We start from the raw sequence: 115,343 nt of genomic DNA, 5'->3' as shown, positions 1-115,343 counted from the left end.
CCTGCAACTTGAAATCTATTGGGTATATACACCATCTCTTGAGAGAACAAGAAAATTACGGCATAAAAGGACATTGGTTAAACCGATTAGGCTGGAGTCTAATGATGAGATGGTTAGGAAAATCGCTGGTTACTCTGTTATTACTGCTAATACTGGCAGTGGTCACTGTTTATGTTGTGATGCAAACAAACTGGGGAGCACATCAGCTTAGTCAATGGCTTAGTAATAATAGTCGCTATCAGGTTCAAATTAGCAAGATTAAACATAGCTGGTCACAACCTAAAACCCTGGCGTTCTCCGATATCGTCATGAGCAATAAGCAACACACTTTCACTTTAGCCGCTCAAGTTGCGTCATTCGATTTCAACTGGCAACAGCTCACTGCTCCACGTCATTTTCATCGTTTGTTATTACAACAGGGCCAATTAACCATAAAAGACCAACGACAATCCCTGCCTTTTAGCGCCAATATCCTGCAACTTAATCAGATGGCTATTCAGTCAGAAAATGCAGACTGGCAAATTCAGGGGCAAAACATTACCGGCGGCATAACCCCCTGGAACCCGCAACCAAATGAGTTGTCAGGGAATGGCAAATTTCAGTTTAGTGCCAATAAGCTGAATCTGAATGGTATTCCTCTTGAAAAAGTCATTATGCAAGGAGATAGCCAGCAGAATACCCTGATTATCCGTTCACTTGGTGCAACATTGGCACAGGGTTCAATATCGGGTAATGGACAACGTCTGCCCGATGGTAGCTGGCAATGGGATAATTTACTTATCAGCAATGTTCGCTGGCAAACGCCAATGACTCTTGAAGAGTTATGGCTAAAAGTGAGTCAATTACCTGCAATCAGCATCAAAGATCTGAGCCTGACTAATGCTAAATTGGAAGGCAAAAACTGGTCTGCTAACTATTTGGATGCCTCAGTAAAAAATATTGGTTTGACTAACGGGAGCTGGCAAGCAAAAGAAGGCATCATTGATTTCAACGTCATGGATACTACGCTGAATGATCTGCATTTCACCGACGCTATTGGTCACCTGCGCCTTGCAGGCAATGAACTCCATATTTCCAATCTCACTACCCGTTGGGAAAAGGGATTATTCCACGCCAAAGCTCAATGGGATCACCAAACAAAGCAACTCAACATTACAAATGCAACGGTTGCTGGTTTAAGTTATACCTTGCCAGAAAATTGGCATCAGTCATTGAAAGAATCCCTTCCTAAGTGGATATCCGAATTTTCCATTAACCAGCTGACGATTAATAACAGCTTGTTGATTGATATTAATCCCGATTTTCCATTCCAGCTGACCGCTCTCAATGGTCATATAGATGACATGAAATTATTAAAAGAAGGGAAATGGGGGATCTGGAACGGCTCTTCAAACCTGAGCGCCACCAGCGCAACATTCAACAAAGTTGAATTACATCGTCCTTACCTTAAATTACACACGGAAGGCAATAAACTAATCCTTGACCAATTAGATGCCTCTATTGATGATGGGCTACTGAAAGCTAAGGGCACAATAGATCAACAAGTGCATAAGCCATTCACTTTAGATTTCCAGGGAATAGATGCCGATTTAGTGATTTTGCCTCATTGGAAGTGGGTACCGTTGAAATTACAGGGCAAAGGTAATTTCACTCTGCGGATACAAGGAGATCTTTCTGCTGACGACGTGAAAAGCTCCATCAATGGCATACTTGATGCTACTGATAAACAATCAGGCAAAGAAACTCAAACCATCAATAAAGGGCAGATATCTACAATGGGCTGTGAAACCTGTTCAGTTATTAAGCTATAGCCGTGTAAACACCCAGTAACACCAAATAGCCCAAAAATTGGGCTATTTGGGATGAGATCACTGCTTAAATAGTTTTGCATGACTTCCAACCCGATATAAGAAAACCTCTTGCTCAGTTCTCTTATAAATCAATAGGAGATCCAGCTTTCCATGACATTCCAGATACCCAATATAATTTCCCTTCAATGAGTGCTCTTTATATTCACGGGGAAGTGGTTTTTCCGTGACAAGCAGTTTTAATACGGTATTAATAACAGAAATAGCTGATTTATCATGCTGAAAGGGTTTTAAATCCTTTTTAAATGCAGATGAATATCGAATTTTGAGCATATTTTATTTAAAAATTTCATCCCAAAATTCATCTACGGTATCTACACTTGTACCACCACCACTTTCTAGCTCACGGATCGCCGCCTGCGTTGTGGCATTAGGAATGTGGCGTTCCTTTGTCGCTCTGGTTAATACCAGGCGGACAAAACTAGACATATCCAAACTGTTATCCTGAGCAGCTCTCACTACCGCATTTTTTAATTCTTCAGGAACACGAACTTTTAATATGGCCGTATTCATAGTATCCCCCTCTTCTGACTGTTTGCTCCCTTATCGTAGGACTATTGTGGACACAAATCAAGGTTGTCAGATTAATAAACACACAAAGTCTGTATTCTATAGCGCCAAATACCACCAGTGGCATATTTAATGCCACTGTAAAACCTAAGCTATCGCCGTGTAAGCATTTGGCAGCACTATATAAGTGCCGGTAAACACGGCACCCAGCCCATGATCACCACTCACCGTCACTTCCAACTTCACTCTCGCTTTGCTGCCCTGTGCCAAACGAGCCAAATCGCCACTCATATTTTTAAGATCCGCAACAGATTTTGGCCTGCCAATAACCGGCTTTTTGTAACGGATATCGGCATCAGCCAGAATAATATCTCCCCCCAGTTGGCGTTCCTGTAACAACAGCCAGATCAACCCCCAACCGGTCAGCGTTGCCAATGAGAACAAACTACCCGCAAAGAGAGTTTGGTGAGGATTTTGATTCCCTGCCTCCGGCATCGTGGTAATAAAACTCTGGCCGGTATATTGAGAAATCCGCACCCCCATTTTCTCACTGAGGGGAATATGTTTGTACCAGGCTTTTTGCAGTTCGTTGCACCAATCTGGCCGGTGAAGAATATCATCAAGAGTTGCAACCGGTTTTATCATCAGAAAATGGCGAACCGGTGTCGTTTGCGGGCTGGTAATTGGCCCGCGGTTTTCAAACCCTAATTTACTAAAAAACTCCACCGCATATTCACGAGCACTGCACACTACCCGTTTAACACCTTCCTGACGGGCAACGGATTCCAGGGCCATTGCGATTAATTTTCCTAACCCTCTACCTTGCACATGAGGATGTACTGCCAGAAAGCGGATTGCGCCTTCACTATCCGCATTGATGTATAAACGCCCTACCGCCACTGGGTTACCTTTCTCATCCACGACCATCTGATGATGAGCCATAGTGTCATAACCATCTTTCTCAGAGCCTACAGGCTGATTCAGCGGCTTACGCAACATTTCCCAACGAAATCGGTAATATGCTTCCAGTTCTTGTTCTGTTTCAGGTACTCGCAGATAATACATAGAAACGGCCCTTTTCTCTTGATCATGATGTGTCATCGGGGATGGTTGCGCTTTACTGGCTGTTTTCCGTTCTAGACCTGCAACCAGAAAGTGACTGGCCCATTATTTGTCAGGCTGACTTTCATATCGGCAGCAAACCGCCCGGTTTCTGTTTTTACACCACTTTGGCAACATCGTTCAACAAAATAACGATATAATTCATCGGCCTTATCCGGGTTTGCTCCGCCAGAAAAACTTGGGCGCATGCCCTTTTGGGTATCGGCAACCAGCGTAAACTGGGAAACAACCAGCAAACTGCCTCCGACCTGTTGGACATTCAAGTTCATTTTGTCCTGCTCATCACTGAATATCCGATACCCTATCACCTTCTCACATAACCGTTTTGCCTTCTGTTGATCATCCTCTTTTTCAACACCCAGCAATACCAGCAAGCCGTGACCAATTTCTCCAACAATTTCGTTCTCAACAACCACATTTGCCTGTGTGACTCGCTGGATTAACGCAATCATATTTTTTCCTTGTTCAGAGATTAGCATCAGTATATTTCCGCATAATCCCTCATTTTATTCAGAAAAATCGATCGCTTTGAAATAATCGGGGACTGTCTGTCTATCAACAACATGAACCCCCTTGATCCCTAGTGCACTGGCTGCTTCCACATTTTCCAGCACATCGTCGAAAAACACAGTTTGATCCGGTGAAAAACCTTCTGTATCAAGAACATATTTGAAAATATCAGGTTCTGGTTTACGCATTGCCAAATCCTGGGACAGATAAAGGTAATCAGCCGATGCTGCAATTTCAGGGTAATTATGTGGCCAGTAATCCAGGTGCAGACGGTTTGTATTGGATAACACCACGACCCGATGCCCTGCTTCACGTAATTTATTCATTATCTGAATGATTTCAGGTCGAATATCAATGAAAACAGCATGCCATCCAGCCTCAAACTGCTCAAAACTGAGTGAAATACTCATTTCCTGGCATAAAATATCCGCGAATTCCAGATCAGTTATTTGACCACGCTCATGTTTTTCAAACATTTCGCCCATAGAGAAACTTTTAGTCAACGTCGCAAGAGGTGTACCGCTCAGATTACTCCATACAGCTAAAACTCGTTTAAAATCAATATCAAGAATCACATTACCCATATCGAAGATATATAGCATAACCACCTCCTGGCTAATTAATGACTTTTTACTTTAATCGTATTTCTAATTAGAAAACAGAGTGGAAAAGTAAAAAGCGAATTACTTCACGGTATTTTTCTTATGAAACGATAAAGTAGCAGCCAGATCAAAAAAGTAGAGTAAGGTATTATTTTATGTTGTGGTTCCTGTTCTGTATCGGTCTTCTTCTGGCTGGATATTTCATATACGGCAAATTTGTCGAAAAAATATTCACCATTCGACCAGAAAGAAAAACTCCCGCTATTTCTATGGCTGACGGTGTCGATTATGTCGCCATGTCCACCCCAAAAGTTTGGTTGATTCAGTTACTGAATATTGCCGGTGTTGGCCCCATTTTCGGCCCGATTCTTGGTGCCCTCTATGGTCCACTCGCCATGTTGTGGATTGTATTCGGCTGCATTTTTGCCGGCGCAGTACACGATTACTTCTCCGGTATGCTCAGTGTTCGTGCTCGCGGAGCATCAGTGCCCGTCATCGTCGGTAATGAACTGGGCAAGACTATGAAGCATTTCATGAATATCTTTGCTGTCATTCTGCTAATGCTGGTTGGTGTGGTATTTGTTCTGAGTCCGGCTGGTTTACTAAACAACTTACTCAAAGACTCTATGGGCTGGGATAACATTGCCATCTGGGTTGGCGTTATTTTTGCTTACTATATTCTCGCAACCTTGGTTCCTATCGATAAAATCATTGGCCGTCTCTACCCACTGTTCGGTGCATTGCTGCTATTTATGTCTGTCGCGCTGATGGTCGGTTTAGCTATGAGTGATAAACCTTTCTATTCACAAGGACTGGATTTCGCCACTAACTTTAATCCGAAAGATCTACCTATTTGGCCACTACTGTTTGTCACTATTGCCTGTGGCGCAATTTCTGGTTTCCACGCCACCCAATCGCCGCTAATGGCGCGTTGCATGCAGAATGAGAAGAATGGCCGCTTTGTTTTCTACGGTGCAATGATTGGTGAAGGTATTATCGCGCTGATCTGGTGTACGCTGGGTCTGAGCTTCTATGAAGATACTAACGCTCTACAGGCAGTGATCGATAAAGGTACGGCATCTTTGGTCGTTCACGAAGTTTCTACTTCTCTGCTGGGCACGGTCGGCGGCATTTTGGCAATCCTCGGCGTGGTGATTTTGCCAATCACTTCCGGCGACACAGCATTCCGCTCTGCTCGTCTTATTATTGCTGAATTCCTGAATATTCCTCAGCAAAAAATGATTAAACGCCTGTTATTAAGTGTACCAATGTTTATTGTCGGTTATCTGATTACCAAAACTGATTTCAATATCATCTGGCGTTACTTCGGCTGGGCGAACCAAACCACAGCAATGGTCATGTTATGGGCGGCTTCAGCATGGCTACTACGCCGTGATAAATTCCACTGGATCACTACCCTGCCAGCCATGTTTATGACAGCGGTATGTTTCACTTATCTGGCATTTGCTCCAGAAGGTTTTGCTTTGAACTGGAATACTTCCGTCATTATCGGTCTGGTAGCAACGGCGGTTATCACTCTTGTTTTCTTTGCGAAAGTCCGCTCTAAATCAGTTTCTAACAATAGAGAAACCGAAGCATTTAATGAGTAAAAACTAAAAAAGATAGTTAAATATAGCCCCTCACGATAAGCAGTTGAGGGGTTTTTAATTCCCGATTTCTTTTATACCTGTTATCTTTCAAGTTGCCTCTTTTTTATTGGCTACACTCACTCACCCCAGTCACATCGTTATCTATGCCCCTGGGGATGCGTTCTCTTGCCGCCGCACTGCAACTTGAAATCTATTGGGTATATAAGATAAAAACATAATTTTCCCCATAGAAAATGTCTGGGATAATTTCTTTAATAAGTAATGAGTATCCAACCGATGACTTCTTATCTGAAAGAGCATCCCAACATCAACCAGAACATGAGGTTTTCTATCGTTTAAATATAACTTCTCAACTATTTAAATATAACTTCTTAATCGTGTGGAAGGGTGAATTGTAGAAAATTATATAGACCAAACCATTTATAAGTAAACCTACCAATAATAGTTAAATTGGAGAATCTTCAAGCAAAGATACTCTTCACCACTTTTAATCGTTTCCTACTTAACTATTAAAGAAAAAACAACTCATACAAACTCTCACCAAATTATAATCACGCTCATCCTTCTGAATGGTGGCAAACATAAATAGTATTGACTACAATTGTTATTAGCAGCACACTACGAATAGTGGGTTAAATCACACACTATTCAAATACCAAAACTTCACTTTAATAATGCAGGTTTGTACGTTTTCAAATGTGATACCAAAAAGAGTTGTTTTCATTAATACCATCAACGCATTTCTTTTAATGGATAACTGCTCGCTTGTATCGAAGTAAACGATCCTAAACTTAGTACGATGAATTCCCTACCCTGAAGAACGCAATCTACTACAGGGAAAGGTCTTAAATGTTCTTAAAAAACAGGAGAACCAACCATGTATATGTTTTTACCTTTTTTACTCGCATTATTTGCGGTTATCACCACCCTATATGGCAAGTATAAAACAAGTTATACCCTATGGGGTCTTCTTTTGGTGACGACTGTAGCTTGGTTTATCCATCATGCAACTGATTCGTTAAATCTATCTTTTTAACTGGAGACAATCGGATGAATCAGGTATTAGCAACAAAACAGAAAATCAGCTACGGCACGATATTCAACATCATTGGATTATTTGGTATTAGTGCCGCACTTACCGTTGCCTTCTATTATCAGTTAGTCCTTTCAGAACTGCCTTGCCCATTATGTTTGTTACAACGGACAGGCATGATAATGATAGGATTTGGTTTCTTATTTAATCTACGCTTTGGTATTAAAAGCGCGCATTACGGTATCGCACTTATTGGCTGTATCGTGACTGGGATTATTGCGATCCGACAAGTGTTTTTACATATAATGCCCGGTGATACCGGTTATGGTTCCGCCCTTTTTGGTCTACATTTTTATACTTGGGCACTCCTTTCCTCCATTATTGCTATAATTGCCATATCAGTCATGCTGATATTAAAAAGTCTGGAAAAAACAACCGAAGAAAAGGAAAACGCACCGGTTTTCGGTCAGATTCTTATTGGTTTATTTGTCCTATTAATTGCAGCAAATTTAATCTCTACCGTTCTGGAGTGTGGTGGCGGGCAATGTGATGACAACCCAACGTTCTACCAATTGCTGGGTAAATAATCTTATTGTTTAAAATTAAAAAACTCAGGGCGCCGTCGGCGCCCTAAGCATTAGTATCACAGTAAGATTACGATGCCTCTTTACTGCGGTACGCACGACGACGTTCGTTTTCTGTCAGATGGCGTTTACGCAGGCGAATAGACACAGGGGTCACTTCTACCAGCTCGTCATCATCAATAAACTCCAGAGCCTGCTCCAAGGTTTTCTTAATATGTGGAGACAGGGTTGTCGCTTCGTCAGTGCCTGACGCACGGACGTTCGTCAGTTTTTTACCCGTCAGACAGTTAACTGTCAGATCATTTGAACGGGAATGAATACCGATCACCTGGCCTTCATACACTTCTGCACCATGGCCCAAGAACAACTTACCGCGATCCTGTAAGCTGTAAAGCGCATAAGCAACCGCTTTACCCTGACCATTAGAAATCATCACACCGTTCTGACGGCGACCAATTTCACCTGGACGAATATCATCATAGTGGCTGAATGTTGCATACAGCAAACCCGTACCGGAAGTCATCGTCATGAACTCAGTACGGAAACCAATCAAACCACGGCTTGGAATAACATAATCAAGGCGCACACGGCCTTTACCGTCTGGCAACATATCACGCAGATCAGCTTTACGCTCACCCAACGCCTGCATTACATCACCCTGATGCTGCTCTTCAATATCCAGCGTCACCTGTTCAAATGGCTCTTGTTTACGGCCATCGATCTCACGGAAGATAACTTTCGGACGGGATACCGCCAGTTCAAAACCTTCACGACGCATGTTCTCAATCAGAACAGATAAGTGTAATTCACCACGGCCAGAAACACGGAACGCATCCGGATCTTCTGTTTCTTCGACACGCAGTGCCACGTTATGAACCAGCTCTTTCTTCAGGCGCTCAAGGATCTGACGAGAAGTCACATATTTGCCTTCACGACCACAGAAAGGAGAAGTGTTAACACAGAAGTACATACTTACCGTCGGCTCATCAACAGCCAGCGGTGGCAGCGCTTCAACAGCACTAATATCACACAAAGTATCAGAAATATTCAGCTCGCCCAAACCAGTAATCGCAATGATGTCACCGGCTTCAGCTTGCTCGCTCTCAATACGCTCCAGACCCAAGTGGCCCAGCACCTTACCAATTTTGCCGTTCCGGGTTTTCCCTTCGCTATCAATAATAGTGACGTTCTGGTTTGGTTTAACTGTACCGCGCTTGATACGGCCAATCCCGATAACGCCAACATAGTTGTTGTAATCCAGCTGAGAGATCTGCATCTGGAACGAGCCATTAAGGTCAACTTTCGGTGGCTCTACATGCTCAACAATCGCCTGATATAACGGCGTCATATCTTCCGCCATATCTTCATGATCAGTACCAGCAATCCCCATCAATGCAGATGCATAGATAATTGGGAAGTCCAGTTGTTCGTCAGTCGCACCCAAATTGACAAACAGGTCAAATACCTGATCGACAACCCAATCAGGGCGAGCACCTGGACGGTCAACTTTGTTAATGACCACAATCGGTTTCAAACCATGAGCGAACGCTTTCTGTGTCACAAAACGGGTCTGAGGCATTGGCCCATCCATGGCATCGACCAGCAACAGTACGCTGTCAACCATAGACATAACACGTTCTACTTCACCGCCGAAATCGGCATGTCCCGGAGTGTCTACGATATTAATACGGTAGTCATTCCATTTAATGGCGGTATTTTTTGCGAGGATAGTAATTCCACGCTCTTTCTCCAGATCATTGGAGTCCATCACACGCTCTGTCGCTGTCGCACGGTCACCGAAAGTACCGGATTGTTGCAGCAGCTTGTCAACCAGGGTGGTTTTACCGTGGTCAACATGCGCGATGATGGCGATATTACGCAATTTTTCGATCACAAACTTTGCCTCAGGCATTTAGAAATGGCGCGCTATTGTACACACATTGGTCGAAGGACTAAACAGGATCACAATAATCTATTCTTCACAACTTGGTACCTATGGAATTGTGATCCTTTTCACGCCCATAAACAGACGCATTTTCAGCACAAACGCACTAACATGATGCGCGATAGTAACATGATTGCACCAAAATAGTGCAATTCCACTAAACATCAGGATATCCTATCATAGGCATCCCCATAACACAGTATATTGCAAGGTGTTAGAAAGTTGGCACGCTTTTCGCAAATCGTTCACAAACACATAATAGTTTGCAAACGAGTAAATAGCCTTGTTAAGGTAAAATGATATATACCCAATGGATTTCAAAATGTATCGCGACGGCAAGAGAACGCATCCCCGGGAGCATAGATAACTCTGTGACCGAAGTGAGTGCAGCCAATAAAGAGGCAACTTGAAAGATAACGGGTATAACTGTGTTTTCTTTAAGTCTTATCACAACCATTTTATCAAGACCGACACAAACCAGGAGAAACCGAGTATGTCCGCTGAACATGTTTTAACCATGATTGAAGAACATCAGGTGAAGTTTATTGATTTGCGTTTCACTGATACCAAAGGCAAAGAACAGCATATGACCATTCCTGCTCATCAGGTTAATGCAGACTTCTTTGAAGATGGCAAAATGTTCGACGGCTCCTCAATTGGCGGGTGGAAAGGCATTAACGAATCTGACATGGTGCTGATGCCAGATCCAAGTACAGCCATGCTTGATCCCTTCTTTGATGATGCCACGCTGATCCTACGTTGCGATATCCTGGAACCAGGCACCATGCAAGGTTATGACCGCGACCCTCGTTCCATATCCAAACGCGCTGAAGATTTCCTACGTTCAAGCGGAATTGCAGATACCGTCCTGTGTGGACCGGAACCTGAATTCTTCCTGTTTGATGACGTGCGCTTTGGCAGTTCCATGTCAGGTTCTTACTATCATCTTGATGATATCGAAGCCGCATGGAACTCTGGGACTCAATACGAAGGTGGCAACAAAGGCCATCGACCAGCAGTAAAAGGCGGTTACGCCCCAGTGCCTCCCGTTGATTCTTCTCAAGATTTGCGTTCAGCCATGTGTCTAACCATGGAAGAGATGGGGTTGGTGGTAGAAGCTCACCATCATGAAGTTGGAACCGCTGGTCAAAATGAAATCGCGACCCGTTTCAACACCATGACCAAAAAAGCTGACGAAACTCAGATTTACAAATACGTCGTGCATAATGTGGCGCACAACTTTGGCAAGACCGCAACCTTTATGCCAAAACCGCTGGTTGGCGATAATGGTTCCGGTATGCATTGCCACATGTCCCTGTCCAAAAACGGCACTAACCTGTTTGCCGGTGACAAATACGGTGGCCTGTCCGAACTAGCGCTATTCTACATCGGCGGTATTATCAAACATGCCCGTGCACTGAATGCGTTTACCAACCCGACAACCAACTCCTATAAACGTCTGGTTCCAGGCTATGAAGCACCCGTTATGCTGGCCTACTCTGCCCGTAACCGTTCTGCATCTATCCGTATTCCTGTTGTGGCAAGCACCAAGGCCCGCCGTATTGAAATACGTTTCCCTGATCCGGCAGCTAACCCTTATCTGGCTTTTGCTGCTCAATTGATGGCAGGTCTTGATGGTATTATCAACAAAATCCATCCGGGTGATGCAATGGATAAAAACTTATATGACCTGCCACCAGAAGAAGCCAAAGAGATCCCAACTGTCGCTTCTTCTCTGGATGAAGCCTTGGCAGCACTGGATACTGACCGCGAATTCTTGACTCGCGGTGGTGTATTCACCGACGACGCCATTGATGCTTATATTGAATTGAAAAACAGCGAAATGGAACGTGTCCGCCTGACACCACATCCACTAGAGTTTGAGCTGTATTACAGCGTGTAACTAACAGCCCTATTCCTGCTGATCATTTTTTGTTGCCGTGAAACCTTTAGCCCATCTTCGGATGGGCCTTTTTCCCACTTTCCGAGTTCAGGCTTTTGCTGGGTTTTACGCTCGAACATGATACAGTGCACCAAAAAGGTGCAGGAGTGTAACCAGATGAAAACGGAAAATCTGCCCGATACTGGGCAAATACTAAACTCACTGATTAACAGCGTGCTGGTACTGGATACTGACCTTGTGATCCGTTACGCCAACCATTCAGCACTGCAATTATTAGCTCAGAGTGCTCGTAAACTATTTGGTACACCTCTTCCAGTATTGTTTAGTTATTTTTCACTGGATACAGAATTGATGCACTCCAGTCTGGTCAGTGGTCAGAGTTTCACTGATAACGAAGTGACGTTAGTGGTTGATAACCGCTCTCACATCATGTCGCTCAGTGCCCAACCGATTTCCGAGCAGTTCATCTTGCTGGAACTGGCACCTATGGATAGTCAACGCCGGTTAAGCCAAGAGCAGGTACAACAAGCCCAACAGATAGCTGCACGGGAATTGGTTCGGGGGCTGGCACATGAAATCAAAAATCCCCTCGGCGGGCTGAGGGGAGCCGCGCAATTACTTTCAAGAGCGCTGCCTGACCCTGCTTTACAGGAATATACCCAAGTGATTATTGAACAAGCCGACCGGTTACGTCATCTGGTAGACAGACTACTTGGGCCACAACATCCGGGCGAACAAATTAAGCAAAGCATTCATTATGTTGCTGAGCGGGTCTACCAGTTAGTCTCACTGGAAATGCCGGATAACGTGACACTAATAAAAGATTACGATCCCAGCCTGCCAGAACTGGCCCACTACCCTGATCAGATTGAACAAGTTTTACTGAACATCACCCGTAATGCCTTGCAAGCACTGGGAAAACAGGGAGGTTCTATTACCCTGCGTACCCGTACCGCCTTTCAGATCACCCTACATGGTGAACGCTATCGTCTGGCGGCCAGAATTGACGTGGAAGATAACGGGCCGGGTATCCCGCCACAGATTCAGGACACCTTATTTTACCCGATGGTCAGTGCTCATGAAGGTGGAACAGGTCTTGGTCTATCGATTGCTCGCAGCTTGATAGATCAACACTCCGGCAAAATAGAATTTACCAGTTGGCCGGGGCACACAGAATTTTCTATCTACTTACCGATCAAGAAATAGAGGATAACTATGCAACCGGGAAAAATCTGGATCGTTGATGATGATAACTCAATCCGCTGGGTACTTGAGCGGGCGTTAAGCAGTGCGGGAATGGAATGTACCAGCTTTGCAGATGCTGATAGCGTATTGACCGCACTGGCGCAAACCACGCCTGATGTCTTGATTTCGGATATCCGTATGCCGGGAATGAATGGACTAAACCTGCTGAATAACATCAAGCAGAATAATCCATTACTGCCCGTCATCATTATGACTGCCCACTCAGATCTGGATGCCGCAGTCAGTGCCTATCAGCAAGGGGCTTTTGATTACTTACCAAAACCCTTTGATATTGATGAAACAGTCGCACTGCTGGAACGGGCGCTTAGCCACTCCCGCGAACAGAATCAACCAACCAGAAACCCGCAGGCCGTCACACCAGTTTCCGACATGATAGGTGAAGCGCCTGCCATGCAGGACGTTTACCGTATCATTGGCCGCCTCTCCCGTTCTTCTATCAGTGTCCTGATTAATGGCGAATCCGGTACAGGAAAAGAATTGGTGGCCCACGCCCTGCATCGCCACAGTCCACGGGCTAATAAACCATTTATTGCGCTCAATATGGCAGCGATTCCCAAGGATTTGATTGAATCAGAGCTATTTGGTCATGAAAAAGGCGCTTTTACTGGCGCCAATCAGGTACGTCACGGACGATTTGAACAGGCCAATAACGGTTCGCTGTTTCTTGATGAAATTGGGGATATGCCACTGGACATTCAGACTCGCCTGTTACGAGTATTAGCAGAAGGCCAGTTTTACCGGATTGGCGGTTACGCACCGGTAAAAGTAGATGTACGAATTATCGCTGCAACCCATCAAGATCTAGAATGTTTGGTAGCAAAAGGCAAATTCCGTGAAGATTTGTATCACCGTCTGAATGTTATTCGTATGCAACTACCTCCTCTACGCGATAGAGTGGAAGATATCCCCCGCCTGACCCGCTACTTCCTGCAACAGACCGCTAAAGAGCTAAGCGTAGAAACAAAGGTTCTACATCCTGACGCAGAAATTGCCTTAATGCGTTTACCCTGGCCAGGTAATGTCCGCCAGTTAGAAAACATCTGCCGCTGGCTAACAGTCATGGCGGCAAGCCAGGAGGTGCTGGTACAAGATTTGCCGCCTGAATTATTTGAACCCCATCATGCCGAAACCGGCACGGCAATACCCGCAAATACAATACCTATAAATACAATGCCGGAAGACTGGCCGCAGCTACTTGCTCATTGGGCCACAAGTGCGTTGGAAAATGGTCAGCAGGATCTACTATCTGAAGCATTACCGTTATTAGAGCGTACTTTACTCAACTGTACGCTTAAACATACCAAAGGACATAAACAAGAGGCTGCCCGATTACTAGGTTGGGGACGCAATACTATTGCACGAAAATTAAAAGAATTGGGGTTGGAGTAAGGAGAGAATAGCTTTTGATGGACATCAGGATTTTATGGTTAAGACAGGGCTATAATCACCCTGCCTCTATCTTTATTACCCGTGTTGATATATCTACACCGTCGTTCATTAACACTTCCGACTCTGCCACAACTCAATAAGCTGTTCGTTCATATTCCTGATCAGGAATCCGTTGACATATAGCGGGGCTTCTTGATCTTCTGAAAGCCGTCATGAAGGCTACTTGCCATATATAGTCAACTTACCTTTGTCAACTATTCTACGAGCGTTAAACTCCAAGCGATCAAAACATTTTCCGCGACCGATTTTATTCGCTTGATAATCTTCTGACGTTCTGTTTTGTCATGACACTGATGAGCCTCCTCAACAAGCGCAGCAAGGCTAGTGTGCATCGTGTTGGTAATATCAAAATCAGGTAGTGATAGGTGTTTAAATACATCCGCAACCTGAATAGATACATTGTGGCTATCAATCCATTCTTGAACTGTTGGTGAGTTCAATAATCCACACAAATAATATGCCATTTCTTTGTCATCGAAGGACGCAAAGTATACTTTGTGGTCTGGAATATAAACACGCTCACCAACAATAGGTACGTTCTGAGAGCTCGCAACCGCTGCATAAAACGATGAAGACATTTCCGGCCAGATCACTTTCCACGGTTTGAAGGTATAATCACCAACGTTATAAACCGCATGGTAAGGGGCACCTTTCATCTGGCGACGATAGGTAGAACGCTCCAGTAAGAGTCTCTCAAATCCCTTAAACCATATTGAGGTTTTCTTCAGTTTCGGAGAATGCAACTGTGCATCTGCACTCTGGTACTCCGCATTTGAAATTCCCGTATTTGGTACAAACGTAAACAGTCTTTGTTCAACATCATCGTAATCTGGAGCAGAAAGTTTCAAGTAGCACTCATCAAAATCACTCGCCCCCTTAATTAAGGGGTAAAGCATATTAGGTTCTACCCATTGAGTTTTCTGTGACCCAATATCTTTCCGACCAGCCTCAGGGCGGCTTTGAATCTGGACGAGAGTGCCATTATTTTGCAAGATTGGAACAAAATAAACTCCATTAAGATCTGTGGTGATACCCTTTCGCCCCTTAGTCCATTCACACTGTGATGATAGGTATTTAATCGCATTGAAGCGTCCAGGTTCGAGTATTGCCCATGGAGAACCTTCATCACCAACCGGAAACGCTTCTTTTGTCGTGTGCGAAATAACTTTCAGCACATCATTAAGAGGTGTGCTGGCCCTAATAGCTTTCCTGTGACCAGGATTAGCTGACCATACCTTGTAAGTCACAGGATATTGTGCAGTAACGATGGATTTCCGGAACAGCACAACTGACGTGTGGTTGCTTGCATCTTCAAATGGTTTTAATCCCTTCATGTCATCAACAGACAATGGTTGAAGATAAAGCGAATCCTCACGTTGTGGCTCTAGCTTGAATGTTCTAAAACCTGCTGATGATGGGTTCTTAAAAAGTGTGCCCGTGATGACAAACGCCAGTTTGCCGTCTACATCCAACCATTTGTCGGAGACCGTGTAGGTTATCATGGCGGATATATCGAGTTCATTCCCACCATGACGTTTGGTCTTAGAAAAAATACCATAGCCTTCACACGTTGGTTTAACACGTTCACGATAAAGATCGGGTAGCTTTGACCATCTAACCCAAGGAGGATTTCCAATAACTAAATCAAATTTGCCTGCTGACGCTGACCAGAAAAAGTTCCTGACAATACGGAACCAAATACCGTTCCATTGCCGTCTGTGTAGATTTAACACTTGATCATAAGTGTGTCGGAGTGGTTTGTCCCAATCCGATAACTCTTCTTGGGTGACGATACCTGCTGCTATCAGTTTTTGGCTGGATTTGGCGAACGCCAATCCCTGCTCAACATCTTTACCCATTCGTTCAAACACAAAATCGAGGCGTTCTCTGTTTAAGGCCAACTCGACAGGCAAGAGAATATTCAGTTTAGCTACCTGACTCCCGATGTTGTATTCAACAATTCTATTTTCTCCGGAGGGGATCTCAGCAGGTGAATAAATGGCATCAGCCATTAGTACAGGAACCTCAATATCTATTCCTGGACATGCAGCGAGAAGGTCTGCAATTTCCATAAGGAAATTTACACGAGCAGTCTGAACAGCGAGTGGATTCAAATCAAAACCCCATACACTATCACATAGGTTTTTGATAACTTTAGACACACTCCACCCTTGCAGGGCCGCCAACTCACGTTTTTTACGGATCACCGCCAGCAAAAATGCGCCAGAGCCACAGGTAGGATCTAACACACGCTTCTCTAATAGTGTGTCGTTAGTCGCTCTCTGAAGCGTGAAATCAACCAACCAGTCTGGAGTGTAGAATTCACCAAGGCTCTGCCTGAGTTTGCCTGGTACAAGGCTTTGGTATAGATCTCGCAAAACATCCCTTGTCCTGGATAAATGATCAAGCCGATATAGAGACAGCACCGAGAGCAACCGCCGCAAGGAGGGGAGTAACGCCGGAACAACCTTATTTCGAGCAAGGGCAAGATACCAGCTAAAAATAACCTCTTCGACAAAACCGTTAATACCCGCTTCCCTGAAAATGGCCGATTTCTCGATAGCGTCGTCCAAATAATTAACCAACTCATCATCATCTTTTTGTGCTGACATACTCTGAGCAGGTTGAGTCGATGATGTTAATCCGTGTGCCGACACAATTTCAGCAGCTAACAGTTTGATAAAAATCGAATTATAAGTATGAATGACAAATAGCCGTGCCGACGTAGAATCTTCCCGAAAACCATTCCAGCTAAATGCAATTTCTTTGTTAATAGCCTCTGTCTGTAAAATTGACATATCAGCAACTTGGCCGTACAGCGCTCTCCACTCCTCAAAAAGCATTTTAATTTTGTTGTTACCTTGCTGTTTTAAGTAGTGAAACAGTCCATCAGACATAGCTTGCATAAATTCACGAACATTTGCTGACCCATGCCCAAAATCGGCCAATAGGTTCTCCGTTGTTAAAGCTTTTCTCGTATCGGAGATAAAAGCGTCGATCACCAAATCGACCGCGTAGGTTGAAAAGGGAATTAAGTGTTGAGTATAAATCTGATCGCCATGGACCTGAGAAAAACAAATGTGCTCACCGTCAATAGCTATCCCAATAAAGTCAGATTCGGGAATTCCTGTTTTCTCTGACTCACGCTGTATATATGGCAGAAGCCGTTCTTCTGTGGCATTTTTAAAGCCAAGGCTATCCTTCTTGCCACGAAACAAACCTGGAGCTTTGAATTCAATGATTACGTGATTATAGCTTAAGTCTTTACGTCCTCGTTCAGCATTCAAATGAAAGCCAGTAGCGCCTTCTATCGCCTTCATCCAAATGTATCGAACTTCTTCTTCACCTTCCCAAGGCTTTAGGCGCTTTTCCTGAATAGCTTCGTATGCGTCTTGACTCATTACGTACCATCTTGTAAATCGGTGTAAAATTTTCCCAATTATGAACCTGAACAATCATAGCATCAACCGTATAATCCTATTTTAAAAGGCTTAATCAACAGTTAAAACCTTATTATACCGATTAAAACCAGAAACTAAAAAACGGTTTTTAATAACAGTTTAAAACTTGCCAATTATAAAGCTATTAGTAAAAAATGAGAAAAGCAATTGGCTTTATTAATTCTTATACACCCAGTAAAAAAGGAGGAATAAGAATATTAAATAGATAATATATTTTTAAAAATTAATCAATTTTAATAACATTTTAACCTATAAATAAAATTTTTATCAGCCAGTTAAATAACCGAAAATGAAAAAATGAGTAAAAAAATACGCAAATATATTATTTAAATCACAGTCTCTTAAATCGCCAATTTAACCCTGTTTTACACTATACCCAATAGATTTCAAGATGGATCTCGACGGCAAGGAAGCGAATCCCCGGGAGCATAGATAACTATGTGACCGGGGTGAGTGAGAGCAGCCAACAAAGAGGCAACTTGAAAGATAACAGGTATATAACCTTGCTGGACCTCAATCCAAATAGTCTTGCTGCAGCCTCAAAGCGAATCGGTGTGAACAGGATAAACCATGTATTACAGCATGATATATACATGCCTTTACCAGACAGTGAAAAAGGGCAGTATGACACCGTTTCTATGTATTATCTGTTGCATTGCTTGCGGGGAAATATGCATGAAAAAGCGTTAATTATTAAACATGCATCACAAGCTTTAACTGATAGTGGGACGCTTCATGGTGCTACCATTTTAGGGAAGGATGTTGAACATAACTGGCTTGGTCGATATTTAATGAATATCTATAACAAAAAGGGAATTTTTTGTAATTACGCGGATTCCTATGACGATTTAAAAGAAGTCTTAGATAGGTATTTTAAGGATGTTACGATAAAACAATATGGAACAGTCGCTGTATTTAAAGCGACAAATAAAAAACAAGGAAATTAGAATATATTCCTGGGGATGTTGGGATTATTTACAATATCCCCCTGAAAACCATAAGTTTCCCTTCGCACCACGCCAGATCAAAATTGATTGACTCGCTGTATTACATTTGATAAAAACATTATCAAATGTGATTAACTTAGAATCAATCAAGAAATAAAACCGACAAAAGACAAGATTCAGCAGTATCACCTACCAGTTGAAAACTACAATTTTATACAAGTGAATAGAGCACACCTGAAAGAGTGGCGTTCACTGACAAGGAAAAGTCCAATAACCTCATGCACCTGATTGGAATGCAGGGCACACAGCCAACGCAGATGTATGCAGTTACGTAACTCTGACTGAAGTTACGAGGATATTTTTAAAAGTCCTCATAAGAGGATCTCTGGATTGAGACTGTAAAGCTGTACAGATCGATAATATAACAGCCTATTGCGTCAATGAGAGTGCATTCTGGCAAGCAAGCAGAAACCAGAGGAAATACGCAGTATTTCAAGCGACTGTTGTTACCTAATTAAGTAAGCAAAAACCTAATTTTTTCGCAGAATCACAACCTCCGTTGTGATTTAGATTCAGACTAAAATTATAAGGTTGGTTTAAGATGATGAAGTTGTGCCGCATTATTTTTGCAATTATTGTATTTTATTCTCTTTTCATTGGTATGATGCAAATATTATCGATCAATTTTTTTATTTTCCATGATTATTTTGGATGGTGGTAAATTCCAGCCAAAGTGGCCGCTATTATAGCATCCATTTACCTTTTTTCCCTACTTCTTAAGTTCTTACCTCTTATTATTGCTATTTTATATGTAGCTTGGCTCTGGTTATAAATATACGGCATTGGTCATTATGGTTTTCGATCCTTATACTTATTTGGCTGGTTATTGTTGTCTTTGGTTACTGCATACTCACCAAGAGCCTGAAATATAATACATCAGACTGATTTTCCCCAAAAAATCAATTTGATGTGATATTCAATATTAATGAAAATCAGGTAGTAAAAACAACGCTACCAATTATTTAAATAGATATAGAGAAATTGAGGTTCAGTGAAAACCCTACTTTAACAAATAAACGGTTTTATTTTTATAATTCGAATCATTTCAACATGATACTGATTAAATACGTATACCCAATAGATTTCAAGATGCATCGCGACGGCAAGGGAACGAATCCCCAGGAGCATAGATAACTCTATGACTGGGGTGAGTGAGTGCAGCCAACAAAGAGGCAACTTGAAAGGTAACAGGTATATACCATTTATCACGTTAATAACCATTTTAATAAGTCCAAGAAAAAAAGCGTAAAACAAGATACCTAAATGTAAAATAAACCTCTTTTTAAAGAGGTTAAAAATTTTTTATTTAAAACTACGTCTAAATAATCAAATCACTCTCGAGAACTGACGCTGGCGGACTTGCTGGCGCAAATAAATATCAAAACACATACAAATATTACGAATAAGTAACCGGCCCCGTGGCATCACTTGAATCCGTTGTTTATTCACGTCAACCAGTCCATCTTCAACCAATGGCACCAATAATCGCAAATCTTCGGCAAAATAACGGGTAAAACTCAGCCCATATTGTTGCTCAATATCGGCAAAATTCAGGCGGAAGTTACAAATCAGCGCCTTAATAACATCACGGCGAATACAATCATCCTGGGATAAAGTTAAACCACGCCATAAAGCATGGCCCTGTTTTTCCAATTCCGCATAATAGGTTTTTAACTCTTTCTGGTTTTGGGAATAGCTATCACCCAACATACTAATCGCAGAAACTCCCATTCCTAACAGATCACATGCTTCCTGAGTGGTATAACCCTGAAAATTACGATGTAATTTCCCTTCCCGCTGAGCTACTGCCAGTTCGTCATCCGGGCGAGCAAAATGGTCCATACCGATAAACTGGTAGCCATTTCCCGTCAGGGTTGCAATTGTTTCCTGCAAAATATCCAGCTTTTGCTCGGCACTCGGTAAATCGCGCTCTTTGATTTTACGCTGAGCAGCAAATAAATTCGGCAAATGAGCATAATTGAAAATACTCATCCTATCCGGAGCTAACGCTAATACTCGCTCCAGAGTGAAAGCAAAGCTTTCTGATGTCTGTTTCGGCAACCCATAGATCAGATCAATACTGGTGGAATTAAAACCCGTTTCACGAGCGCGCGCGACCAAAGCAAAGATAAAGTCTTCATCCTGTTCACGATTAACCAGACGCTGTACTTCTTTATTAAAGTCCTGCACTCCCATACTCAGACGGTTAAAACCTTCACTACGCAGGTGGTCAATCATATCCAGTTCAATTTCACGCGGGTCAATTTCAATAGAAATTTCAGCATCCGGCAGAAAATCAAAATGGTCACGCAGCAATCCCATCAATTTACTGATTTGGTCTTTATCAAGATAGGTTGGCGTACCTCCACCCCAATGCATCTGGCTAACTTTACGGCCAGAAAACAGCGTTGAGCGCTCACAAATTTCCAGTTCAAGCAGTTGCACATATTGATCCGCTTTATGCTTCTGGCGGGTTACCAATTTATTACAACCACAGAAATAACAGAGCTTATGGCAAAACGGAATATGAATGTACAGAGAGAGCGGTCGTTCAGGGTAACGGACAGCAGCCTGCATAAATGCTGCATTATCATACTGTTGATTGAATTCCAGCGCCGTAGGATATGACGTATAACGGGGGCCTGAATAATTGTATTTCTGGATCAAAGGCAGATCCCAAACGATGGCTTGCTCAAACATACTTATTCCTTCCGATGTTTTTGCCGGTCTAAACGCAACGCGTCCATGTGTTTGATGTGTTGCGCTGCGGTGACTCTGAGCAGCCGGGTTTTATGCTGCGACAATCGCCATAGTTTACCCAATAACCACAGCAAATAACATATTAATAGTGTGGTTATCAGGATTAACCCGCCTTTGATCATGGAAGACGAAACTAGTTGCCTTTCAGCAGTTGCATAATGTCATCCCGCTTCTCTTCTTCACCCTCTTCCTCATCCAGTTTAATCCCCAATTCTTCCATCAGGGCATCAATCCGATCCAGAGTAGTGTCAACATAAGCATTCTCTTCTTCAGACAACTTTTCGCCATTTTCCAGACGTTCCAACAATGCATCCAGATGATCATCGTTTTCCAACATTGCCAGCTCTTCCTGCGGCAATAAACGGGGTTTGGTCTCAGCCTTCGGTTTAGCGGCGACGGGTTTCATCGGTTGCTCGCCAATAATCAGTGGAACAGGCACCTTGCTGCCAAAACGTGGATCAGATTGCTTCTTGCCTGATTGATGCTTATCGCTGTTTTTCTCCTGATGGCGGCTACCAGCCGGATTCCCGCGATGTTTTTTCTGGCGCTTACGTGCACGCCCTTCCGCATTTAGTTCTTCGCGGTTTTTTCTTTTCTGTTTACCAGCAGATGCTCTGGCCGGTGCTTTTTTCTTTAACGGGTTCATAGCCTGTTACTCAGTTTGGTTTATCAGGGTCTTGCTGCATCGGAATCTAACAGAAACCGCACGTATAGAAAAGCGCCGTAGATAACTCTTATCTTTTAGCCAAAATCTTCTATCATTCATACATGGTTTAACCATCAGCGAATATCCTATTAGCCTTAGCTTTTAATAAATGATAAATCGATATGCCTATTTCTGATACTTCTTCCTATAAACCCGTTTACTTATGGGCAGTGGGTTATGCTCTGTTATGGATTATCGTGAGCTATTCATTCGACCCAACTGTCCCTTATGATGCTGTTGAAGCATTGAACTGGGGTAAAAACGGAGAATGGGGTTCACCTAAAAATCCGTGGTTAGTCGGTGCAATGATGCTACCTGCTATTCATATAAGTGGTATTTCATTAAGTTTTTACTGGTATTTCATTCACTTCATTGCGATCGCTATTGGTATGCTCGGTGTATGGCATCTGGCATTCCGACTAACAGGGAAAAAAGAGCTGGCATGGCTCGCCATGCTGACATTGAACCTATCCGGTATTATCAATTTTGACATTATCCCTTATAACGACAATTACCTGCTAATTATGTTATGGCCGTGGACTATGCTGTTCTTTCTGCGGGCAGTGTACGACAATCCGCGCTGGTGGCTGGCATTTGCTCTCAGTTCCGGGCTGGCCGCAATGGGAAAATATTCCACACTGGCACTGGTTGGCTCGGTTTTCCTCCTGACACTATTTGTACCTAAAGTACGTCAATGCTATCGCCATCCTGCTCTTTATATCGCACTGATTATCTGGTTTATGCTGGTACTACCTAACGTCTGGTGGCTGTGGAACAATGATTTTGCCGCTTTCAAATGGGTAGATTCCCAGATAGATAGCGGTTTTAATTTACACACCACCCGATCGTTATTATCCGTATTTTATCCACTGATTATTGTTGGCATTATTATCTATATGCTTGGTGGCCGTATTAGCTGGCCGAAAGAGCAATCTAACCGACTGGTAAACGTCGCTATTCTGTTGCCGTTACTGATTATTTACTGCTGGTTCTCATTCAATGAGGGCGGAAGAATGACTGAATGGTTACAACCCTTTATGTCTGTTTCATCAGCGTTGTTGGTTGGTTCTATCACCCGTTTTCCACAAAAATCATTACGCTGCACTCTGCAAGGACTCACTGTCGTTGCAATATTGATTTGGGGAGGATATGTACTGATTATGGCGGCCAATGTCCGTGGCGCTGGTCATAAGTTTGAAGGTATCAAAGATTTTTCCTGGCAACTGGAACAGCGCTGGCATCAACTCTATCCAACACCGCTCCATTATGTCGGAGGCGAATACTTGCATCAGTGGCTGACTTTCTACGCGCCAAGTCAGCCGGAAACGATCCAACCCTGGACGCTAGAAGGGCAAGCACCCAATATCTATAATCGGCATGTTAAAGAAAGCGATATTGTACGTGACGGCGCTATTCTGGTAGGCACAAAGGGTAAAACCTGTGAACAAGAAGATTTTCATCGTGTTTTGCAAGACTGGCCAAGACTCAGAATAAATAGCACTGATGAATTTCTTTTTCAGCCTGAACCTGAAACTCAGCCAATACCGGTCTGTGTAGGCTTTGTGTCACCGGAAAACCTTGTGTCACCGGAAAAATATCAGTAACTTCCCCTGAAATTTGAAAGCCTGATTTAACAGGCTTTCAATTCTTCATACACCCTTAACATGATGACAATATACAATATGTCTACAGAGTTATATGTAATGTTACTCTTTGTCGGAAAACCTTACTCAACACCGCTGTCTGTAAGAATACCGAATCGTTGTTGAAGTATTGGCCCAATCTCTTTAAGCGGGCCTTCACTTAACATACTATCGTGGGAACAATTAATATCATGCAAAATGATGTTTCCTTCAACATACTCCCCCCATAAGTGCGGATCGTAATTAACATTATCGGCTTCACTATGGCCTTGTAGTGCCCTAAAGAATATGAGGTCACCTTGGAACCGGCTAGGTGAAAACTCGCTGAGCAAATGCGGTGCATCTCGGAACTCGGCAAGAATACGTTCGAAAATATTCTGATCAAGGTTTGCTAATGGATGCTCGAGCTCAGACAGCCGTTTTTTCAAGCCAACCACGCTAAGCTGCTGCTCGTTTTCAGGTGCCGAACCGGTAAATGCCTCAAACATTGCACGCAGGCTTTCCCGATCAGTGCGTACCATGTCTCTGTAAGTCTTCCACAATGGATAACCATCCATAAAGATCAAGACATTGACCACTTTATTATCCTTTTGCAACAAGGTGGCTATTTCATGCGCGAGATGGCAACCGAAAGACCAGCCCAGCAATGAATAAGGCCCCTCTGGCTGGATCTTATAAATCTCTGCCAGATAATTTTTCGCCATGTCATAAATTGATGGTGGTACAAGGCCGGTACTCAACCTGCGTGCCTGAATGCCATAAAGAGGCTGCTGCTCGCCAAGATACGGGATCAGCCCCGCATAAGACCAACTCAATCCTCCCCCAGGGTGTAAACAGAACAGAGGCGTTTTTTCGCCAGCTGGCTGCAATGGCAGCATGACGTCCAGAATATTGCCACGCGAGTTGCTTTCAAGACGCCGTGCCAGCAGTGCAACGGTGGGCGATTCAAACAGGTCACGAATAGTTAGCTTCTCATCCAATTCTTTTTCGATACGCACAATCAGCCGTGCCGCCAGCAGTGAATGCCCTCCCAGTGCGAAGAAGTTGTCATCAATGCTGAGGTGTCCAATACTCAATAGCTCACAGAACTGCGCATAAAGCCATTTCTCGCTTTCAGTCTGTGGTTGGCGGCCTTGCCGCGAACCGAAGTTTGGGTGTGCCAACGCGGCAACATCCAACTTGCCGTTGGCGTTTAATGGCAGTTCTGCCAACAACATGACCACGGCAGGCACCATAAAATCAGGTAAATGTTCACGCGTATGCTGTTGCAGCAACACCGGTAAATCTTCGTAGCTTGCAAAAGGCACCACATAGGCAACCAATTGTTTATTGCCCGAATGATCCTCACGCGGAATGACCACCGCTTGCTGCACGCCGGTGTGCTGCTTCAACACGACTTCGATTTCCCCCGGTTCAATACGGAAACCACGAATTTTCACCTGCTGATCACGACGGCCAACAAAGTTGAGCACGCCATCACGCCGCCATTTCACCACATCCCCAGTGCGGTACATGCGGCTGCCCGCAGGCCCGAAGGGATCGGCGATAAAATGTGCCGCACTTTGCCCGGGACGCTTCAGATAGCCACGCGCCAAGCCGCGGCCAGCAATGTATAGTTCCCCTAGCGCACCAACCGGCACCGGCTGTAAAAATTCATCTAATACATAGAGACTAGTGTTATCCAACGCAGCACCAATAGGAACGTCCAGATAAGGGGCATCTGTTTTCGCAATGGGATAATCCGTAGCGTAGGTGGTGGTTTCCGTTGGGCCATAGATATTCATCAATTCAAGATTGGGCCAATGTTCCCGCACTGTCTGCACCGCACTGGCGGATATCTTTTCACCACCGGTGAATACTTTCTGCAAAGAACCCAGACATTGCGGATGTTCTTCCGCAATCAGCCTGAATAACCCGGATGTCAGAAATGCAGCGGTTACCTGTTGTTCAACGATGGTCGATGTCAACAGATCCAGATCGAGATCGTCACCCGGTACGATGACGACCTGATGACCATTAATCAGAGTGGCCCACAGCTCATAGGTTGAGGCATCAAATGCGTAGGGGGAATGCAACAGAACGCGCTGGTGATGCTCGCTGCGCCAGCGCCGATCGAGAGTCAGAGTAATGACATTATCTTGTGTGGTGGCGATCCCTTTGGGCTGCCCCGTAGAGCCTGAGGTAAACATCACGTAGGCCAGATTCTGGGCGCTTACCGGCTCGCTGGCCCACGCAACATTGTTCTGGGTGCTGGCATTGCCTACAGTTTCCACCTGTAAACTGGCCGGCAAAACCACGTGGCTATGTGCATCATCCACCAACGCAACCTGCGCCCCGACTTCATCCACTATATGCTGCCAGCGTTCCAATGGATCGCTAGTACGCAACGGCACATAGAACCCTCCAGCCTTAATTACCGCCAATATGGCGATCGCAAGCGACGGCGAGCGTTCCATCAGCAATGCAACACCATGTTCCGCTTTCACCCCAAGCTGTTGCAAGCGTTGTGCCAAATCATTGGCGCGCGCGTTCAGTTGTGCATAGGTAAGTTGCTTATCGCCACAACTCAGAGCAATGTGCTCTGGTGCCGCCGCCACCTGTTTTTCAAATAGGCTGGCCAGCGACACCATCGGCACTTTCTGTTCCGTGGCATTCCACTCAGTTACCATTTTGCATTGCTGCTCGGCTGTTAACAGTGGAATATTCGCCACGGGTGTGTCTGGTTCTTCTGCAATGAACGACAGCAATCGAACAAGATATTGCGCAAGCGCCGCCACCGTATCGCGATCAAACAGATCGACGGCATACTCAATCTGGGCATTGAGTGCACACACCTCACCATCATCACTATAGACTTCATCAAAATTGAACGTCAGATCAAATTTGGCAGGGACAAAACCAACCGGCTGCGGCTTTGCCTGCAAATTGGCAAATTGTCGGATGTTGTCGCCGTTATTTTGCAATACCAACATTACCTGGAACAGCGGATGTCGTGAGGCAGAACGCTCAGGGTTAAGCGCTTCTACCACTCTGTCAAAAGGCACATCCTGATTTGCATAGGCAGAAAGCATGAACTCACGCACACTGGCAAGCAACTGATTAAATTCAGGGTTACCCGCGCAATTTACTCTCAGCACCAGCGTATTGACAAAGAAACCAATCAAATTGGCCATGGCCTCGTCGGCCCGCCCAGCAACGCCTGTACCCAATGTAATATCATCACCAGCCCCCATCCGACTAAGCATGACGGCGACCCCGGTTTGTAGCAACATAAATGGCGTTACGCCCTCATCACGCGCCAGTTTTTTCAGGCGGCCATAAAGCGCTTGGTCAATCGCATAGCTGACCCGGGCGCCTTGTTGGCTCGGTACAGATGGACGCAGGCGATCGGTAGGTAGACAAGTTTCCTGAGGCGATCCTGCCAGCGCACTACGCCAGAATTCAATTTGCTGTGCGCCGCGTGTGGAGGCATCCTGCACATCCCCCAATAGTTGACGCTGCCATAGCGCGTAGTCAGCGTATTGCACGGTTAGTGGCGCCCACTTCGCTTCCTGACCCTCGTAACGCGCCTGATAGGCCAAAGACAGATCGTGCAGCATTGGCCCTAATGAACCGCCGTCACAGGCAATGTGGTGAACGACCAGCAGCAGCACATGTTCGTTCTGGTCCGGTAAGTGGAACAGCCACCCACGCAGCGGCAAATCATTTACCAGATCGAACTGCCAAGCGGCGGCCTTGTCGATGCTTTCCGACAGCTCCTCCGGCGTCACATTGTCGATGATCAAAGACGGTGCCACACTATCAGGCGCTAGAATATGCTGATAAGGCTGATCAAGATGCAGAGGATATAGCGTGCGCAGAATCTCATGGCGCTGTACCAGATCGCCCAGTGCCTGACGCAATGCTTCATCATTGAGCGGCCCATTCAGTTTCAGAGCAAGCGGCATATTATACGCGGCATGATCGTTGCCAATGTTATCCAACAACCACATTCGCTGCTGGGCAAAGGAAAGGGGTAAATATTCCTCACGAGCCTGGTACGTGAGCGTTTCACGGCGTTGAGTGCCCTTTATCGCCAACTGCTCGGCAAACTGCGCCACGGTTGGGTAATCAAACAGTGTGCGGATCGGCAACTCAATGGCTAATGCGCTAGATACGCGGCTAATCAGGCGCATCACTAACAGCGAGTGGCCGCCCAACGCAAAGAAGTTGTCGTCCATGCCTACCGTTTCCAGCCCCAGTACCTCAGCAAACAACCCTACCAGAATTTCTTCCTGTGCCGTGCGCGGCTGGCGCCGTCTGCCGCCATGGTTGAAATCTGGCGCCGGTAATGCGCGTCTATCCAGTTTCCCATTGACCGTCAAAGGGAAACGCTCAATTTGAAGGATGGCCGCAGGTACCATATAGTCAGGGAGTTTTACCGCCACGCGGTGGTGCAGTGCCACCGTGTCAATAGCGACGTCACTGTCACTGGTGATATACCCCACCAATTGTGGATTGCCAGGCTGATCTTTACGCATCAGCACCACGGCTTGGGTGACCTGCGGGTCATCCGCCAGAGCCGCTTCAATTTCCCCCAACTCAATGCGGAAACCACGTAGTTTCACCTGCTGATCGGCTCGGCCTATATAAATCAGCCCGCCTTCGGGCGATCTAAAGGCCAAATCGCCCGAACGGTACATACGGGAACCCGGTTCACCATACGGGTCGGCGACAAAGCGCTCAGCACTTAACCCCGCGCGGTTCAAGTAGCCGCGCGCCAGCCCGGCGCCAGCAATGTACATTTCCCCTTCAACACCTGTAGGAACGTGGCGTAAAGCGTTATCCAACACATAGATATGCAGATCGGCGATCCCAACGCCAATCGGGCTACCGGATTGGCTGCGCATCATTGTCGGGGTCAGCGCCTGATAGCTGACGTGCACGGTTGTTTCGGTAATGCCATACATGTTGATTAATTCAGGCGCTGCCGAATCGTGGCGTTGGTACCAACGTTCAAGCTGGCTAAGATCCAGCGCTTCCCCACCGAATACCACTTTGCGCAGCGCCAGTGGATATTTCTTCTCGCGATCGTTTTGATCCGCTTCTATCAATTGATAGAAGGCAGAGGGCGTCTGGTTTAATACCGTGACTTTCTCTTCGCTCAGTAGTTTGAGGAATGCTTGAGGATCGCGGCTCACCATAAACGGTACAATGACCAGCCGGCCACCATATAACAATGGCCCCCAAATTTCCCACACTGAAAAATCAAAAGCATACGAATGGAACAAGGTCCAAACGTCATTACGGCCAAAATCGAACCACGATTGCGTTGCTGTAAAGAGCCGTAACACGTTTTCATGCGGGATCAGCACCCCTTTCGGGTTCCCCGTAGAGCCAGAGGTGTAAATGATGTAGGCCAAGCTTGCCGTACTAACCGGACGTAAAAGTTCATCGGGTTGAAGATCCCGTTTGCTGAACGGCGCCAGACGCTGCTGATATTCAGGCATATCAACTACCAAATCAGGCGTGGAGCCGTTTAACATGCCGGCATTTTCTGCGTTGGTGATAATCAGCGTCGGTTTAGCATCAGACACGATAAAACCAAGCCGTTCGGCAGGGTTATGGAGATCCAGCGGTAGATATGCAGCGCCGGCTTTTAATACGGCTAACAGCGCAATCAGTGTCTCCATCGAACGTGGCAACGCCAATGCCACGACATCCTCAGTGCCAATGCCGCGGTTCACCAGATAACGAGCCAACTGATTGGCCCGCTGATTAAGTTCGCCATAGCTCAGGCGATCGTTGCCTAGGCTCAGCGCAATCGCATCCGGCGTCTCGCTCGCGCGTTTTTCAAACATTCTATGGAGCGTATCGGCTGGCAATGATGCCAACACAGGGTAAGGTTGAACCATGGCCTGAACTTCTTGCGCCAGCAGCAACGGTACGCTACCAATAATTGTCTGCGGATCGTCAATGATGGCATGCAGTATCAGCATGAAGCGCTCGGCCAGGTTTGCCACCGTTTGATCGTCAAACAGGTCTGGCAATGAGCTGAAACGCAGGGCTAGCATTTCACCCGGAACCGCCACCAACCCAAGCGGGTAATGTGAAGCATCCCCACCATGGTGTACCGTTAGCGAGATGTTCAGCGCGGTATCAGATTGCTCACTACTGCCTTCCATGAGCGGGTAGTTCTCGAACACCATCAAGGTATCAAACAGCTCGCCGTAACCGGCATCCGCCTGGATGGTCGTCAGGTCAAGATATTGGTAATCAAGCAGCCGGGTTTGCTCTGACTGTAGGCGTTGTAAAAGCGTAGTAAACGTCTCCGCCAGGCTGAACGTCAGGCGTAATGGCACGGTATTGATTAGCAACCCAACAATGCTTTCCACGCCGTACAACTCACCTGATCGGCCAGAAACCGTAACGCCGAACACCACATCACTGCACCCCGTCATCCCCCCCAGCAGCACACCCCATGCGGCCTGGATCAGTGTATTTACCGTCACGCCAAGCTGTTTGGCGCGTAAGTTCAGTCGCTGCGTGTATGCCGCATCCAGATGCTTATACAACAGATTCGGTTGCAGATTTTCCGTGGTGCGCCCTTTTGCCAGGCAAGTTGGCGCCGCCAGGCCACTGAGCGTTTCGCGCCATACGGCGCGCATTTCATCAACATCACGCTCCGCAATCCATTGCAGATAGTTGCGATAAGGAGTAATCGGCGGCAAGGTGCTGCCTTGCACATCACCCAGATACAGAGTGCATAACTCTTGCAGTAGGATAGGAATTGACCAGCCATCCAGCAACAGGTGATGGTTGGTAAAGACCAGATAATGCTGCTGTGCCGCCAGTTTGACTAGGGTGAATCGCAGCAACGGCGGATCGTGCGGATCAAAGCGCTCATCATAATCGGTCTGTAACAGCGCGGCGAATGCTGGCTGTTGCTGCTCTGGTGATAGATGGCTCACATCCACCTCACGCCACGGCAACGGTAGCCCCGCCAAGATCAGTTGTACCGGCGTTTCTACGTCTTCGTACTCAAACCCCGCGCACAGGTGCGGGTGACGTTGCAGTAAGGTTGTGACAGCCTGTTTCAGCTTTTGGCTATCTAAAACGCCAGTAAGCTGGAAAACCTGTTGTACCTGATACGCATCACTGCCTTGAGTATCGTACAACATATGGAACAACAGACCTTTTTGTAATGGCGATAACGGGAGTATCTCTTTAATTTCCATATTTATTTCTTCTTCTTCCACTTGGCTTGAAGTTTTTCCAAGCTATTCTGTTTAAGCGATAGCATCGTGATGTCCGATGGTGTGAATCCCCCCACGTCAGGCACCGTAGAAAGCTGCGACATTGCTTTTAGCCAACGGAACCAGTGGTTACCCAACACACTAATGCGCTCTTCCGTGTGCAGCGCTCTGGCCCATGACCAGTTGGAAACCAGAACCGGCCCTTCCGATCGCTCTTCTACCAACGCATTGAGTGAAAGCGCATGAGGGAGCGCAAAATTGTCATTAGCCGTTGTATCCAGCAGATTCGCCTCTGCGGCCACCTGCCAGTCACGATCGCCACCCGCAGCCATGCGGCCCAGATAGTTGAAGCCAATCTGAGCCTGCTGCTGCTGTGACAAGATTGGCCGTGTTTGCGAATTCAGATAGCGTAGCAACCCATATCCAAGGCCGTTCGCAGGCACTTGGCGTAGCTGCTCTTTGATGCGTTTTAGCGCATGACCTAATGAATAAGGGTCTGCCATCTGCGTAACGCCCGGTTCGAGCCGCACAGGATACATGCTGGTGAACCAGCCGACGGTGCGTGACAGCTCCGTACCGGGAAGTTCTTCACGCCCGTGCCCCTCAAGATCCAGTAGGACATCCGTCTGTGAAGTTTGCCGCCAGTCATTAACGGCCAGAGCAAAGGCACAGAGCAGTACGTCGTTGATACCGGCATGAAAGAGCGCCGGTATCGTCCCCAACAACGGTTGGGTAAACGCCGCCGGTAACTCAAGCCGCAATGAATCGCTGCCCGCAACGGTGTCTTGCACCCCGTCTAGCTGGCGGGAAGTCAGCAACGTATCCGGCTTCTCCAGCACCGTTAGCCAGTGATTCAGTTCGTTACGCCGCACATTGGCCTCTTGCTGCAATTGATACGCCCACGCACGGAAAGAGGTACCAACCGGCAACGTATCCTGCGCTTTCCCCGCGCTCAGGGCTGCCCAAATGTTTTGCAAATCCGGCGCTAAAATACGCCAAGAGACACCGTCCACCACCAAGTGGTGAAGCACTAACATTAGCCGACCCAGCTGTCCGGCGGATGCACGGAACCAAACCGCCTGTAGCATTTTGCCCGCCGCCGGATCGAGGCGCTGTTTTGCGCGTTGACTTTCTGCCTTGATGCAGCGTTGTAGTTCCACCCGCGTGAACGCCTGGCAATCCACAATGCTCAATGCGCCATCCACGATGTCTGCCGTCATTGGCGGAATGGTCAGCAGGACATCACCGCTTGTGGCGCGATTCGCCACCAGACGCAGGGCATCGTGCTGCTCTAATAACAGGATCAGCATCTGCCTGAGTTGTTTCTCATCCAGATGTTTCGGCGTTTGCAGCAACGTTGCCTGGCTGAATCCGTTGATGTTGCCGGGGTTTTCCATCAACCAATGGATAATTGGCGTAGCGGGTAATTCACCTACCGCGCCAACCCGCGTTTCAGCAACCGTGGAAATGTTCGCCTGCATTTTTCTGGCTAGGGAAGCAACGGTTTTGTGCTCAAAGACCTGGCGTGGTGTGAATATCCAACCAGCCTGGCGCGCACGCGCAACCAGCTGTATCGCAGTAATACTATCGCCCCCCATTTCGAAGAAGCTACTGTCAATATCAATCTGTTCCAGACCCAATAAATCGGCAAAGAGCGCGCAAAGCAGTTGCTCTTGCGTATTGCGCGGGCCACGGTGATGAGGCTGATGGAAATCAGGCTGCGGCAATGCGCGTCGATCGACTTTACCATTCGGCGTAACCGGAATTGCCGGCAGCATGACGATAGCCACGGGTACCATATATTCCGGCAGGTGGCTACGCAGATATTCGCGTAGTTCTGCGGTATTAACATCCCCTTCATTCGCCACAGCGTAAGCAACTAGTTGGCAAAGCCCCGGCTTATCTTCACGCACGATCACCGTGGCTTGGCTCAGTTGAGGACACTTCAGCAGCAGGGATTCAATTTCACCCAGTTCAATACGGAAGCCCCTGATCTTGACCTGATGATCCACACGCCCAGTAAACATTAGCTCACCGTTGGTTTGCCAATAGGCGACATCTCCGGTGCGATACATTCGGCTACCTGCCGCGCCAAACGGGTTCGCCACAAAGCGTTCCGCCGTTAAATCCGGGCGCCGTACGTAGCCACGGGCCAAGCTTTCACCTGCGATATATAGCTCGCCTTTTACCCCTGGCGCGACCGGTTGCAAACGCTCATCCAAGACATAGACCTGCATGTTAACGATCGGCGTACCGATAGGCGGCGCTTTTCCGGCCATCAACGGTTGGCTCATAGTGGCGCAGACCGTGGATTCACTTGGCCCGTAGGCATTGATTATCCGGCGCCCCTGGCCCCAATAGTCGATCAGCTCCGGCTGGCAGGCTTCGCCCGCCACCACCAACGTTTCCAACGCAGGCAATGGCTTACGCGGCATAACCGCCAATCCCACCGGCGGCAACGTGGCGTGCGTCACGCCCTGGGCCAACATCAGTTCATACAGTGGCTCCCCCGGCGACAATGTATCACGGCCTGCAACGACCAGCGCCGCGCCACTTAACAGCCCCATACTGATATCCCAGAACGAGGCATCGAAGCTCGGTGAAGCAAACTGCAACACACGGCTTTGCGGCGTGACATGTAATCGCTCGACCATGCTGGCAACCAAGTTACCGATACCCCGATGCGTCACCAGAACACCTTTCGGCAAACCGGTAGAACCAGAGGTATAGATAATGTAAGCCGCATTATTGATACTCAACTTCCTTGGCAAAGTGATGCTTTCTGCTTGCTGCCGGGCCAATTGCGTATGCAGCGCCGGTTGGTCAATCTGCAAGCGGGAATACTGCGCCCCCAGTTTTTGCACGAACGCAGAATCCGTGATGACCAGCTCGGGCTGAGAGTGTTCCAACATATAATTCAGGCGTTCCTGAGGATAATCAGGATCAAGCGGTAAATATGCAGCGCCGGTTTTCAGCGTAGCAATCAGCGCGACAATCAGATTAACTGAGTGCGGTAGTGCGATAGCAATGATGTTTTCTGTGCCAACACCCCTTTCCATCATCAGATTCGCCAACCGGTTAGCCCGTTGATCCAACTGGCTATAGGTCAGCCGTTCACTTTCCCCCAGCAAAGCAGGTGCATCCGGTGTTGCTTTGGCAAGGGTTTCGAATTGTTCGGCAAACGTCTTGGCCGGCAATTGCCGGGCGGTGTTATTCCATTCGTTGACAATCTGCTGGCGTTCACACGCGCCAAACATCTCTAATTCATTGATATTGCAGCATGTATTTCGACTGATGGCCGCCAAAATATTAGCAAAATAGCCTGCCAGGCGCTCAGCGGTTTTACCGTCAAACAAGTCGGTAGCATATTCAACGATGCCGTTTAATGAGGTTGGCGTTTCTTCAAAGTTGAAGGTCAAATCAAACTTCGCCACTGGTAGTAGCGGTGTGCCAACGCGGGTGCTCAGTCCATCAAAATGGACCTCGCCACGGGCGTTGTTTTGCAATACCAACATGACCTGGAACAGCGGATGGCGCGCCAGGGAACGTTCTGGGTTCAGCGTTTCCACCAAGTTTTCAAACGACAGATCCTGATGTTCATACGCCTGCAATGCGCTATCGCGCACGCGCGCCAGCAATTGATCAAAGGTTGGATTCCCAGAAACATCAGTGCGCAACACCAATGTATTGGTGAAAAAGCCGATTAGAGGTTCTAGCGCTTCATCGGTACGGCCAGCAATAGACACACCCAGTGGAATGTCATGACCAGCACCTAACCGGCTCAGCAACACCGCCAAGGCCGCCTGCAACACCATAAACAGGCTCGCATTTTGCTGCCTTGCTACCTCAAGTAAACGTGCATAGACCGCTGGATCAACGTCAAAATGCCATTGCCCGCCTTGATAGCTTGAGCTTTGTGGCCGTGGCCTATCGGTTGGCAACTGCAACTCTTCCGGCAGTCCATGCAGCACTTCGCACCAATACGCCAACTGGTGGCTTTGCAGGCTGCCCGTATCACGGGAATCGCCCAGCAGTTCGTGTTGCCACAGGGTGTAATCGGCATACTGTACCTGTAGTGGCGCCCAGTTCGGCGCTTGCCCCTGCAACCGAGCATGATACGCCAGCGCCAGATCGCGCAGTAGAGGAGCCAGTGATGCCCCATCACTGGCGATATGGTGCATCAGGAATAAAAGCACATGATGATTCGGTTCAACATGGAACAGCCAGGCCCGGCAGGGGTTTTCATTTGCTAAATCAAAGATATATTCTGATGCTGCCAGCACCTCTTCATCTAAATTCTTAGCAAAGGCGCGGTGCAGCGTCAGTTCGCACCGTGCGTCTTCCCCGCAGGCAATCTGTTGATAAACGTTACCATCCGACTGCTCCTGAAAGCGTGTACGCAGGCTTTCATGGCGCGCCACCACATCATTCAACGCTGCTGCCATGGCAGGAACGCTCAATTCCCCCTGCAACTCCAGCGTCAACGGCATGTTATAGAGAAATTTCCCCCCTTCAATGCGGTCAACCATCCATAGCCGGCGCTGGGCCGCAGACAACGGCAGGCGTTCTGGCCTTGGTTTCACCTGCAACGCTGGGCGCAGTGTGCTCCCTTGCCCCAGACGCTGCACAAACTGCGCTACCGTTGGTGCTTCAAACAGATCACGGATGCTGGGGTTCACCTTTAACACTTTGCGAATACGGCTAACAAGACGTGATGCCAACAGGGAATGCCCCCCCAGATCGAAGAAATTATCGTCGATGCCAACCTGGGACAAACCGAGGACCTCGGCAAACAAGTGGCACAGTTTGCTTTCCTGCTCATTGCGTGCGGTTCGCCCGTGACCAATGTTGAATTCTGGAACGGGTAACACACTCATATCGACTTTCCCGTTGGCAGTCAGCGAGAATCTCTCTACTACGCTCACGACTGCCGGTACCATAAAGTCTGGCAACCGGGCGCTCAATGTTTGTCGCAACAATGTTGGTTCACACTGTCCGGTTTTTTCGGCAATGACATACGCGGCCAGCTGTTTATTTCCTTTTTGCGGTTCGAAAATGCACACGAGTGCCTGAGCAACACCTTCCTGCTCCAGCAATGCCGCCTCTATCTCCGCCAGCTCAATGCGGAAACCGCGTATTTTGACCTGTTGATCGCCACGGTTTAGGTACTCTAGAACCCCCTCCTGCCGCCAACGAACCCAGTCGCCAGAACGGTACATGCGATCGCCACTGCTGCCGAAAGGATTGGCGATAAAATGTGATGCCGTCAGGCCAGGCTGGTTAAGGTAGCCGCGTGCAAGCCCAGTACCGGCGATATACAACTCGCCAGAAACGCCGACAGGCACAGGTTGCAGGTAGGTATCAAGCACATACACTTGCATACTGTCCAACGGCGTACCAATAGGCACCGAAGCACTGTCCGGTACGCTATGCATAGCATAGGTTGTTGCAAAGGTGGTGGTTTCGGTTGGCCCGTAACCGTTCATCATTACCAGCCCAGGACAGCGCCGCATAACGGTTTCGATAGCGGATTTTGGCAATACATCACCACCAGCGAGTAACAGGCGCACATTGGCTAGGGAAGAGGCATGGTTTTCCACCATCAGCCGTAACAGGCCAACCGTTAGCCACAAGGCGGTTATTTTTTCATTGACGATGGTCTGCGCCAGCACATCGATATCCAGCTCACCTTTTGGCACCACCACTAATTGCCCACCACACAATAGTGGCACCCAAAACTCGTAAGTCGAGGCGTCAAACGCAACAGGGGAATGCAGCAGCACACGCTGATGATCTTCTGGCAACCAGCGGCGATCACAGGCTAGCGCTATAACGCTTTCCTGGTTTACCGCAATGCCTTTAGGTTTACCGGTCGACCCGGAGGTATACATAATGTAAGCAAGACTGGAAGGTCCGGCGTTGGTTGCCGGGTTGATTTTTGTCCAGCGTTTCCCAGCAGAATCGGCCACGTTGCGTATCACAAAGCGCACCGTTGGCAGGGGGTGATCGACATCGGTAATCAATACCGCTGCACCTGCGTCATCCAGCATCATTTGCTGCCGTTCCAGAGGATCGCTGGCGCGCAATGGCAGATAGGCCGCACCAGCCTTGATCACCGCCAACGTGGCAATGACCTGATCGATCGAATGCGCCATGAGCAACCCGACGCAAAACACTTCCTCCCCGGTGAGTTCGCGTAACCGGTGTGCAAGGCGATTGGCCGCGCTGTTCAACTGGGCATAGGTTAACGTTTTGCTGCCTTCGCTAACAGCGATAGCGTTTGGTGAACGGGCAACCTGCTGTTCAAACAGCACACCCAACGACAAGTTCGGCAATTCTACGAGCGTATTGTTCCAAGTTTTGAGCAGTTGTTGACGTTCAAACGTATTTAATAGGCAAATTTCACTAATTTTTTCAGTGGGCCTGTTTGCCATAATGTTCAATACACTGAATAAGCGGTCTACAAATCCCGCAACGGTTTGCGCATCGTAAAGGTCCGTCGCAAATTCAATATGTCCTCTTAACAGACCTTGTTGTACATCCTCTTTGAAAACAAACAGGAGATCGAACTTTGCCGTTTTAGTTAATACCTCCTGTTGCTCAATACGTAACGGCAACAAGACATTACCCAACGAAAATTCCTCTTCCAGTACCATCATGACTTGAAATAATGGGTGCTTGGACGCGGAACGATGTGGGGTTAAAAGCTCGACAACTTGCTCAAAAGGCAAATCCTGATGCATATAAGCATCAAGTACTGTTTTACGAACCTGTGCTATCAGGGAGACAAAATCAGGATTACCAGAAAGGTTGGTACGTAATACCAATGTATTGGAAAAAAGGCCAATTAATGGCATTTGAGCTACATCTGTACGACCCAAAACGGGAGTGCCTACCGATATATCATCACCGGCCCCCATTTGATGAAGCAGCACAGCAAGAGCTGTTTTTAGAACCATGAACAGACTGGCTTCCTCTTGTAAAGCCAAGCGTTTTAGACCCTGATATATATCCAGAGGAACTGAGAATTTATAGCAATCACCTTTGCTACTTGGCTTCGTGGGCCTAGGTTGCACGCTAGCTATTGTTACTTCTTCTGGTAATAATGCTAGCTGGTTACACCAGTAATGTATTTGTTTCGCATACAAACCTACCGATTTTTGCTCATCAGAGAGTAATATATGTTGCCATAATGTGTAATCTGCATATTGCACTGGCAAAGGCGGCAGTGAAGAATTTTCTCCTTTCAAGTGCGCCTGATAGTAATGGCCTAAATCATGTAGTAGGGGTGAGATAGAGCCACCATCTCCCGCCGTGTGATGGATTAATAGCAAGAATATATGCTGCTCGGGTTTTATCCGATACAACCAAGCTTTAATAGGCAATTCTTTATCAAGCCTGAAGATATAACCAGCCTGCTGAGTTAACTCTTTTGTAATTTGAGACTCATCCAACTCGTGAACATGCAATGAGAACGAGATTTCTTCGGTCGATACAATATATTGGCATGGTATATCATCCTGTAAGGTCAGATAAGTACGCAAACTTTCGTGTCGTTTCACGACATCAGACAGCGCTGCTGAAAGTGCGAAGGTATCCAATTCACCATAGATGCGTAATGCCATAGGCATATTATATGCACTGCTCTCATTAATCTGTTCCTGTAACCACAGACGTTGCTGGGCAAATGACATTGGCAAGATATTTGGTCGCGGCTGGGGAGTCAGTTTTTCTCGTAGAGAATATTTTTTGTCTGTGTCAGCTATAACCCTGGAAAGCGCTTTAACCGTTGGAGATTCAAAAATAGCTTTTAGCGGTAATTCAATATCTAACTGAGTGCGTAAATGAGTAAGTAACTGGATTGCCAGTAAAGAATTTCCACCAAGCTTGAAGAAGCTATCATTAATACCTATCGACTCAAATCCCAAAACCTCCTCAAAGATTTTGCATAAGATTTTTTCCTGGGATGATTCCGGTAAAACTCGCTCATCTGACTTGAATATTGGTGCTGGCAAGGCGTGGCGATCTATTTTACCATTCGGCATCAGTGGAAAACTATCCAATATCATAATAACTGCCGGCAGCATATAGTCAGGCAGATGTTTTTCCAGCCATTCATTTAATTCTTCCGACGAGCAAGAATTGGGTTTACGTAAAACAACATAGGCCACCAAATATTTGTTGCTGACACTTTCTTTTCCGTACGCAATGACTAACGCATTCTTTATTAGTGGTGATTTCAGGAAGGTATTTTCAATTTCTCCCAACTCAATTCGATAACCACGAATTTTTACTTGATTATCGACACGCCCCAAGAAATTGACATTCATGTCAGTTCCCCAGCAAGCCAGATCGCCGGTACGATACATACGCTGCCCTGCGGTTCCAAAGGGATTTGCGACAAATCGCTCGCTGGTCATAGTAGGGAGGTCTAAATAGCCGAGAGCCAATCCATCACCAGCTATATATAATTCTCCAGGATATCCTACAGGCACAGGCTGAAGAGCCGTATCAAGGATATAGATCTGCGTATTTAGTATTGGTAAACCAATAGAATTTGGCTGCACAGACTTTGCCGTCAATTCATGTAAAGTAGACCAAATGGTGGTTTCAGTAGGACCATAAACTTGAATGACTCTATGTGCTAGAGACACCATACGTTCAGCTAGATTTGTAGGCAACGAATCACCACCAACGATTGCGGTGAGGTTACTCAATGAGTTCGGCTGATACTCAACCAATCCTTGCCACAAAGCTGGCGTGCCTTGCAAATGAGTTATTTTATTTCGGACGATTTCCGATGCCAGTAGATTAGGATCTCGTGCAGTGTCACGAGACGCTAACGTTATTGAAGCTCCATTAACTAATGGTAAAAATATTTCCAAACCTGCGATATCAAAACCAATCGTTGTAACAGCGAGTATTCGGTTGCCCGGTTTTATTTGCAGTGACATTTGCATTGCGTAAAGAAAATTAATAAGCGAATGGTGTGTAATCACGACTCCCTTAGGATTCCCCGTCGATCCTGATGTAAACAAGATATACGCAGCTTGATTAGCCGTAGTGACTACTCTAATAGGGTTGTGAATTGATTGAGAGTCAACTAATAAGGAGATATTGATATCATCTAATTGTATCTGAAGAGCATCTAAACAAAAATTAAAATTAACATTAATTGACGTCAATACAAGTTTCGGCTTTGCCGTTTCAATAATATATTTCAAACGTTCTTCAGGATAATCAGGATCTAACGGTATATATGTTGCACCTATCTTCGATATAGCTAACAATGCTACAATTAAATCAACGGTCCGAGGTAATAGTAACGCTATGGTGTCATTAGGGAGAAAATGTTGACTTAATAAATAATGACCTAGCTTATTTGATTTTTCATTGAGTTGAGCGTAAGTTAAAGAAATGTCACCAAAATATAACGCTGATTTATTTGGAAATTTTCTTACCTGATCTTCAAAACAATCAATAAGTGTTAACGAAGGGATTGATGCCAGAGTTTTATTATTAATAATCTCTAAATTTCTATATTCATTATCATTTAGCAATAACAACGAACCAATGATAGCATCTTGATTTGTTAACAAATCATAAAAAATTTTCAACATCCGAGAGGCATGTTCAGACAACTGTTCTGGAGAATACAACTCACTATTTGCATCAAATCCAAGGGTCAGAGGAACTTCTTTATTATAATCAAAGAAAAAAATATTGAGATCAGAAACAGGTCCATTTGCAATATTGCAAGGTAGTATTTTACTTTGATGAAAATACCCACCATTATCAAAACTTTCAACGTTTATACTTATTCGATATAATGATTCACCACTATTAGTTATTTTTAAATCACGACACAGATCTTCATATCTATATTTTTGATGACGTAAGACCGTCATGACTTGTTTTGCTGTTCTGGCTAAAACCATCTTCAAGTTCAAATCTGGCGATAGTGTCAATCGCATTGGAAGTATATTTGCCATCAATCCTGGTATAATACGTTCTTTCCTTCCAAGCCTGCCTGTTACTGGTAAGCCGACGATGACTTCAGAAAGTCCCGTCATGCGATGCAAGTAAACGCAAGTTATAGCAATAAGCAAGTTAGGTAATGTGCAATTCATTTCTTTTGATTTTTTATGCAGTAGGTCAGTTAATTCATAACCCAAACTCACACGATGACGTATTATAGTTTTTAAAGGAGGAGCTATTCGATTCGCTAGGCTAGCAGGGGCAGGAATATCAGCAAATAGATTTAACCAGTAATCGCGGTCACAAATAAATCTGGAAGAATTACGATAATCAATATCACCATCAATAAGTTCCTTAAACTTACCGAATGGGGAAGGAGGAGGAGAACCCTCAATAAAATAAGCGTTATATAAACTTATGACACGTTGAATGATGAGTGATGCTCCCAGACCATCCATAACTATATGATGATAACAGTGGAAATACAAAAATTTATTTTCTGCTATTTTTATTAGTAATATTCCGAATGGAAGCTCTTCACAAATATCAAAAGGTTGCTCCGTTGTTACCAGTAAGAAATCTTTAGCTTTCTGGAGGGCAATTTCCTCTCGAAAATCGCTGTAATCAATAATTTTTGGTTCATAGTTATTTATAGGGAAAAAATTCTGTTTGATACAATTATCAAATTTATAAAAACGAGAGTGTAAAGCCTCAGCTTCTTCTACTGTTTTTCTAACCGCCTCAGAAAAATATTCAACATTTATATTACCATCAATTATAAAATATTCGCTTATATTATTTATTGACTTATTTTCTATAATTTCGTTGAACGACCAAATTCCGAACTGCGCAGATGTTAAATTATAATAGCCATCCTTATTCATATATAGTTCTTCCTTCGCTACAAATGTTATATATCTGTTATCTTTCAAGTTGCTTCTTTATTGGCTGCACTCACTCACCCCGGTTACATAGTTCTCTACGACATAGTTCTCTATGCTCCCGGGGATTCGCTCCCTTGCCGTCGCGAGGCATCTTGAAACCTATTGGGTATAGGGATAATGTTTTTGTTTGGTGGTTTCGCATAGCAAGTGCAACATAATTAAGCTACGAGTAAACAAGTTCGTATCCCTTTAAAGAGTCCATTTGAGGATTTACCACCACGAGTCTTTCGGGGACAATTATTTAATTCTAAACCGTTATCAAACGTCATTGTTTTAACCTTTTGTTTCATCGGGTATAAAGCCTTCATTGTGCCTTCAGCCACTTCTGATGCTTGTTCTGTTCAGTTTAATAATGATTATTAAGAGTACCTTACGTTCAACCAGCGTTAATAATACTCTCTTTTTATCTTTTCCTATTATTGTATTACCTTCCTAATCACCCATTCGTGATTTTTTATCAACGATTTCTGGGCGTTCATTAATACTGACTTTGTTTTTAATTTTTCCTCTTCTTTCATAACAACCATACTGTTTACGATACGGTTTACTGACAATTCTGAGATATTGCTATAAGTCACCTCTATCCATTTTATTTTTATAAAAAAATCTGCAAATGGTTTCATGATGCAAGGATATCCCTTCATACTTCCTTATATAGTCAACCATCTGTTCAGGACTTAAATCTTGCCAAATTAGCCGCTTTATCCATTTTTTTATTTCTTTGATCACTTTTGTAGCTTTCTTAGCAACATGACGGCGAGCAAGCCCCTGAAGATGGGCCTGTTTCGGACAATATTCTTTTACTTCCTGATTTCTTTTCAACTCTCTGCTAATGGTTGATGGGTTTCGATTGAGTAATTGACAATGAAACATTGTGAAAAACCCGCTTTTTAAACTGGATCGGGTATCTTTCTGCTTCGGTCAGTTGTTTATAGACCATAGTGCATTTTCCTATGACGGGAAAGATGCCTAATATAGTAACTGACCGCCCTTCTGAAAAATTGTACTTATTAGCCGAATCCGCCTTTTCTAATTTATTTCACTGCAAACTTTTTAGCCTCATATCTTTCCAGTTACTCTCTACAAGACTCAAACAATTCTCACGTTTTTCTGGTCCGTAGATAACTTGCCAACCAGTAGGTACTGCAATGAATACAGGCCATAGTGAGTGTTGATTTTCATCATTTATTAATACAAAGAAATCAAGAGATTCATTTTCAAATGGATTGCTCAAAACATAAATCCTCAGTTTGGTTCATGATTAAAAAATCTTATATGTTAACTTTGGCAAGTCAATAAAAAATATTTATTTCGTGACAAAATCCACATTTATGATTATTTTTATTTTAAAAAAAGTTGAAATACACAATGAAATAAAAAACCAACTGCAAAGACACATATTGAATAACATATTATTCATATCATATAATCTAGTGATTAGTTTTCTCTTTTGTTATTAATTGGATTAAGGAGAGCATAAAAAACGTGGAGCATGACTATGCTGTAATCGTTGCGGTTAAATGGTTTTCTGTTTCTTCTCCCAATTTTATGCCCCGATACCAATGCTCAAATTGTACCTCTAGCTCACCGTTTAATACGGACGTTCACGTTTGCAATGAATAATGATCGCCTTGTTGACTCCATTGCATTTGTTGCTGATAAAGCCTCTTTTTGTCTCTCTATACCCAATGGATTTCAAGATGGATCGCGACGGCAAGGGAGCGAATCCCCGGGAGCATAGAGAACTATGTCGTAGAGAACTATGTAACCGGGGTGAGTGAGTGCAGCCAACAAAGAAGCAACCTGAAAGATAACAGGTATATACTTTGGCCCGTTGAGCTGGCTCTGATGTAGACATAACGCATGTTTCCCTTAGAGATTAACTTTTAGTCGGTTAAATCTAAAAAGATTATTTATCCTGTTATTTCCACAGATTTTTCTTATTTTCATAAAATTCTTAATTTATCTAATTTAAAAATTCCCCTATCGTTAAAATAGGGAAATTATGCCTTAGATATAGATAATTAAAGAGAAAAACTAATATTGGGACGCCAAAATTAATTTTTCTTTCCGCCAAAAACGAAAAAGGGACATTTTTCGACGTTGTAGTGAGAAACGACGTACAATATAGTTTGCGGTCAACTCCAGTGCCAAACACATCACAAAGTAAATCAACGCAACAAATAAAAATACTTCTGTCGGGTAAACCATACTGCGGTTATTCACTTGAGTTGCTAAGAATGATAATTCCGCCACACCAACAATATACGCCAGAGAAGTATCTTTTATTAGAGCAATCCATTGGTTAATAAAGGAAGGCACCATCATGCGTAACGCCTGAGGCAAAACAATGTGCCAAAGCACCTGCCAGCGGTTGAAACCCAATGATAATCCAGCTTGCCACTGACCCGCACCAATCGCAATAATGCCCGCTTTCACACCATGCGCCAGATAAGCAGAGGTGATCAATGCCAAAGCACAAACCACGGTAGTGATTTCAGGGATTTCCATACCAAGCACCACCGGCAACAGGAAGTAAGTCCAGAAAATCAGCATAATAACGGGAATTGCACGGAAAAAGCCCAATACTGCGGCTAACAGGTTAACCCAGAAGCCTTTCAGCATTGCCAGAGCAACACCTGCAATCGTACCCAATACCACTGAAATCGCACCAGCCATCAGGCTAATCACTAGTGTCAACGCCGCTCCCTCAAGAGGGCCATCTGGGAATGTTCCTAACAGCAAATAACGCCAATTTTCTGCAATGACTGAAAAATCCATGTTAATGCCCTCTCGCTATGGCTTGTTGCTGACGCCATTGTCCCCAACCCTCCATAATGGCAATGGTGGCAATATATAGCACCGTCGCAACACCAAATGCTTCAAACGTTTTCAATGTTTCAGTTTCTACCTGACGGGAAGCATATGACAACTCAGCGACACCAATCGCCATGGTCAGTGATGAGTTTTTTACAATATTCATGTACTGCCCCAGTAACGGAGGCAGTGCTATCTTCAACGCCTGTGGCAATACCACATAACGCATTGCCTGCCAGCTGGTTAGCCCCAGTGCATGGGCAGCATATTTCTGCCCTCGCCCAATCCCCTGAATACCTGAACGTAATTCTTCCGCCACAAATGGGGCTGAATAGAGAGTCAAGCCAATAAATCCAGCCAGGAATTCGAATGAAGGCCATGCTAATGGTAAACCTAACAGGTTGATTTCATGCGGTGTATTCAACCAGAACATGACTTCTTGCGGCAGTATTTGTCCTGATGCAAAGTACCAGAAGAACAGCTGTACCAATAGCGGTGTATTGCGGAATAAGGTCATGTAAACCGTTACTGACCAACGGAGAATTTTTAATTGGCTGTCACGGGCCGCTGCCAGCAAAAAGCCCAACAACGTGGAGGCCACAACGGTACAAGTGGATATCCATAACGTAATTAGAAAGCCCTGCCAAAGCCATTCCAGATATTGGGGAGCAAGCAAGTGCTCTGTAACAAATAACTCAAACATATCTTACGATTACCAAGTATTACTTATGACAAAACCCCGCAACAAGAAGACGGGGCTTTGTAACTTATCATCAGAATTTAGCTTGCTGCTCCAAAGGCGCAAACTTAAAGTCACCACGCGGCTGAGCTGACTTGGTATCCGAGCCAAACCAACGGTTGTAAATTTTCTCTGCTTCACCCTCTTTTTCTAGTTTCAGCAAAGTTTGGTTCACCGCCTCAACCAAGCGCTCTTCCCCTTTTACAGCAGCTACCGCCTGATATTCACGGGTGATGCTGAAAGGAGAGATCTCAAACTCAGCTTTTTGTGCTGCCGGTACGTTAGCCAGCAGACCTACCAGCTTAGCATCATCCTGAGTGATTGCTTGTACGTTACCGTTACGCAGTGCTGCAAATGCCAAAGGGGTATCATCATAAGAGATCACTTTTGCAGTCGGATAATGCTCACGCAGAGTAATTTCCTGTACCGTGCCTTTATCAGCACCAATACGTAAGTTTTTAATGTCTTCCGAAGATTTCAAAACGCCTTTGCGAGCAATAAATTTTTGCCCGGTAGCGAAATAAGGGATTGAAAAATCAACCTGTTTAGCACGTTCATCAGTGACCGTAAAATTGGCGGCAATGAGGTCAATTTTCTTTGATGCCAACAACGGTAAACGGTTTGCTGGGTTAGTTGGACGCAATTCCAGTTTCACACCAAGGTCATTCGCAATTGCGTTGGCAATATCTACATCATAACCCGCCAATTTTTTGGTTTGCGGGTCAATAAAACCAAACGGTGGATTACTGTCAAAAACGGCGATCCGCACTGAGCCAGCTTTTTTAATATCATCCAGTTTATCTGCCTTCGCAACACCCGTAACCAGTGCTAATCCGGCCAACAATGCCGTAACAAGAACGCGGGATTTCATTGAACACTCCTGATGGTAATTAATCATTTATTAATCATCACAAGCTATCAATTTCAATATAGTGCAGGAAATAATAAAAAAAACTATGTTTATAACTATACCCGTCATCTTTCAAGTTGCCTCTTTGTTGGCTGCACTCACTCACCCCGGTCACATCGTTATCTATGACATAGTTATCTATGCTCCCGGGGATTCGCTCCCTTGCCGTCGCGATCCATCTTGAAATCTATTGGGTATATAACGAATTATAGAACCAAAAATGCTGGCAAGAAAAATACCAGCATTGTCAGTGAGTTACTTGTTCTCTTTAGTCAACAATCTTTCTAGCTCATCCCCCCCCACATGCCGGAAATCCTGTCCCTTAACATAGTAGAAAATGAATTCACAAATGTTCTGACAACGGTCACCAATCCGTTCAATAGAACGGGCACAGAGCAGCACTGTCAGTACGCTTGGGATAGTTCGGGAGTCTTCCATCATATAAGTCATTAACTGGCGGACAATACCTTCATACTCTTTATCCACCTTTTTATCTTCGTGATAAATACGAACCGCTTCTTCCAGATCCATTCGGGCAAAAGCATCCAACACATCATGCAACATTTGTATGGTATGGCGGCCAAGTGATTCCAGGCTGACTAATAATGGCTGATGCTGATGTGAAAACTTTTCAAGTGCCGTCTGGCAGATTTTTTTTGCCACATCACCGATTCTTTCCAACTCAGCAATTGTTTTCGAGATCGACATAATTAACCGCAAATCACTTGCGGTCGGCTGACGCTTAGCAATGATACGAACACACGCCTCATCAATAGCAACTTCCATCATATTGACTTTATGGTCGTCTTCAATCACTTCGCGCGCCAGTGCTGCATCCTGATTATGCATAGCATTAATCGCTTTGCAGAGTTGCTCCTCCACCAGCCCACCCATTGCCATCAGTTCCGTACGGATATACTCCAGTTCAGCATTAAACTGACCTGAAATATGTTTGTTGAGATTCAGATTGTCCATGTTACGCCCCGTAATCAACCATAACGACCAGTAATATAGTCTTCAGTTTGTTTCTTTTTTGGTGTGGTAAACAATGTGTCTGTATCGCTGAATTCAATCAATTCACCAAGGTACATAAATGCGGTATGGTCTGAACAACGTGCCGCCTGCTGCATATTATGAGTCACAATCACCACGGTATATTCAGATTTAAGTTCACTAATCAATTCCTCAATACGTCCCGTAGAAATGGGATCAAGCGCTGAACAAGGCTCATCCAGCAATAACACTTCCGGGCGGATTGCAATCCCGCGAGCAATACATAAACGCTGTTGCTGACCACCAGACAAACTGTATCCACTCTGATACAACTTATCCCTGGTTTCATTCCACAATGCCGCTTTAGTCAAAGCCCACTGAACACGTTCATCCATTTCTGCTCTTGATAATTTTTCAAACAGACGAACACCAAAAGCGATATTGTCGTAAATAGACATCGGAAAGGGGGTTGGCTTCTGGAATACCATGCCAACTTTGGCACGCAGCAACGCCACATCTTGTTTATCCGTCAGGATATTGTTGCCATCCAGCAAAATTTCGCCTTCTGCCCGCTGTTCACCATACAGTTCATACATCTTATTGAAAGTACGTAGCAGCGTAGATTTACCGCAACCAGACGGACCAATAAAAGCCGTTACTTTGTTCTTTGCAATATTCAACGTAATATTTTTCAGCGCGTGAAATTTGCCGTAATAAAAGTTCAGATCGCGTACCCGAATTTTACTACCAGCAATGTCATTAGCCATGTTCATTCATACTCTCTCTGTTGAAAATATCAGTCAGTGCTTTTTCCTGGCAAACAGCACACGCGCCACAATATTAATGAGTAATACACACAGGGTTATCAATAATACGCCTGCCCACGCCAGGTGTTGCCATTCAGAAAATGGACTCATGGCAAATTTAAAGATAGTCACTGGCAGGTTGGCAATTGGCTGCCCCAGATCGGTACTCCAAAATTGATTGGAGAGAGAAGTGAACAGCAACGGCGCGGTTTCCCCAGCGATTCGAGCGATTGCCAGCAACACACCTGTAATAATGCCGGATACCGAGGCTTTCAGCGTAATGGCTGAAATCATTTTCCACTTAGGTGTTCCCAGCGCATAGGCCGCTTCACGCAGGCTGTCAGGCACCAGTTTCAGCATATTTTCCGTGGTTCTGATAACAATGGGTACCTGTAACAATGCCAACGCAATCACCCCTGCCCAACCGGAGAAATGTTGCATTTTCGTCACAATAACAGTGTAAACAAACAAACCAACGACAATAGACGGTGCCGACAACAGAATATCGTTTATAAAACGGATGACTTCTGCCAGCCATGAACGGCGGCCATACTCTGCCAGATAGATCCCTGCCATTATCCCCAAAGGGGTACCGATAATCGTCGCCCACAGGATCAATAATCCACTGCCAACAATGGCATTTGCTAATCCTCCCCCTTCTGTATTCGGTGGCGGTGTCATTTCAGTGAACAATGCCAGCGACATCCCGTCGAAGCCCTTGGTGACTGTGGAAAATAGAATCCATACCAGCCAGAACAGACCAAACAACATGGTTGCCATTGATAACAATAGAGCGAAGCGATTTTTCTGACGACGCCATGCCTGTTTATGGCTACGTGCATCGGCATTAACAGGCGGTTGTCCATCCATGATTGCCATATTAACGTCCCTCATTCTTCGCCAAACGCATAATCATCAGTTTTGACAACGCCAGCACGATAAAGGTGATCACAAACAGAATCAGACCAAGTTCCATCAATGCTGAGGTATGCAAACCAGATTCTGCTTCGGCAAATTCGTTCGCCAACGCCGAAGTAATACTATTACCCGGCATAAACAGTGAGAAACTATCGAGCTGGTAGGTATTACCGATGATAAAAGTCACCGCCATAGTTTCCCCCAGCGCCCGACCAAGTCCCAACATGACGCCACCAATCACACCATTCCGGGTGTAAGGCAGCACAATGTGCCAAATGACTTCCCAGGTGGTACAACCGATACCATAAGCGGATTCTTTCATCATCACGGGTGTCTGCTCGAATACATCACGCATAACTGAGGCGATATAAGGGATAATCATAATAGCGAGAATGACACCCGCCGCCAGAATACCAATACCAAAGGCAGGACCAGAGAAGAGTTCCCCCACAACAGGAATACTGGAAAGGACATGACCTACCGGCTGCTGGAAATAGGTAGCAAACAGCGGAGCAAAAACGAACAGCCCCCACATGCCATATACAATACTTGGAATTGCAGCCAACAGTTCAATTGCCACCCCAAGCGGGCGTTTCAGCCAATTAGGTGCCAATTCTGTTAGGAACAATGCGATTCCGAAACTGACAGGTACTGCGATAATCAGAGCAATCAATGATGTCACCAATGTACCGTAAATCGGCACCAATGCCCCAAATTGCTCCGCTGGGGCATCCCACTCTTTATGCCAGAGGAAAGCGACACCGAACTGCTGGATGCTGGGCCAGGAGGCGATAATCAGTGAAATAATGATGCCACCCAGCAAAAATAAAGTCATCAGCGCCGCTAGCCGAACCAAAGCGCTGAAAATAAGATCGCTATTTTTACTGGGTGCTTTTATTGCCGTTTTCTGCTCGGCCATAGAGCTTATTCTCATCCGGGTAAACTCCCCCAACGCAAGGGGGAGAAATCAAAACTGCAAATTTAATCGATATTTAATACAGTAACTATCAGAACAAGCAAGTTAGTACAGTGCTTTGCCACTGCTATCCTTCACATGAGTTTTCCAAGCCGCACGAACTTGCTCAACCACTTCTTTTGGCAGAGTTGCATAATCCAGATCATTTGCTTGTTTACTGCCATTCTCATAAACCCAGTCAAAAAATTTCAACACCGCTGCCCCTTTGGCCGCATCTTTCTGCTGCTTATGAACCAAAATGAATGTGGTGGAAGTAATTGGCCAGACATGCTCCCCTAGCTGGTTTGTCAGATCCTGAGCAAATGTTTTATGCCATGCTGCTTTCTTCGCGGCGGCACTAAAACTGTCTTCTGTTGGGCTAACAACGTTGCCATCAGCAGATACCAGTTTGGTATAAGCCAAATGATTCTGTTTAGCGTAAGCATATTCAACATAACCAATGGAGCCAGTCAGACGCTGAACAAAGGCGGCAATCCCATCATTGCCTTTACCCCCTAAACCAACAGGCCAGCTTACCGTGGAACCTGCACCGACTTTCTCTTTCCATTCTTCGTTCACTTTAGAAAGATAACGGGTAAATACAAAAGAGGTACCGGAACCATCAGCACGACGCACTACAGCAATATCCTGTTCCGGCAGTTTTACTCCCGGATTCAGTTTAGTAATCGCCGGGTCATTCCACTTTTTCACTTTACCTAAATAGATATCGCCTAAAGTTTTACCATCTAATATCAATTCACCAGATTTAATACCTGGAATATTAACTGCCAGTACTACCCCGCCGATAACCGTCGGAAACTGAAATAAACCATCAGCAACTAATTTTTCATCGGATAAAGGGGCATCGGAAGCACCAAAATCAATGGTATTTGCCAGAATTTGTTTTACGCCACCGGATGAACCAATGCCTTGATAATTGACTTTATTACCTGTCTCTTTTTGATAAGAATCTGCCCACTTAGCATACACCGGTGCGGGAAATGTCGCACCGGCCCCCGTCAAGCTGGTGGCAGCGAATACAGACAGGGTTGTCAAAGAAAATGTCGCTGCCATTATGCTGGCTACAGTGGTACGCATCAGTTTCATAATCCCTCCTAATGGGATATTCAGAATCAACAAAGAAATGTGTCGTCAGATTAAAAAAGGTGCAGGAGGGAAAATAGATTAGTTTGGTTACAGCAAAATGTCCTAATTATGACACTTTTATGACAGCAAAATGCAAGCTCAGACTGAGGCTGACATAAAACTGTCATCTCCGCAGATCCTTAAAAAGGATCTTCCACAACCGGAATACAGGCACGGATAGATAACCCCCCTTTAGAACTGGCGCCAACTTCAATTTTCCCATCATGCGCATCAATAATCCGCTGAACAATAGCCAAACCTAACCCTGTTCCACTGTTACTACGTGCTCTTTCGCCCCGAACAAATGGCTGAAACAACTGGGGCAAATCTTCCTGTTTAATTCCAGCTCCATTGTCTTCTACTTGAAACCAAGCGAATTTATTTGTCTGACCACTACTGACTTTAATCCAGCCATTACCATAACGATTAGCATTAACCAACATATTCGCCAAAGCCCGTTTAATGGAAATTGGATTCGCGTTAACAGTTATTGGATTAAGCGACAAATTATTTTCAATATCCTGCTCATAACCATTTTCTGCGGAGATAACTTCTTTGAGAATAGAATTAAGTTCACAGAATTCCATTGGCATTTCCTGCCCGGTACGGAGGTAGTCAATAAATTGCTCAATAATGGCATTACACTCCTCAATATCTTTATTAATAGATTCGGACAGATAAGCATCTTTCTTGTTCATCATTTCTGTTGCCAGCCGGATACGAGTCAGTGGAGTACGCAAATCATGGCTTACCCCCGCCATTAATATTGTACGGTCACTTTCCAGTAACTTTATCCCTGCGGACATCTGGTTAAATGCGCGAATAGAAGCACGCACTTCCAGGGAACCCGCTTCTCGCACCGCTGGCATCATAATGCCTTTACCTGTTTGTCTGGCAGCATATTCCATTTCCAGCAAAGGGCGGTTCTGAAAACGGATATAAAGCCAGATACAACCAAACATCAATAATAAAATTGCCAGTATATAGCGGAAAACGGGAGAGAATTGATGTTGTTCGACTTCCGTCAGAGGAACCCTAACCCAAATATCAGGGGCAAGATAAGAATTAAGCCAAAGTATAGGGCTATCTTTGTTTATCTCAAGGCGAAGATCAGCTTCACCACCAAGATATTGACTCATCTTCTCACTCAAGAAATCATAATGCCTGGCCCAGAGCAAGCCTTGCATCTCTGCGTCAGACTCAGAATAGAGCGTAATACCCAGCTCCTGATAAATCTCTCGGCGTACTACCGGTGAGAGCACCAGAAAAGAACCGTCCTCCAGCTTCAACTTCTCAGCCATTAAGGTGCGAACTTCATACGCTAATACTTTATTGAACTGCTGCAAGCTTGGCATGATAACGAAATTTACAATAAATAAATAACTACTGACTAAGCTGATGAACAGCATAGCCATAACCAAGAATAAAGTACGGGTAAACGTACTGCGAGGAGAGAATCGCAATAGTTTCATACACAGCTTCCGTCAGGCACAAAAACATAGCCCAAGCCCCAGATGGTCTGGATATAACGGGGGTGTGTCGGATCTTCTTCAACCACACGGCGCAAACGTGAAACAAGAACATCAATGGATCGCTTCATTGTGCTATATTCCCGACCAAGGGCTAGATTCATCAACTTATTACGGGACAGCGGCACACCAGGAGAAGAAACCAGCACTTTCAGCACGGCAAATTCACCACTGGTCAATGGTATATGTTCATCTCCCTGAAACATTTCTCGAGTACTCAGATTGAGACTGAACTTACCAAAATTAATAATTGGATCATCCTCAGTAGGTACACCCAGTAATTTATTCGCCTGACGGCGTAACACCGCCCGAATACGAGCTAACAACTCACGCGGATTAAATGGTTTCGGAATATAGTCATCAGCACCAATTTCCAACCCAACAATACGATCTACCTCTTCACCTCTTGCTGTCACCATAATAATCGGCACCGGATTATTTTGGTTTCTCAGTCTTTGACAAACAGAAAGACCATCTTCTCCAGGTAACATTAAGTCCAACACGATTAAACTAATAGATTCCCTTGTCAATAAGCGGTCCATCTGCTCCGCATTAGCAGCACTAAGTACCTGAAAACCTTGTTCTGTCAGATAACGTTCTAATAACATTCGCAAACGCATGTCATCATCTACTACAAGGATTTTATTACCTTCTTGCATTATTACACTCCAAAATACCACATGCTTTTATAAATTTACCATTATGAAGAAGATTAAACCAAATATAGAGATCAAGTATATATTTTAAGTCAATTAGTTATCTATGCGCCCGGGGATTCTCTCCCTTGCCGTCGCGATCCATCTTGAAATCCATAGGGTATATAGCTAATAACTACAATCCAGTAAGCGACTACCCCGCATAAGAATCTTTGCGGTAATTTTTTCATCGGCCAGTTTACCAATCCGTGCTCTGGCTACCGGGGAATCAATAGAAATCCACTTGTTAATGGGATCAAATTCATCGGATAGGCTAAACGAAAAATATTTTCTGCTTCATACTCACCAAATAACCGGGCCTGCACACCAACACCGTTTTTTCCTTTCCAATAGGAACTGATCGGCAATTTTCAGCGCATCCCGTTATTTGTCCAAGAATCATATCTGCTGATCGATTTCTCTTAATCTTTTCTTACCATAGTAAACAATATTGAGTATTTTTTCTCCAGAAAAATCTCATGACTTACTCTCATTATCAGCAAACCCACAGCATACATATTATGTAATATGCAGAGTCACAAACTACACGATTTATGTCATCAATATTAGAGATAAACGGCATAATGCTCAGACTTGTAAGAAAATTCTGTTACCAACAGAGCTAACTAAAAATAGCTCGTTGATCCCTCATTTTCCATCCTTAGCCTCTACTTTTACCATAGCGGATAGAATGTCATATTTGCGGTCATACTGCCGAATGAACTCATCAATATTAATAAAGATAAATTCTGAATGACGACTTATTTTCTCGCTGAAATAATATAGCTAAAGAGATGGTGGTGACTGTAACCAGCCAGATATAGCTAATCGAAGGGGCTTATTAATTAACGATTTTTAAAGAAAAATTTCTTCACTAAACAATTTAAATACATAAATATAAAAAATGGTGAAAAAATCAGAAATTAAAAATTAACAATATAATTTTTTAATGATTAATCGGTTGACTATTAACCATGTTATTTTTATCCGGGTATTGACATCCTCCCCCACCTTCGCACTTCGTGACTCAGGAGGGGGATTCCCGTTAGTGGGTGACAGCTGATCGCTCAGATTCCGGTCTGAACGTATACGTATGCGAATATAAGTTTCAGTGCTCATTTAGCACCTAGTACATACTGATTTTTATACTCACTGAATGACCGTTAACGCATTTCACCCTGTGCCATCAGCCCGTCCTTAATGCGGCGAAACCACCGCCCTCCCAATAACGCCACCACAAGCTCAAGAGAAGCTATTGCGGCCAGAACCAGAATAAACAAGATCTTGCCCGAGCTCACTAATATCCACCCTCCTATTACCGGAAATCCAAATATCCCCACAAAGTAGGCGACAACGAACCAAGTTAGGGCCGCATGACGATTCTCAAGAGCAGAGTCGTTTACTGCCCATGTTTGAATGACGGGATACACCAATCCATACCCTATCCCCGTTAACATGCCCGCCGCAATCTGAAACATGGGGTGAATCGGTATGCCTAGCAAGGCTAAAATACCTATGATTAAGCATGACATCAACACGGTGACTAACGGGATACGAGGCATCGTCGATAAACGTCGTGCTAACAAAAGCCGCGACACAACCACGGTTGCTGCATGTACCGCGAAGAATGTACTGGCATTTGCACGAGTTCCTTCGACGAGCGAACTCTGGAACGACATCATTCCAGAGAATACGCCGCCTCCCAGACCTACCATTATGATGGGACGGATCGCACTACTTGTAGCAATCTTCGTTATTTTTTTCACCCAAGGTCTCAGTGATAACTCCTGTTGACCATTGGGTTCCCTGATCCCAAAGGTTGCCAGCAGTAGTGAGGCAAGGATGCCAACGACGCCAACAAAGAGAAACGTTGTTCGGATGGGCATTCCTACCTGCTCAACCGCTACGGCGAGGAGGATGGGACTGCCGCAAATCCCAGCCATTTGAAACGCGCTGAAACGGGTAAACCATTGGCCCCTGTCAGTATCAGTGATACGCTCCGACAACGCCATGGGTCCACTGATATAGAACATTCCCCACCCGAGTCCAATCAAGAATGCTGCGATACGCGGGATGTGACTCAGTTCACTGCTAAAGCCGCCTAAGAGAAAATAACCACAAGACATCGCAAACGCCGCGAGGGCAGCAAGTCGCGATGCTTCCAGTCGCCCGGCAAACCATCCGACCAAAGGAACACCAATCAAGGTGCCGACCAAGGCCACACCGAGAGTCGTCCCAGCGTCAATGTCACTCCCCCCTTGTGACCGAAAATACGCGGAAATAAGAAAGGTGGCGCCATATCCCCCCGCAGTGAACAGGGTTCCGAACAGGAGAAAAAGTGCCGACATTGTTCGCATGAGTCAAACTCCATCTTAATTATCATTGAGTAACGAATAATTTTGGTGCCATAGACCGCAGTTTATTCACCGCTTTTTCCAGACGGAGACAAACATACCGTATCTCGTCCTCATTATTAAATCTGCCCAATCCGAAACGCACACTGGCTTGAGCGAGTGCATCACTGACCCCTATTGCTTTCAGTACATATGACGGCGCCCTGTTAGCAGACGTGCATGCAGACCCAGAGGACAGCGCAACCTCAGAAAGCTCTAGCAAAAGCGAGTCAGCATCGATACCGTTGAAGGAGACATTTAACAGACCGGGAAGGCATTCGGTGGGATGGCCATTTATCCGAACACCAGCCACATTCTCGATAATATACGACCGAAGCAAATCCCGTAAATAACGTAACCTTATCGACTCATCGGTCAAATTTTTCACAGACAGCTCGACAGCACGACCGAAGCCTACGATCCCTGGAACGTTAAGGGTTCCAGAGCGTAAGCCTCGCTCATGCCCTCCTCCGACGATGAGAGGGGTAAGTATTGTGTTTTTATTGCGTGAATTGATATAAAGTGCGCCGATCCCCTTTGGTCCATAAATTTTGTGCGCGGAAAATGAGGCAAGACTGATGTTCATGCGCTGTACATCAAATTCTATTTTGCCGAGCGCTTGCGTGGCATCGGTATGAAGAGGAATATCATGCTCCTTACAGATTGCGCCTATCTCTTCAATTTTTTGTATTGAACCAATCTCGTTGTTAGCAGCCATAATTGAGACCAGATAGGTATCATCTCTTATTGCCCGAGATATTGAGTCTGGGGATACGACCCCGTCGCTTTGCGGCGGTAAATAGGTCACTTCCGTTCCCATTGATTCGAGCCGACTGCAACAATCAAGAACCGCTTTATGCTCAATTGTCGATGTGATGACATGCCCCCTCTTGCCCCGATGTTGAAGGCCCGCGATTGCAAGATTGTTCGACTCGGTCGCGCCAGACGTGAATATAATATCGGAATGACTCATCGCATTTATCGATGTTGAGATCACTTTCCTTGCATCATCAACAGCTTCCATTGCTTTCCACCCAAATGCATGGTTATTGCTGGCAGCGTTTCCATAAGCGTTGGTAAAATAGGGCATCATAGATTGAAGCACATCGGGATCTAATTGCGTTGTAGCGTTGTTATCCAGATATATAGGTCGGGCTAAGTTATACATAATTTTCTACCTTAACAAAGATGAAATTATTTTCTTATTATCTTGACTATATCTGCTGGGCAGTAATTATATCGCCTTTGCTCACATCACCCGCTTCATTAACAAGATTAAGACGGATGGCGGTTGAAACACCGAGCATGTGGCTGAGCTGGAGCCCACGCACATATGCCAAAGCTCTCGACCAGGCGCAATCCTCAAAGAATACCTCCAGAAGAGCGTCTAAGCCTTTGTGATTGCCGGCAGCTTTCTCGAAGTACTCCTTCGTAATTGCTGCACAGGTGAGTTTCTGGGTCGGCGCTTCGTAAGAAGCGTCTGACGTCGGTGGTTTGCCGTCAGCGAGGTTTTTGGACACCATCCGTCGGGTGATAATTTCGGGTATTTCCCCGGAAGCAAGGATGTGAACAAGGTGCTGCCTGGCTGAATCTTCGTGAATAACGCGTATTTCACTGAGCGGAATCTGATATTTTTCCGTTACCGGCAAGAATACATTCCTGATCGAGGTATGGAGATGACTCAAGCGAGGGTTCCGCTTTTGAGAATTAGTGAGGTTTTCTGTCAGGAACTGAAGGCGGAATATCCCATGATGATCGAAAGCCACGGATATCCTCGGCCATTGACCACATTTATCTTGGCTTTGCTTGGCAAACAGCAACGCAGCCTCAAAGGCTTTCAGTTGAGCCTCGACAACTATCTCACCATCTTTATTGAGATAAGCTCGTGAATTCCCCGCCAATATGCTTACGTTAGTTTCTTGCTGATTCATTGTCATCAATATCCTTTTCCATGATGGATCATACGTATAAGAATGACCGCAAGGATCCGTTAATTTTTGGATCGGGGAACGTTCAGAGTGGCAGGTATAACACAGAGAATAATGCGCTCTTTATAACTAAAAGTTCGCCAAATACCGTTTTCTCTTGAAACCCCTGTTATATGAAATAAGAATTTCTTATATCAACAAGAGTATATTTCCCAGAAAAAAAGGAAGGGTAAAGGTTAACGTCTCTTTTTTATTTAAAAGTGGATCTTCGTCTTATTTAGACTGAAAATTAATGTGTCTTTTTATGTAAAAAGTAGATCTCTATCTTGTTTAAAATATCGTTGGTTGCTGAGATTATTTTGAATCGTTAGGATCTTTAGAGTTGACTACCGTATTCAAAGTCAGTAACAAAAAGCTGTACTTATCTCCTGTGCGGAACATATATCAAAACAAATTAAAATGAAAACTAAGCTTATAACTCGTGAAGGCTACGACAACCTAAAGAAAGAATTGGATTATCTATGGCGTGAAGAACGCCCGGAAGTTACCAAAAAAGTCACCTGGGCGGCGAGTCTCGGTGACAGGAGTGAGAACGCAGATTATCAATATAACAAGAAGAGACTGCGGGAAATTGATCGGCGGGTCAGATACCTTACCAAGAGCCTGGAAGCACTACGATGTGTTGATTACTCACCTCAACAAGACGGAAAAGTGTTTTTTGGTGCATGGGTCGAGATAGAAAATGATCAAGGAGAGATAAAACGCTTCCGTATCGTTGGGTACGATGAAATTTTTGGTCGTAAAGACTACATATCCATCGATTCTCCAATGGCTCGGGCTTTACTCAAGAAAGAAGTCGGAGACAGCGTAATCGTTCATACGCCAACAGGAGAAGCCATGTGGTACGTGAATGAGATCGAATATGTGAAATAGGCAGAGTCGGCGCAATAAAATAACGTGACTTTTTTTCCATGAGAAATCCAAAGAAAAGATTCGATTCAACAGCAGTTATTAGAGCGTAACTTGCAATAAATTCGTTGAATTGTGGCGTAACCGATCAGAATAAGATTAGGCATGAACTGGAAATTGTTCCTCCTAAAACGTATAAAGGGTTTTTTGCAAATATTTGAAGCCTATCCACCAGAAGAAAACACAACATGAATGAATCTCTGAGCCAAATTATTGCAAGTGAGCTACAGGCCCAGCCACAACAGGTACTTTCAGCGATCAGCTTGCTTGATGAAGGGAACACCGTTCCTTTTATTGCCCGATATCGTAAAGAGGTCACCGGAGGTCTGGATGATACCCAACTTCGCCAACTTGATAGCCGCCTTGGTTATCTACGCGAACTGTCAGACCGTCGCCAAACCATTCTTAAATCCATTGATGAACAAGGTAAGCTGACACCAGAGCTGGCCGAAGCAATTAATGGAACACTGAGTAAAACAGAGCTGGAAGATCTCTATCTTCCCTACAAACCCAAACGCCGCACCCGTGGGCAAATCGCTATTGAAGCGGGCCTTGAGCCTCTGGCCGACTCTCTATGGCAAGATCCACAACAAGAACCAGACTTGGCTGCCGCTGCCTTTGTTAACACCGATAAAGGTGTGGCTGACACCAAAGCTGCTCTGGATGGCGCCCGTTATATCCTGATGGAACGCTTCTCCGAAGATGCCGCATTATTAGCAAAAGTTCGGGAATATTTATGGAAAAATGCCCATCTGGTCGCCAAAGTCGTCACAGGAAAAGAGGAGGAAGGCGCTAAATTCCGCGACTACTTTGATCATCATGAGCCTGTCGCACAGGTCCCTTCTCACCGTGCACTAGCCATGTTCCGTGGCCGTAATGAAGGAATACTGCAACTTTCCCTGAATGCTGATCCCCAATTTGATGAACCTCCCAAAGAGAGTCACGGTGAGCAGATTATTACGGAGCATCTTAATCTACGTCTAAACAATGCACCGGCAGATAGCTGGCGCAAAGCCGTAGTAAACTGGACATGGCGTATCAAGGTATTGCTACACCTTGAAACTGAGTTGATGAGCACCTTACGCGAAAAAGCAGAAGATGAAGCCATCAAAGTGTTCGCCCGCAATCTGCAAGATCTGCTAATGGCTGCACCAGCAGGTATGCGTGCAACAATGGGACTCGATCCTGGTCTGCGTACGGGCGTTAAAGTTGCGGTAGTCGATGCCACTGGCAAACTGATAGCCACAGACACTATTTATCCGCATACCGGACAAACCACCAAAGCAGCCGCAAGCGTAGCCGCGTTGTGTATCAAACATCAGGTAGAACTGGTCGCTATCGGTAACGGAACCGCTTCTCGCGAAACAGAACGTTTCTTCGCGGATATACAAAAACAGTTCCCGGAGATAAAAGCACAAAAAGTCATTGTCAGTGAGGCAGGAGCATCTGTTTATTCTGCATCTGAGTTGGCCGCCCAGGAGTTTCCTGATCTGGATGTTTCACTGCGTGGTGCAGTTTCTATCGCCCGCCGCCTGCAAGATCCACTGGCTGAGTTAGTGAAAATCGATCCTAAATCCATTGGTGTGGGTCAGTATCAACATGATGTTAGCCAGACTCTGCTTGCCAAGAAACTGGATGCGGTAGTTGAAGATTGTGTGAATGCTGTCGGTGTCGATCTGAATACCGCCTCCGCACCTCTGCTCACTAAGGTGGCCGGGCTGACGCGTATGATAGCCCAGAATATCGTAAACTGGCGTGATGAGAATGGCCGCTTCAATAACCGAGCACAATTACTGAAAGTCAGCCGCCTTGGGCCAAAAGCTTTTGAGCAGTGCGCCGGATTCCTGCGTATTAGTCACGGTGATAACCCACTGGATGCATCGACCGTTCACCCGGAAGCCTATCCAGTCGTTGAAAAAATTCTGGCAGCGACTGAACAGAAGCTTCAAGAATTAATGGGCAATCCTTCCTCACTGCGTGGATTAAAACCTGAAGACTTCACCACAGAACAATTTGGGGTTCCAACCGTTAGCGATATTCTGAAAGAGTTGGAAAAACCGGGCCGCGACCCACGCCCAGAGTTTAAAACCGCGACCTTTGCGGAAGGCGTGGAAACGATGAACGACCTGCGCCTAGGTATGATACTGGAAGGTACCGTGACAAATGTGACTAACTTTGGTGCATTTGTCGATATCGGCGTCCATCAGGATGGTCTGGTGCACATCTCTTCATTGTCAGAGCGGTTTGTAACAGATCCCCACACGGTGGTAAAAGCAGGCGATATCGTCAAAGTAAAAGTACAGGAAGTTGACCTAAATCGTAAACGTATTGCGCTGACCATGCGCCTCGATGAACAACCGGGAGAAACCAGCTCACGCCGCAGCAGCAATACCCAAGCTGACCGCCGTCCTGAACGCAATGACCGGAACCGCAATACTCCACGCTCTCCTGCCTCAGCCGGGAACAGTGCCATGAGTGATGCACTCGCCGCCGCATTCGGAAAAAAACGCTGAGATTCATATACCTGTAAAGATGCACTGCCAAGGCAGTGCATCTCAGATTACGGAGATTTCTGCCATGTTAAGAACACTGCCCCCTCAAACTTTCACTATAAATATACATTTCAAGGAGTAGATTAGCGAAAAACGCCGTAAACCCTCGCCCAGTGCCAGGCAGGTGCTGAGCGGTGACAAACTGACGCCCGGTGTGAACGGAAGGCATCAGTTGTCGTAGGAATGTGGTCATAATAGAAGTTCTGAATTTGGAATGGGAACCAAGATATTAACTGATAAGGGATAACTTTTGCGGCACCCTCTTTACGGCGGGGAGCAGTCACAGAAGGGGCTAATATAGTTCCTAATCAAGCATTTAGAATACCCGGTAAATGTTATGAAGTTAGCATTATATAGAAAATCAATGAATTACCTTTGGATTTAAGAGGATCGGAATACAAACGATACCATAAATATCGCTGCTGAGAGACTGAAACATCGAAAGACAAAAACACCTTCGATTAAGGGTGCTGTACTGCCAGAGCAGGGCATCTTTATATCTTTTTAGCCAGAAGAAATCCACATTCACTTATCAATCTCAACCTTGGTGACTTCAATAATCAATAATGAAAATGCAACTAATATTGAAATCAATGTTAGTTATTATTTCCATTTACAATTAATATGGATAGAATAAAAATCGTACTTTTTATTCATTAACACGATTATCACTCTTACTTGCAAACATCGCGGAAGGTTATATGCAACTTCTTCCAGACCATAGTTACAAAATCATTGGCTTTTCTCCAAAGATAAGCCCCGCTTACCGGCAAAAATTGCTGTCACTAGGCATGTTACCCGGTTCCTCTTTTCATGTTGTCCGCTTAGCTCCTTTAGGCGATCCGATACAAATTGAGACTCGTAGAGTCAGTCTGATTCTGAGAAAAAAAGACTTGGAATTTCTTACATTAGACAACACTCAGTGAAACTGAATAATCCATTACAAACCACAAAACTGTTATTTCTAATCTTAATTTGGCAACGAAAACATGAAAGCACTCACCATTGGCTTAATCGGTAACCCCAATGCCGGCAAGACAACGTTATTTAACCAACTCACTGGCGCGCGCCAGCGTGTAGGCAACTGGGCGGGCGTCACGGTAGAACAGAAAACTGGCCGTTTTATCACAGCGGATCATAAAATCGAATTAGTTGACCTGCCAGGAACCTACTCTCTCACCACAATTTCCGAACAGACATCACTAGATGAGCAAATAGCCTGTCACTATATTCTAGGCGGTGATGCTGACATACTGATTAACGTAGTCGATGCTTCTAACCTTGAGAGAAATCTCTACCTGACACTACAACTACTGGAATTAGGCATTCCATGCATTATTGCACTAAATATGCTAGATATTGCTAAAAACCAACATATCCAAATTGATATTGCCGAACTAGAACAACGCCTTGGCTGCCCGGTTATTCCAATGGTGTCAACACGTGCCACCGGGCTAAATGAGCTGAAACAGGCGATAGATCATCATAAACAGAACTCAGTGCAGCCACTGATTCGCTACCCTGACAGCCTATTACAGGAAGTTGACCAGCTATCTGGTGCAATTTCAGACAATTTTAATCCTCAACAACGCCGCTGGTTAGCTCTCCAGATGCTTGAAGGAGATATTTACAGCCTGGAACGTTCTGGTCTTGCTACTTCAATATTGGCTGAATCTAAAGAACGCCTGCAACAACAGCAACATGAAGAACCGGAACTGGTCATTGCCGATGCTCGCTATCAAAGCATCAACGCGTTATGTATAGCAGTGATCGACACCCAAAAAGCCATGCCAAACAAACTCACACAGGCAATCGATAAAATCATCCTCAACCGCTGGCTAGGTGTGCCAATTTTCCTGGTTGTTATGTATTTAATGTTCGTGCTGGCAATTAATATCGGTGGTGCATTACAGCCTATTTTCGACGGTGGTTCTATTGCTATTTTCATTCACGGCGTTCAATGGCTTGGTCATACATTAAGCTTCCCTGAATGGCTGACGGTTTTCCTCGCACAGGGTATCGGTGGCGGTATTAACACAGTGCTACCACTCGTGCCACAAATCGGCATGATGTATCTATTCCTCTCTTTCCTTGAAGATTCTGGTTACATGGCACGAGCGGCGTTTGTCATGGATCGCCTAATGCAAGTGCTGGGACTGCCCGGTAAATCTTTTGTCCCGTTGATTGTTGGCTTTGGTTGTAACGTCCCATCGATTATGGGTGCGAGAACACTAGATGCACCACGTGAACGTCTGATCACAATCATGATGGCGCCATTTATGTCCTGTGGTGCACGGCTGGCAATCTTTGCTGTATTCGCCGCTGCATTCTTCGGTAAAAATGGTGCCACCGTTGTTTTCTCCCTTTACATATTGGGAATTATGGTTGCTATCCTGACTGGCCTGATGCTGAAATGCACCATTATGCGTGGTGAAGCTTCACCATTCGTTATGGAGCTTCCGGTTTACCATATTCCACATCTGAAAACCCTGTTTCTGCAAACCTGGCAACGCCTGAAAGGTTTTGTTATCCGTGCCGGTAAAGTGATCGTTATCGCCAGTATGTTTATTGGTGCACTCAACAGCTTTTCTTTTTCAGGTCAAGCGGTGGATAGCATCAACGAATCCGCGCTGGCTTCGGTCAGCAAAGTCATTACACCGGTATTACAGCCAATCGGAGTTCACCCAGATAACTGGCAGGCAACCGTGGGCCTGATAACCGGCGCAATGGCAAAAGAAGTGGTTGTTGGGACACTAAATACCCTGTACACCGCGGAAAATATTACTAATGAACCGTTTGACTCAGATGGTTTCAACCTACTTGGTGAACTGAAAGATGCGGTTGATGAAACCTGGGATAGTTTAAAAGACACCTTCACTCTGAGCGTCCTTTCTAACCCAATCGAAGCCAGTAAAGGTGACGGTGATATGGATAGCGGTTCTATGGGAACAATGAGTGCCAAATTCGGCTCTGCGATTTCCGCTTACAGCTATTTAATCTTCGTTCTACTGTATGTTCCCTGTGTTTCTGTGATGGGCGCTATCGCCCGCGAAACTAGCCGCGGCTGGATGACATTTTCTATTCTATGGGGACTGAATGTAGCTTACTCAAGCTCAGCGCTGTTCTATCAGATTGTGACTTTTTCACAACATTCACAGAGCAGCCTAATCACAATCCTTACTATAGCCATATTTAACGTATTAGTGTTTTTCTTCCTACGTCGGGCACGCAGCCGCGTAACGATGAAGCTGAACAACAACACTGGAAATCGTTGCCACTGCTCCAGTGGAAACTGCCACTAGGAGCCGAGAATGATTAGCTTGTTACAAGTAAGGGATGCAGTCGCTCTGAATGGACGGGCTGATGCCAAACTGTTGAGCCACCAGCTATCTGCTTCACTGTCGATGATTGAAGCTATGCTTGAGCAGCTCACAGTAATGGGCAAACTGGAAAAAATCAATGCAACTGCCTGCCTGAGTGGCAGTTGCAAACAATGCCCCGAAGCACAGAAATGTGATACGGCGGTTTATCGGATCGCTGGAGGACATTGAATAATTAAAAAAATAATCAATTCAATGTGAGGTAGTCATCACTTGACCTTGCTAACAAAATCAGCCAATAACCCAACAAATTCATCAGGATGAGAAATAAAAGGCGCATGAGCGGCATGGCGCATCATGGCAGAAACTGAACCCGGCCATTTTTCATCAAGAATGTTGAGGATTTTTCTTGGCACCAAACCATCCAGATAGCCATAAATCCGCAGGAATGGAATGGTAAGCTCAGCCAATGGCTCCCTTAAATCTTCAGTACGTAAAATTTCCAAACCAATATTCAGTACTTCAACAGAAGGCATCGGCTGTGCCAGCACAACGGATTTCAGTAGTCTCGCATCCTGACGGGCACTATCTGTACCCATCGTCTGTAAAGCAAGGAAACGCTCGACAGTACGCTGGAAATCTTCACTCAACTGATGTTCGAAATTGCTCAAAACTTCAGGCTTAATCCCCGGCCAGTCACCTTCTGCACTGAAATGTGGTGAAGAAGCCACGGTAATTAATCCGGCAACCTTATCCTGATGGTCAAGCGCAATCCGACTGGCAACCAGTCCTCCCAATGACCACCCCAACCACAGCGCATTTTCAGGGGCATGTCGCCAAACTTCATCCGCCATATCCGCGAGGCTCATCGGGCCATACTTCTGGCTGCGGCCATAGCCCGGCAAATCCACCAGATGCAAACAAAAATGCGGAGCGCATCGCATTTCAATGGAACGCCAAACTTCCGCATTCAACCCCCAGCCGTGCAGCAACACAAGATCACGCGAACCTTTATCAGAAACCTGCCAAAACAGATCAGCCATTGTTATTCTCAACTTTATTTGCCATCAAGGAAAAAACCTATGCTAACAATGGTTGGGTACTGTTGGCTATGCCATCAGTCTCTTTGGTTTCCACATCACGGAATATGCAGTTTTTGCAGCAAACAGCTGAAACGTCTGACAAACATGTGCCCATGCTGTGCCCTGCCCTCAGAGTTAACTTCATTACCTTGTGGGCGCTGCATCAAAAAACCACCTTTGTGGGAAAATATGATAGCGATTACCGATTATCGCCCTCCCTTAAGCCGCCTGATTCGCCGCTATAAATATCACCAGAGATAGGTTAAAAGATTTAAGTCAAAGAAAGTGTAAAATGAAAAATAACTACCATTTTTTTATATAGGCATGTTTTACAACTAGAAGGATAAAATAAGAAAAGGAAATTGCAACGATAAGAATGAGAAAAATATAAGGGGATTTATAATATGAAATTAAATATCCCATCATAACAGGACTGACAGCTGCACCTAAACTACCTAGGTTCTGTATTGCAAAGTAATGTCCCCTTAATCCTTCAGGTGCTATACTGTCAGTAAGCGAGTAAAGGACAGGGATAAAAATAATTTCTCCCAACGAGAAAGAAAATATTGCAATTATCCAATAAATCAAGTTCTGTTCAGAATAAATAAATCCAAAAATACCGAGGATAAAAAAAATTGCTCCTCCCGTCAGCCATCTTCCGATATAACCATCTTTAATATACTTTCCAACATGATATTGAAATCCTATAACAACCATAGCATTTGTTACCATCATTGCAGCAATAGCTGTATATGAAAACTCCTTATTTGTATAAACAATTAAATATTGAGATAAGTAATTAATGGTACTACCATATACAAAAGACCCGAGTACTGATGAAATCGTTATCAGAAAAAGCAAATAATTCTTTAAAGACTTTATATTACTGAGGGTATCTGTTAGTAATATATTATTACTCTGCGATAATATAGGTAAGGAATGAAAACAGGAAGAATAGTAGATTATAATAAATATCATCGGAAGCAATGCAGTAAGACCAGACAATATGAAAGGGAAACTATGATTATAACCTGAAAGTAATGCACCAATTAGTGGACCAACTGACCACCCTATGTTAATGATCGTGTAGTTTAAAGAAAATAATCTTATCTTAATACTTTGTGGTAAATAATCAGAGAAATAACTCTTTAATAGCACCTCAAATAATGAGTAAGCTAAGTTCACAAGAGAGAGAAGAAAAGAAACAAGGATAATGCTTTTAAAATATGGAAAAATTAAAAAACAGAATAAAAAAGTCAAAAGTGAGGATATAATAGGAAATTTGAATTTCTTATTGTCAGCAAGTATGCCTCCAATTAAGCTGGTTATTATTCCAAATATCATAGATGAAGATATAATATATCCAATAATGACAGGGCTAAAATTAAGTTCTATAGATAAATATGACGATCTTGTTGGTGTACTTATTTATCTGGATGATGCTACTTCCGAAAATGGCTGCCTGGAAGTTTTGCCACGTCAACATACGCGGTCTTTCGATCATTCACTTCCTGATGGCTCTTTTGCCGGGATGATTACAGAAGAAATAGATGAAGAAAATTATGGTCATCCTGTTACGTTAGCAGCTAAAGCAGGAAGTACAATATTTTTACATCCTTTTACTCCTCACCGTTCGGCTCCTAATGTTTCAGAGCAACCAAGAAAAACGTTGATTTTTGAATACAGAGCAGCTGATGCTTTCCCTATATATACAGGGAGCCAGCTAGTATCCATGGAGTCATATGTTCATCATCTTCATGGTAATCCTGCCACATACGCCCGCTTCGGTGGCCCCTCTCCTGCTATTTACACACCAAAAAATATACCTAAATCCCTCTATGAGCTTCAGGAGGTTTCAAGCAAAATTTTGAAACTAAAGGAGTGATTCTCATTAAAGTTTCCACTCTACAATTTATTTTATTTGGGAGATGAAAAATGCTTAGTAATCAATATGCAAATATTATCGATCAGTACAAAAATGATGGTTATGTTGTTATACGTAATGTTCTTAATCCAGTTACGGATCTTTTACCAGTTATAAAAGAATACGGTGAGCTTGCAAATAAGCTTGCCAGTCAATGGCTGGGACAAGGAGTTATTACAAGTTATGATAAAAATACACCCGAAGAAAATCGGCTTTTACAGTTAATGAAACAAACTGATGGAAACTGTTTTCAGGAACTTGATATTACGCCTCCGGTGGAAGCCGAAATTAAGGAGGACTCTCCGGTACATTTAGGAGAGGCAATATTCAATCTCTTGAGAAACCAGACAATTCTTGACGTAGTAAGAAAATATTATTGGATCTGAAATCTATTCAGTTCCCGTACAACACATGCGCATTAAACCACCCGAAGCACAAATTACAGATGAAACTCAAAGTCACACACTTACATTAACGGGAAAAACCTTTTGGCATCAGGATTTAGCAGTTGTGACCGAAGACGCTGATAATACAGATATGTTGAGTGTCTGGTTACCCCTGAATGAAGCAACCGAAAAAAATGGTTGCTTGGTTGTGATACCCGGAAGCCACACCAAAGGGCTTGTGCATCATTGTGATACCCCTGTTTTACAAGGAATTCCCGATTCACTAATAGGCGCAAACATACGTCCTATTCCAGCGAAACCAGGCGACATGGTGCTCCTTCATCCACTTATGATACATGCATCTTTATCCAATATCAGCATGCACGGAAGGTGGAGCCTTGATCTGCGATATTGTCCTACTGGTCAACCGACAGGTCGACGATGGTTTCCTGGTTTCATTGCGAGAAGTAAATCTCACCCTGAGAAAGAATTATCTGATTATGAGGTTTGGGTCGAATCATGGCACTTTGCAAGACAAACCTTAGCTGGGCAACCTCATCCAAAATTCGATCGTTGGGATAAAAATGATCCCAGCCCTTTATGCGCATGAGGAGAAACTAATGTTAGATCTCTCTCTACTTCGAGACTCTGGTACGTTTTCAATCGATTGCGGCTCCCCACGGCTTGCTCTTGTTCATCATGGCTTCCGTACGACGCAACTAGGAGCAACTGACAAAAGGCAGGATGAATATGCCGCTAGATATGCTTCGCTAGGATTGCTTAATCTGGCTCGTTCCGCTCAAGTGGACTTTGAACGTGGGCATATACCTTTCCAACCTGAAATACAATATTTCGATGAGGATAATTTTACAGATGACATTGAGCTGGTAAAAGCCATAAGCGATTGGTTAAGGCCAGTAAAAGCGAGATTTGTATTGGTCAGCCTGTATTCACTAGCATTTGAAAGGACAAAGAATATGCTGTCCAATCTTAACCCCGAAGAAGTCTGCATCATGGTTGGTGGGGCACACCCAACCGTAGCCCCTAAAATTGATTTCGTACATCTTGTAGCAAGAGGTGAAGGAGGAGATGCTCTAAGGCATGTTCTTAGGCTGTTTCTACATCCTGAATTTGGCGTGGGGAACGAAGCACGTGGTTTGTGTTTCATGTTGGACGGTAGAGTTCAAATGGGAGAAGTCGTATTTGATAAATCTCTTGAGGATATTCCGTCACCAGCCTTTTCCTATGAACTAATACAGAGTAATACTAGCTTCGCTGGGCAGTCCCGGGAGAGATGGTGGAAAGCGGTAGGAGAATCACAACAAATTTATATTTGTACACAAAGCTGCCGAGCTCGCTGTACGTTTTGTTCAACATATCTTATACACGGGAAACTAGTTTCCCGGCCAATTGAGTTAATTGCAGGAGATATTGCACACCTTTTAACATTCGGTCATGACTCAATTCAGTTTCATGATGACGATCTACTTCAACATGAAAATTTACATGAACTTCTTGATTTGCTTTTAGAGTTTAATATTGCATGGACTTGCAATGCAAGGTCAGAAGTAATGACACCAGAACTTGCTCGCCGAATGTACGATGCTGGATGCAGAAAAGTCTTTTTAGGGGTTGAATCGTTAGACCAGAGAAGCCTAAATTATTACAACAAAGCGACCACCGTAGAAATGAATATAAATGCGGTAAATGCATTAAATGGCTCAGGTATCGGAGTTATATGCGGATACATCATTGGCGCGCCTCATGACACAGTTGAAAGCATCTTAGCTGATTTAGATCGAGTTTTAGCTTTACCTATATATTTCCTAGCCACAGCAATACTAACACCAGATATAGGTACTGTTGAATACCGCAGAGCCTTGAGGCGGATACCTTTGCTGCAAGATTTAGGTAACGATGGGACGGAAATGAATATTAGACCACGTCCTGAGATATTTGGAACTTCTGCCCCATATGGTTTACCTACTGTAGCTGAAGCTATATCTAAGGAAGAGTTAAATGAACTTTATACCCTTATTAATTGTGAATTTTTCTTAAGGAAAGAATATATTAATAGGATAATAAAATATACCTCAAATAATGGGCTAAATGAAGCGCTTTCATGGTGTTCACTGCAGAAGCTGAAAGCGGAAGAATTAGCAGAAAGCGCAACGTTGGCCTCAGTACAAGAGAGAACTGTTCAGTTACTCCAGAAAATAGATGCAGACTATCCGTATTATAGTGTCCTTTCTGAATTAGTTGAGGCTAGATAATTATGAAACCAGAAAAAGAAATTATCCCCTTTTTCCCCGAGATGATACAAAAATTAATAAATGAAGGGAAAGATCCACACTACTATGTTATTCAAGACTTCATGGAAGACAAATCATTAAGTTTATCCGAATTGGATAAACAAAGCCTTGTTAACAGTCACTATTTGATTTCAAAAAAAATCATCAGCCCACACAGCACAGAAGATATATTTACTTTTATCAAAGAAATATTATCAATACCATCATCACGAGAGGGGTGTATCGTGGAAGCAGGAAGTTATAAAGGCTCAAGTACAGCCAAGTTCAGCCTAGCGGCTAAATTAGCAGGCAGAGAACTTGTTGTTTGTGATTCTTTTATGGGTCTTCCGTTTCATAATGAAGTTCATGGCATTAGTATTGAAGGAAGGGAAGCGGTGTTTAGGGAAGGTGATTTCGCAGGTTCTTTTCAGGAAGTAAAAAATAATATTATAAAATATGGTAATATCAGTTCATGTACATTTATTAAAGGGTGGTTTGAAACATCCTTGGTTAATTGGTCACGGCCAATAGCTGCGATTTATTTGGATGTCGATCTTCAAAAATCAACTCGCGACTGTCTCAAATATCTGTATCCATGGTTAACACCAGGTGGTAGTCTTTATTCGCAAGACGGCCATTTACCACTTGTTCTTGATGTTTTTGAGGATGTGAATTTCTGGCGCAATGAAATAGGCACTCAACCACCCACAGTAGTGGGTATCAGGAAAAAGAAACTAATAAAAATAACAAAACCTGATACACCTTTTTTACCACTACTTTAATAATACTCCTTCAACTGCCAATACGGAATTTATATCGTTTACCTATCCATATAAGCGTGCCCGGGATAACCTCAATATTTTTAATTTCATCATCTTCTTTACTTTTATCAACACGAACAGCTCCTGAACGAATTAGCCGCCTTAGTTCAGAACGGCTTATCGTTGGCAGGGCTACTGAACAAAGATCCAGCAGTGTCATATTAGAGCCTTTTGGTAAAATCAATACATCATGATCAGCCTCTTCAGGTGTCCGCTTTTGTACTACACGCTCAAAATGCTCAGCCGCTTCCTTTGCAGATATGTCATCGTGATATCTTTTAACAATATTATAAGCGATATCTTTTTTGACCTTCATGGGGTTAAGGCCCTGCTCTAGTTGACTGACTATTGCAGATTGTTTTTCTGGCTCCATGTCTGTAGCAAGTGTCAAATAATTGATAATGACACTGTCAGGAATTGACATTACTTTGCCATACATATCATTTGCATTATCGGTTAACCCAATATAATTATTTTTTGACTTACTCATTTTTTCAATGCCATCCAGCCCTTCTAATAATGGCATTGTTATTACTATTTGTCCTTTTTTATCATAGGCTTCTTGAAGTGTTCTCCCTACTAAGTTATTAAATAACTGATCTGTTCCACCAAGCTCGACATCAGCATTAATCATAACTGAGTCATATCCCTGCAGAATCGGGTAAATAATCTCATGCAAATGGACTGGTGCTTTTGATTCAAATCGGGTCTTGAAATCATCTCGGTGCATGATTTGTGCAAGAGTAATTTTAGAGATTAACTTTATGACATTACTGAATGGCATATTGTTAAACCATTCTGAGTTTTTCCTTATTTCAATATTTTCGATATTTATAACCTTTGCAAGCTGATTTATATAAGTCTGACTATTTTTATTAATTTGTTCAGGTGTTAGTGGAGGACGAAGCTTATTTCTCCCTGTCGGGTCACCAATTCCAGCCGTAAAATCCCCAATGATAACAACAATCCGATGTCCTTCATCCTGAAAATCTTTAAGCTTTTGTAATACAACCGAATGCCCCAAATGTAAATCAGGTGCAGTCGGATCAAAGCCTAATTTTATTGTCAGTTTTCTATTTTCTTGTCTTGCAAGAGTAAGTTTATCCTGTAATCCTGCCTGTGGCTCCATAATTGCGATGTTTGAAAGCAATTTATCAATATTTTCTTTCATATAGTTAACCTAAATAATTATGTTTATTAATGATGGATAAAACAACTTTATACCATGTTTATAACAATCTCTATTGTCAAGTAAATAGTGATTCATTCTGATCTTATTGCATTAACGGAGATGTAGTACGCAAAAATATGTCGTTTGTCTTTTAATTAGATAACAGATGTAACTACCTCTATCAGAGACGAACAATCCCCTTCACCTTATATCCTCATCCGATCAACAGATTAAGGAGCTTCGACAGTTTTAGGTTTTTGCAAAGCCGAATAACCGGTTAGCTTATCAACTGAAGTTAATTGTACTGAAAAAGATCCCTTATAAAACAAAAGACTTATTTACCTGAAATCCGCTTGCAGCTGGTCACCCATAGCATCATTTCGTAAAGCTCTTCGTTGCATGACTACTCTGGCACCATGACCCAGAATATATCGTAAGTATCGATTACCGTTTTTGGTGATGCAAACAAAAATGCGGAGCGCATCGCATTTCAATGGAACGCCAAACTTCCGCATTCAACCCCCATCCGTGCAGCAGCACAAGATCACGCGAACCTTTATCAGAAACCTGCCAAAACAGATCAGCCATTGTTATTCTCAACTTTATTTGCCATCAAGGAAGAAACCTATGCTAACAATGGTTGGGTACTGTTGGCTATGCCATCAGTCTCTTTGGTTTCCACATCACGGAATATGCAGTTTTTGCAGCAAACAGCTGAAACGTCTGACAAACATGTGCCCATGCTGTGCCCTGCCCTCAGAGTTAACTTCATTACCTTGTGGGCGCTGCATCAAAAAACCACCTTTGTGGGAAAATATGATAGCGATTACCGATTATCGCCCTCCCTTAAGCCGCCTGATTCGCCGCTATAAATATCACAGTACCCCACAACTTGCGTCAGTTTTGGCGCGTCTGTTTCTGCTGCACTGGCAACAGGGCTATCGTGATGGACGATGGTGTAAACCCAATATTCTGCTCAGTGTGCCACTGCATCGGCACAGACGCTGGAAACGGGGATTTGATCAAGGCAAATTAATGGCAAAGCCATTATCAGAATGGCTACAATGCGACTATCAGCAAAGCATTCTGCAACGCACGCGTGCTACACTACCACAAAGAAATTTATCAGCGGCACAACGTAAAACCAATCTCAGGAAAGCATTTCAGCTTTGTGGCCCAGTTGCAGGACAACATGTCGCCATACTTGATGATGTTATTACCACTGGTGCGACGATAACTGAAATTTCCCGTTTGTTAATTCGTGCTGGCGCCCGTTCAGTACAGGTCTGGGCGATTTGCCGAACCTTGTAGTCAATATGAGAATGGGCGTATTATAACCAACTATAGCAGTCAACTATTGAGCAAATGACATGATTAATATTACTGAAGCAGCGCAAGCCCATTTTGCCAAATTATTGGCAAACCAAGAACCCGGCACGCAAATCCGCGTATTTGTTATCAATCCGGGTACACCTACCGCTGAGTGTGGCGTGTCTTACTGCCCGCCGGATGCAGTTGAAGCAACAGATACTGAACTGAAATTTGAAAATTTGTCAGCATACGTTGATGAACTGAGCGCACCGTTCCTTGAAGAAGCAGAAATTGATTTTGTCACTGATCAGCTAGGTTCTCAGCTAACACTGAAAGCGCCTAACGCCAAAATGCGCAAGGTTTCTGATGATTCCCCCCTTGTAGAACGCGTGGAATATGTTTTGCAGTCACAAATTAACCCACAGCTAGCGGGTCACGGTGGTCGTGTCAGCCTGATGGAAATCACCGATGAAGGTTTCGCTATCCTGCAATTCGGCGGTGGTTGTAATGGCTGTTCAATGGTCGATGTCACCCTGAAAGAGGGGATCGAAAAAGAGTTGTTGAATATGTTCCCTGAACTAAAAGGAGTGAAAGACTTAACCGAACATCAGCGCGGTGAACACTCTTATTACTGACAACTGATTTTCCCGCTCGGGTAACCGTCGGGAAAACATCATTACGATAATAACCATTGGTATATACCCAATAGATTTCAAGATGCATCGCGACGGCAAGGGAACGAATCCCCGGGAGCATATACCCAATAGATTTCAAGTTGCAGTGCGGCGGCAAGAGAACGCATCCCCAGGAGCATAGATAACGATGTGACTGGGGTAAGTGAACGCAGCCAACAAAGCAGCAGCTTGAAAGATGAAGGGTATAGATAACTCTGTGACCGGGGTGAGTGAGAGCAGCCAACAAACAGGCAACTTGAAAGATAACAGGTATAGCCTCCAAATTCTAAGAGCAACTCAGAATATATGGAACATTTTCAAACACTCAGTCCCGAGCAAGCTTATCAACACTGGCAGGATAAATCCGCCATTATGGTGGATATCCGCGATCCACAGAGTTTCCAAGCCGGTCATGCATGTGGGGCTTTTCATTTAACCAATGAAACATTAAATGAATTTATGCTACAGGCCAATTTCGAGCAGCCTGTGATGGTTATGTGTTACCACGGCCACAGCAGCCAAAGTGCTGCTCAATACTTACTGAACCTGGGTTTCGAAACCGTTTACAGCATTAATGGCGGCTTTGAGGTCTGGCTGAAAAACTATCCTCACGCTGTTAACTCCTTACGTAATCCGGCATAACACACATCCTATGATCCACGTAATCACTATTTCAAACCCGCGTCTGGCACAAGGCTTTATCGATTATATGGCAACCCATCAGGTATACCTGACTATGCGTCCGGGTCACGATGAGCGCCATGTAGAACTGTGGCTAGAAGATGACACTAAACTCGCACTGGTTCAGCAAGAGCTGGAGAAATTTACCCGTGATCCACTAAACGAACGTTATCAGACCGCCAGTTGGCAATCGGGCAAAGTCAGCCACTCACTGCAATACCAGAATAATCTGAACTGGCATTATTTGAGCCGTCAGGCTGGCCCGTTAACGATCACAGTTCTAATCCTGAATATCGCCGTTTATCTCTGGATGCAATTCGCCGGGGATTATCAGGTGATGTCCTGGCTAGCCTGGCCTGACAACAGCCAACATATGGAGCTGTGGCGTTGGGTCACTCACGGTTTGCTGCATTTCTCACTACTGCATATCATATTCAATCTGATGTGGTGGTGGTATCTTGGCGGGCAAACAGAAAAGCGCCTCGGTACAGGAAAACTGTTTGTTATCACTATTGTTTCTGCCGTTTTCAGTGGCTGGGGACAATCATTATTCAGCGGCTCTCATTTTGGTGGCCTTTCAGGTGTTGTTTACGCCTTAATTGGTTATGTTTGGTTAACCGGTGAACGAGCCCCCGAACGCGGCATTGGCGTTCCTCGTGGTTTGATGGCTTTTTCGATCCTCTGGCTGATTGTTGGCTACTTCGATACGTTTGGACTCTCCATTGCCAACGCAGCCCATTTCTCAGGTTTAACCATCGGCTTACTGATGGCGTTGTGGGATAACCGCTATACATTCAAAAATAATAATCAGCATTTTTAAGAATTAGGGGACTATCGTGAAGCAAACTCAACGGCATGATGCAATTGTTGAGCGGGTACGTATTCAGGGCTATGTCAGTACTGAAGAGTTGGTTGAACACTTTAATGTCAGCCCCCAGACTATTCGCCGTGACCTGAATGATCTGGCAGACAAAAATAAAATACAGCGGCATCACGGCGGTGCCGCATTGCCATCAAGTTCAGTTAATACTGCTTATCATGATCGCAAAATCATGTGGTCAAAAGAGAAAGCGCGTATTGCCCAGCGTGTCGCCAGCCAGATCCCGGATGGTGCAACACTGTTTATTGATATCGGCACGACACCAGAAGCCGTCGCTCACGCACTGTTAAATCATAAAGATCTGCGGATTGTGACTAACAACCTCAACGTCGCGACCCTGTTGATGGCAAAAGAAGATTTTCGTTTAATCCTTGCGGGTGGTGAGGTTCGCACTCGTGACGGTGGAATTATCGGCGAAGCCACACTGGATTTTATCTCCCAGTTTCGGCTCGATTACGGCATTCTGGGTATTAGTGGCATTGATATGGATGGTGCACTATTGGAATTTGATTACCATGAAGTACGCATCAAACGCGCAATTATCGAAAATTCCCGTTGCGTTATGCTGGTAACTGACCATTCTAAGTTTGGCCGTAATGCCATGGTTAATCTGGGTAATATGGACCTCATTGATTGCTTGTTTACCGATCAAATGCCTCCTGCAAGCATCCAGAAAGTGATTGAGCAACATAACGTTCAACTCGAACTCTGCTAATTATTTTTTTCTCTACTGGGGATAGGGCTATCCCCAGTATGCTCTTGAAATTCCTCATAATTCCATCTCTATACCTTATGGATTTCAAGGTGCATCGCGACGGCAAGGGAACGAATCCCCGGGAGCATAGATAACTAGGTGACCGGAGTGAGTGCCGCCAACAAAGAGGCAACTTGAAAGATAACAGGTATAGAATCTCCTAATTAATACCATGTCAATTATATGGGTACGATAATATTTGCCACCGATATCACGCAAATGTGTTTTTTCTCAGTTAATGGTTGGCTATTGGCAAATTTCTGATTACAATTGCGAGCGAAAACGAACATTAAAGAACTGTTTCGAACATTTAGGGGGATGAATGGAAACTAAAGACTTGATTGTTATCGGCGGCGGGATCAACGGCGCTGGTATCGCGGCTGACGCCGCTGGCCGGGGACTCTCCGTTCTGCTGCTGGAAGCACAAGACTTAGCTAAAGCTACTTCATCCGCCAGTTCAAAACTGATCCACGGTGGCCTGCGCTATCTGGAACATTATGAATTTCGTCTGGTCAGCGAAGCGCTGGCAGAACGTGAAGTTTTATTAAATCTCGCACCACATATCGCTTTTCCAATGCGCTTTCGTCTACCGCATCAGCCACACCTGCGCCCAGCATGGATGATCCGCATTGGTCTGTTCCTTTATGACAATTTAGGGAAACGAGTCAGCCTACCAAGCAGTAAAGGGCTGAAATTCGGTGCTAATGCCGTGTTGAAACCAGAATTGGTCCGTGGCTTTGAATACTCTGACTGCTGGGTTGATGATGCTCGTTTAGTGGTCCTTAACGCTCAGGAAGTGAAAAAACACGGCGGTGAAGTCCGTACACGAACAAAAGTTACCCGCGCCTGGCGCGAACATGACGGCTGGATGGTTGAAGCCGAAGATCTCCGTACAGGTAAAACTTATACCTGGCGGGCAAAAGGTCTGGTTAATGCCACCGGCCCTTGGGTTAAAGAATTCTTTGACGATAGCCTGAAACTGAAATCGCCTTATGGTATTCGCCTGATCAAAGGCAGCCATATTGTGGTACCAAGAGTGCATGATGAGCCACAAGCTTATATTCTGCAAAACGAAGATCATCGTATCGTCTTTGTTATTCCCTGGATGGATGAATTCTCCATTATTGGTACAACCGATGTGGAATATAAAGGCGATCCAAAAGAAGTGAAGATAGACGATCAAGAGATTAACTATCTGCTGAAAGTCTATAACGATCATTTTAAGAAACAGCTTAGCCGTGAAGATATCGTTTGGACCTATTCTGGCGTCCGCCCACTGTGTGATGACGAGTCTGATTCACCTCAGGCGATTACCCGTGACTACACACTCGATATTCATGATGAGCAGGGTAAAGCCCCATTGCTATCTATATTCGGCGGTAAGCTGACCACTTACCGTAAGCTGGCAGAACACGCAATGGATAAGCTGGTTCAATATTACCCCGATGCCAAAAAAGCCTGGACTAAAAATGGTCAGTTACCGGGCGGCAATTTAGAAGGCTGTGACCGTGACGGTTATGCTCGCTTACTGCGTAAACGCTACAACTGGTTACCGGAAGGCGTTGCCGTGCGCTATGCACGCACTTATGGCAGCAACAGTGAACTGATTCTGCAAAGTGCTAACAATCTAACAGATCTCGGTGAGTCCTTCGGCCAGGGCTTGTATGAAGCTGAACTTCGTTATCTGCTCGACAACGAGTGGGTTGTTGAACTGGATGATGCCATCTGGCGCCGTACCAAATTAGGTATGTGGCTGAATGAAGAGCAGAAACAGCGGATTACAGTATGGCTAGCAGAGAATGCAAAACCACACACTGAGATTTGATTTTTCTTCACAAAAAATCATTGCTCTTCCCGTTTAGAAAACGCGACTACCGCGAGAACGTTAAAAACATTCTCGCGGTTCTTATTGCGTAGAATTCATATCCGATTTCGCCCTCCAACGTTATACCAATCTTTCCTATTTCCAGATTGACACATAAATTGGCCAAATATTATATATATTCAGTGTAAAATATTATCTTATGCTTCCTCGTTGGAGCAATTGTCCACGAACATGTTAAGATTCTTATATAAACAATACTTTTGATTCTTTTATATTATGGAGATGATATAGACACTTCTATTAATTGTTATGAGATGGATATAGGGCGTTTATATGAGTTTTTCTATTTACTTAAAATTAACTGGTAGGTAAACAAGGGTTAATATCATCAGGATGTTCAACATCTGACTCTATAGGAAATAGGTATCAAATTGGACATGAGGATGAAATTCAAGTTTTATCTTTTGTTCATAGTTTAACTAGAGAACAAAATTCTGAACATCACCCGGTAGATTTTATAAAAATAATAGATAAATCATCCCCTCTACTTGGCATAGCTATTTCTAATAATGAGATTTTAAATGCTTTTTTTGATTTTTATAGAATTAACTCTTCTGGTGTTATGGAAAAATTCTATACCGTCGAATTAAGAGATGCCTCTATTGTTGATATATGTGCCAATTATCCTCACAGTATAGACAGTTCAAATGCAATACCATTTGAAACTATTTCTCTAGCATATAAAAGCATCACATGGAAACATCACATAGCCGGAACCTCAGGCTACAGCATATGGGACGATAGAGTGTACTAACACCTTATCAATCAAGAGTCTGTACATTATTGTTGAAGTTATTCTAACTTCAACAGTTTTTTCTTTACTTTTATTGTAATGAAATATGACGCTATCAGAATAATTATTCCTCCGATAATACCAAATCCTTCAGGGGTAATTATAAACCATGCTAAACAAAGAGCAAATGTTATGAAAATTCCAACAAGATCTATTACAAAAGACTTAATTAATTCCATTTTTACCCACCAATTATCTCATTTTAAGTTAAAGATAAATTAATCTCTCTATTTCATCTAAAATCAATTTTTCATCTTCTAAGGTCATGATATTTTTTCTATAAATATTTATTAATTTCGCCATGTATGGTCCAACCAAAAAATAAAGCATTTCTAATCCTTTTTTCCTTAAAGCTAAATATGTCACAGGCGATTCTATTTTTAATTTCCGCGCAGATCTAGCTGCCTTTTCAAAAATTCCATAAATAGCAAGAGAGTTTATTGATATGTTTAAAAAGGCTGCTATTTTTGCTTTTACAGATGGAACGGCATTTATCTTAATCGATATTAAACTTGTTACTGTGGTCGCTATACTAATCTTCGTTGCTGTTTGAACTCCATATGTAGCTACTATTAAATTAAATTTCTCAGATATGATTCTTTGTGTTCTCTCAGGAATCAAATCATACATTGTATTTATGATTGTAGACACAATATCATAAATGACATCACCTTTTTTAAAAATTGCTTTAATAGCTGCGTCAATCATTCTTTCGTCTTCATTAGATATCTGCTTACCATAAATATCTTTATATAAAAAAGCTTGAGAATTTCTTAATCTAACTAAACCTAAATAAATATCCTCCATAGTTGAATATACAATTGGAGCAGATTTTCTTGTTACATTATCTATGTTCTCTGCTATAACATGATCAGCCTGTTTTTTGTATGATAGATAATCCATAATATAATCCCTTAGCCACCAATAGAATTGTCATTGCAACATAGACATTTTCATTAATATAACTAATATGTCAATAGGAAAAGGCAATAGATGTCACAGTTTCACATGGATAGTAAGCGCAACATAATTACGCTACGAGCAAGCAGGCCCGTATTCCTTTAAGTCATCCACAATCTCATTGGCTTACAGTTTATTCTATGAGTTCATCCTTCGTAAGATAGAATAACACCAGCATTATCTTTAAGGTTTCTAGTAATCAATAACCACCCATTTTGCTAACCCGTTGCCCAAATGTTAGCTTGTTCATATTCATTTAAATAATCAATATATTAGTATCGAATAGAGACTTCATAGCAATCATTACCATTCTTCGCGTAACTTACCTTGATGTTCCAATCCATCCAACTTTTTATCCCCCCATAAACCAAAAACGCTACTATTCTGTTCTGGAATATTAACATCAAGATAAGTATCTATTGCTCTTCGGAGCTGTACAGCATGTGACTTATCAGGAGAACATTCCTCTACAATTTCAAGTTTTCTAATCGTTTCTTCCAGAAGATGTATATTAATTCCTACCATAGCAACCATACTTTATTTCCCCCTGCCCCATATACTTTATCAGCTTAACTATTTATTTTTAAAATAAAAAATTATCGCGACAGTTAAAAAAACAGATTTTACTCTTAAAATCGTTATTGACTATGTAGGTAAAACATAAAAACATTCCAACTTTTCCACTTGCAACAATGCTCTAAGTATCCTATAAATAAGTTGACTATACACATATTGATCTTATTTATCCAATTCTGGTAGTCAGCAAGAAAGATTACCTATAACGTTTAAAACGAATAGTAATATGATATAAGATTACATGACATCTTGATTAGCAAAAAAAATCATCATCTTTGGATAATAGAGGTTTAAGCTAAAAATAAAATAACAATAAGATTTAGTCCTGTTTTGGCAAGAATTACATTAACAAAATACCCTGTAATAATAGGTATCAGAAAACTATAACTAGCGAGATGTTACATGGCTACTGATATGAATATTAATGAACTCTTAAAAGCAGAAGCTTCATTTATGCTGGGAACCCTGATGTTAGAATCCAACATTATCGAGGTTATGAAGTACGAAAGTGGCACCATTTTGATAACCCAAGATAGTCCATTCTACCCAAAGAACTATAAATGGCCAGACCAGCTACATGATAATGGAATAATTTCAATAGGCGATAAAGAGCTTGCTGTGACAAAAGTTTACACCGCGGGTCTTATTGATGGTCATGTATATATAGATCAAGAAATAACGAAACAAGCAACGTCGCCAGATAAAATTATGCCAGCACACTACTTACCTGATTTACACGGAATTTCTGAAAGAGATCTTATAGGGCAAACGGTAACTCTATCTGTGAACGATGAAACAAGATATAGGGTAAGTGCTGCACACTCGATGGCCCACTTTATGTCCCTTGCTTTAAATAAAGCAACACATCATATATGGTCCAAAGTGTACGATACCGATGATTTGGGAAACTATAATTTAGATAAAGCCGCCATTTACCAATCTTCTATTACAGAGCTTCGATCCGTTGATATTTATCGATTTGGTAAATCACTCAGAAAGAAAGGATTTGATAAAAATATATTAATTGAAAATCTGGATAAAATTGATAGAGAAGTTAATAACACACTCAATAATTGGTTATCTCAGGGTGCGGAAATAAACATTGAATATAAATCAAAAGATATTAATGATACCAGATTATGGAAATCTGCAATTGACTCCACGGTGGTCACTATCCCATGCGGAGGCACACATATAAATAATATTAATGAAGTCAAAGATGTAAATGTTGAAATAAAAATCGGTGAATCTGCTGATTTTATTCAAATAACGACTTATTGCAGAGTATAAAGTCATGAATCTCGACCTACTTTATTTTTATCTTCTTCTGGTTGTTTTATCCTATATAACACCAGGCCCAGACTGGGCTATTATCAGTAAAGGGACATTTAAATGCAGAAAAAATGGGCTAATAACGGCAATTGGTGTACAAGCAGGTCTTGTTTTTCATTTGATCCTAGGGTCATTAGGCGCAACTTTAATTCTGGCAACATCAAAAACTGCATTTAATATATTACAAACCCTCGGTGCTTTATATTTAATATATTTAGGTTATATTGGATTAAAAGATGCTTTTAACAGTAGAAAAAACCAAGTCATTGAAAATCAAATCACAAATATAACACAGAAAAATAGCAATCTATTTATTACCGGGCTTTTAGCCAATATCTTTAATCCCAAAGTGGCTATTTTTTTTATAAGTATTCTTCCTCAATTTATTGATCCATCACGCCCGGCCTTAAATCAAGTTATTATCCTGGGATTAATAGATATATTGATTGGTGTACTTTGGTGGGCAGTATTTGTTAATGGATTATCTTATATACAGTCTGTTTTATTTAATAAAAACGCTCAATTAATTGTTGAATCTATAACTAGTTCATCATTGTTATTATTCGGTGTGGCAATGTTTGTCGGGATGATTATTAGTTAATTTTTTCAAATACCACTATGTTTCTGTATACGCCAATATATTATTATTGGCAAATACCTATTTAAGTGAGGGTAATTCAATGAAAGGCAAAATATTATCTATAGTATATGATGATTCTTATATTAACAGCTCAAATCATCGGACAATTAAAAGCGCTTTTTTTAATATCATTAACTTTCTAAAATATCATGGTTTTTCTGTATGTGATTCAGATTCATTCTTGTCTTCTAATAAGAGAAAAAGTGATATAGATATATTCATCACAACAAATAAAGAATCTATAGAACATGATATTGAATGGCCAAAAATTTCTATTATCTTCCCATTATACAGTCATAATATTAATGGAATAGAAATAACTAATAATAAAGATCTAAAAATGTCATATCTGGAGTTTCCCGATAGAAAAGAAAACTATTTAAGTAGACTAGATGGAAATATCACAGTGAATTTTGAAGGTGAATCTCATCTTCTTCATGGTTATTTGACAACAAAATTCACACATTATAAAGATTGGCATACTTATTTGACATTCGACAACCACGCCATAGGAGTAAAAAAGGAAGTTAATGGGCATTATCTTTACTTCTTAGGAATCATAAACTCTTTTTCATCAAGATATTTTTCAGAAAATGATAATGAGAAGTTTTTGAAATCATTTTTTTCATCTGTATGTAATCTATTAAACTATAAAATTACCTTTAATCCTGGAGTAAATTTCTCGGAAGTACCATCTAAATTTCCAGAAGAGTATTTCGTTAAAGATTTAGAAAAATTAAAAGGAGATTATATACTCAATATAGACCATGACAAGCTTATTAAAGAAGGAATATATAAAAATCCATTATCCAACCCCTATGAAAATCTAAATTCATTTTTATCAGAAAGTTATAAAAGAATAACGTATTTAAATCAGGATATAATCCAGAAATTATATGAATTTAAAAACCACTCCAATCAATATGGTGTATTACTCTTAAAAGGAATTAATCCAGGAAATTACTTACCATCAACACCATTAGATTCATTGGATTATCCTGACAAAGGAAATTTCTTTGGAGAAATGTGGCTAGCAATGATTGCTGAATTTCTTGGCTATGCTGTAAGTTATATCCAAGAGAAACAGGGCAATGTTTTTCAAAATCTTGTTCCTCACCCTGGAAAAGAAACATTACTTTCCTCTGCCAGCTCCAGGAAAGAATTAGATTTTCACACAGAAATTGCTTTTCATCCACATATGTGTGATTACGTATTATTATATTGCTTACGTCAAGATCACGACAAAACCGCCAAAACTTTTATAGCAAGTGCACGAATGATGATCCCATACTTATCACTGAATGAATATAAATTACTTTTTAAACCCATTTTTATTACAGGAATAGATTATTCATACGGCAGTCCCAATGGAAAGAGAGGTAATGGCCCGATTACTCCTATTTTTCATGGCGATCCTAACGACCCATATATGATATACGATCTGGATTTAATGCAAGGTATCAATTCTGAAGCTGAAATATTACTGGATAAACTGAAGAAATTAGCTAATGAAAATAAGGTCTGGGTTACTTTAGAAAAGGGGGATTTGCTTATTATTAATAATAACCGGTGTGTTCATGGACGAACAGAATTCATTCCCCGTTATGATGGTAAAGATAGATGGCTATTGCGAACCTGTGTACTAAACAACATTACTCCCGCAAGTTCTGATATATTAGAACAATCAAGGATAATTAACACAAGGTTTATTGTTTGATGGAATAACTATATACAACCAAGGATGGATGTTTTATAATTATTTCTTATGATATATATCTGATTTAACGTTAATAATATAATAATAAAAACAATAAAAACACTTGGATTTATAAATAACGTTTCGTAATTATGCTACACATAGCCTTCTTCAACCCATTGTTATATATAGAATTATGAGTGGTATAAGATGTAGCACTATTTTGTAATCTTATTTATAGTAAGTTGAATACACCAATCTATTTTTCTACCATAGAAAATATTTCCTTTTTAACCATATAAGAAAACACCCTTATTATATTTTTTTCATCCTTACCAAATCCCTGGTAATAAGATATCAATCCTGCGATAGAATTCTGACAGTATATCCTTGATTGGGATGACTTGGTGTTTACAGAAATGCTATCATCAAGGATTGCTTATCAAGCAATGGTTTGGCGTTGCCTGAGATTCTTTGCTGAACGATTTAATAGAATGCTTAACACATCAATACGGATATATACCCTATGGATTTCAAGATGCATCGCGGCGGTAAGGGAGCGAATCCCCGGGAGCATAGCAAACTATGTGACCGGAGTGAGTGCAGCCAACAAAGAAGCAACTTGAAAGATGACGGGTATATATATTTTGGATAACCCAGCATGCTTACGTTTCATAAGATTTCAAATGAAGACGCTAAATGTACATCTATTAGTTATACAACTGCTATAATGACTGTCTACCAATTTGCTACACAGGTGATTTATGAGAACACAACCTAAAGAAACCCCGATCAACATCCGGGCGAAAGCCTTCCAGCGGGAGCTTATTGACCATGCAGCAAACCTGCTCTCAAAGACCCGAACTGATTTCATCTTGGATGCTGCCTGCCGCGCAGCCGAAGATGCCATACTCGATCAGCGCCACTTTTTCGTTAACGACAAAAAATACCATATGTTCATGCAGATGCTGGAGCAACCGCTTTCTGATAATGAAGGTTTTAAAAAACTGATGGGATATAAAGCGCCGTGGGAATAAGCACACCTGAAATATTAACGGCTGAACATAATATAAATGATTTTTATTGCCAGCATGAAACATTAAACGAATGGCTTTCACGCCGGGCTTTAAAAAATAATAAACTCGGCGCGAGCCGCACATTTGTTATTTGCAAGGAAGGCACAAAAGACGTTATCGGTTATTATTGTCTAAGCGCCGGTTCAATTAATCATATTGAATCTACACCATCGCTTAAACGCAATATGCCAGATCCTATCCCTGTAGTGCTTCTTGGCCGTCTGGCTGTCGATGTGGAATATCAGGGGGAAGAAGCTCGGGGCATTGCTTCTCCAAGATGCTTGGAAGCGTGTCGCCAGCACGGCAGAACAAGTGGGCATTTCAGCTATAATCGTCCACGCACTTGATGAGAGCGCTCGAACGTTCTATACGCGTCTTGGCTTCGTCCAGTCACCGTTGGAGCCATACACGCTGATGCTGCCATTAGGCAAACAGAAGTGAAAGAATTTTTACTAAACCCTTTTTTTCCCTTTGGTATTATTGTCGGAATAATATTTTATCCCAAGACAAGAACCACTATTCCTTAAGTATTCACCAAATCCATCGCTTCACGAGTCAGGCGACCGATTTCCTGCCAGTTTTGGCTACCCACCAGCGCTTGACTAACCATCCATGAACCACCACACGCCACAATACGCGGTACAGCAAGATAATCGCGAATATTATTTGGTCCGATTCCCCCAGTCGGCATAATTTGCAATTCAGTATAAGGTGCCAATATCGCTTTAATCATTAGCAAACCACCTGAAGGCTCCGCCGGGAAGAATTTCAGCAATTTCAGCCCCAATTCCATTGCACCTTCAATCGCACTTGGGTTATTCACACCTGGAATAATCGGAATATTCAGTTCCTGACAGGCTTTAACGGTATTTGGATTAAAACCCGGGGAAACGATAAAAGTCGCCCCCGCTTCCTTGGCAGCAACCACCTGCTCACGATTCAGAACTGTTCCTGCACCAATCAGCATATCCGGCTGAGCCTCTCTCAGCAGACGAATAGCTTCCTTCGCTGCCGCAGAACGAAAAGTAATTTCCGCTACGGGTAAGCCATTGTCAGCTAATGCCTTACCCAACGGAATAATATCTTCCGCTCGGTCAACAGCAATCACCGGGACAATTTTTAACTGGCGTAACTGCTCAATCATTTGTTTCATCAGTTTTTCTCCTGCTCTGAAAAGAAGCTGTCAGTCATCGTTTTAGTAACGCTGCTTGGAATAATCGCCCCTTTATGCTGAATGACGATACCAGCAAGACGATGCCCCATGATTGCCGCTTGTTTTATCGGGCAACCCATTAGATAGCCAGCCAAAAATCCGGCATTAAAGGCATCTCCCGCCGCCGTGGTATCGACCACTTTAACAACCGGCTCGGTTGGGATCTGCTCAATCAGCATACCCTGTACCAAATTCTGATAATAACAACCGGCAGCACCCACTTTAACAATCGCTTCTTTAACCCCAGCCCGTTTGAGGCGAGCCATGATTTCTGTCACCGATTTATCCCCCCACAAATGGCATTCATCATCATTTGTCACCAGTGCCAGTGAGGTAAAAGAGAGTAATTTCTGATAGCAGTCTTGAGCTTCTGCCACACTTTCCCATAATGCCGGGCGGTAATTACTGTCGAAAACGATTGTTTTCCCTTGTACGGCCAGTCCAGCCAACAGATTCAGTAACTTTTCACGATCATCGGCAGGCAAAATAGCCAAACTGATACCACTGAGATAAATAGCATCCATCTGCTGCAACGATTGAATAACAGAAAAGAAATCAGGATGGCGAGCCATATAACGAGCGGCAGAATCATTACGCCAGTACAGAAAGGTGCGCTCTCCCTGCTCATCAAGCTGAATCAGATACAACCCCGGCTGATGAGCTGGATCACGTAACACCAGATGCGTATAGATGCCCTCATCTTGCCAACGTTTGATCATTCCTTCACTGAGTAAGTCCATTCCCAGCGCAGTCACAAAATTGACAGCAATTTTCTGTTGGCTTGCTCGTGCTAAATAAACCGCACTGTTCAGTGCATCACCACCAAAAGTCTGATGCATCGTGCCGAAAGGCGCGCCATTAAGTTCAATCATACATTCACCAAGGAACGCAATCTGCTTCATGGGTTTTCTCCCGGCAAAGCAAAATAACGGCGGGCGTTATTAAAGCAAATATCCTCAACCATCTGTCCTAACATCATTCTATCGTTGGGAATTTCACCATTTTCTGCCCATTGCCCCAACAAGTTACACAGAATGCGACGAAAGTATTCATGTCGTGTGTATGAAAGAAAGCTACGGGAATCAGTCAACATACCGACAAACTGGCTCAACAACCCAAGTTGAGAAAGTTGTTCAAGCTGGCGCAACATGCCATCTTTCTGATCATTGAACCACCAGCCCGAACCAAACTGCACTTTACCGGCAATCCCGCCCCCTTGGAAGTTACCAGCCATCGTTGCAATCACTTCGTTATCTCGTGGATTCAGGCAGTAAAGAATCGTTTTCGGCAATTCATCCGTCACATCCAGACTATCCAGCAGGCGGGATAACGGCCAGGCGATATTATTATCACCAATGGAATCAAAACCACTATCCGCACCAAGCAGACGAAACATGCGGGTATTGTTGTTACGGATAGCGCCGATATGCAGCTGCATCACCCAACCACGGGCCGCATATTGCCGACCAAGCCACACCAAAACCGCCGTGGTGTACTGCGCAATTTCAAACTCAGAGAGAGTATCGCCAGTCAGCCGTTTTTGCAGAATACCATTCAATACTGTTTGCTCAGGAACCGGCGCATAACGCAGATTCTCTATGCCATGGTCAGAAGCCCGGCAGCCATGCTCGGCAAAATGATCAAGACGATGCTCCAACGCGTGTAACAGATCAGCGAAAGAAGAGATCGATACATCCGCCACAACTTCAAGCTGTTTGATATAGTCAGTAAAACCCGCCAACTCGATTTTAAATACCCGGTCAGGGCGCCAACTCGGTAATACTTCGATATCAAAATTCTCATCTGCCACGATTTGGCGGTGATATTCCAGAGAATCCACCGGATCATCCGTAGTCCCAACCATTCGAACATTCATTTGCTGCATAATGCCACGGGCTGAAAATTCTGGGGTTGCCAGCTTTTCATTGCATTGATGCCAGATTTCATCGGCAGTTTCCGGCCCCAATAATTTCCCGGTAATGCCAAACGGACGGCGTAATTCCAGATGTGTCCAGTGATAAAGTGGATTTCCTAATGTCAACGGTACCGTTTTTGCCCATGCTTGATATTTTTCATCATCACCCGTTTGTCTGCCGGTAATGAGTGATTCATCAATACCAACAGAACGCATTGCCCGCCATTTATAGTGATCCCCCTCGAGCCAAATCTGACCAAGGTTATCAAACTGGCGATTTTCAGCAATTTCACGCGGATTAAGATGACAGTGATAGTCATAAATCGGCATATCTGCGGCATATTCATGATATAGCTGACGGGCAATGTCATTGTTCAGCAGAAAATCTTCACATATAAAATTTTTCATACTCTTTCCTTCACCCATTTAGAGTGCTGCCACCGCCCGACGAGCGCCGCAATCTAGTAATTGCTGGTAAGCTTCAGTAACTGCCCGGACAAAATGCGGATTGGCTAGCAATGGATTGCCAAAAACAGCCAACAATGCAGGTACCACATCAATAGATACCCCATATTGCTGGTAAATAGATTTAAATTGCTCCACCAGTGGATCACGCACATCAATCAATTTGTCTTGCTCATCTTTACCGCTGACATAACGCATCCATCCGGCGATACCTAAAGCCAGGTGAGGATAATCGCTGCCATTGGTCAGGTGATAAGTCACAGAGTCCAACATACGCTGTGGTAATTTCTGGCTGCCATCCATTGCTATCTGCCAAGTCTGGTGTTTAAGGCTGGGATTACTGAAACGCTTAATCAGCAGATGGGCATATTGGGAAAGATCTGTTCCTATCGGCATCGTCAGAGTTGGTGCTTGCTCTTGCAACATCAAACCCAAAACAGCTTGCCTGTAATCGGAATTAGCCATTGTGTCAGCAATATGTGCATACCCTCCCAGATAACCCAGATAAGCCAAAAATGAGTGGCTACCGTTTAGCATCCGTAATTTCATGGTTTCAAAAGGCACGACATCTTTAACGAATTGTGCCCCTGCTAAATCCCAGTTTGGGCGGCCATTGGCAAAATTATCTTCAATCACCCACTGACGGAAAGGTTCACAGGTGATTGCACAGGGATCATATACACCTAACTGTTCAGCAATCTCCCCCAACGATTCTGATGTCGCAGCAGGAACAATGCGGTCAACCATTGTGCATGGGAAAGTCACATTTAGTTCAATCCACTGCGCCAGTTTTTCATCACGTAAACGGGCAAAACCCACCACCGCTTCACGAGCAACATTGCCATTTTCTTTGACGTTATCACAGGACATCACCGTCAGCGGCGGTAAACCACGTTCATAACGCAGGCGAAGCGCTTCAACAATATAGCCAATCGCGGATGTTGGTTCGGTTGGGTTGGCTAAATCTTGTTGAATCAACGCATTATTTTCATCCAGCTTACCGCTGGCGATATCGGTACAATAACCTTTTTCAGTGATTGTCAGAGAGATAATCGCCACCTGCGGCTGTGCCATGGTTGCCAGAATACCTTGCTGACCCACAAACTCAGGATGCAAAGCATCAACCATAGAGCCAATAATTTTCAGCTCAGTTTTTTCTGCCTCTTTTTCCGCAATGGTACACAAGCAATCCTGATCTTTAAGGTGCTGAATCCCCGTCTGGCCGGAGAATAAGCTGACTTCACAAATTCCCCAATCACTGTTTGTTTTTTCCAGCATATGATGCGTAAAAACTGCCTGATGTGCCCGATGAAACGCGCCACACCCCAGATGAACAATACGGGCAACCAACCTTTTACGATCATAGGAAGGATAAGAAATAGCAGAGTTGATTTTGCAATTGGCTATATTGCGAATCATGGAACAATTCCTTTTTAAAACGCAAATTACCTGAATAATTAGTAATTCAGTAACATCTTAGGCAACCACAGACTCAGCTGTGGCATAAAGGTCACCAGCATCAAGGCGATAATCAAAGCGCAGTACATTGGCACCAGCGGTTTCAATACCTGATTAATGCTGACCTCACCAATGGAACAGCCAACAAATAGCGCACTCCCTACCGGCGGCGTACAGATACCAATAGCCAGATTAAAGGCCATAATGATGCCGAAGTGTACCGGATCAACCCCCATACTCTGCGCCACAGGCAGAAAAATCGGCGTAAAAATCAGAATCGCCGGGGTCATATCCATAAAGGTTCCAACCAGCAACAGAATGATATTAATGACGAGTAGAATAACCAGCGGGTTTTCCGAAACTACCATCAATGCATCAGCAATCAGATAGGGCAGATCAGCATTTGCCATTGCCCAAGACATTCCCATTGATGCACCAATCAGCAGCAGAACAATGGAAGTCGTCACAGCAGAATCCAAAATGATTTTTGGCAGTTTAGTCATACTGACTTCGCGATAAATCAGGACTGCCAGTACAAAGCTGTACAACACTGCAATCGCGGAAGCTTCTGTCGCAGTAAAAATACCGGCAATGATACCGCCCATAATAACCACAATCAGCATCAGAGAAGGCAATGCACGAATCAAAGTGATAAAAAACTCGTTCCACGTGGGCCTTGGTGAAACTGGATAGCCACGGCGTTTAGCAATAATTGCCGCCACTATCATCAGAGATACCCCCATCAGAATGCCAGGAATATAACCTGCAAGAAACAGCGCAGCAATTGATGTACCACCGGAAACCAGTGAATAAACAATCAAAGTATTACTTGGTGGGATCAACAAACCGGTAGGGCAGGAAGCAATGTTTACTGCGGCAGAATACTCCGGTTCATAGCCCTCTTTTTTCTGCATTGGCGCCATCGTTCCACCGACTGCCGCAGCAGATGCCACCGCAGAACCTGAAATCGCACCGAAAAACATATTCGCCATAATATTGACGTGAACCAGTGAACCGGGCAAGCGACCACCAATAACTTTTGCCAGATTAATCAACCGGGTAGCAATCCCCCCCTGATTCATAATATTTCCCGCCAAAATAAAGAACGGAATAGCCAGTAAAGAGAAGTTATCAACACCCGCAGCCATACGTTGAGCGACAACAGTAATAGCCGCTTCCATTGGTAGCGTCATCATAATGGCCAGTAATGATGACAAACTAATCGCAAAGGATACCGGGACACCCAGTGCCAGTAATACCGCGAAACTACCAAACAAAGCTAAAACAACTTGCCAATCCATAAGCTCATCCCCTTCTGTCTTGTCTGGTGATTTCAATCATTTTCTGAAATGGTGGTATCTTTGCCTGAAAAATTCTGAATAAGAGCAACGCTATCTACCAGTGCATAGAAGATTATCAGAACACCGCTGATTGGCAGACATAAGTAGACATATCCCATCTGTAGCCCCAACGCGGGAGTGATTTGCCCAGTTTCAAGCGTCGAGATAGCCAGTACCGATCCGCCATACACCAGCACCACGGAAGCAAACAGAGCAATCAAGGTCTGTATAACTAAACCCACAATATTTTTACCTACCCCCTTAAGTTTCATGGCTAATAAGTCGATAGCTAAGTGGCGGTGTTGGCCTGTGGTATATGCCGCGCCAATCATGGCGACCCACATAAACAGATAACGGGCAAATTCATCCGTTACCGTACTCGGTGTACCAAGCACATAGCGGGAAACGACTTGCCATGTAACACAAAACACCAAAAAAGTGGAAAGGCAGATTGTAAAAAATGCCAAACCTTTATTGATGCAATCCACAAGGTTTTTCATGGGGCTTGTCCTTTCTATTGATCTTAACGAAATTGATCTTAACGGAATTGACCTTAACGGATGCCATATTTGGTCAACCAGATAATGGAAAACTGCTTGACCAACGCAAGTAAAGAGAACGCTACGCCACCTGGATTATAAGATCCAGGTCAAAAAAACATCCAGTGAGCGGGATCACAAACTGACTGGTTCACTAGCTGACACGATTATTTTGTGATATTGGTCAACCAAATAGCATTTACTTTTTGACGACAGCAGAAGTGGTGCTTATGGTTTGGCCGTCAGTTCAGTTGTGCCCGTAACCTATTTACAGCAATTGGAGAACGAACAATGAACAATTCTAAGCGTATTTTATGTACTGTAATCGGGGCGATATTTACCCTGGGAGCGTCACAAGTTATGGCAGTGACAACATTAAAACTCAGCCATAACCATAACCGCGATCACGCAGTACACAAGGCAATGACTCAGTTTGCTGATGAAGTTCGCCAAAAAACAAGTGGTGATGTTCGTATTCGGATCTATCCAGATGCACAATTAGGTAATCAACGGGAATCCATGGAGCTGATGCAAAATGGTGCGTTGGATTTAGTCAAATCTAACGCCGCAGAGCTGGAAGCTTTCTCACCCGCTTATTCCGCTTTTAATCTGCCTTATTTATTCCGCGATAAAGCACACTACGAAAAAATCAAAAATGGAGAAATGGGTAAAGAGATCCTCGCTTCCAGCAAAAACCGCGGGTTTATTGGCATAACCTACTATGAAGCAGGTGCACGCAGCTTCTACGCCAAAAAACCCCTTCGTACTCCCGCCGATCTCAAAGGTATGAAGATCCGAGTACAACCTAGTCCAACAGCCATTTCAATGGTGAAAAACTTGGGAGGTAATCCAACACCTTTGGCTTACGGCGAATTGTATACTGCTCTGCAACAGGGAGTTGTCGATGCCGCAGAAAATAACATTCCCTCTTTCAGCCTGAGCCGTCACAGTGAAGTTGCAAGATACTTCTCACTGGATAAACACACGATGGTGCCAGATGTATTAGTTATTTCTAATAAATCTCTCAATAAGTTGTCATCAGAACAACAAAAAATTCTCATGAATGCTGCAATCAACTCCTCGGAATATATGACGAAATTATGGGAAAAATCAGAGGCGAGGGAACGCCAAAATGCAGAAAAAATTGGGGTTAAATTTATTGATGTCGATAAAAAGTCATTTGAAGAAGCCGTCAAACCTATGTACGACGACATCAGGAAAAATGACCCGATACTTTACCGTATGGTAGAGCGCATTCGCGCAGTAAAATAATCATCATAGGTGAAGGTCATTTGGCCTTCACCCTGAAATGGTATTTTTGGTTGACCAATTCCTGTTTTTGACTATGATCCATACAATTAATAGATAATCATCGTAATGGTAGTCACATGATGAAGCATTTACTTGAGCCAAAACGTCCTTACCAAGAAGTCGGCATTTCATTAAGGCAGATGATTGCTAATCAACAATATCACATCGGGGATCGCTTACCCCCCGAACGGGAACTTGCTGAATTATTAGGAGTTTCCAGAACTGTGGTTCGTGAAGCATTAATTATGCTCGAACTGGAAAATCTGATCGAAGTCCGTAAAGGCTCCGGGGTCTATATTATCAGTCTCCCTCAGCTGTTGCCTGCCTCTTCATGCTCAATCAATGCAGCAGGGCCTTTTGAGCTATTACAGGCTCGTCAATTATTGGAAAGTAATATTGCCGAATTTGCCGCAATGCAAGTGACACCAAACGACGTTGCTAGTATGCGTCGAGCATTGAAAAGAGAATCCGAAGATTTGGTTTCTGGTGAAGATGAATCCGGTGACAGAGAATTCCATCTGGCAATTGCTGAAGCAACCCATAACAGCATGTTAGTTGAACTACTCAAACAATCCTGGGCTTGGCGGGAAAATAATCCCATGTGGCTGAAACTCCACACCCGAATCACTGACAAAGATTACCGTAAAGAGTGGTTGCATGATCATCAGATCATTTTCTCCGCCATGATCAAAAAAGATCCAGCTGCTGCTAAACAAGCAATGTGGCAACATTTGGAGAATGTAAAATTACGTTTACTGGAACTGTCTGATATTGATGATCCCTATTTCGACGGTTATCTCTTTAATTCGTATCCCTACGAAATAACAAAGAGACGTAATTAATTTAACGGAATAACTAATAAATAAGTTTTTATACCCGTCATCTTTCAAGCTGCTGCTTTGTTGGCTGCGTTCACTTACCCCAGTCACATAGTTATCTATGCTCCTGGGGATGCGCTCACTTGCCGCCGCACTGCAACTTGAAATCTATTGGGTATATATCCAGTTGTTCTTTCTAAATTTGTGCAAAGGTAAATAACCATGGAACAAACCTGGCGTTGGTTCGGCCCAAATGACCCTGTTTCCTTAGATGATATCCGTCAGGCGGGTGCAACCGGCATCGTTACCGCGTTGCATCATATTCCTAACGGACATGTTTGGCATAAAGATGAGATCTTAGTCCGTAAGACGATGATTGAAGATAAAGGGCTTATTTGGTCAGTTGTTGAAAGTGTACCTGTCCATGAAGAAATTAAAACTCAAACCGGTCACTACCAACAATGGATTAATAACTATAAAACTTCACTAAAAAATTTGGCGGAATGTGGCATTGATACCGTCTGCTATAATTTTATGCCAGTACTCGATTGGACACGCACTGATCTTGAGTACCTGCTTCCTGATGGTTCTAAAGCCTTGCGTTTTGATCAAATTGCCTTTGCCGCGTTTGAGATCTATATCCTCAAACGCCCTAATGCAACAGCCGATTATACCGTTGAAGAACAAACTCAAGCAAAAGTCTATTACGACAATATGTCGGTTCCTGATATTAAGCAACTTACTGCTAATATCATTGCCGGTCTACCGGGCGCCGAAGAAGGCTATACGCTGAAAGAATTTCAGGTTCAATTAGATCGCTACAAAAATATTACCCGCACTAAGCTGCGTGAACATTTAGCTTATTTCCTACACCAGATTGTTCCTGTTTGTGAAGAATATGGTTTACGTCTGGCAATTCACCCGGATGATCCACCGCGTCCTATTCTGGGCTTACCGCGTATTATTTCCACTATTGAAGATATTGAATGGCTGACAACCATTGAACCAAGCCCAGTTAACGGCATTACCATGTGTACCGGCTCCTATGGTGTTCGTGGTGATAATGATTTGGTTGAGATGATTAAGCGCTATGGCAACCGAATCTATTTCACTCATCTGCGCTCCACTCAACGGGAAGAAAACAGCAAAACTTTCCATGAAGCCGCTCATCTGGCTGGTGATGTGGATATGTATAACGTAGTTATGGAAATCCTACGTGAAGAATATCGCCGTAAACAAGCTGGAGATAACCGTTTAATCCCAATGCGCCCTGACCACGGCCATCAAATAATTGATGACCTAAAAAAACAAACTAATCCCGGTTACTCCTGTATTGGCCGTTTAAAAGGTTTAGCAGAAATTCGCGGTCTGGAATTAGGTTTAAAACGGGCATTTTTTGAAAACAAATAATGAGTTTGAGTTATTCACTATATTTACTAGTAACCCTAAAAAGGGTTACTTTATTTAGATGAGGCCACGTTAAAGTAATTGACTACAATTTTATGCACAGGCTCAATTTAAACTAAAATTTTAATTTATGATTTTAATTGATTCATTAATATATAAATTTTGTGTAAAAGCAGAAAATTATTATTGAGCTTTCTATTTTTCAATAAATAAGAATAGGTTATCCCAACTTATTTTCAGCCTCACCTATCGTATAATCCTTAGAATTTAAAACAATATAATCTCTACGAGATACCTTTAGTAGGTTACGGGGAGTTCTCAACCCTACCTTCTTCCAATCTGGCCATTGTTCAACTATTTTACTCGTCTCAGCCAAATAAGCCAAAAACTCTTCTTTCTCAGTCATTTTTTAACTCCTTTATTAAACTATCTACGTTAGTTACCGATCTTGTCTCTCTTTCTATATAAGATAATGGTAGCATCTGCATCCTAAGTCTTCCATCTTTTCTATGCCATTTAACAACTTTACCATTCTTATCTTTTCTTCTTACTTTATATCCTACTCCTAGATTTGTAGAGAACAAGTTAAAGAAACAACGAGGCCCAACCCCCACGAATGGTTCAAAAATCACTTTATTATCAGCAATCTCTTCTTCAGGTGTTGAAATAGAATCAGGATGAAAATCAAAAGCTTTGCTTTTAGGATAAGGTTCAATATAGACAACTCGTTTTATACCACTGGCAACGATATGTTTTGCACAATTATGACAAGGGAATGTAGTACAATACAATATCCCATTATGAGTACTAATATTACTTCTTGCACATGTCAAGATGGCCTCCATTTCAGCATGCACAACCCTGCCATATTCAGTAATATCTTTTATCTTACTTTTAAGAATATATTCCTTAAATACTTCCTTTTCCTCATCTGGAATATCTTTAAGTATATCCTCAACAATCAATCTTTTCTCTTTCGCGTTTGAATCTTCACCTACCTTATAATCTCTACCATTTTCAATATCTTCAATTGAATCTCCGACATAATCAGGCCAATATAATCCTCCGCCGAATTGTGGTACATCATTAGCGCCAGTTGAGACTATGTTCTTATCTTTCGTTAATACAGCACCAACCTGACGGGAAAGATCTCCAGATCGCAACGAAGCAGAAAAAGCCATGAACATAGCGTATTCATCAAAAGTTGGGGTGACATATGGATTACCAAAAATAAGATCTAATATTCTCCATATATTATTGTCAGTTCTATTTTTATTTCCATCATAATGTATAAAGAAATCTGATAATTCATAAGTATCTCTAGTATACTGCCCCCATTTATTTCCCTCATTAGAATCACGATTAATCAATTCTTTAGCTTTTATTTCATCAATACATTTATCAACGATAAGATTGCTTAACCTCTGAGACTCACTCGTATATACACCTATCAAGAAAAAGCCATTTGCATAAATATCCCTTAATGCATTGACTTCATCTGGATGCTTAAGTGAATTTATAATATACGCTTTCCTAACCGATGGTACTGGTAAAGAATGCTTCTTCTCTCTTCCTTTATTTATCTTTGCTGCCGCAGCTAATGCCAATATAGAATTATCCTGACTAGACTCTCTTAAATAATTACCCTCTGACATTAAACAACTTATCCTTTCATAATTATCCTTTGTTGAGGCAATATCTCTTAATACTGAAATGATTTCAGCAGATATTCTTATCTCCTGTACATCATACCTGAACGCATTAAGCTTCTGAGTTATAGAATCTTTAATTATTCCCAAATCGGTTCCTACAGCACCAACTAACCCAATAACGACCTCAGAATCAAGATCACAAGATATCTGATCATCTTCAGATGAATATGTTTTATTGTTATTAATCATGTTAAATATTTCCATTCATTATTTTTTTAATTTGTTTAAAATAACGTTATTTACATCTATAAAAATGCAATATCACATTCAAAACAATATGATTTCATCGATGAATATAAATGTTTTATTTACTTTACCTTGTATATTATTATTTAAGCTTTTTCCTAACACCAGATTAGAAAACATGAATCAATATTACATAATTTACCATTTATCACACATTTATCTCGCTTTATTGCCATAAAAATTAAATCTTATCTCTAATTAGAAATAAGAATTTATTCTTAATGCACTGGAGATCGATGGGAATATAAACTAAAAACAAACCATGAAGCAATCAAAATATTAAAATAATGTCGGACAGGCAGAACATCGTCATAATAGTTCTGCCTAGAAATAAATAAATTATACCTGTTATCTTTCAAGCTAATGCTTTGTTGGCTGCGTTCTCTTGCCGCCGCACTGCGGCTTGAAATCTATTGGGTATAGATAGAAAATATCTTTATGCTCTCAATCGAATCTCTTCATCCTATAAAAAAGCATTATTCTTAATGCATATTTACAACCTTATCAATTAAACCGGGACAAATTCTATCTTCCAACAACGTGAATCATTGACATAAAGATGAGGTTTATTGGTATCAGAGTCCAATTCAAAATCAATAATCAGTTCTGTAGCCCGAGAGAAATAACTATTATCGTAAACCCACCGTAAAGCTTCTTTTTTACCGGGTAAAACAACCGCATCAATATAAATCTCACCACTAGAGACTTCAATATTGATAATCGATTCTGTTTCGTGATTGAAATAGCGTCCTGACAATTGCTGAATATCGATATCACCTTTATCAATCATCTTTTTCAAATAAAAAACATTGTCATTTTCATCAATCTGTTCCAGTGCGATAATATCATTATTTTCAATGATAGGTCTGAACCGGAATTCTCCTCCTTTTTCCTGGAATGTACCATCAGCGTTAAAAATAATCGGATTACCTTTTTCAAATAAATTACCTAATAAATAAGTTTCTTCCTTGGTAATAATATAAGGATAGGGATCAACCCCTTTGAACATACCGGTGATATCGATATTATTAGTTTGGCAATGCTCTGGCTCAGTCATGTCAGTATTAAATAACACATTAAGACATTGATTAACAAATTCAGAGACATTCATGCCTGTTGCAGCCGTAATCACGATACCTAATTTAACATCAGGTAAAATACAAACCTCCGCTTTAAAACCACCATAGGAACCATCGTGCCGTATTATCTTTTGTCCTTCACGCTGACTGATAATAAAACCGTAAGCATAATTGTTGCGATTACCATTAGTTAAATTTGGCATACGAGATAAATGAGGTAACATATCCCGAACAATCGATGGTGAATAAAATGCTTTCATCCAGCGACACAAATCACTCACTGTAGAACGAAGCCCTGCACTACCTATAGTTGAATCGTTGTGATCATATCTCATCCATTGATTTGCATCTTCGTTATAGACATAACCTATCGCCCGATCAGAGATAATCTCAGTAACCTCATCATAGAAAGAAGTATTATTCATCTTTAATGGGATAAAAATATTTTCTTTCGCATATTCCCTTAACGATTTACCTGAAACCACTTTGATGATTTCCGCCAACAAATTATAGCCCATATTGCTATACCGAAAACGTTCCCCTGTAGTGAAATTAAGTACTTGTTGCCGTTTAATTAGTTTTCTCAATAAATCTATACTACGATGGTCAAAATCTGAATTTTTACCTGCCAAGCCATAGGGAAGATATTTATCCCGTAATCCACTGGTATGATGAATAAGATGCTCAATGGTAATATCAGAAAAATGTGCCGGGAAATAATCTACATATTTTCCAACTTTATCCTTGACGTTGAGCTTTCCTTCTTTTTCCAGCAAGGCAATACAAAAAGCCGTGAATTGTTTTGAAACACTCGCCATATAGAATTTCGTATTTTGGGTTACAGCAGCAGCATGTTCAATGCTGGATTGCCCGATATAGCGTTTATAAATGGTTTCATTTCCGTGGGTAACAGCAATCGCGAGGGCGCCGCCATTTTTCTTATTTTCAATATCAATTAAATTATCTATTTTCTTGAGAAGCAACTTAATATTATCTCTAGATATCGTTAATTCCATCATTAATTCCCTTATTTAAGGTTATAAAACAGGCAAAATAATAAATATACCCGTCATCTTTCAAGTTGCCTCTTTGTTAGCTGCACTCACTCACCCCGGTCACTGAATTATCTATGCTCCCGGGGATTCGCTCCCTTACCGCCGCCCTGCAACTTGAAATCTATTGGGTATAATAAAAAATACCTTCAAGCTCTCCTGTCCTGCTAAGGCAGTGTTATCTCCTATCAATTAGAACGAACTCTATCCTCCAACTGCGGGCATCATTGATATAGAGACGTGGTTTATTAGTATCAGGATCTAATTCAAAATCAATAATCAGTTCAGCACCAGGAGAGAAATAACTATTCCCGTAAATCCGCCATAAGACTTCTTTTTTACCTGGATAAACTATTCCGTCAATCTCAATTCCATCACCAGAAACAGAAATAACAAACGTTGCTTCTGTTTCATGGCTATAATAACGTCCTGACAATAGTTGAATATCGACACCACCGTCATCAACCCTTTTTTTAAGATAGAAGACATTGCCATTTTCATCAATCTTTTCCAATGCAATAACACTGTCATTTTCAATGACCGGTCTGAACCGGATTTTACCGCCTTCTTCCTGGAATGTACCGTCCGAGTTAAAAATAATCGGGTTACCTTTTTCGAATAAATTACCTAACAAATAAGTATCTTCCTTGGTAATAATATTAGGATAAGGCTCATCCCCTCGGAAAATACCGGTGATATCAATATCACGAGTTAGACAATGCAGTTTTTCTGGCTCAATATGGGGGGTGTTAAATAATATATCAATATGCTGTTCCACCCACTGACTCACCTCAACACCTGTTGCTGCAATAATCGCAATACCTAATTTAGCTTCCGGTAAAATGCAAACATGAGATTTAAAACCAGCATAGGAACCACCGTGTTGTATTATCTTTTGCCCTTCGCGTTGGCTGATAATAAAACCGTAGGCATAATTATTACGATTACCATTGGTTAAATCTGGTGTACGGGATAATTGAGGCAACAGATCCTGAACAATGGATGGCGAATAAAACGCTCTCATCCAACGACACAAATCATTTACCGTAGAATACAGCCCTGAACCACCGACCACCGCATCGTTGAGATCATCTCTTATCCACTGATGCAAGCCCGCGTTATAAGCGTAACCCATTGCCCGATCAAAGATAATCTCGGTAACATCATCGTAGAAAAAGGTATTTTTCATCTTTAATGGAATGAAAATATTTTCTTCTGCATATTTCCTCAACGATTTACCTGAAACTACTCTGACTATTTCCGCCAGCAAATTATAGCCCGTATTGCTATAAAGATAATATTCTCCAGGCGAAAAGTTAAGTACCCGTTGCCGTTGGGTCAATTTTCTCACTAAATCAATATGACGATGATCAAAGTCGGAATTTTTGCCCGCCAGGTTATAAAGCATAAATTCATCCCGTAATCCGCTGGTATGATGAATAAGATGCTCAATGGTAATATCAGAAAATTCTGCGGGGAAGTAATCTAAATATTGTCCAACTTTATCCTTGACGCAGAGCTTTCCTTTTTTCTCCAACAAGGCAATGCAAAAAGCCGCGAATTGTTTTGAAGTACTCGCTAAATAAAATTTAGTTTTAGGGGTTATAGCAATAGCATATTCAATGCTGGCTCGCCCGATACAACGCTCATAAATAGTTTTATTTCCATGGGTGACAGCAACCGCGAGCGCTCCCCCCATTTTTTTATTTTCAATATCAACCAATTCATTTATTTTCTTGAGAAACAATTTAATCTTATCTGTAGATATCGTCGATTCCATCATTAATTTCCTTATTTACAATTATCAAATAGAGCACATATATTCAGTTTAATAGAAATACATATGTGGACTGTACTGTAAGACGTAAACAAGAAATATCCAAGTGACAATGATTATCATTTAATGTATGAGCAGCAATATAAAGTAACTATGAGAGCTGATATTTACGAAAAACAGGCAGAACATAAATATAATAGTTCTGCCTGATTGATCACTTTATAAATTAAACTGCAACGAATTCTATTTTCCAACAACGTGCATCACTGATATAAAGATGAGGCTTATTGGTATCAGGATCTAATTCAAAATCAATAATCAGTTTAGTACTGGGAGAGAAATAACTATTCCGGTAAATCTGCTGTAAAATTTCCTTTTTAACAGGATAGATAATCCCATCAATACTAATCCCATTACCAGCTGATATAACAGAAATAACTGCCTCCATTTCACGGCTATAATAACTCCCTAATAATCTATTAATATCGACACCACCATCATCAATTTGCTTTTTAAGATAAAAGACATTGTCACTTTCATCAATCTGTTCCAATGCAATAACACTGTCATTCTCAATAACGGGTCTGAACCGGATTTTACCGCCTTTCCCCTGGAATGTACCGTCAGCGTTAAAGATTATTGGGTTACGGTCTTCTAACAAATTACTTAAAAAATAAACATCTTCTTTGGTAATAATATAAGGATAAGACTCTATCCCTCGGAAAACACCCGTGATATCAATATCACTGGTTAGGCAATGCGGTTTTTCTGGCTCAATATCAGTGTTAAACAATATATCAATATTCTTATCCACCCAGTCAGCAACATTAATATCTGTTGCAGAAGTAATCGCGATACCTAATTTAGCATCTGGTAAAATAACAATATTAGCTCTGAAACCAGCATAAGTACCACTGTGGTGTATTATCCTTTGCCCTTCACGTTGGTCGATATCCAAACCGTAAGCATACTTATTGCGATTGCCATTGATTAAATCTGGTGTACGGGATAATTGAGGCAACAGATCCTGAACAATAGATGGCGAATAAAACGCTCTCATCCAACGACACAAATCATTCACAGTGGAATGAACCGCTGCACTACCTACCACAGAATTGTTGATATCGCTTCTTATCCACTGATGTGAATCTTCGTTATAAGTGTAACCCATCGCCCGATTAGGGATAATCTCGGTTATATCGTCAAAAATAACGGTATCTTTCATCTTTAATGGGGCAAAAACATTTTCTTCTGCATATTTTCTCAGCGTCTGACCTGAAACCACGCTGATTATTTCTCCCAAAAAATAATAGCCTGTGTTGCTATAAAGATGATATTCTCCTGGGGTAAAGCTAAGTATCTGTTGCCGTTGAGTCAGCTTTCTTACTAAATCAGCATTGCAGTAATCAAAATCTGAGTTTTTACCTGCCAGATTATAAAGTAAAAATGTATCCCGTAACCCGCTGGTATGGTGAATAAGATGCTCAATGGTAATATCAGAAAAACGCTCAGGAAAATCATCCAAATATTGTCCGACCTTATCCTTAACGTTGAGCTTTCCTTCTTTCTCCAACAAAGCAATACAAAAAGCTGTGAATTGTTTTGAGGCACTCGCCAAATAGAATTTAGTATTTGGCTGTATAGCAATAGCATGTTCAATGCTGGCTTGTCCAATATGGCGCTGATAAATCGTTTCATCACCGAAGGTAACAGCAACAGCGAGAGCCCCACCCTTTTTTTTATCTTCAATATTAACCAGTTCGTCTATTTTATTAATAAACAATTTAATATTATCTATAGATATCGCTGATTCCATCATTCATTCCCTAATAATTTAACGTGATACAAACATGATATATATGCAATTTGGTAATACGACATATGCGGGCAGTACTGTAAGATGGAAATAGACAACATACAAATGATAATGATTGTCATTTAATATATAAGGAGCAATACAAAGTAACTGAGGTGCTTAAGTCCACAAGGGAACTGCCAGGCTGATTACAACCCGGCAAATATAGATTTATTCGGTGGAAAGCGATATTTTCTTTGTACGAAATACCAGGAAAAGCCCTAACAAAATGGCTACCATTCCCAACAAACTTAGAGTAGATAATGAATTTCCCAAAAACAAATAATCCATTACAGCCGTCACCCCAGGAACGAGATAAAAAAGGCTGGTTACATTCACCAAATTACCTGCCCGAATGAGCCGATAAAGTAATAATTGAGCCACAACAGAAATAACTAATCCAAGCCATAACAACGAAATAATAAAGCCAGGCACCAGCTGAAATTCAAAAGGCTGAAAAGGAATAAATAGCAAGCAAAGCAATAGGCTAACACCATATTGTAGAGGTAAAACTACAGAAGGAGCTTGATGAATTCGTTTCTGTAAAATCGCCCCGATACTCATACAAGCCAGTGCTGCCAAAGCAAAAGTAATACCGGCCAGAGAAAATCGGGACAGCACGAGACTTTGATACACCACTAATATCAAACCCAGCAACGCTAACAATAAACCCGCCAAACGTACAGCCGAAAAACGGCGCTCGATGACTAACAATGTAATAATCGGTTGAATTCCCATCACTGTAGCCAGAACTCCGGGGGTAATTCCATTGTCCAGCGCGAAAAAATAACAAATAGAATAACCACCGATTAGCAGAATGCCGGTACTGGCTACTTGTTTACGCGTACCCTGTTCGGGCAGGAAATGGCCCTTACGCCCGAACAATAATCCCAGAAATATCAAAAAAATAAGCGCAACAGCAAAACGCATTGAAAGAATGGCAAACGCGGTACTGTGGTCAAGTCCCCACCGCGAAAAAATCGCACCACTACTCCACAACAAAACAAACAGCAAAGTCGAGCCATAAGAGACCCATAGGGCTTTAGAAATCATCGGAATCACACCTGTCTTATGTTTTAGCTAAGCCAGCACAGCCAAATCTGGCAACACGTTGCATGCAAACCATCTCTCAGAAACGAGAATATTACACAGTTATATACCCGTCATCTTTCAAGTTGCTTCTTTGTTGGCTGCACTCACTCACCCCGGTCACATAGTTATCTATGCTCCCGGGGATTCGCTCCCTTGCCGTCGCGATGCATCTTGAAATCATAGGGTATAGATAATAAAGGAGGTGGCGGTGGAGCTGGGGGAGAAGTGAAAAAATGCATGTACACTTCTATGGTTGTTAATGCTAAGCCAATAGACGCAATCAGTGTATACCTGTTATCTTTCAAGTTGCCTCTTTGTTGGCTGCACTCACTCACCCCGGTCACATAGTTATCTATGCTCCCGGGGATTCGCTCCCTTGCCGTCGCGATCCATCTTGAAATCTATTGGGTATACATGCAAGTAATAACATAGTATGCGTCTTATAATATTTTATATTAATTATTTAAATGTAGCTGCATATCTCGCTATGGTCAAATATCTGTGGAACTATTTTCAATATCATGATTTATGTCCACCAGATAAGATCACCATTTTGCTGCACACCCATAAAACAAGTCACAAGCAATCGCCGTTCTGGTACAGATAGGGTATTACCATTCAGTACTGCATGTATTAAATTTCCATTCAGCAATATCAAATCCCCCGCCTCAATATTGATTACCATGTTTGCATGATTTTCCAATAATTCTGCTGGATAGGGAAAACCACTGTAAGTTAAACCAAGGGTACTACGTGATTGGTTGTCAGGTTGAATATTCCATACTTTTAATTGCCCTCCATTTTGGGGAACGTCAGCGTAAAAATTTACCGCCATGACACGATTAATTTGTTGGACCTCAAAATCGCTCTGACGTGGGTCGCTCAACTGTGCAAGATCATCATGAGGTAACAACAGGAATTCACCGAAATTATTCCAATACACAATTTTTACGTTACCCGCAGCAACACCATGATACATAGCAGGACGCGTTACCTGTGGTTTATTCCCACTAAAATACGTTATTTGCTCTATGAAATGATCAATTGGATTGATCGTATCCTGGAAAATCTCACTCATTGCCGGGCGGAAATTTTCTACTTCTTCTATATATTGGCGGGTATTTTTTTCAATATGAGATGCCCCGATAAAATATCCCTCAACACCATCAATACCATCTCCGTAACGGGGAGTGAGTGCTGGAGAACGCCAAAAATTTTCAATTATTTTCTTTCTTTGTTCTGGTAAAAGAAAATGACTAATCCGGCAAGCGGCAAGATGACCATCCAGAAGATCAGAAACCGCATTCATAGATATATTATTTGATGTTTCGTATACCATAAATTCTGACTTTGCCAGCTTTGTTCCTCTAATATCGAATTTTTCTTGCATCATAGCAGACTCCTTTAATAATAAATTCGTCGGACTTTCCAATTACCGGGAACTATTTTTGGTTTATAGATTTATGCAGTAAGGGTCTACGTTTGTGTAAAAAACCCAATATTGCAGGTACTGGGCTGACAACTCTTTCCTGTGCTGAAAGTTTAGTTAGATATTTCTTACGTAAATTAGGTAACAACTTCCAATGAGTGTCACCTGAAATATGATGTTCTTGATGATAACCATCATTAAACATCAATAAATTATAAATTCTCCCATAATAACTGACTGAATTTGAAAATCTATTCTCTGGCTGTGCACCATAATGCTCATAATAGTTTTGTATATTAACCAAGATAAAAGCAAAATAGAGAGAGGGTAAATAGCAAAATAACGCCCATTTCCATGATAAGGTGAATAAGATAATAACCCACATTGCTTGAAATAACCTATCTAACCTCAATTGCCATAACTCTTTAATTTTCCTCGCCTTGTCTTTCGAAAGGAGTTGTTCATATCCCTTATCAACGTTGCTAAACGGTTTATGCCAGATAAATACAGCCCAAAACATACGAACAAAACTGTTATATAGAGTGAATATTCCACCAAGGACAGAATAGTTCCAAAGAGAGCTATGCTCCCCGATTTCTTTTCCATTTATAAAAGTAGAAGACGTATCCTGTGGTCCATTTTCACCTACTCCCCGGTCGTTATTATATTTGTGGTGATTACGAACATGGGACAGATGATAAGCCTGTACAGACTGTCCAATATTCATTGAATTCAGTATAGACACAAGCATATTCATGGTACGAGAAACAAACCAGGGAGTATGAGTGAAAAAATGTGATATCACTATTATGTTGTAAGTTGTCATCAGTGTCAGCAGCACAACATTACCCAACCAACCCACAAGAGTGAAATTATCCCAATATACAACCAGAGTAACAGTAGCAACCACATGCAATATACTTAATGTAAACATTACCGCATCCCAAGAAGAATGTTTCCAGATGCTCATAGCGGCTCCTCGTCAAAATAAGATTGTAAACTTCTGCGTCGCTTTACATCCACTGTTACACCATGGAAATAAACCGAAAGAATTAAAATTCCTGAAATTACATAGAATCGGAATAAACCCCCAATGTTTTATTGCTGCGATCCTTGGTTCATCCTACATTTCAACAATCACCTGATTAGTGAATCTTTAACCCCTTTTCTGGATTAATCATCAGTTTCCCAAATGCTATATACCCAATGGATTTCAAGATGCATCGCGACAACAAGGGAGCGAACCCCCAGGAGCATAGATAACTATGTCATAGATAACTATACTCCTAGGGTAAGTGAGTAGGCAACCTGAAAGATAACGGATATAAGAACAAATATAGCATCATTATACATAGATTGATCATCATTAAATTCAAAAACGTGAATACGATAATAATTATCTAAATGACGCCAAAGCCATTCGAAATCATTCTGGCGCGACTAGCAATACCCGCAATAGTGACCTTTCATAAAGATTTAGTTTAAAAATCATAACATTGATTATTTAAAACAGTATAAAACTCTTAAAAAATTTATTTTTTCATTAATAGCATATGGGCATTTGATTTTATAAAAAATTGAACTTAAACAGAGTTATCATTATTTCCAAAAAATTACCCTGAATAAATAAATAGATATTTATAATGTTCGCATTAGGTCAAGAATATAATTATTCTAACCAAGATAATTATGTTCTCATATAATCCGCTCAATCCTGCCAGAGAAATGCTATTCTCAATTCGTATTTACACTAAATGGCGCCGAACTCCACCTTCCAGCACCGTGAATCGCTAAGATAGAGATGAGGTTGATTCGTATCAAAATCCAACTCAAAATCGATAACAAACCTCGTTACCGGAGAGAAATAACTATTAGCATAAACCCGATGTAATACTTCTTTTCTTTCAGGCGAAAAAATCGCATCAATATAAACATCACCATCAGAAGCAGCAATAAAAAGAGTCGCTTCTGTTTCATGACTATAATATCGCCCTAAAAATTGCCGAATATCGATATAACCTTCATCGATCATCTTTTCAAAATAAAGAATATTCCCGTTCTCACTAATCTGTTCCAATGCAATAACACTCTCATTTTCAAGGATGGGCCTGAATCGAATTGCACTTCCTACTTCATGGAACGTACCGTCATGGCTAAAGATAATCGGTTTACCTTTTTCGAATAAATTACCTAATAAATAGCAATCTTCTTTGGTAATAATATAAGGATAAGGATCTTCCCCCCGGAAAATACCGGAGATATCGATATCACTGGTTAGGCAGTGCGGTTTTTCTGGCACAGAAATATCAATGTTAAACAATATATCAAGGCACTGGTTAACCCATTTAACAACATTAATACCTGTCGCAGCAGTAATAGCGATACCTAATTTAGCATCAGGTAAAATACAAACTTCTGATCTAAAGCCGGCAGAGGAGCCATCGTGTCGTATTATCTTTTGCCCATCACGGTAATCGATAACAAAACCATAGGCATATTTATTACGATTACCATTGGTTAAATCCGGCGTACGGGATAACAGAGGAAGCAAATCTTGAACAATAGATGGGGAATAAAATGCTCTCATCCAACGACACAGATCATTCATAATAGAATGAACACCTGAAGCACCGACTACTGAGTCGTTAAGATCATCTCTTATCCACAGGTTCTTACTCTCGTCATAGATGTAACCCATTGCCCGGTTAAAGATAATCTCAGTTACATCATCATAAAAACCAGTATCCTTCATCTTTAATGGGACAAAAACATTTTCTTCTGCATATTTTCTCAACGACTTGCCTGAAACCACTCGAACAATTTCCGCCAGCAAATTATAGCCCGTGTTGCTATAGAGATAGAATGTCCCCGGCGTGAAGTTAAGCACTTGTTGCCGCTGGGCCAGTTTTCTCACCAAATTAAGATTGCGGTGGTCAAAGTTCGAATTTTTACCTGCCAATCGATACAGCATAAATTCATCACGTAATCCGCTAGTATGATGAATAAGATGTTCAATGGTAATATCAGAAAAGTACTCAGGAAAGTAATCCAAATATTGCCCAACCTTATCCTTAATACCGAGCTTTCCTTCGTTTTCCAATAAGGCAATGCAAAAAGCTGTGAATTGCTTTGAAACACTCGCTAAATAAAATTTAGTACCAGGATTTATAGCAACAGCGTGTTCAATACTGGCTTGGCCAATATAACGCTCATAAATGATTTCATTTTCATAAATAACAGCCGCCGCCAGTGCACCACCATTTTTTTTATTTTCAATATCAACCAGTTCGTTTATTTTCTTGAGAAAGAATTTAATATTGTTTGCAGATATCGCCGATTCCATCATTAATTTCCTCACTTAAGGTTAGACAAACAAAGTCTGGTGGCGCAGCTGGGGAGAAATGAAAAAATGCATGCACACACCTACTGAGGTTAATACTAACCTAGTAGAAACTAGTATGCATGCGAATAATAACATGGTATATACAGTCTTCTAACATTTAATTTGGTTATTTAAATGTAGATGCATATTTCACTATGGTCAAATATCTGCGAGCTATTTTCACTATCATAAGCACTTTTTCAATAGTAAAATTACGCCAATACATAACCAAACCAACGTAATAATGGCTACCCTAATACAGAAAGCTTAATGTGAACATTACGCATTCCAATAAAATATTGCCAGATAGCCATAGCTGCTTTTAGTCAAAATAAGATTGTAAACTTCCGCGTCGCCTTACATCTACGGTTGCACAATGGAAGGAACCACCGAAGGAGTTAAAATTCCTGAAATTACATGGAATCGGAGTAAAACCCCAACGTTTCATCGCCGCGATCATTGGCTCATCCTGCTTTTCAACAATCACGCGATTCTCATCCAACATCAGAATATTCATATTGATCCATTTACTGGTCATATACAACGGATGATCGTCAGGAATAATCGGCTCAGGGGCATGTAACACATCCCATCCTTTAAACAGTTCAGGAATCTTTAACACCTTCTCTGGATTAATCAATAACTTCCCAGGCGCCATAGGAACAAATGTGGCATCAATATGCATAGGGCTATCATCGTTAAATTCAAAAACGTGAATACGATAATCATCACCTATATGACGACGAAGCCATTCGATACCAAATTCATTCGTCACATGGCTCTTTTGCGCAATAATATCTCGCCCACAACGGATAAAGTCCGCAGCATCAAATGTCGGTTCAAATTCAGTCACAGCAAGGCGAGTACTATCCTTACCATCATCCTGATACCACTCAAAATCATATTGTTCATCTATTAACTGTGGTTTTGGCCCCGCGCTCCATCTCGCTCCTTGCTTAAAATAATCTTTAAGTAAAGTTTTATATGCCGCCGTTTCAAAATAACGGGAACGCCACGCCAGCGGGCATTCAATAATATCATCACCAATAACTAACAGGGCATCACGAGGCATGGCACAATATAGCCCAGTACTGCTCCAACCGGGCGCCCCAAATACCTGAGATTGATCTTGAGGCTCGGGCCGACGTACTTTAACCCCTTCACTTTCGAGAATATGAACAAACTCTTCTAACTCTCTGGATGCTGCCTCAATCCGCTCTTTTGGAAATGACCGTCCTGCATTCCGGTGAAAAGTCTCAATCTGATTCGGCGGTAATACCGGCTCTATCGCCATATGCCAACCAGGAAATCTGGCACCATCAACTACACCAACAATAACCTCTTCAAGCGGGTCCCATTCGTTAAAAGAATTAACTGGGGAAGAATTTTTACTATCATTATCTGTTAAATTTGAATCAAGCATGTCATCTCCTGATATTTTAATATTATGTCGCATTAAAACTGTAACAACTGTATTAATTGCGACCCTAACACCATCAATGGTGACTTCGTATGAAAAATTCAGTTCAAATATGCAATCATACGTAATATTATTAGCTTACATATCTTTAAATTTGGAAATTAAATAACTATGACTACTTTAAGGTTAATAAATTCCGTCAAAGATCACAATTTCGGTTATTTATAAAAGGTAAAAACGGTTAAATATTTTATTTTTTCACCATGAGACATTAAATGACAGCAACAATATACCAAAACAACCTTATATATAAACCTCAATCGACGTTATAAATTTGTCTGCATGCAATAATATATGGACATTTAAATTTGTAAAGTAATTAAACCCAAGCCTATAAAACAAAGCTAATGTTATTATTTGATATATTATTATTACCTTTAAAACATTACCTCAAATAAACCACAATTCATTTATAAGAAGTAAATTAATATAATAAGTGTGACATACTCCCGTTATGAAATTAAATTAACCAAGTGCAAAAAATTCTTGTTATTTTAATCCAATATAAATCACTTTAACGAAACAGGCAGAACAGTTATATTAACGTTCTGCCTGGGGTTAAGTGCATCTAGTAGAAAACATCTTTTTGAATTGAATAAAACCAGCTCTATCTGATTATATCTTTCAAACAAAATTCAATTATTCTACCGAATATATTATTCCATGCACTCATTCAGAGATTTAATAAAGACTTATTAAATCTCTACTCCTACTATATATTTTATCTTAGTAAGATTGCTTTTCGCAATTTTTACTTTTACATCTAATTTTTCATGAAGAACACGTAAAAGAGACAGATAGAGCAGCACAATCTTCTCTTTATCCTTATCACCATCCACCAGTAATAGATGGAAATCATCAACTACGCCTAAAATATTCAGGCTAACGATGACTGAACTGGGTGACAAAATATCAACCTTAACCTTCTCTACCTTACCGACTTTAAGCTCATCATCTACAAGCAGCTCTTCATGTAGCAAAATATCTTTTTTAATCATCATAATATAAACTCCACAATTTAATGTAACTAATTGATAAATAACTTATATTACTCAAGAATACAAACAATAAGCTATTTATCTTGCCCATATAAAATTGTAACCATTTTCACTAGAAAATAAGTGTATATCAGGAATTTATCCAGCATTTAGATAATATATACAGCATTTTTGATGCCATATTGCTGCCTTATCTAATACATATAACTATAGATGCCATTAATGTATTGTCAATAAAATACAAAAATAAATTTAATTAATTTAAAATCAATATTTTATTAGCAAAAAACAAATAAAAAAGACATTACATCCTATAATGAACATAATATATTGTTGATTTTCCCCTTCTAATATAATGACATACATGAATGATAATGAGAAATAACCTTGTAATTTCCCTCGACTATATAAAAGGTAAAACCGAGAACATATCGCAAAAACAACGAATAGTTCATAACATTTTAATATTATATTTTATGGAAATTACAAGCAGCATATTAATAATATGATAGTTCATAGGGAATAATATAATTACATCCCATTCCACAACGATAATAATAAAAATAAATTTCATGTAATTATCTAATTATTAAATATACCCCTCATCTTTCAAGTTGCTGCTTTGTTGGCTGCACTCACGGTCACATCGTTATCTATGCTCCCGGGAAGGCGTTCACTTGCCGTCGCGCCGCATCTTGATGATCCATAGGGTATATCATGCAAATTACAAGCTCTTACCCAGAAGTTCTGGATAGCCAATTCCTTATATCTTCAACAATAGGAGCAACTTGCAAAACACCTTCACTATTTTTAAATCCATGGTTCAATCCCGAATATTGGTAGAAAGTAATATTATTTTTCTTTAATTGCTCCTCCATTTTCATAGCTGCACTCACACTGACCGAGTTATCATTCAATGTTTGAATAATCAGAACCGGTCTTTTCGTCTGATTTAATACTTTATATTGATTAATACCCAATGCAACTTTCCACCAATTAGTGCCATGATTACTCATTTCCAGCTTACCCGTATTATTGCTGTTATGTATTCTTTGCTGGAATGCTCTAAATCCTTTAATCGCCTGATCAATATGTTCTGGTGGAACTTCACTCTTCATACTATGAATAATATCATCAGCTAAATACCGACCGCCACCATTCAGTGAGATTGTTCTATCAATATAGTTAACTTGCGATGTAATTAAATTGGCAACCGTCGCCCCTTCACTGCCACCCAATATAATGATTTTTTTATATTTATTTTGATTTTTCAGATAACCAATGATCTGAATATAATCCTTAACCCGCTGTTCTGGCGTATCTAATTCTATATAAGCCTTGGGACAATCTGAACGCTCACCGGCATCAGACCAAGGAAGTAATGCACTAATACCATATTTCTCCACGGTTAGCACATCTGTATCTGGATAAATATCATTGAATGTCTCATTTACAAACTTATTATTAGCTATACTATTACAATCAGAACCTTGTATCAGCACCAATAGGTTTTTACCTTCTCTTTGCTTAAGATAGTAAGTTATTTCACTACCATCATGACGGAAAAACTGTTTATGTGTATTCGAGTAAACGAAACCTATATAACATGTAAAAATCAGAATTGACGTCAGAATCTTCTGTCGTAAATTAAAACAATATGCTTTCATTAACATCTCCTTTAGCAGACATGTTTAAAGACCACAAATTAGCAATATTGTTCCTGTCAGAAAAATTTTTAGAATTTAAAATCAAGGTTCAACACTTTTTTATCCTAAGTACTAATTACAATCACCAAATCCTCAATCCACTTGGAGATACAAAATAAAGAACAATTACGGTGATATCCAAGATGTTAAGATGAATTACACCAATGCAGATTTTCTGTCAGCAAAGCCAAAGCATTACTTCGCTTAAGCCAATTAATTGAAGCTGGTGAATTAACATTAACAATCTCTGATGATGAACAAGATATTCAGCAGCTAACAGATAATTTACTCGCTATAAAAGGCATTGGTATGTGGACAATTAACTATACCTGTTATCTTTCAAGTTGCCTCTTTGTTGGCTGCACTCTCTCACCCCGGTCACATAGTTAGCTATGCTCCCGGGGATTCGCTCCCTTGCCGTCGCGATGCATCTTGAAATCTATTGGGTATATACCTGTTATCTTTCAAGTTGCCTCTTTGTTGGCTGCGTTCACTTACCCCAGTCACATCGTTATCTATGCTCCTGGGGATGCGTTCTCTTGCCGCCACACTGCAACTTGAAATCTATTGGGTATATTCCCTGTTACGGGGATTTAATTACCTGAACGGTTCATTACATGGTGATGTTGCAGTAAGACGTAATATCCAAAGATTGTTCAATCAAAATGAAAAAATTTCCGCAGAACAAGCAGAAAAATGGTTGGCGGAATTGAGTACCACGAGTAGATCCGACGCGATAACCGATAGCGAGGATCATTGAGAGGTTGTAATGCAGTGTATTACGATTAACTTGTCGATTGCCCTCTTGTCGAACTTGTAAGAAAGACTTACAAGTTGAATTTTGTACAAGTTCACCCTCATCATAGATAATCTTAACATGCTGTGTGAAGGGATTTTTCGAGCTTAGTGGAGTTCAGGAGAGCTTAATTGGCGGAAGATCACAGGAGTCGAACCTGCCAGAGACCGCTGGCGGCCTCATCTGGATTTGAAGTCCAGCCGCCCCACCGGGGACGATGATCTTCCCTATGTACCTGTTATCTTTCGGTCACATCGTTAGCTATGCTCCCGGGGATTCGCTCCCTGGCCGTCGCGATCCATCTTGAAATCTATTGGGTATAAATACCAAAGAATTATGAAAAGCAGCCAATCATAGCGCAGATTATCTGGCTTCTGAATCCGTTTGCTGAAATCATTCTCAATTTGGTGACTGCTCCCCGCCCTGTCGGGCGAGGCTTCCCACTTCCTAGGCCGCAACCGTCTGTGTGACGGATTTACACTGGCCTCCATGGGCAGAAACGACGAGTCCCGCCGCTTGTAATTCCAGTATTCC

The 115,343-nt window shown here is 42.5% G+C and carries 83 protein-coding genes, 1 tRNA gene and 8 pseudogenes; 37 read left to right on the top strand and 55 right to left on the bottom strand.

All coding sequences use genetic code 11. From position 1 onward, the window contains the following. The first annotated feature begins 104 nt into the window (after nt 1-104). Nucleotides 105-1,811 (top strand): AsmA family protein, encoded by a 1,707-nt coding sequence (locus EAE89_RS00450; RefSeq protein ID WP_214085171.1) that lies wholly within the window; start codon nt 105-107, stop codon nt 1,809-1,811. 57 nt (nt 1,812-1,868) lie between these two features. Here the strand turns inward: EAE89_RS00450 and EAE89_RS00445 are convergent, their stop codons facing one another. From EAE89_RS00445 to yihX, 5 genes are all read right to left on the bottom strand, one after another. Beyond that, the gene (locus EAE89_RS00445) at nt 1,869-2,141 is read right to left on the bottom strand and encodes a type II toxin-antitoxin system RelE/ParE family toxin (protein WP_054476413.1); all 273 of its coding nucleotides are present in this window, start codon (nt 2,139-2,141) and stop codon (nt 1,869-1,871) included. A 3-nt stretch (nt 2,142-2,144) separates the two neighbouring features. After that, nucleotides 2,145-2,381, bottom strand: coding sequence for a type II toxin-antitoxin system RelB/DinJ family antitoxin (locus tag EAE89_RS00440; RefSeq protein ID WP_036768272.1), 237 nt, complete (start codon nt 2,379-2,381; stop codon nt 2,145-2,147). Nucleotides 2,382-2,525: 144 nt separating this feature from the next. Continuing rightward, nucleotides 2,526-3,443 (bottom strand): fatty acid biosynthesis protein FabY, encoded by a 918-nt coding sequence (fabY, locus tag EAE89_RS00435; protein ID WP_054476411.1) that lies wholly within the window; start codon nt 3,441-3,443, stop codon nt 2,526-2,528. A 71-nt stretch (nt 3,444-3,514) separates the two neighbouring features. Further along, nucleotides 3,515-3,952 (bottom strand): D-aminoacyl-tRNA deacylase, encoded by a 438-nt coding sequence (dtd, locus tag EAE89_RS00430; protein ID WP_054476410.1) that lies wholly within the window; start codon nt 3,950-3,952, stop codon nt 3,515-3,517. Nucleotides 3,953-4,006: 54 nt separating this feature from the next. Then, nucleotides 4,007-4,612 (bottom strand): glucose-1-phosphatase, encoded by a 606-nt coding sequence (yihX, locus tag EAE89_RS00425; RefSeq protein WP_214085170.1) that lies wholly within the window; start codon nt 4,610-4,612, stop codon nt 4,007-4,009. Nucleotides 4,613-4,767: 155 nt separating this feature from the next. Here yihX and EAE89_RS00420 point away from each other — a divergent pair, with 155 nt between their 5' ends. The 3 genes from EAE89_RS00420 (at nt 4,768) to EAE89_RS00415 (ending at nt 7,842) form a co-directional block, all read left to right on the top strand. After that, complete coding sequence (locus tag EAE89_RS00420; RefSeq protein WP_149616176.1) at nt 4,768-6,222, top strand: carbon starvation CstA family protein; 1,455 nt, start codon at nt 4,768-4,770, stop codon at nt 6,220-6,222. Nucleotides 6,223-7,099: 877 nt separating this feature from the next. Then, on the top strand, nt 7,100-7,258 hold the full coding sequence (locus tag EAE89_RS23400; protein ID WP_219847624.1) for a DUF5993 family protein: 159 nt from the start codon (nt 7,100-7,102) through the stop codon (nt 7,256-7,258). A 14-nt stretch (nt 7,259-7,272) separates the two neighbouring features. Beyond that, the gene (locus tag EAE89_RS00415) at nt 7,273-7,842 is read left to right on the top strand and encodes a disulfide bond formation protein B (RefSeq protein WP_054476403.1); all 570 of its coding nucleotides are present in this window, start codon (nt 7,273-7,275) and stop codon (nt 7,840-7,842) included. Between the two features lie 67 nt (nt 7,843-7,909). On the opposite strand, the gene typA is transcribed toward EAE89_RS00415, so the two are convergent. Further along, complete coding sequence (gene typA, locus EAE89_RS00410; protein WP_054476402.1) at nt 7,910-9,751, bottom strand: ribosome-dependent GTPase TypA; 1,842 nt, start codon at nt 9,749-9,751, stop codon at nt 7,910-7,912. A 526-nt stretch (nt 9,752-10,277) separates the two neighbouring features. On the opposite strand from typA, the gene glnA reads away from it, so the two are divergent. The 3 genes from glnA (at nt 10,278) to glnG (ending at nt 14,342) form a co-directional block, all read left to right on the top strand. Next, nucleotides 10,278-11,687 carry a glutamate--ammonia ligase gene (gene glnA, locus EAE89_RS00405; RefSeq protein ID WP_054476401.1) on the top strand — a complete coding sequence of 470 codons (1,410 nt, stop codon included), beginning with the start codon at nt 10,278-10,280 and terminating at the stop codon, nt 11,685-11,687. 156 nt (nt 11,688-11,843) lie between these two features. Further along, entirely contained in the window at nt 11,844-12,893 is a 1,050-nt protein-coding gene (gene glnL, locus EAE89_RS00400; protein ID WP_054476400.1) for a nitrogen regulation protein NR(II), read from the top strand. A gap of 9 nt (nt 12,894-12,902) precedes the next feature. Continuing rightward, nucleotides 12,903-14,342 (top strand): nitrogen regulation protein NR(I), encoded by a 1,440-nt coding sequence (gene glnG, locus EAE89_RS00395; protein ID WP_214085169.1) that lies wholly within the window; start codon nt 12,903-12,905, stop codon nt 14,340-14,342. A gap of 254 nt (nt 14,343-14,596) precedes the next feature. Here glnG and EAE89_RS00390 read toward each other — a convergent pair whose 3' ends face one another. After that, nucleotides 14,597-17,803, bottom strand: coding sequence for an Eco57I restriction-modification methylase domain-containing protein (locus tag EAE89_RS00390; RefSeq protein WP_214085168.1), 3,207 nt, complete (start codon nt 17,801-17,803; stop codon nt 14,597-14,599). Between the two features lie 509 nt (nt 17,804-18,312). Here EAE89_RS00390 and EAE89_RS00385 point away from each other — a divergent pair. Beyond that, a complete protein-coding gene (locus EAE89_RS00385) occupies nt 18,313-18,810 on the top strand; it encodes a class I SAM-dependent methyltransferase (protein WP_342345850.1) in 498 nt (165 codons plus the stop codon). Between the two features lie 1,386 nt (nt 18,811-20,196). Here the strand turns inward: EAE89_RS00385 and hemN are convergent. Both hemN and yihI read right to left on the bottom strand, forming a co-directional pair. Then, the gene (hemN, locus tag EAE89_RS00380; RefSeq protein ID WP_054476390.1) at nt 20,197-21,570 is read right to left on the bottom strand and encodes an oxygen-independent coproporphyrinogen III oxidase; all 1,374 of its coding nucleotides are present in this window, start codon (nt 21,568-21,570) and stop codon (nt 20,197-20,199) included. A 193-nt stretch (nt 21,571-21,763) separates the two neighbouring features. After that, a complete protein-coding gene (gene yihI / locus EAE89_RS00375) occupies nt 21,764-22,276 on the bottom strand; it encodes a Der GTPase-activating protein YihI (RefSeq protein ID WP_054476388.1) in 513 nt (170 codons plus the stop codon). 182 nt (nt 22,277-22,458) lie between these two features. Here yihI and EAE89_RS00370 point away from each other — a divergent pair, with 182 nt between their 5' ends. Then, nucleotides 22,459-23,940, top strand: coding sequence for an ArnT family glycosyltransferase (locus tag EAE89_RS00370; protein WP_149616862.1), 1,482 nt, complete (start codon nt 22,459-22,461; stop codon nt 23,938-23,940). A gap of 122 nt (nt 23,941-24,062) precedes the next feature. Here the strand turns inward: EAE89_RS00370 and pttC are convergent, their stop codons facing one another. The 8 genes and pseudogenes from pttC to EAE89_RS00335 all read right to left on the bottom strand — a co-directional run bounded on the left by pttC (nt 24,063) and on the right by EAE89_RS00335 (nt 46,563). After that, nucleotides 24,063-31,217 carry a phototemtide A non-ribosomal peptide synthetase PttC gene (gene pttC, locus EAE89_RS00365; protein ID WP_214085167.1) on the bottom strand — a complete coding sequence of 2,385 codons (7,155 nt, stop codon included), beginning with the start codon at nt 31,215-31,217 and terminating at the stop codon, nt 24,063-24,065. After that, the gene (pttB, locus tag EAE89_RS00360; protein ID WP_214085166.1) at nt 31,199-42,076 is read right to left on the bottom strand and encodes a phototemtide A non-ribosomal peptide synthetase PttB; all 10,878 of its coding nucleotides are present in this window, start codon (nt 42,074-42,076) and stop codon (nt 31,199-31,201) included. Before pttB ends, pttC begins: the two co-directional genes overlap by 19 nt. Nucleotides 42,077-42,294: 218 nt before the next feature. After that, nucleotides 42,295-43,076: pseudogene (locus EAE89_RS00355) on the bottom strand (IS30 family transposase). Between the two features lie 99 nt (nt 43,077-43,175). Beyond that, nucleotides 43,176-43,379 (bottom strand): phototemtide A NRPS accessory protein PttA, encoded by a 204-nt coding sequence (gene pttA / locus EAE89_RS00350; protein ID WP_235525392.1) that lies wholly within the window; start codon nt 43,377-43,379, stop codon nt 43,176-43,178. A gap of 253 nt (nt 43,380-43,632) precedes the next feature. Next, a pseudogene (locus EAE89_RS23395) lies at nt 43,633-43,809 on the bottom strand (ISKra4 family transposase); the annotation flags it as partial. A gap of 364 nt (nt 43,810-44,173) precedes the next feature. Further along, complete coding sequence (locus EAE89_RS00345; RefSeq protein ID WP_054476382.1) at nt 44,174-44,917, bottom strand: amino acid ABC transporter permease; 744 nt, start codon at nt 44,915-44,917, stop codon at nt 44,174-44,176. 1 nt (nt 44,918) lies between these two features. After that, nucleotides 44,919-45,656: an amino acid ABC transporter permease gene (locus EAE89_RS00340; protein WP_054476381.1), complete on the bottom strand. Its 738-nt coding sequence runs from the start codon at nt 45,654-45,656 to the stop codon at nt 44,919-44,921. Between the two features lie 70 nt (nt 45,657-45,726). Next, a complete protein-coding gene (locus tag EAE89_RS00335; protein ID WP_054476379.1) occupies nt 45,727-46,563 on the bottom strand; it encodes an ABC transporter substrate-binding protein in 837 nt (278 codons plus the stop codon). Between the two features lie 85 nt (nt 46,564-46,648). Here EAE89_RS00335 and EAE89_RS00330 point away from each other — a divergent pair, with 85 nt between their 5' ends. Next, the gene (locus tag EAE89_RS00330) at nt 46,649-46,786 is read left to right on the top strand and encodes a hypothetical protein (protein ID WP_188093360.1); all 138 of its coding nucleotides are present in this window, start codon (nt 46,649-46,651) and stop codon (nt 46,784-46,786) included. A 71-nt stretch (nt 46,787-46,857) separates the two neighbouring features. Here EAE89_RS00330 and phoU read toward each other — a convergent pair whose 3' ends face one another. The 10 genes from phoU to EAE89_RS00275 form a co-directional block, all read right to left on the bottom strand. After that, a complete protein-coding gene (gene phoU / locus EAE89_RS00325; RefSeq protein ID WP_054476375.1) occupies nt 46,858-47,577 on the bottom strand; it encodes a phosphate signaling complex protein PhoU in 720 nt (239 codons plus the stop codon). Nucleotides 47,578-47,591: 14 nt separating this feature from the next. Beyond that, complete coding sequence (pstB, locus tag EAE89_RS00320; RefSeq protein ID WP_188093361.1) at nt 47,592-48,362, bottom strand: phosphate ABC transporter ATP-binding protein PstB; 771 nt, start codon at nt 48,360-48,362, stop codon at nt 47,592-47,594. Nucleotides 48,363-48,395: 33 nt separating this feature from the next. Then, nucleotides 48,396-49,280: a phosphate ABC transporter permease PstA gene (pstA, locus tag EAE89_RS00315; protein ID WP_054476373.1), complete on the bottom strand. Its 885-nt coding sequence runs from the start codon at nt 49,278-49,280 to the stop codon at nt 48,396-48,398. Nucleotide 49,281: 1 nt separating this feature from the next. Then, nucleotides 49,282-50,238, bottom strand: coding sequence for a phosphate ABC transporter permease PstC (gene pstC, locus EAE89_RS00310; protein ID WP_214085233.1), 957 nt, complete (start codon nt 50,236-50,238; stop codon nt 49,282-49,284). 102 nt (nt 50,239-50,340) lie between these two features. Beyond that, nucleotides 50,341-51,381, bottom strand: a complete 1,041-nt coding sequence (gene pstS / locus EAE89_RS00305; RefSeq protein ID WP_149616859.1) for a phosphate ABC transporter substrate-binding protein PstS — start codon at nt 51,379-51,381, stop codon at nt 50,341-50,343. A 179-nt stretch (nt 51,382-51,560) separates the two neighbouring features. Continuing rightward, nucleotides 51,561-52,892 (bottom strand): two-component system sensor histidine kinase EnvZ, encoded by a 1,332-nt coding sequence (gene envZ / locus EAE89_RS00300; RefSeq protein WP_054476368.1) that lies wholly within the window; start codon nt 52,890-52,892, stop codon nt 51,561-51,563. Then, nucleotides 52,889-53,608, bottom strand: a complete 720-nt coding sequence (ompR, locus tag EAE89_RS00295) for an osmolarity response regulator transcription factor OmpR (RefSeq protein ID WP_054476366.1) — start codon at nt 53,606-53,608, stop codon at nt 52,889-52,891. The genes envZ and ompR overlap by 4 nt, the downstream gene beginning before the upstream one ends. A 1,199-nt stretch (nt 53,609-54,807) precedes the next feature. Beyond that, complete coding sequence (locus tag EAE89_RS00285; protein ID WP_214085165.1) at nt 54,808-56,001, bottom strand: MFS transporter; 1,194 nt, start codon at nt 55,999-56,001, stop codon at nt 54,808-54,810. A 22-nt stretch (nt 56,002-56,023) separates the two neighbouring features. Then, a complete protein-coding gene (locus EAE89_RS00280) occupies nt 56,024-57,205 on the bottom strand; it encodes a cysteine desulfurase family protein (protein WP_054476363.1) in 1,182 nt (393 codons plus the stop codon). A 46-nt stretch (nt 57,206-57,251) separates the two neighbouring features. Continuing rightward, nucleotides 57,252-57,968 carry a hypothetical protein gene (locus tag EAE89_RS00275; protein WP_054476426.1) on the bottom strand — a complete coding sequence of 239 codons (717 nt, stop codon included), beginning with the start codon at nt 57,966-57,968 and terminating at the stop codon, nt 57,252-57,254. A gap of 456 nt (nt 57,969-58,424) precedes the next feature. On the opposite strand from EAE89_RS00275, the gene greB reads away from it, so the two are divergent. The 5 genes from greB to EAE89_RS00250 all read left to right on the top strand — a co-directional run bounded on the left by greB (nt 58,425) and on the right by EAE89_RS00250 (nt 65,037). Beyond that, nucleotides 58,425-58,898, top strand: a complete 474-nt coding sequence (gene greB, locus EAE89_RS00270) for a transcription elongation factor GreB (RefSeq protein ID WP_214085164.1) — start codon at nt 58,425-58,427, stop codon at nt 58,896-58,898. Nucleotides 58,899-59,122: 224 nt separating this feature from the next. After that, nucleotides 59,123-61,447, top strand: coding sequence for a Tex family protein (locus EAE89_RS00265; protein ID WP_054476361.1), 2,325 nt, complete (start codon nt 59,123-59,125; stop codon nt 61,445-61,447). Nucleotides 61,448-62,187: 740 nt separating this feature from the next. Next, nucleotides 62,188-62,412 carry a ferrous iron transporter A gene (gene feoA / locus EAE89_RS00260; RefSeq protein ID WP_054476360.1) on the top strand — a complete coding sequence of 75 codons (225 nt, stop codon included), beginning with the start codon at nt 62,188-62,190 and terminating at the stop codon, nt 62,410-62,412. A 63-nt stretch (nt 62,413-62,475) separates the two neighbouring features. Beyond that, a complete protein-coding gene (gene feoB, locus EAE89_RS00255) occupies nt 62,476-64,788 on the top strand; it encodes a Fe(2+) transporter permease subunit FeoB (protein WP_214085163.1) in 2,313 nt (770 codons plus the stop codon). Nucleotides 64,789-64,797: 9 nt separating this feature from the next. Continuing rightward, nucleotides 64,798-65,037, top strand: a complete 240-nt coding sequence (locus tag EAE89_RS00250; RefSeq protein ID WP_214085162.1) for a FeoC-like transcriptional regulator — start codon at nt 64,798-64,800, stop codon at nt 65,035-65,037. A 38-nt stretch (nt 65,038-65,075) separates the two neighbouring features. Here the strand turns inward: EAE89_RS00250 and bioH are convergent, their stop codons facing one another. Then, a complete protein-coding gene (gene bioH / locus EAE89_RS00245) occupies nt 65,076-65,849 on the bottom strand; it encodes a pimeloyl-ACP methyl ester esterase BioH (protein ID WP_054476354.1) in 774 nt (257 codons plus the stop codon). On the opposite strand from bioH, the gene EAE89_RS00240 reads away from it, so the two are divergent. Continuing rightward, entirely contained in the window at nt 65,849-66,133 is a 285-nt protein-coding gene (locus EAE89_RS00240) for a hypothetical protein (RefSeq protein ID WP_188093359.1), read from the top strand. The genes bioH and EAE89_RS00240 overlap by 1 nt on opposite strands. Nucleotides 66,134-66,191: 58 nt before the next feature. Here EAE89_RS00240 and EAE89_RS23390 read toward each other — a convergent pair whose 3' ends face one another. Then, complete coding sequence (locus EAE89_RS23390; protein ID WP_339423022.1) at nt 66,192-67,244, bottom strand: MFS transporter; 1,053 nt, start codon at nt 67,242-67,244, stop codon at nt 66,192-66,194. Between EAE89_RS23390 and EAE89_RS00230 the strand changes: the two genes are divergently transcribed. Genes EAE89_RS00230 through EAE89_RS00210 form a run of 5 tightly spaced genes read left to right on the top strand, consistent with a single transcriptional unit; the run spans nt 67,195 to nt 71,271 of the window. After that, the gene (locus tag EAE89_RS00230) at nt 67,195-67,773 is read left to right on the top strand and encodes a phytanoyl-CoA dioxygenase family protein (RefSeq protein ID WP_339423021.1); all 579 of its coding nucleotides are present in this window, start codon (nt 67,195-67,197) and stop codon (nt 67,771-67,773) included. The two genes, EAE89_RS23390 and EAE89_RS00230, sit on opposite strands and share 50 nt — an antisense overlap. Nucleotides 67,774-67,823: 50 nt before the next feature. Continuing rightward, nucleotides 67,824-68,198, top strand: a complete 375-nt coding sequence (locus EAE89_RS00225; protein WP_214085160.1) for a hypothetical protein — start codon at nt 67,824-67,826, stop codon at nt 68,196-68,198. Nucleotides 68,199-68,223: 25 nt separating this feature from the next. Further along, nucleotides 68,224-68,808 (top strand): phytanoyl-CoA dioxygenase family protein, encoded by a 585-nt coding sequence (locus EAE89_RS00220; protein ID WP_214085159.1) that lies wholly within the window; start codon nt 68,224-68,226, stop codon nt 68,806-68,808. Nucleotides 68,809-68,818: 10 nt separating this feature from the next. Then, nucleotides 68,819-70,471 (top strand): B12-binding domain-containing radical SAM protein, encoded by a 1,653-nt coding sequence (locus EAE89_RS00215; protein ID WP_214085158.1) that lies wholly within the window; start codon nt 68,819-68,821, stop codon nt 70,469-70,471. A 2-nt stretch (nt 70,472-70,473) separates the two neighbouring features. Then, entirely contained in the window at nt 70,474-71,271 is a 798-nt protein-coding gene (locus tag EAE89_RS00210; protein WP_054476343.1) for a TylF/MycF/NovP-related O-methyltransferase, read from the top strand. Between the two features lie 10 nt (nt 71,272-71,281). Here the strand turns inward: EAE89_RS00210 and tyrS are convergent, their stop codons facing one another. Continuing rightward, nucleotides 71,282-72,481: a tyrosine--tRNA ligase gene (gene tyrS / locus EAE89_RS00205; RefSeq protein WP_054476342.1), complete on the bottom strand. Its 1,200-nt coding sequence runs from the start codon at nt 72,479-72,481 to the stop codon at nt 71,282-71,284. 459 nt (nt 72,482-72,940) lie between these two features. Beyond that, a pseudogene (locus EAE89_RS23385) lies at nt 72,941-73,069 on the bottom strand (pimeloyl-ACP methyl ester esterase BioH); the annotation flags it as partial. A gap of 39 nt (nt 73,070-73,108) precedes the next feature. Between EAE89_RS23385 and gntX the strand changes: the two are divergent. From gntX to EAE89_RS00170, 7 genes and pseudogenes are all read left to right on the top strand, one after another. Beyond that, a complete protein-coding gene (gntX, locus tag EAE89_RS00200; protein ID WP_054476341.1) occupies nt 73,109-73,792 on the top strand; it encodes a DNA utilization protein GntX in 684 nt (227 codons plus the stop codon). Between the two features lie 59 nt (nt 73,793-73,851). Continuing rightward, nucleotides 73,852-74,427 (top strand): Fe-S biogenesis protein NfuA, encoded by a 576-nt coding sequence (gene nfuA, locus EAE89_RS00195; protein ID WP_054476339.1) that lies wholly within the window; start codon nt 73,852-73,854, stop codon nt 74,425-74,427. A 345-nt stretch (nt 74,428-74,772) separates the two neighbouring features. Continuing rightward, nucleotides 74,773-75,108, top strand: a complete 336-nt coding sequence (glpE, locus tag EAE89_RS00190; RefSeq protein ID WP_054476338.1) for a thiosulfate sulfurtransferase GlpE — start codon at nt 74,773-74,775, stop codon at nt 75,106-75,108. Nucleotides 75,109-75,118: 10 nt separating this feature from the next. Next, nucleotides 75,119-75,967, top strand: a complete 849-nt coding sequence (gene glpG, locus EAE89_RS00185; protein WP_054476337.1) for a rhomboid family intramembrane serine protease GlpG — start codon at nt 75,119-75,121, stop codon at nt 75,965-75,967. Between the two features lie 16 nt (nt 75,968-75,983). After that, nucleotides 75,984-76,742, top strand: coding sequence for a DeoR/GlpR family transcriptional regulator (locus EAE89_RS00180; RefSeq protein ID WP_054476336.1), 759 nt, complete (start codon nt 75,984-75,986; stop codon nt 76,740-76,742). 361 nt (nt 76,743-77,103) lie between these two features. Then, nucleotides 77,104-78,606 carry a glycerol-3-phosphate dehydrogenase gene (gene glpD, locus EAE89_RS00175; RefSeq protein WP_214085157.1) on the top strand — a complete coding sequence of 501 codons (1,503 nt, stop codon included), beginning with the start codon at nt 77,104-77,106 and terminating at the stop codon, nt 78,604-78,606. A 333-nt stretch (nt 78,607-78,939) separates the two neighbouring features. Then, nucleotides 78,940-79,420 (top strand): annotated as a pseudogene (locus EAE89_RS00170) (Hcp family type VI secretion system effector). Nucleotides 79,421-79,458: 38 nt separating this feature from the next. On the opposite strand, the gene EAE89_RS00165 reads toward EAE89_RS00170, so the two are convergent. The 3 genes from EAE89_RS00165 to EAE89_RS00155 form a co-directional block, all read right to left on the bottom strand. Then, on the bottom strand, nt 79,459-79,638 hold the full coding sequence (locus EAE89_RS00165) for a hypothetical protein (protein WP_105399256.1): 180 nt from the start codon (nt 79,636-79,638) through the stop codon (nt 79,459-79,461). 28 nt (nt 79,639-79,666) lie between these two features. Beyond that, nucleotides 79,667-80,362 carry a hypothetical protein gene (locus EAE89_RS00160; RefSeq protein ID WP_214085156.1) on the bottom strand — a complete coding sequence of 232 codons (696 nt, stop codon included), beginning with the start codon at nt 80,360-80,362 and terminating at the stop codon, nt 79,667-79,669. A gap of 360 nt (nt 80,363-80,722) precedes the next feature. Then, nucleotides 80,723-80,953 (bottom strand): hypothetical protein, encoded by a 231-nt coding sequence (locus EAE89_RS00155; RefSeq protein ID WP_054476330.1) that lies wholly within the window; start codon nt 80,951-80,953, stop codon nt 80,723-80,725. Nucleotides 80,954-81,397: 444 nt separating this feature from the next. On the opposite strand from EAE89_RS00155, the gene EAE89_RS00150 reads away from it, so the two are divergent. The 5 genes and pseudogenes from EAE89_RS00150 (at nt 81,398) to EAE89_RS00130 (ending at nt 86,180) form a co-directional block, all read left to right on the top strand. Further along, nucleotides 81,398-82,285, top strand: coding sequence for an alanyl-tRNA editing protein (locus tag EAE89_RS00150; RefSeq protein ID WP_054476329.1), 888 nt, complete (start codon nt 81,398-81,400; stop codon nt 82,283-82,285). Between the two features lie 4 nt (nt 82,286-82,289). Then, nucleotides 82,290-82,928, top strand: a complete 639-nt coding sequence (locus EAE89_RS00145) for a LysE family translocator (RefSeq protein ID WP_054476328.1) — start codon at nt 82,290-82,292, stop codon at nt 82,926-82,928. A 79-nt stretch (nt 82,929-83,007) separates the two neighbouring features. Further along, nucleotides 83,008-84,684, top strand: a complete 1,677-nt coding sequence (locus tag EAE89_RS00140) for a TauD/TfdA family dioxygenase (protein ID WP_054476326.1) — start codon at nt 83,008-83,010, stop codon at nt 84,682-84,684. Nucleotides 84,685-85,427: 743 nt separating this feature from the next. Further along, on the top strand, nt 85,428-85,700 hold the full coding sequence (locus tag EAE89_RS00135) for a type II toxin-antitoxin system TacA family antitoxin (protein WP_054476325.1): 273 nt from the start codon (nt 85,428-85,430) through the stop codon (nt 85,698-85,700). Then, a pseudogene (locus EAE89_RS00130) lies at nt 85,691-86,180 on the top strand (GNAT family N-acetyltransferase). Before EAE89_RS00135 ends, EAE89_RS00130 begins: the two are co-directional and overlap by 10 nt. 82 nt (nt 86,181-86,262) lie before the next feature. Here the strand turns inward: EAE89_RS00130 and EAE89_RS00125 are convergent. Genes EAE89_RS00125 through EAE89_RS00100 form a run of 6 tightly spaced genes read right to left on the bottom strand, consistent with a single transcriptional unit; the run spans nt 86,263 to nt 92,630 of the window. Beyond that, entirely contained in the window at nt 86,263-86,892 is a 630-nt protein-coding gene (locus EAE89_RS00125; protein WP_214085155.1) for a bifunctional 4-hydroxy-2-oxoglutarate aldolase/2-dehydro-3-deoxy-phosphogluconate aldolase, read from the bottom strand. Then, nucleotides 86,892-87,854, bottom strand: coding sequence for a sugar kinase (locus tag EAE89_RS00120; protein ID WP_214085154.1), 963 nt, complete (start codon nt 87,852-87,854; stop codon nt 86,892-86,894). Before EAE89_RS00120 ends, EAE89_RS00125 begins: the two co-directional genes overlap by 1 nt. After that, nucleotides 87,851-89,275, bottom strand: coding sequence for a glucuronate isomerase (uxaC, locus tag EAE89_RS00115; RefSeq protein WP_054476321.1), 1,425 nt, complete (start codon nt 89,273-89,275; stop codon nt 87,851-87,853). Before uxaC ends, EAE89_RS00120 begins: the two co-directional genes overlap by 4 nt. Before the next feature lie 18 nt (nt 89,276-89,293). Further along, nucleotides 89,294-90,751 (bottom strand): fructuronate reductase, encoded by a 1,458-nt coding sequence (locus EAE89_RS00110; protein ID WP_054476319.1) that lies wholly within the window; start codon nt 90,749-90,751, stop codon nt 89,294-89,296. 38 nt (nt 90,752-90,789) lie between these two features. Next, nucleotides 90,790-92,091 (bottom strand): TRAP transporter large permease, encoded by a 1,302-nt coding sequence (locus tag EAE89_RS00105; protein WP_214085153.1) that lies wholly within the window; start codon nt 92,089-92,091, stop codon nt 90,790-90,792. A 32-nt stretch (nt 92,092-92,123) separates the two neighbouring features. Then, a complete protein-coding gene (locus tag EAE89_RS00100) occupies nt 92,124-92,630 on the bottom strand; it encodes a TRAP transporter small permease (protein WP_054476317.1) in 507 nt (168 codons plus the stop codon). Between the two features lie 330 nt (nt 92,631-92,960). Between EAE89_RS00100 and EAE89_RS00095 the strand changes: the two genes are divergently transcribed. The 3 genes from EAE89_RS00095 to uxuA all read left to right on the top strand — a co-directional run bounded on the left by EAE89_RS00095 (nt 92,961) and on the right by uxuA (nt 96,208). Then, complete coding sequence (locus EAE89_RS00095) at nt 92,961-93,941, top strand: TRAP transporter substrate-binding protein (RefSeq protein ID WP_214085152.1); 981 nt, start codon at nt 92,961-92,963, stop codon at nt 93,939-93,941. Between the two features lie 119 nt (nt 93,942-94,060). Further along, nucleotides 94,061-94,822 (top strand): FCD domain-containing protein, encoded by a 762-nt coding sequence (locus EAE89_RS00090; protein WP_214085232.1) that lies wholly within the window; start codon nt 94,061-94,063, stop codon nt 94,820-94,822. A gap of 198 nt (nt 94,823-95,020) precedes the next feature. Beyond that, nucleotides 95,021-96,208 (top strand): mannonate dehydratase, encoded by a 1,188-nt coding sequence (uxuA, locus tag EAE89_RS00085; RefSeq protein ID WP_214085151.1) that lies wholly within the window; start codon nt 95,021-95,023, stop codon nt 96,206-96,208. Between the two features lie 217 nt (nt 96,209-96,425). Here uxuA and EAE89_RS00080 read toward each other — a convergent pair whose 3' ends face one another. The 12 genes from EAE89_RS00080 to EAE89_RS00025 form a co-directional block, all read right to left on the bottom strand. Then, on the bottom strand, nt 96,426-96,611 hold the full coding sequence (locus EAE89_RS00080; RefSeq protein ID WP_214085150.1) for a hypothetical protein: 186 nt from the start codon (nt 96,609-96,611) through the stop codon (nt 96,426-96,428). Continuing rightward, the gene (locus tag EAE89_RS00075) at nt 96,604-98,106 is read right to left on the bottom strand and encodes an anti-phage dCTP deaminase (protein WP_244866021.1); all 1,503 of its coding nucleotides are present in this window, start codon (nt 98,104-98,106) and stop codon (nt 96,604-96,606) included. Before EAE89_RS00075 ends, EAE89_RS00080 begins: the two co-directional genes overlap by 8 nt. A 565-nt stretch (nt 98,107-98,671) precedes the next feature. Further along, a complete protein-coding gene (locus EAE89_RS00070; protein ID WP_149617503.1) occupies nt 98,672-100,261 on the bottom strand; it encodes a serine hydrolase domain-containing protein in 1,590 nt (529 codons plus the stop codon). 211 nt (nt 100,262-100,472) lie between these two features. Next, complete coding sequence (locus EAE89_RS00065) at nt 100,473-102,077, bottom strand: serine hydrolase domain-containing protein (RefSeq protein WP_214085148.1); 1,605 nt, start codon at nt 102,075-102,077, stop codon at nt 100,473-100,475. Between the two features lie 220 nt (nt 102,078-102,297). After that, on the bottom strand, nt 102,298-103,890 hold the full coding sequence (locus EAE89_RS00060; RefSeq protein ID WP_214085147.1) for a serine hydrolase domain-containing protein: 1,593 nt from the start codon (nt 103,888-103,890) through the stop codon (nt 102,298-102,300). A 207-nt stretch (nt 103,891-104,097) separates the two neighbouring features. Continuing rightward, on the bottom strand, nt 104,098-104,979 hold the full coding sequence (locus EAE89_RS00055; RefSeq protein WP_149617504.1) for a DMT family transporter: 882 nt from the start codon (nt 104,977-104,979) through the stop codon (nt 104,098-104,100). Nucleotides 104,980-105,544: 565 nt separating this feature from the next. Then, nucleotides 105,545-106,411: a 2OG-Fe(II)-dependent halogenase WelO5 family protein gene (locus EAE89_RS00050; RefSeq protein ID WP_200905749.1), complete on the bottom strand. Its 867-nt coding sequence runs from the start codon at nt 106,409-106,411 to the stop codon at nt 105,545-105,547. A gap of 49 nt (nt 106,412-106,460) precedes the next feature. After that, a complete protein-coding gene (locus tag EAE89_RS00045) occupies nt 106,461-107,417 on the bottom strand; it encodes a fatty acid desaturase family protein (RefSeq protein ID WP_149617505.1) in 957 nt (318 codons plus the stop codon). 780 nt (nt 107,418-108,197) lie between these two features. Continuing rightward, nucleotides 108,198-109,793, bottom strand: coding sequence for a serine hydrolase domain-containing protein (locus EAE89_RS00040; RefSeq protein ID WP_214085146.1), 1,596 nt, complete (start codon nt 109,791-109,793; stop codon nt 108,198-108,200). Between the two features lie 358 nt (nt 109,794-110,151). Beyond that, nucleotides 110,152-111,252, bottom strand: a complete 1,101-nt coding sequence (locus EAE89_RS00035) for an amidinotransferase (protein ID WP_054476301.1) — start codon at nt 111,250-111,252, stop codon at nt 110,152-110,154. A 752-nt stretch (nt 111,253-112,004) separates the two neighbouring features. Next, nucleotides 112,005-112,310: a hypothetical protein gene (locus EAE89_RS00030; RefSeq protein ID WP_054476300.1), complete on the bottom strand. Its 306-nt coding sequence runs from the start codon at nt 112,308-112,310 to the stop codon at nt 112,005-112,007. Between the two features lie 731 nt (nt 112,311-113,041). Further along, complete coding sequence (locus tag EAE89_RS00025) at nt 113,042-113,974, bottom strand: alpha/beta hydrolase family protein (protein WP_149617507.1); 933 nt, start codon at nt 113,972-113,974, stop codon at nt 113,042-113,044. Nucleotides 113,975-114,587: 613 nt separating this feature from the next. On the opposite strand from EAE89_RS00025, the pseudogene EAE89_RS24265 reads away from it, so the two are divergent. Beyond that, a pseudogene (locus tag EAE89_RS24265) lies at nt 114,588-114,773 on the top strand (hypothetical protein); the annotation flags it as partial. On the opposite strand, the pseudogene EAE89_RS24260 reads toward EAE89_RS24265, so the two are convergent. From EAE89_RS24260 to EAE89_RS00005, 3 genes and pseudogenes are all read right to left on the bottom strand, one after another. Further along, a pseudogene (locus EAE89_RS24260) lies at nt 114,774-114,881 on the bottom strand (hydroxyacid dehydrogenase); the annotation flags it as partial. A 60-nt stretch (nt 114,882-114,941) separates the two neighbouring features. After that, nucleotides 114,942-115,036, bottom strand: a tRNA-Sec gene (locus EAE89_RS00010). 220 nt (nt 115,037-115,256) lie between these two features. After that, nucleotides 115,257-115,343, bottom strand: a pseudogene (locus tag EAE89_RS00005) (RNA-guided endonuclease InsQ/TnpB family protein); the annotation flags it as partial.

Source organism: Photorhabdus heterorhabditis (genome assembly GCF_018448905.1).
Lineage (GTDB): Bacteria > Pseudomonadota > Gammaproteobacteria > Enterobacterales > Enterobacteriaceae > Photorhabdus > Photorhabdus heterorhabditis.
This window is presented reverse-complemented; position numbering and strand designations above follow the sequence as displayed.

What these genes read in the sequence shown, in the direction of transcription:
- EAE89_RS00450 (WP_214085171.1), top strand. Translation starts at nt 105, where the DNA reads ATGAGATGGTTAGGAAAATCGCTGGTTACTCTGTTATTACTGCTAATA.
- EAE89_RS00445 (WP_054476413.1), bottom strand. Translation starts at nt 2,141, where the DNA reads ATGCTCAAAATTCGATATTCATCTGCATTTAAAAAGGATTTAAAACCC.
- EAE89_RS00440 (WP_036768272.1), bottom strand. Translation starts at nt 2,381, where the DNA reads ATGAATACGGCCATATTAAAAGTTCGTGTTCCTGAAGAATTAAAAAAT.
- fabY (WP_054476411.1), bottom strand. Translation starts at nt 3,443, where the DNA reads ATGTATTATCTGCGAGTACCTGAAACAGAACAAGAACTGGAAGCATAT.
- dtd (WP_054476410.1), bottom strand. Translation starts at nt 3,952, where the DNA reads ATGATTGCGTTAATCCAGCGAGTCACACAGGCAAATGTGGTTGTTGAG.
- yihX (WP_214085170.1), bottom strand. Translation starts at nt 4,612, where the DNA reads ATGCTATATATCTTCGATATGGGTAATGTGATTCTTGATATTGATTTT.
- EAE89_RS00420 (WP_149616176.1), top strand. Translation starts at nt 4,768, where the DNA reads ATGTTGTGGTTCCTGTTCTGTATCGGTCTTCTTCTGGCTGGATATTTC.
- EAE89_RS23400 (WP_219847624.1), top strand. Translation starts at nt 7,100, where the DNA reads ATGTATATGTTTTTACCTTTTTTACTCGCATTATTTGCGGTTATCACC.
- EAE89_RS00415 (WP_054476403.1), top strand. Translation starts at nt 7,273, where the DNA reads ATGAATCAGGTATTAGCAACAAAACAGAAAATCAGCTACGGCACGATA.
- typA (WP_054476402.1), bottom strand. Translation starts at nt 9,751, where the DNA reads ATGCCTGAGGCAAAGTTTGTGATCGAAAAATTGCGTAATATCGCCATC.
- glnA (WP_054476401.1), top strand. Translation starts at nt 10,278, where the DNA reads ATGTCCGCTGAACATGTTTTAACCATGATTGAAGAACATCAGGTGAAG.
- glnL (WP_054476400.1), top strand. Translation starts at nt 11,844, where the DNA reads ATGAAAACGGAAAATCTGCCCGATACTGGGCAAATACTAAACTCACTG.
- glnG (WP_214085169.1), top strand. Translation starts at nt 12,903, where the DNA reads ATGCAACCGGGAAAAATCTGGATCGTTGATGATGATAACTCAATCCGC.
- EAE89_RS00390 (WP_214085168.1), bottom strand. Translation starts at nt 17,803, where the DNA reads ATGAGTCAAGACGCATACGAAGCTATTCAGGAAAAGCGCCTAAAGCCT.
- hemN (WP_054476390.1), bottom strand. Translation starts at nt 21,570, where the DNA reads ATGTTTGAGCAAGCCATCGTTTGGGATCTGCCTTTGATCCAGAAATAC.
- yihI (WP_054476388.1), bottom strand. Translation starts at nt 22,276, where the DNA reads ATGAACCCGTTAAAGAAAAAAGCACCGGCCAGAGCATCTGCTGGTAAA.
- EAE89_RS00370 (WP_149616862.1), top strand. Translation starts at nt 22,459, where the DNA reads ATGCCTATTTCTGATACTTCTTCCTATAAACCCGTTTACTTATGGGCA.
- pttB (WP_214085166.1), bottom strand. Translation starts at nt 42,076, where the DNA reads ATGAATAAGGATGGCTATTATAATTTAACATCTGCGCAGTTCGGAATT.
- EAE89_RS00345 (WP_054476382.1), bottom strand. Translation starts at nt 44,917, where the DNA reads ATGGATTTTTCAGTCATTGCAGAAAATTGGCGTTATTTGCTGTTAGGA.
- EAE89_RS00340 (WP_054476381.1), bottom strand. Translation starts at nt 45,656, where the DNA reads ATGTTTGAGTTATTTGTTACAGAGCACTTGCTTGCTCCCCAATATCTG.
- EAE89_RS00335 (WP_054476379.1), bottom strand. Translation starts at nt 46,563, where the DNA reads ATGAAATCCCGCGTTCTTGTTACGGCATTGTTGGCCGGATTAGCACTG.
- EAE89_RS00330 (WP_188093360.1), top strand. Translation starts at nt 46,649, where the DNA reads ATGTTTATAACTATACCCGTCATCTTTCAAGTTGCCTCTTTGTTGGCT.
- phoU (WP_054476375.1), bottom strand. Translation starts at nt 47,577, where the DNA reads ATGGACAATCTGAATCTCAACAAACATATTTCAGGTCAGTTTAATGCT.
- pstB (WP_188093361.1), bottom strand. Translation starts at nt 48,362, where the DNA reads ATGGCTAATGACATTGCTGGTAGTAAAATTCGGGTACGCGATCTGAAC.
- pstA (WP_054476373.1), bottom strand. Translation starts at nt 49,280, where the DNA reads ATGGCAATCATGGATGGACAACCGCCTGTTAATGCCGATGCACGTAGC.
- pstC (WP_214085233.1), bottom strand. Translation starts at nt 50,238, where the DNA reads ATGGCCGAGCAGAAAACGGCAATAAAAGCACCCAGTAAAAATAGCGAT.
- pstS (WP_149616859.1), bottom strand. Translation starts at nt 51,381, where the DNA reads ATGAAACTGATGCGTACCACTGTAGCCAGCATAATGGCAGCGACATTT.
- envZ (WP_054476368.1), bottom strand. Translation starts at nt 52,892, where the DNA reads ATGAAACTATTGCGATTCTCTCCTCGCAGTACGTTTACCCGTACTTTA.
- ompR (WP_054476366.1), bottom strand. Translation starts at nt 53,608, where the DNA reads ATGCAAGAAGGTAATAAAATCCTTGTAGTAGATGATGACATGCGTTTG.
- EAE89_RS00285 (WP_214085165.1), bottom strand. Translation starts at nt 56,001, where the DNA reads ATGCGAACAATGTCGGCACTTTTTCTCCTGTTCGGAACCCTGTTCACT.
- EAE89_RS00280 (WP_054476363.1), bottom strand. Translation starts at nt 57,205, where the DNA reads ATGTATAACTTAGCCCGACCTATATATCTGGATAACAACGCTACAACG.
- EAE89_RS00275 (WP_054476426.1), bottom strand. Translation starts at nt 57,968, where the DNA reads ATGAATCAGCAAGAAACTAACGTAAGCATATTGGCGGGGAATTCACGA.
- greB (WP_214085164.1), top strand. Translation starts at nt 58,425, where the DNA reads ATGAAAACTAAGCTTATAACTCGTGAAGGCTACGACAACCTAAAGAAA.
- EAE89_RS00265 (WP_054476361.1), top strand. Translation starts at nt 59,123, where the DNA reads ATGAATGAATCTCTGAGCCAAATTATTGCAAGTGAGCTACAGGCCCAG.
- feoA (WP_054476360.1), top strand. Translation starts at nt 62,188, where the DNA reads ATGCAACTTCTTCCAGACCATAGTTACAAAATCATTGGCTTTTCTCCA.
- feoB (WP_214085163.1), top strand. Translation starts at nt 62,476, where the DNA reads ATGAAAGCACTCACCATTGGCTTAATCGGTAACCCCAATGCCGGCAAG.
- EAE89_RS00250 (WP_214085162.1), top strand. Translation starts at nt 64,798, where the DNA reads ATGATTAGCTTGTTACAAGTAAGGGATGCAGTCGCTCTGAATGGACGG.
- bioH (WP_054476354.1), bottom strand. Translation starts at nt 65,849, where the DNA reads ATGGCTGATCTGTTTTGGCAGGTTTCTGATAAAGGTTCGCGTGATCTT.
- EAE89_RS00230 (WP_339423021.1), top strand. Translation starts at nt 67,195, where the DNA reads ATGCCTCCAATTAAGCTGGTTATTATTCCAAATATCATAGATGAAGAT.
- EAE89_RS00225 (WP_214085160.1), top strand. Translation starts at nt 67,824, where the DNA reads ATGCTTAGTAATCAATATGCAAATATTATCGATCAGTACAAAAATGAT.
- EAE89_RS00220 (WP_214085159.1), top strand. Translation starts at nt 68,224, where the DNA reads ATGCGCATTAAACCACCCGAAGCACAAATTACAGATGAAACTCAAAGT.
- EAE89_RS00215 (WP_214085158.1), top strand. Translation starts at nt 68,819, where the DNA reads ATGTTAGATCTCTCTCTACTTCGAGACTCTGGTACGTTTTCAATCGAT.
- EAE89_RS00210 (WP_054476343.1), top strand. Translation starts at nt 70,474, where the DNA reads ATGAAACCAGAAAAAGAAATTATCCCCTTTTTCCCCGAGATGATACAA.
- tyrS (WP_054476342.1), bottom strand. Translation starts at nt 72,481, where the DNA reads ATGAAAGAAAATATTGATAAATTGCTTTCAAACATCGCAATTATGGAG.
- gntX (WP_054476341.1), top strand. Translation starts at nt 73,109, where the DNA reads ATGCTAACAATGGTTGGGTACTGTTGGCTATGCCATCAGTCTCTTTGG.
- nfuA (WP_054476339.1), top strand. Translation starts at nt 73,852, where the DNA reads ATGATTAATATTACTGAAGCAGCGCAAGCCCATTTTGCCAAATTATTG.
- glpE (WP_054476338.1), top strand. Translation starts at nt 74,773, where the DNA reads ATGGAACATTTTCAAACACTCAGTCCCGAGCAAGCTTATCAACACTGG.
- glpG (WP_054476337.1), top strand. Translation starts at nt 75,119, where the DNA reads ATGATCCACGTAATCACTATTTCAAACCCGCGTCTGGCACAAGGCTTT.
- glpD (WP_214085157.1), top strand. Translation starts at nt 77,104, where the DNA reads ATGGAAACTAAAGACTTGATTGTTATCGGCGGCGGGATCAACGGCGCT.
- EAE89_RS00165 (WP_105399256.1), bottom strand. Translation starts at nt 79,638, where the DNA reads ATGGAATTAATTAAGTCTTTTGTAATAGATCTTGTTGGAATTTTCATA.
- EAE89_RS00160 (WP_214085156.1), bottom strand. Translation starts at nt 80,362, where the DNA reads ATGGATTATCTATCATACAAAAAACAGGCTGATCATGTTATAGCAGAG.
- EAE89_RS00155 (WP_054476330.1), bottom strand. Translation starts at nt 80,953, where the DNA reads ATGGTTGCTATGGTAGGAATTAATATACATCTTCTGGAAGAAACGATT.
- EAE89_RS00150 (WP_054476329.1), top strand. Translation starts at nt 81,398, where the DNA reads ATGGCTACTGATATGAATATTAATGAACTCTTAAAAGCAGAAGCTTCA.
- EAE89_RS00145 (WP_054476328.1), top strand. Translation starts at nt 82,290, where the DNA reads ATGAATCTCGACCTACTTTATTTTTATCTTCTTCTGGTTGTTTTATCC.
- EAE89_RS00140 (WP_054476326.1), top strand. Translation starts at nt 83,008, where the DNA reads ATGAAAGGCAAAATATTATCTATAGTATATGATGATTCTTATATTAAC.
- EAE89_RS00135 (WP_054476325.1), top strand. Translation starts at nt 85,428, where the DNA reads ATGAGAACACAACCTAAAGAAACCCCGATCAACATCCGGGCGAAAGCC.
- EAE89_RS00125 (WP_214085155.1), bottom strand. Translation starts at nt 86,892, where the DNA reads ATGAAACAAATGATTGAGCAGTTACGCCAGTTAAAAATTGTCCCGGTG.
- EAE89_RS00120 (WP_214085154.1), bottom strand. Translation starts at nt 87,854, where the DNA reads ATGAAGCAGATTGCGTTCCTTGGTGAATGTATGATTGAACTTAATGGC.
- uxaC (WP_054476321.1), bottom strand. Translation starts at nt 89,275, where the DNA reads ATGAAAAATTTTATATGTGAAGATTTTCTGCTGAACAATGACATTGCC.
- EAE89_RS00110 (WP_054476319.1), bottom strand. Translation starts at nt 90,751, where the DNA reads ATGATTCGCAATATAGCCAATTGCAAAATCAACTCTGCTATTTCTTAT.
- EAE89_RS00105 (WP_214085153.1), bottom strand. Translation starts at nt 92,091, where the DNA reads ATGGATTGGCAAGTTGTTTTAGCTTTGTTTGGTAGTTTCGCGGTATTA.
- EAE89_RS00100 (WP_054476317.1), bottom strand. Translation starts at nt 92,630, where the DNA reads ATGAAAAACCTTGTGGATTGCATCAATAAAGGTTTGGCATTTTTTACA.
- EAE89_RS00095 (WP_214085152.1), top strand. Translation starts at nt 92,961, where the DNA reads ATGAACAATTCTAAGCGTATTTTATGTACTGTAATCGGGGCGATATTT.
- EAE89_RS00090 (WP_214085232.1), top strand. Translation starts at nt 94,061, where the DNA reads ATGAAGCATTTACTTGAGCCAAAACGTCCTTACCAAGAAGTCGGCATT.
- uxuA (WP_214085151.1), top strand. Translation starts at nt 95,021, where the DNA reads ATGGAACAAACCTGGCGTTGGTTCGGCCCAAATGACCCTGTTTCCTTA.
- EAE89_RS00080 (WP_214085150.1), bottom strand. Translation starts at nt 96,611, where the DNA reads ATGACTGAGAAAGAAGAGTTTTTGGCTTATTTGGCTGAGACGAGTAAA.
- EAE89_RS00075 (WP_244866021.1), bottom strand. Translation starts at nt 98,106, where the DNA reads ATGATTAATAACAATAAAACATATTCATCTGAAGATGATCAGATATCT.
- EAE89_RS00070 (WP_149617503.1), bottom strand. Translation starts at nt 100,261, where the DNA reads ATGATGGAATTAACGATATCTAGAGATAATATTAAGTTGCTTCTCAAG.
- EAE89_RS00065 (WP_214085148.1), bottom strand. Translation starts at nt 102,077, where the DNA reads ATGATGGAATCGACGATATCTACAGATAAGATTAAATTGTTTCTCAAG.
- EAE89_RS00060 (WP_214085147.1), bottom strand. Translation starts at nt 103,890, where the DNA reads ATGATGGAATCAGCGATATCTATAGATAATATTAAATTGTTTATTAAT.
- EAE89_RS00055 (WP_149617504.1), bottom strand. Translation starts at nt 104,979, where the DNA reads ATGATTTCTAAAGCCCTATGGGTCTCTTATGGCTCGACTTTGCTGTTT.
- EAE89_RS00050 (WP_200905749.1), bottom strand. Translation starts at nt 106,411, where the DNA reads ATGATGCAAGAAAAATTCGATATTAGAGGAACAAAGCTGGCAAAGTCA.
- EAE89_RS00045 (WP_149617505.1), bottom strand. Translation starts at nt 107,417, where the DNA reads ATGAGCATCTGGAAACATTCTTCTTGGGATGCGGTAATGTTTACATTA.
- EAE89_RS00040 (WP_214085146.1), bottom strand. Translation starts at nt 109,793, where the DNA reads ATGATGGAATCGGCGATATCTGCAAACAATATTAAATTCTTTCTCAAG.
- EAE89_RS00035 (WP_054476301.1), bottom strand. Translation starts at nt 111,252, where the DNA reads ATGCTTGATTCAAATTTAACAGATAATGATAGTAAAAATTCTTCCCCA.
- EAE89_RS00030 (WP_054476300.1), bottom strand. Translation starts at nt 112,310, where the DNA reads ATGATGATTAAAAAAGATATTTTGCTACATGAAGAGCTGCTTGTAGAT.
- EAE89_RS00025 (WP_149617507.1), bottom strand. Translation starts at nt 113,974, where the DNA reads ATGAAAGCATATTGTTTTAATTTACGACAGAAGATTCTGACGTCAATT.